This is a genomic window from Brevibacillus sp. SKDU10, assembly GCF_001645205.1.
Classification (GTDB): domain Bacteria; phylum Bacillota; class Bacilli; order Brevibacillales; family Brevibacillaceae; genus Brevibacillus_B; species Brevibacillus_B halotolerans.
The window spans coordinates 1-115,343 of sequence record NZ_LSSO01000113.1; the positions used below are offsets into that span (position 1 = coordinate 1).

122 protein-coding genes and 3 other annotated features (1 of these 125 running past the window's edge) are annotated in these 115,343 nt (G+C 42.1%); of the genes, 105 read left to right on the top strand and 17 right to left on the bottom strand.

The annotated features are described in order from the left end of the window. The first annotated feature begins 259 nt into the window (after positions 1 to 259). The 15 genes from AYJ08_RS06465 (at position 260) to AYJ08_RS06540 (ending at position 11,882) form a co-directional block, all read left to right on the top strand. Complete coding sequence (locus AYJ08_RS06465; RefSeq protein ID WP_064017038.1) at positions 260 to 1,429, top strand: D-alanyl-D-alanine carboxypeptidase family protein; 1,170 nt, start codon at positions 260 to 262, stop codon at positions 1,427 to 1,429. 136 nt (positions 1,430 to 1,565) lie between these two features. Continuing rightward, a complete protein-coding gene (gene spoIIAA / locus AYJ08_RS06470) occupies positions 1,566 to 1,916 on the top strand; it encodes an anti-sigma F factor antagonist (RefSeq protein ID WP_064017160.1) in 351 nt (116 codons plus the stop codon). Positions 1,917 to 1,918: 2 nt separating this feature from the next. After that, complete coding sequence (gene spoIIAB / locus AYJ08_RS06475) at positions 1,919 to 2,359, top strand: anti-sigma F factor (protein ID WP_064017039.1); 441 nt, start codon at positions 1,919 to 1,921, stop codon at positions 2,357 to 2,359. Positions 2,360 to 2,369: 10 nt separating this feature from the next. Continuing rightward, entirely contained in the window at positions 2,370 to 3,125 is a 756-nt protein-coding gene (sigF, locus tag AYJ08_RS06480; protein WP_003337799.1) for an RNA polymerase sporulation sigma factor SigF, read from the top strand. A gap of 80 nt (positions 3,126 to 3,205) precedes the next feature. Continuing rightward, a complete protein-coding gene (locus AYJ08_RS06485) occupies positions 3,206 to 3,820 on the top strand; it encodes a stage V sporulation protein AA (RefSeq protein WP_064017040.1) in 615 nt (204 codons plus the stop codon). Then, positions 3,817 to 4,233, top strand: coding sequence for a stage V sporulation protein AB (locus tag AYJ08_RS06490; RefSeq protein WP_064017041.1), 417 nt, complete (start codon positions 3,817 to 3,819; stop codon positions 4,231 to 4,233). Before AYJ08_RS06485 ends, AYJ08_RS06490 begins: the two co-directional genes overlap by 4 nt. 144 nt (positions 4,234 to 4,377) lie before the next feature. Next, positions 4,378 to 4,857: a stage V sporulation protein AC gene (gene spoVAC, locus AYJ08_RS06495; protein ID WP_064017042.1), complete on the top strand. Its 480-nt coding sequence runs from the start codon at positions 4,378 to 4,380 to the stop codon at positions 4,855 to 4,857. Positions 4,858 to 4,872: 15 nt separating this feature from the next. Further along, positions 4,873 to 5,901 carry a stage V sporulation protein AD gene (spoVAD, locus tag AYJ08_RS06500; protein ID WP_064017043.1) on the top strand — a complete coding sequence of 343 codons (1,029 nt, stop codon included), beginning with the start codon at positions 4,873 to 4,875 and terminating at the stop codon, positions 5,899 to 5,901. Between the two features lie 2 nt (positions 5,902 to 5,903). Continuing rightward, a complete protein-coding gene (gene spoVAE / locus AYJ08_RS06505) occupies positions 5,904 to 6,254 on the top strand; it encodes a stage V sporulation protein AE (protein WP_064017044.1) in 351 nt (116 codons plus the stop codon). 25 nt (positions 6,255 to 6,279) lie between these two features. Next, the gene (gene spoVAEA, locus AYJ08_RS06510; protein WP_064017045.1) at positions 6,280 to 6,861 is read left to right on the top strand and encodes a stage V sporulation protein SpoVABEA; all 582 of its coding nucleotides are present in this window, start codon (positions 6,280 to 6,282) and stop codon (positions 6,859 to 6,861) included. After that, positions 6,848 to 8,317 carry a spore germination protein gene (locus AYJ08_RS06515; protein ID WP_064017046.1) on the top strand — a complete coding sequence of 490 codons (1,470 nt, stop codon included), beginning with the start codon at positions 6,848 to 6,850 and terminating at the stop codon, positions 8,315 to 8,317. The genes spoVAEA and AYJ08_RS06515 overlap by 14 nt, the downstream gene beginning before the upstream one ends. A 212-nt stretch (positions 8,318 to 8,529) precedes the next feature. Further along, positions 8,530 to 9,846 (top strand): diaminopimelate decarboxylase, encoded by a 1,317-nt coding sequence (gene lysA, locus AYJ08_RS06520; protein ID WP_064017047.1) that lies wholly within the window; start codon positions 8,530 to 8,532, stop codon positions 9,844 to 9,846. Positions 9,847 to 10,043: 197 nt separating this feature from the next. Then, positions 10,044 to 10,478 (top strand): peptidylprolyl isomerase, encoded by a 435-nt coding sequence (locus tag AYJ08_RS06525; protein WP_064017048.1) that lies wholly within the window; start codon positions 10,044 to 10,046, stop codon positions 10,476 to 10,478. Between the two features lie 518 nt (positions 10,479 to 10,996). Continuing rightward, positions 10,997 to 11,374 carry a hypothetical protein gene (locus tag AYJ08_RS06535; RefSeq protein ID WP_064017050.1) on the top strand — a complete coding sequence of 126 codons (378 nt, stop codon included), beginning with the start codon at positions 10,997 to 10,999 and terminating at the stop codon, positions 11,372 to 11,374. Positions 11,375 to 11,654: 280 nt separating this feature from the next. After that, positions 11,655 to 11,882, top strand: a complete 228-nt coding sequence (locus AYJ08_RS06540) for a DUF3021 family protein (protein ID WP_231929024.1) — start codon at positions 11,655 to 11,657, stop codon at positions 11,880 to 11,882. A 191-nt stretch (positions 11,883 to 12,073) separates the two neighbouring features. On the opposite strand, the gene AYJ08_RS06545 is transcribed toward AYJ08_RS06540, so the two are convergent. The 3 genes from AYJ08_RS06545 to AYJ08_RS06560 form a co-directional block, all read right to left on the bottom strand. Further along, complete coding sequence (locus AYJ08_RS06545; protein WP_064017051.1) at positions 12,074 to 13,303, bottom strand: serine hydrolase domain-containing protein; 1,230 nt, start codon at positions 13,301 to 13,303, stop codon at positions 12,074 to 12,076. A gap of 51 nt (positions 13,304 to 13,354) precedes the next feature. Further along, on the bottom strand, positions 13,355 to 13,792 hold the full coding sequence (locus AYJ08_RS06550) for a MarR family winged helix-turn-helix transcriptional regulator (protein WP_064017052.1): 438 nt from the start codon (positions 13,790 to 13,792) through the stop codon (positions 13,355 to 13,357). 891 nt (positions 13,793 to 14,683) lie between these two features. Further along, on the bottom strand, positions 14,684 to 15,799 hold the full coding sequence (locus AYJ08_RS06560) for a YrpD family protein (protein ID WP_064017054.1): 1,116 nt from the start codon (positions 15,797 to 15,799) through the stop codon (positions 14,684 to 14,686). Between the two features lie 172 nt (positions 15,800 to 15,971). After that, positions 15,972 to 16,228 (top strand) — a binding site (T-box leader). A 54-nt stretch (positions 16,229 to 16,282) separates the two neighbouring features. Further along, positions 16,283 to 16,537: a binding site (T-box leader), on the top strand. Between the two features lie 320 nt (positions 16,538 to 16,857). On the opposite strand from AYJ08_RS06560, the gene brnQ reads away from it, so the two are divergent. The 5 genes from brnQ (at position 16,858) to AYJ08_RS06590 (ending at position 33,339) form a co-directional block, all read left to right on the top strand. Then, a complete protein-coding gene (gene brnQ, locus AYJ08_RS06570; protein WP_064017056.1) occupies positions 16,858 to 18,198 on the top strand; it encodes a branched-chain amino acid transport system II carrier protein in 1,341 nt (446 codons plus the stop codon). Between the two features lie 379 nt (positions 18,199 to 18,577). Further along, positions 18,578 to 19,084, top strand: coding sequence for a GNAT family N-acetyltransferase (locus AYJ08_RS06575; RefSeq protein WP_064017057.1), 507 nt, complete (start codon positions 18,578 to 18,580; stop codon positions 19,082 to 19,084). A gap of 32 nt (positions 19,085 to 19,116) precedes the next feature. After that, positions 19,117 to 25,590 carry an amino acid adenylation domain-containing protein gene (locus AYJ08_RS06580; RefSeq protein WP_064017058.1) on the top strand — a complete coding sequence of 2,158 codons (6,474 nt, stop codon included), beginning with the start codon at positions 19,117 to 19,119 and terminating at the stop codon, positions 25,588 to 25,590. 135 nt (positions 25,591 to 25,725) lie between these two features. Continuing rightward, the gene (locus AYJ08_RS06585; RefSeq protein ID WP_064017059.1) at positions 25,726 to 30,228 is read left to right on the top strand and encodes a non-ribosomal peptide synthetase; all 4,503 of its coding nucleotides are present in this window, start codon (positions 25,726 to 25,728) and stop codon (positions 30,226 to 30,228) included. Between the two features lie 18 nt (positions 30,229 to 30,246). Beyond that, positions 30,247 to 33,339 carry a cyclic peptide export ABC transporter gene (locus AYJ08_RS06590; RefSeq protein WP_231929026.1) on the top strand — a complete coding sequence of 1,031 codons (3,093 nt, stop codon included), beginning with the start codon at positions 30,247 to 30,249 and terminating at the stop codon, positions 33,337 to 33,339. A 167-nt stretch (positions 33,340 to 33,506) separates the two neighbouring features. Here AYJ08_RS06590 and AYJ08_RS06595 read toward each other — a convergent pair whose 3' ends face one another. Next, positions 33,507 to 34,157 carry a YHYH domain-containing protein gene (locus tag AYJ08_RS06595; protein ID WP_064017060.1) on the bottom strand — a complete coding sequence of 217 codons (651 nt, stop codon included), beginning with the start codon at positions 34,155 to 34,157 and terminating at the stop codon, positions 33,507 to 33,509. Positions 34,158 to 34,762: 605 nt separating this feature from the next. Here AYJ08_RS06595 and AYJ08_RS06600 point away from each other — a divergent pair. From AYJ08_RS06600 to AYJ08_RS06670, 15 genes are all read left to right on the top strand, one after another. Beyond that, positions 34,763 to 35,341 carry an HD domain-containing protein gene (locus AYJ08_RS06600; RefSeq protein WP_064017061.1) on the top strand — a complete coding sequence of 193 codons (579 nt, stop codon included), beginning with the start codon at positions 34,763 to 34,765 and terminating at the stop codon, positions 35,339 to 35,341. Between the two features lie 139 nt (positions 35,342 to 35,480). Beyond that, on the top strand, positions 35,481 to 36,158 hold the full coding sequence (locus AYJ08_RS06605) for a site-2 protease family protein (protein WP_064017062.1): 678 nt from the start codon (positions 35,481 to 35,483) through the stop codon (positions 36,156 to 36,158). A gap of 32 nt (positions 36,159 to 36,190) precedes the next feature. After that, positions 36,191 to 36,952: a segregation and condensation protein A gene (locus tag AYJ08_RS06610; protein ID WP_064017063.1), complete on the top strand. Its 762-nt coding sequence runs from the start codon at positions 36,191 to 36,193 to the stop codon at positions 36,950 to 36,952. Further along, positions 36,942 to 37,526, top strand: coding sequence for an SMC-Scp complex subunit ScpB (scpB, locus tag AYJ08_RS06615; protein ID WP_031414437.1), 585 nt, complete (start codon positions 36,942 to 36,944; stop codon positions 37,524 to 37,526). Before AYJ08_RS06610 ends, scpB begins: the two co-directional genes overlap by 11 nt. 87 nt (positions 37,527 to 37,613) lie before the next feature. Then, complete coding sequence (locus AYJ08_RS06620) at positions 37,614 to 38,786, top strand: D-alanyl-D-alanine carboxypeptidase family protein (RefSeq protein WP_064017064.1); 1,173 nt, start codon at positions 37,614 to 37,616, stop codon at positions 38,784 to 38,786. Beyond that, complete coding sequence (locus AYJ08_RS06625) at positions 38,779 to 39,369, top strand: nucleoside recognition domain-containing protein (RefSeq protein ID WP_064017065.1); 591 nt, start codon at positions 38,779 to 38,781, stop codon at positions 39,367 to 39,369. Before AYJ08_RS06620 ends, AYJ08_RS06625 begins: the two co-directional genes overlap by 8 nt. Positions 39,370 to 39,383: 14 nt before the next feature. Next, on the top strand, positions 39,384 to 39,917 hold the full coding sequence (locus AYJ08_RS06630) for a spore maturation protein (protein ID WP_064017066.1): 534 nt from the start codon (positions 39,384 to 39,386) through the stop codon (positions 39,915 to 39,917). Between the two features lie 307 nt (positions 39,918 to 40,224). Next, on the top strand, positions 40,225 to 40,977 hold the full coding sequence (locus AYJ08_RS06635) for a pseudouridine synthase (RefSeq protein ID WP_064017067.1): 753 nt from the start codon (positions 40,225 to 40,227) through the stop codon (positions 40,975 to 40,977). 122 nt (positions 40,978 to 41,099) lie between these two features. Next, the gene (resA, locus tag AYJ08_RS06640) at positions 41,100 to 41,633 is read left to right on the top strand and encodes a thiol-disulfide oxidoreductase ResA (RefSeq protein ID WP_031414442.1); all 534 of its coding nucleotides are present in this window, start codon (positions 41,100 to 41,102) and stop codon (positions 41,631 to 41,633) included. Positions 41,634 to 41,654: 21 nt separating this feature from the next. Beyond that, entirely contained in the window at positions 41,655 to 43,316 is a 1,662-nt protein-coding gene (resB, locus tag AYJ08_RS06645; RefSeq protein ID WP_064017068.1) for a cytochrome c biogenesis protein ResB, read from the top strand. A gap of 18 nt (positions 43,317 to 43,334) precedes the next feature. Beyond that, positions 43,335 to 44,561, top strand: a complete 1,227-nt coding sequence (gene ccsB / locus AYJ08_RS06650; RefSeq protein ID WP_082890889.1) for a c-type cytochrome biogenesis protein CcsB — start codon at positions 43,335 to 43,337, stop codon at positions 44,559 to 44,561. A 143-nt stretch (positions 44,562 to 44,704) separates the two neighbouring features. Further along, on the top strand, positions 44,705 to 45,418 hold the full coding sequence (locus tag AYJ08_RS06655; protein ID WP_031414445.1) for a response regulator transcription factor: 714 nt from the start codon (positions 44,705 to 44,707) through the stop codon (positions 45,416 to 45,418). Next, positions 45,419 to 47,197: an ATP-binding protein gene (locus tag AYJ08_RS06660; protein WP_064017069.1), complete on the top strand. Its 1,779-nt coding sequence runs from the start codon at positions 45,419 to 45,421 to the stop codon at positions 47,195 to 47,197. 42 nt (positions 47,198 to 47,239) lie between these two features. Beyond that, entirely contained in the window at positions 47,240 to 48,376 is a 1,137-nt protein-coding gene (locus AYJ08_RS06665) for an HAD family hydrolase (RefSeq protein WP_064017163.1), read from the top strand. Between the two features lie 205 nt (positions 48,377 to 48,581). Further along, positions 48,582 to 49,847 carry an MFS transporter gene (locus AYJ08_RS06670; RefSeq protein WP_064017070.1) on the top strand — a complete coding sequence of 422 codons (1,266 nt, stop codon included), beginning with the start codon at positions 48,582 to 48,584 and terminating at the stop codon, positions 49,845 to 49,847. Between the two features lie 147 nt (positions 49,848 to 49,994). On the opposite strand, the gene AYJ08_RS06675 is transcribed toward AYJ08_RS06670, so the two are convergent. The 4 genes from AYJ08_RS06675 to AYJ08_RS06690 all read right to left on the bottom strand — a co-directional run bounded on the left by AYJ08_RS06675 (position 49,995) and on the right by AYJ08_RS06690 (position 54,433). Then, entirely contained in the window at positions 49,995 to 50,273 is a 279-nt protein-coding gene (locus tag AYJ08_RS06675; protein WP_031414448.1) for a hypothetical protein, read from the bottom strand. A 15-nt stretch (positions 50,274 to 50,288) separates the two neighbouring features. Next, positions 50,289 to 51,569: an ArsB/NhaD family transporter gene (locus AYJ08_RS06680; protein ID WP_064017071.1), complete on the bottom strand. Its 1,281-nt coding sequence runs from the start codon at positions 51,567 to 51,569 to the stop codon at positions 50,289 to 50,291. A gap of 127 nt (positions 51,570 to 51,696) precedes the next feature. After that, positions 51,697 to 53,286 carry a phosphoglycerate dehydrogenase gene (serA, locus tag AYJ08_RS06685; RefSeq protein ID WP_064017072.1) on the bottom strand — a complete coding sequence of 530 codons (1,590 nt, stop codon included), beginning with the start codon at positions 53,284 to 53,286 and terminating at the stop codon, positions 51,697 to 51,699. Further along, a complete protein-coding gene (locus AYJ08_RS06690) occupies positions 53,279 to 54,433 on the bottom strand; it encodes a pyridoxal-phosphate-dependent aminotransferase family protein (protein WP_064017073.1) in 1,155 nt (384 codons plus the stop codon). The genes serA and AYJ08_RS06690 overlap by 8 nt, the downstream gene beginning before the upstream one ends. A gap of 110 nt (positions 54,434 to 54,543) precedes the next feature. Continuing rightward, positions 54,544 to 54,783: a binding site (T-box leader), on the bottom strand. A 270-nt stretch (positions 54,784 to 55,053) separates the two neighbouring features. On the opposite strand from AYJ08_RS06690, the gene AYJ08_RS23435 reads away from it, so the two are divergent. After that, on the top strand, positions 55,054 to 55,218 hold the full coding sequence (locus AYJ08_RS23435; protein ID WP_157452814.1) for a hypothetical protein: 165 nt from the start codon (positions 55,054 to 55,056) through the stop codon (positions 55,216 to 55,218). On the opposite strand, the gene AYJ08_RS06695 is transcribed toward AYJ08_RS23435, so the two are convergent. Next, complete coding sequence (locus AYJ08_RS06695; protein WP_064017074.1) at positions 55,215 to 55,424, bottom strand: ferredoxin; 210 nt, start codon at positions 55,422 to 55,424, stop codon at positions 55,215 to 55,217. The two genes, AYJ08_RS23435 and AYJ08_RS06695, sit on opposite strands and share 4 nt — an antisense overlap. Before the next feature lie 114 nt (positions 55,425 to 55,538). Then, entirely contained in the window at positions 55,539 to 56,465 is a 927-nt protein-coding gene (locus tag AYJ08_RS06700) for a hypothetical protein (protein ID WP_031414455.1), read from the bottom strand. Positions 56,466 to 56,568: 103 nt separating this feature from the next. Here AYJ08_RS06700 and AYJ08_RS06705 point away from each other — a divergent pair, with 103 nt between their 5' ends. From AYJ08_RS06705 to AYJ08_RS06730, 6 genes are all read left to right on the top strand, one after another. After that, a complete protein-coding gene (locus AYJ08_RS06705) occupies positions 56,569 to 57,681 on the top strand; it encodes a YpbB family protein (RefSeq protein ID WP_064017075.1) in 1,113 nt (370 codons plus the stop codon). Then, positions 57,666 to 59,288 carry a RecQ family ATP-dependent DNA helicase gene (locus AYJ08_RS06710; RefSeq protein ID WP_064017076.1) on the top strand — a complete coding sequence of 541 codons (1,623 nt, stop codon included), beginning with the start codon at positions 57,666 to 57,668 and terminating at the stop codon, positions 59,286 to 59,288. The genes AYJ08_RS06705 and AYJ08_RS06710 overlap by 16 nt, the downstream gene beginning before the upstream one ends. After that, positions 59,285 to 59,875, top strand: coding sequence for a CPBP family intramembrane glutamic endopeptidase (locus AYJ08_RS06715; protein ID WP_064017077.1), 591 nt, complete (start codon positions 59,285 to 59,287; stop codon positions 59,873 to 59,875). The genes AYJ08_RS06710 and AYJ08_RS06715 overlap by 4 nt, the downstream gene beginning before the upstream one ends. 20 nt (positions 59,876 to 59,895) lie before the next feature. Further along, positions 59,896 to 60,711: a LysM peptidoglycan-binding domain-containing protein gene (locus tag AYJ08_RS06720; RefSeq protein ID WP_064017078.1), complete on the top strand. Its 816-nt coding sequence runs from the start codon at positions 59,896 to 59,898 to the stop codon at positions 60,709 to 60,711. 66 nt (positions 60,712 to 60,777) lie between these two features. Further along, the gene (locus tag AYJ08_RS06725) at positions 60,778 to 61,689 is read left to right on the top strand and encodes an NAD(P)/FAD-dependent oxidoreductase (RefSeq protein ID WP_064017079.1); all 912 of its coding nucleotides are present in this window, start codon (positions 60,778 to 60,780) and stop codon (positions 61,687 to 61,689) included. Between the two features lie 579 nt (positions 61,690 to 62,268). Next, positions 62,269 to 62,859, top strand: coding sequence for a genetic competence negative regulator (locus AYJ08_RS06730; RefSeq protein WP_003338497.1), 591 nt, complete (start codon positions 62,269 to 62,271; stop codon positions 62,857 to 62,859). Positions 62,860 to 62,924: 65 nt separating this feature from the next. On the opposite strand, the gene AYJ08_RS06735 is transcribed toward AYJ08_RS06730, so the two are convergent. After that, complete coding sequence (locus tag AYJ08_RS06735; RefSeq protein ID WP_064017080.1) at positions 62,925 to 63,683, bottom strand: PIG-L deacetylase family protein; 759 nt, start codon at positions 63,681 to 63,683, stop codon at positions 62,925 to 62,927. A 296-nt stretch (positions 63,684 to 63,979) separates the two neighbouring features. On the opposite strand from AYJ08_RS06735, the gene AYJ08_RS06740 reads away from it, so the two are divergent. Next, positions 63,980 to 65,254 (top strand): Glu/Leu/Phe/Val family dehydrogenase, encoded by a 1,275-nt coding sequence (locus tag AYJ08_RS06740; protein WP_064017164.1) that lies wholly within the window; start codon positions 63,980 to 63,982, stop codon positions 65,252 to 65,254. 154 nt (positions 65,255 to 65,408) lie between these two features. Here AYJ08_RS06740 and AYJ08_RS06745 read toward each other — a convergent pair whose 3' ends face one another. After that, the gene (locus AYJ08_RS06745; protein WP_064017081.1) at positions 65,409 to 66,380 is read right to left on the bottom strand and encodes an asparaginase; all 972 of its coding nucleotides are present in this window, start codon (positions 66,378 to 66,380) and stop codon (positions 65,409 to 65,411) included. 88 nt (positions 66,381 to 66,468) lie between these two features. Between AYJ08_RS06745 and prsW the strand changes: the two genes are divergently transcribed. From prsW to AYJ08_RS06820, 16 genes are all read left to right on the top strand, one after another. Then, positions 66,469 to 67,143 (top strand): glutamic-type intramembrane protease PrsW, encoded by a 675-nt coding sequence (gene prsW, locus AYJ08_RS06750; RefSeq protein WP_031414468.1) that lies wholly within the window; start codon positions 66,469 to 66,471, stop codon positions 67,141 to 67,143. Between the two features lie 23 nt (positions 67,144 to 67,166). Beyond that, on the top strand, positions 67,167 to 67,331 hold the full coding sequence (locus tag AYJ08_RS23905) for a hypothetical protein (protein ID WP_197490605.1): 165 nt from the start codon (positions 67,167 to 67,169) through the stop codon (positions 67,329 to 67,331). Continuing rightward, a complete protein-coding gene (locus AYJ08_RS06755; protein ID WP_231929027.1) occupies positions 67,261 to 67,986 on the top strand; it encodes a cell wall hydrolase in 726 nt (241 codons plus the stop codon). The genes AYJ08_RS23905 and AYJ08_RS06755 overlap by 71 nt, the downstream gene beginning before the upstream one ends. A gap of 31 nt (positions 67,987 to 68,017) precedes the next feature. Further along, positions 68,018 to 69,394, top strand: coding sequence for a germination protein YpeB (ypeB, locus tag AYJ08_RS06760; RefSeq protein WP_064017082.1), 1,377 nt, complete (start codon positions 68,018 to 68,020; stop codon positions 69,392 to 69,394). A 113-nt stretch (positions 69,395 to 69,507) separates the two neighbouring features. Then, positions 69,508 to 70,191, top strand: coding sequence for a flagellar brake protein (locus AYJ08_RS06765; RefSeq protein WP_064017083.1), 684 nt, complete (start codon positions 69,508 to 69,510; stop codon positions 70,189 to 70,191). Between the two features lie 35 nt (positions 70,192 to 70,226). Continuing rightward, positions 70,227 to 70,412, top strand: a complete 186-nt coding sequence (locus AYJ08_RS06770) for a DUF5359 family protein (protein WP_031414472.1) — start codon at positions 70,227 to 70,229, stop codon at positions 70,410 to 70,412. 119 nt (positions 70,413 to 70,531) lie between these two features. Continuing rightward, positions 70,532 to 71,182: a (d)CMP kinase gene (gene cmk, locus AYJ08_RS06775; protein WP_003338507.1), complete on the top strand. Its 651-nt coding sequence runs from the start codon at positions 70,532 to 70,534 to the stop codon at positions 71,180 to 71,182. Positions 71,183 to 71,196: 14 nt separating this feature from the next. Then, positions 71,197 to 71,790 carry a lysophospholipid acyltransferase family protein gene (locus tag AYJ08_RS06780; RefSeq protein ID WP_003338508.1) on the top strand — a complete coding sequence of 198 codons (594 nt, stop codon included), beginning with the start codon at positions 71,197 to 71,199 and terminating at the stop codon, positions 71,788 to 71,790. A 178-nt stretch (positions 71,791 to 71,968) separates the two neighbouring features. Further along, positions 71,969 to 73,150: a 30S ribosomal protein S1 gene (gene rpsA / locus AYJ08_RS06785; RefSeq protein ID WP_064017084.1), complete on the top strand. Its 1,182-nt coding sequence runs from the start codon at positions 71,969 to 71,971 to the stop codon at positions 73,148 to 73,150. A gap of 177 nt (positions 73,151 to 73,327) precedes the next feature. Further along, a complete protein-coding gene (locus AYJ08_RS06790; protein ID WP_064017085.1) occupies positions 73,328 to 73,984 on the top strand; it encodes a YphA family membrane protein in 657 nt (218 codons plus the stop codon). Between the two features lie 8 nt (positions 73,985 to 73,992). After that, positions 73,993 to 74,907, top strand: a complete 915-nt coding sequence (locus tag AYJ08_RS06795; RefSeq protein ID WP_064017086.1) for a YIEGIA family protein — start codon at positions 73,993 to 73,995, stop codon at positions 74,905 to 74,907. Then, positions 74,904 to 75,086 carry a capping complex subunit for YIEGIA gene (locus AYJ08_RS06800; protein WP_031414480.1) on the top strand — a complete coding sequence of 61 codons (183 nt, stop codon included), beginning with the start codon at positions 74,904 to 74,906 and terminating at the stop codon, positions 75,084 to 75,086. Before AYJ08_RS06795 ends, AYJ08_RS06800 begins: the two co-directional genes overlap by 4 nt. A 55-nt stretch (positions 75,087 to 75,141) precedes the next feature. Then, the gene (der, locus tag AYJ08_RS06805) at positions 75,142 to 76,455 is read left to right on the top strand and encodes a ribosome biogenesis GTPase Der (protein WP_031414482.1); all 1,314 of its coding nucleotides are present in this window, start codon (positions 75,142 to 75,144) and stop codon (positions 76,453 to 76,455) included. Positions 76,456 to 76,473: 18 nt separating this feature from the next. Beyond that, positions 76,474 to 77,073: a glycerol-3-phosphate 1-O-acyltransferase PlsY gene (gene plsY, locus AYJ08_RS06810; protein WP_064017087.1), complete on the top strand. Its 600-nt coding sequence runs from the start codon at positions 76,474 to 76,476 to the stop codon at positions 77,071 to 77,073. A 17-nt stretch (positions 77,074 to 77,090) separates the two neighbouring features. Next, the gene (locus tag AYJ08_RS06815) at positions 77,091 to 78,125 is read left to right on the top strand and encodes an NAD(P)H-dependent glycerol-3-phosphate dehydrogenase (RefSeq protein ID WP_082890890.1); all 1,035 of its coding nucleotides are present in this window, start codon (positions 77,091 to 77,093) and stop codon (positions 78,123 to 78,125) included. An 83-nt stretch (positions 78,126 to 78,208) separates the two neighbouring features. Next, on the top strand, positions 78,209 to 78,472 hold the full coding sequence (locus AYJ08_RS06820; RefSeq protein ID WP_031414485.1) for a stage VI sporulation protein F: 264 nt from the start codon (positions 78,209 to 78,211) through the stop codon (positions 78,470 to 78,472). 133 nt (positions 78,473 to 78,605) lie between these two features. On the opposite strand, the gene AYJ08_RS06825 is transcribed toward AYJ08_RS06820, so the two are convergent. Beyond that, positions 78,606 to 79,172 (bottom strand): hypothetical protein, encoded by a 567-nt coding sequence (locus AYJ08_RS06825; RefSeq protein ID WP_064017088.1) that lies wholly within the window; start codon positions 79,170 to 79,172, stop codon positions 78,606 to 78,608. A 149-nt stretch (positions 79,173 to 79,321) separates the two neighbouring features. Here AYJ08_RS06825 and AYJ08_RS06830 point away from each other — a divergent pair, with 149 nt between their 5' ends. The 7 genes from AYJ08_RS06830 (at position 79,322) to folE (ending at position 84,103) form a co-directional block, all read left to right on the top strand. Further along, positions 79,322 to 79,486, top strand: a complete 165-nt coding sequence (locus tag AYJ08_RS06830; RefSeq protein WP_255193573.1) for a DUF2768 family protein — start codon at positions 79,322 to 79,324, stop codon at positions 79,484 to 79,486. Positions 79,487 to 79,497: 11 nt separating this feature from the next. Then, a complete protein-coding gene (locus AYJ08_RS06835) occupies positions 79,498 to 79,797 on the top strand; it encodes a 2Fe-2S iron-sulfur cluster-binding protein (RefSeq protein ID WP_064017089.1) in 300 nt (99 codons plus the stop codon). A 15-nt stretch (positions 79,798 to 79,812) separates the two neighbouring features. Further along, positions 79,813 to 80,157 carry a 2Fe-2S iron-sulfur cluster-binding protein gene (locus AYJ08_RS06840; protein ID WP_031414490.1) on the top strand — a complete coding sequence of 115 codons (345 nt, stop codon included), beginning with the start codon at positions 79,813 to 79,815 and terminating at the stop codon, positions 80,155 to 80,157. Positions 80,158 to 80,167: 10 nt separating this feature from the next. Beyond that, entirely contained in the window at positions 80,168 to 80,884 is a 717-nt protein-coding gene (locus AYJ08_RS06845; RefSeq protein ID WP_064017090.1) for a hypothetical protein, read from the top strand. A gap of 207 nt (positions 80,885 to 81,091) precedes the next feature. Then, complete coding sequence (gene spoIVA / locus AYJ08_RS06850; protein ID WP_064017166.1) at positions 81,092 to 82,570, top strand: stage IV sporulation protein A; 1,479 nt, start codon at positions 81,092 to 81,094, stop codon at positions 82,568 to 82,570. A gap of 404 nt (positions 82,571 to 82,974) precedes the next feature. Continuing rightward, a complete protein-coding gene (locus tag AYJ08_RS06855) occupies positions 82,975 to 83,247 on the top strand; it encodes an HU family DNA-binding protein (protein ID WP_003338529.1) in 273 nt (90 codons plus the stop codon). A gap of 289 nt (positions 83,248 to 83,536) precedes the next feature. Beyond that, a complete protein-coding gene (gene folE, locus AYJ08_RS06860) occupies positions 83,537 to 84,103 on the top strand; it encodes a GTP cyclohydrolase I FolE (protein ID WP_173645579.1) in 567 nt (188 codons plus the stop codon). Between the two features lie 436 nt (positions 84,104 to 84,539). Here the strand turns inward: folE and AYJ08_RS06865 are convergent, their stop codons facing one another. Beyond that, positions 84,540 to 84,947 (bottom strand): lectin, encoded by a 408-nt coding sequence (locus AYJ08_RS06865; RefSeq protein ID WP_064017091.1) that lies wholly within the window; start codon positions 84,945 to 84,947, stop codon positions 84,540 to 84,542. A gap of 1,013 nt (positions 84,948 to 85,960) precedes the next feature. Here AYJ08_RS06865 and AYJ08_RS06870 point away from each other — a divergent pair. From AYJ08_RS06870 to AYJ08_RS06895, 5 genes are all read left to right on the top strand, one after another. Further along, positions 85,961 to 86,695, top strand: coding sequence for a geobacillin-26 family protein (locus tag AYJ08_RS06870; protein ID WP_064017092.1), 735 nt, complete (start codon positions 85,961 to 85,963; stop codon positions 86,693 to 86,695). Positions 86,696 to 87,038: 343 nt separating this feature from the next. Beyond that, positions 87,039 to 87,722 carry a tyrosine-type recombinase/integrase gene (locus AYJ08_RS06880; RefSeq protein WP_064017094.1) on the top strand — a complete coding sequence of 228 codons (684 nt, stop codon included), beginning with the start codon at positions 87,039 to 87,041 and terminating at the stop codon, positions 87,720 to 87,722. 211 nt (positions 87,723 to 87,933) lie between these two features. Next, positions 87,934 to 88,518 (top strand): hypothetical protein, encoded by a 585-nt coding sequence (locus AYJ08_RS06885; RefSeq protein WP_064017095.1) that lies wholly within the window; start codon positions 87,934 to 87,936, stop codon positions 88,516 to 88,518. A 146-nt stretch (positions 88,519 to 88,664) separates the two neighbouring features. Continuing rightward, entirely contained in the window at positions 88,665 to 88,883 is a 219-nt protein-coding gene (locus tag AYJ08_RS24370; protein WP_231929028.1) for a helix-turn-helix domain-containing protein, read from the top strand. Positions 88,884 to 89,358: 475 nt separating this feature from the next. Further along, on the top strand, positions 89,359 to 89,583 hold the full coding sequence (locus AYJ08_RS06895; protein WP_064017096.1) for a hypothetical protein: 225 nt from the start codon (positions 89,359 to 89,361) through the stop codon (positions 89,581 to 89,583). A gap of 228 nt (positions 89,584 to 89,811) precedes the next feature. On the opposite strand, the gene AYJ08_RS06900 is transcribed toward AYJ08_RS06895, so the two are convergent. Next, a complete protein-coding gene (locus AYJ08_RS06900; protein WP_064017097.1) occupies positions 89,812 to 89,997 on the bottom strand; it encodes a hypothetical protein in 186 nt (61 codons plus the stop codon). A gap of 151 nt (positions 89,998 to 90,148) precedes the next feature. Between AYJ08_RS06900 and AYJ08_RS23440 the strand changes: the two genes are divergently transcribed. The 3 genes from AYJ08_RS23440 to AYJ08_RS06910 all read left to right on the top strand — a co-directional run bounded on the left by AYJ08_RS23440 (position 90,149) and on the right by AYJ08_RS06910 (position 91,328). Continuing rightward, a complete protein-coding gene (locus AYJ08_RS23440; protein WP_231929029.1) occupies positions 90,149 to 90,289 on the top strand; it encodes a hypothetical protein in 141 nt (46 codons plus the stop codon). Between the two features lie 406 nt (positions 90,290 to 90,695). Next, positions 90,696 to 90,977, top strand: a complete 282-nt coding sequence (locus tag AYJ08_RS06905) for a hypothetical protein (RefSeq protein WP_157452818.1) — start codon at positions 90,696 to 90,698, stop codon at positions 90,975 to 90,977. An 87-nt stretch (positions 90,978 to 91,064) separates the two neighbouring features. Beyond that, entirely contained in the window at positions 91,065 to 91,328 is a 264-nt protein-coding gene (locus tag AYJ08_RS06910; RefSeq protein ID WP_064017099.1) for a hypothetical protein, read from the top strand. Positions 91,329 to 91,425: 97 nt separating this feature from the next. On the opposite strand, the gene AYJ08_RS06915 is transcribed toward AYJ08_RS06910, so the two are convergent. Then, the gene (locus AYJ08_RS06915) at positions 91,426 to 91,719 is read right to left on the bottom strand and encodes a hypothetical protein (RefSeq protein WP_064017100.1); all 294 of its coding nucleotides are present in this window, start codon (positions 91,717 to 91,719) and stop codon (positions 91,426 to 91,428) included. A 126-nt stretch (positions 91,720 to 91,845) separates the two neighbouring features. Here AYJ08_RS06915 and AYJ08_RS06920 point away from each other — a divergent pair, with 126 nt between their 5' ends. The 8 genes from AYJ08_RS06920 (at position 91,846) to AYJ08_RS23445 (ending at position 97,977) form a co-directional block, all read left to right on the top strand. After that, positions 91,846 to 92,112, top strand: a complete 267-nt coding sequence (locus AYJ08_RS06920) for a hypothetical protein (protein ID WP_064017101.1) — start codon at positions 91,846 to 91,848, stop codon at positions 92,110 to 92,112. A gap of 160 nt (positions 92,113 to 92,272) precedes the next feature. Beyond that, the gene (locus AYJ08_RS24375) at positions 92,273 to 92,485 is read left to right on the top strand and encodes a hypothetical protein (protein WP_231929030.1); all 213 of its coding nucleotides are present in this window, start codon (positions 92,273 to 92,275) and stop codon (positions 92,483 to 92,485) included. Positions 92,486 to 92,864: 379 nt separating this feature from the next. Beyond that, complete coding sequence (locus tag AYJ08_RS06935) at positions 92,865 to 93,545, top strand: ATP-binding protein (RefSeq protein ID WP_231929043.1); 681 nt, start codon at positions 92,865 to 92,867, stop codon at positions 93,543 to 93,545. Then, positions 93,542 to 93,724, top strand: coding sequence for a hypothetical protein (locus AYJ08_RS06940; protein ID WP_064017104.1), 183 nt, complete (start codon positions 93,542 to 93,544; stop codon positions 93,722 to 93,724). The genes AYJ08_RS06935 and AYJ08_RS06940 overlap by 4 nt, the downstream gene beginning before the upstream one ends. Before the next feature lie 26 nt (positions 93,725 to 93,750). Beyond that, positions 93,751 to 95,094: an AAA family ATPase gene (locus AYJ08_RS06945; protein WP_064017105.1), complete on the top strand. Its 1,344-nt coding sequence runs from the start codon at positions 93,751 to 93,753 to the stop codon at positions 95,092 to 95,094. 283 nt (positions 95,095 to 95,377) lie between these two features. Then, entirely contained in the window at positions 95,378 to 96,079 is a 702-nt protein-coding gene (locus AYJ08_RS06950; protein ID WP_231929031.1) for a toprim domain-containing protein, read from the top strand. A 372-nt stretch (positions 96,080 to 96,451) separates the two neighbouring features. Then, entirely contained in the window at positions 96,452 to 97,822 is a 1,371-nt protein-coding gene (locus AYJ08_RS06960) for a hypothetical protein (protein ID WP_064017108.1), read from the top strand. Positions 97,823 to 97,827: 5 nt separating this feature from the next. Next, positions 97,828 to 97,977 carry a hypothetical protein gene (locus AYJ08_RS23445; protein WP_157452819.1) on the top strand — a complete coding sequence of 50 codons (150 nt, stop codon included), beginning with the start codon at positions 97,828 to 97,830 and terminating at the stop codon, positions 97,975 to 97,977. Positions 97,978 to 98,217: 240 nt separating this feature from the next. On the opposite strand, the gene AYJ08_RS06965 is transcribed toward AYJ08_RS23445, so the two are convergent. Next, positions 98,218 to 98,469, bottom strand: a complete 252-nt coding sequence (locus AYJ08_RS06965) for a helix-turn-helix transcriptional regulator (RefSeq protein WP_064017109.1) — start codon at positions 98,467 to 98,469, stop codon at positions 98,218 to 98,220. Between the two features lie 132 nt (positions 98,470 to 98,601). Between AYJ08_RS06965 and AYJ08_RS06970 the strand changes: the two genes are divergently transcribed. From AYJ08_RS06970 to AYJ08_RS07065, 23 genes are all read left to right on the top strand, one after another. After that, the gene (locus tag AYJ08_RS06970; protein WP_064017110.1) at positions 98,602 to 99,240 is read left to right on the top strand and encodes a hypothetical protein; all 639 of its coding nucleotides are present in this window, start codon (positions 98,602 to 98,604) and stop codon (positions 99,238 to 99,240) included. A 320-nt stretch (positions 99,241 to 99,560) separates the two neighbouring features. Continuing rightward, positions 99,561 to 100,358 carry a hypothetical protein gene (locus AYJ08_RS06975; RefSeq protein WP_064017111.1) on the top strand — a complete coding sequence of 266 codons (798 nt, stop codon included), beginning with the start codon at positions 99,561 to 99,563 and terminating at the stop codon, positions 100,356 to 100,358. A 173-nt stretch (positions 100,359 to 100,531) separates the two neighbouring features. Continuing rightward, positions 100,532 to 100,909 carry a hypothetical protein gene (locus AYJ08_RS06980; protein WP_064017112.1) on the top strand — a complete coding sequence of 126 codons (378 nt, stop codon included), beginning with the start codon at positions 100,532 to 100,534 and terminating at the stop codon, positions 100,907 to 100,909. A gap of 19 nt (positions 100,910 to 100,928) precedes the next feature. Next, the gene (locus AYJ08_RS06985; protein ID WP_064017113.1) at positions 100,929 to 101,684 is read left to right on the top strand and encodes a hypothetical protein; all 756 of its coding nucleotides are present in this window, start codon (positions 100,929 to 100,931) and stop codon (positions 101,682 to 101,684) included. An 18-nt stretch (positions 101,685 to 101,702) separates the two neighbouring features. After that, on the top strand, positions 101,703 to 102,098 hold the full coding sequence (locus AYJ08_RS06990; RefSeq protein WP_064017114.1) for a hypothetical protein: 396 nt from the start codon (positions 101,703 to 101,705) through the stop codon (positions 102,096 to 102,098). Positions 102,099 to 102,403: 305 nt separating this feature from the next. Further along, positions 102,404 to 103,528 (top strand): hypothetical protein, encoded by a 1,125-nt coding sequence (locus AYJ08_RS06995; RefSeq protein WP_157452820.1) that lies wholly within the window; start codon positions 102,404 to 102,406, stop codon positions 103,526 to 103,528. Positions 103,529 to 103,621: 93 nt separating this feature from the next. Continuing rightward, positions 103,622 to 105,733 carry a DNA polymerase gene (locus tag AYJ08_RS07000; protein ID WP_231929033.1) on the top strand — a complete coding sequence of 704 codons (2,112 nt, stop codon included), beginning with the start codon at positions 103,622 to 103,624 and terminating at the stop codon, positions 105,731 to 105,733. 4 nt (positions 105,734 to 105,737) lie between these two features. Continuing rightward, positions 105,738 to 106,229 (top strand): HNH endonuclease, encoded by a 492-nt coding sequence (locus AYJ08_RS07005; RefSeq protein WP_082890891.1) that lies wholly within the window; start codon positions 105,738 to 105,740, stop codon positions 106,227 to 106,229. 533 nt (positions 106,230 to 106,762) lie between these two features. Next, positions 106,763 to 107,263: a hypothetical protein gene (locus tag AYJ08_RS24380; RefSeq protein WP_231929034.1), complete on the top strand. Its 501-nt coding sequence runs from the start codon at positions 106,763 to 106,765 to the stop codon at positions 107,261 to 107,263. Then, a complete protein-coding gene (locus tag AYJ08_RS07015; RefSeq protein WP_064017118.1) occupies positions 107,263 to 107,853 on the top strand; it encodes a 3'-5' exonuclease in 591 nt (196 codons plus the stop codon). Before AYJ08_RS24380 ends, AYJ08_RS07015 begins: the two co-directional genes overlap by 1 nt. Continuing rightward, entirely contained in the window at positions 107,853 to 108,056 is a 204-nt protein-coding gene (locus AYJ08_RS07020) for a hypothetical protein (RefSeq protein ID WP_064017119.1), read from the top strand. The genes AYJ08_RS07015 and AYJ08_RS07020 overlap by 1 nt, the downstream gene beginning before the upstream one ends. A gap of 3 nt (positions 108,057 to 108,059) precedes the next feature. Next, positions 108,060 to 108,584 carry a crossover junction endodeoxyribonuclease RuvC gene (locus tag AYJ08_RS07025; protein WP_064017120.1) on the top strand — a complete coding sequence of 175 codons (525 nt, stop codon included), beginning with the start codon at positions 108,060 to 108,062 and terminating at the stop codon, positions 108,582 to 108,584. Beyond that, on the top strand, positions 108,585 to 109,217 hold the full coding sequence (locus tag AYJ08_RS07030; protein WP_064017121.1) for a beta clamp domain-containing protein: 633 nt from the start codon (positions 108,585 to 108,587) through the stop codon (positions 109,215 to 109,217). Positions 109,218 to 109,219: 2 nt separating this feature from the next. After that, positions 109,220 to 109,504 carry a hypothetical protein gene (locus tag AYJ08_RS07035; RefSeq protein WP_231929035.1) on the top strand — a complete coding sequence of 95 codons (285 nt, stop codon included), beginning with the start codon at positions 109,220 to 109,222 and terminating at the stop codon, positions 109,502 to 109,504. Then, positions 109,504 to 109,665 carry a hypothetical protein gene (locus tag AYJ08_RS23450; protein ID WP_157452822.1) on the top strand — a complete coding sequence of 54 codons (162 nt, stop codon included), beginning with the start codon at positions 109,504 to 109,506 and terminating at the stop codon, positions 109,663 to 109,665. The genes AYJ08_RS07035 and AYJ08_RS23450 overlap by 1 nt, the downstream gene beginning before the upstream one ends. A gap of 12 nt (positions 109,666 to 109,677) precedes the next feature. Then, positions 109,678 to 109,854 (top strand): hypothetical protein, encoded by a 177-nt coding sequence (locus AYJ08_RS23455; RefSeq protein WP_157452823.1) that lies wholly within the window; start codon positions 109,678 to 109,680, stop codon positions 109,852 to 109,854. Continuing rightward, positions 109,851 to 110,045 carry a hypothetical protein gene (locus AYJ08_RS23460; RefSeq protein ID WP_157452824.1) on the top strand — a complete coding sequence of 65 codons (195 nt, stop codon included), beginning with the start codon at positions 109,851 to 109,853 and terminating at the stop codon, positions 110,043 to 110,045. Before AYJ08_RS23455 ends, AYJ08_RS23460 begins: the two co-directional genes overlap by 4 nt. Before the next feature lie 34 nt (positions 110,046 to 110,079). Continuing rightward, entirely contained in the window at positions 110,080 to 112,281 is a 2,202-nt protein-coding gene (gene nrdJ, locus AYJ08_RS07040) for a ribonucleoside-triphosphate reductase, adenosylcobalamin-dependent (protein WP_082890893.1), read from the top strand. 59 nt (positions 112,282 to 112,340) lie between these two features. Next, positions 112,341 to 112,595, top strand: coding sequence for a hypothetical protein (locus AYJ08_RS07045; RefSeq protein ID WP_157452825.1), 255 nt, complete (start codon positions 112,341 to 112,343; stop codon positions 112,593 to 112,595). Positions 112,596 to 112,632: 37 nt separating this feature from the next. Further along, positions 112,633 to 112,806: a hypothetical protein gene (locus tag AYJ08_RS07050; RefSeq protein WP_157452826.1), complete on the top strand. Its 174-nt coding sequence runs from the start codon at positions 112,633 to 112,635 to the stop codon at positions 112,804 to 112,806. Positions 112,807 to 112,827: 21 nt separating this feature from the next. Then, positions 112,828 to 113,403 (top strand): dUTP diphosphatase, encoded by a 576-nt coding sequence (locus AYJ08_RS07055; protein WP_064017125.1) that lies wholly within the window; start codon positions 112,828 to 112,830, stop codon positions 113,401 to 113,403. Positions 113,404 to 113,592: 189 nt separating this feature from the next. After that, positions 113,593 to 114,369: an FAD-dependent thymidylate synthase gene (thyX, locus tag AYJ08_RS07060; RefSeq protein WP_369799670.1), complete on the top strand. Its 777-nt coding sequence runs from the start codon at positions 113,593 to 113,595 to the stop codon at positions 114,367 to 114,369. Positions 114,370 to 114,396: 27 nt separating this feature from the next. Beyond that, on the top strand, positions 114,397 to 115,343 hold the 5' portion of the coding sequence (locus AYJ08_RS07065; RefSeq protein ID WP_064017126.1) for a hypothetical protein. 184 nt of this gene lie beyond the right edge of the window; the window shows 947 of its 1,131 coding nt (coding positions 1-947); it begins with the start codon at positions 114,397 to 114,399; its stop codon lies beyond the right edge, outside the window.

The following is a 115,343-nucleotide window of genomic DNA, read 5'->3' on the forward strand; positions in this document are numbered from 1 at the left end:
AAGCGCAGTTAAAAGCGATTGCAGAGACAAATAAAAACGTCCAAAGCATGCAAGAACTATCAAACGATCTAGAAGCTCATGTGCCTAAATTCCAAGTTTAAGTACAAGCTTGCCGTTCTCCTTAGCAGAGACGGCAAGTTTTTTTGTCAGTACAGTAAGCAACCTCTCAGAATCTCTTTATTTTTTATTTCTATCAAAGTGTGAATATTTTCCTGAGAAAAGGAGAAGCTAGAAATACGAATGGAGGTACGAGATCGAAATGAAAAGATTACTTCATGTTTTTCTCTGTTTGGTTACTTGCATAACCATACTTACTCCAGGGCTAGCTTCTGCAGAAGAGTCAAAACCTGATATGGCTCCGCATGCAAAATCAGCGATCCTGATGGAGGCAGATTCCGGAACCATTCTGTTTGAAAAAAATGCGCATGAGAAACTACCGCCTGCAAGTATCACTAAGGTAATGACCTTGTTATTGATTTTTGAGGCGATGGAACGAGGAGAAGTAAAGCTAACCGACAAAGTTCGTACCAGCGAACGAGCTGCTTCCATGGGTGGATCTCAGATTTTCTTGCAGCCTGGTGAAGAGATGACAGTGGAGGATATGGTGAAAGGGATTGCTATTGCTTCTGGAAATGATGCTGCAGTTGCTATGGCCGAGCATATCGGAGGAACAGAGGAAGTGTTTATCAAGAAGATGAATGAACGAGCTGCTCAATTAGGTTTAAAAAATACACACTTTATTAACTGCAACGGATTACCCTCCCCAGATCATTACACAACTGCCTCTGACATCGCAATCATGTCGCGCGAGCTGTTAAAACATGAAATAATTACTAAATATACCGGCATCTATCAAGATTATCTACGAAAAGACAGTGCCAGCCCATTCTGGTTAGTTAACACGAACCGACTTGTTCGTTTTTATGACGGAGTGGATGGCTTGAAGACGGGGTACACCTCGGAAGCCAAATTTTGTATTACAGCAACAGCAAAACGTAAAAATATGCGTGTAATTGCTGTTGTATTGGGTGAACCCGATACCAAGGTAAGAAATAGAGAAATTACTGGCATGTTTGATTATGCCTTTAATCATTATCAAGTACATCCCATATATAAAAAAGGGGATGTTATTCAACAGCTTTCTTTGGATAAGGGAGAAGAAACGAAGGTAAACGTTGTGACCGAACAGCCTGTTAGTCTTCTTTTGAAAAAAGGAGAAAATCCTAATGCATTTGTAAAAGAGATTACACTTGCTAGTGAGGTAAAAGCTCCAATTAAAAAGTCAAATGTAGTGGGCCATATTTTTATTAAAAAAGATGGTAAAGAAGTAGCCCGAATTGATTTGTATCCAGAGAAAACCGTTGAACGTGCCAATATGTGGGACATACTCAAAAGAACAACCCAGAAGGTAATGTTTACCTATCGCTGAAATTACGAAAAATGTCGAGAATGTCCACTTTTGTAGAGGCTTCTCGACTTTTTTGTTCTTTTGTCGGCTGGGAGGATTTGGTTTATTGCGTAGAGAAAAAGAGAGACATCAACGGGAGAAGGAGTTGTTCCAAGTTATGAGCTTGCACATTGAGATGGAGACCTTACGTGAGGTCCTGTTGGTCCGCCTGCAAGGTGAGCTGGATCATCACACAGCGGAAATCTTGAGGAACCGTTTAGACACTGCTATCAAGGATGAGCAGATTCGTCATGTGGTCCTCGACTTGGAGGACTTGACCTTCATGGATAGCTCAGGAATTGGCGTGATTTTAGGGAGATACAAACAAATTACAGCGCGTTCTGGTGAGGTATTTGTTTGTTCGATTAATCCAACGATTTATCGTATTTTTGAAATGTCAGGTTTGTTTAAGGTTTTAAAGTATAAAGAGCATGTATCAGATGCTTTAGACGTACTGGGGGTGGCATAACGATGAGAAATCACATGCAACTACAATTCTCTGCCCTCAGTCAAAACGAAGCATTTGCTCGCGTTGCAGTGGCATCTTTTATCTCGCAGCTCGATGTCACAATGGAAGAATTAGAGGAAATCAAAACTGTCGTATCAGAAGCAGTGACGAATGCGATTATCCATGCCTATGAGGAAAACCCGCTTGGAGTGGTTCATATTGAAGCTGCTTTAGAGGATGGAGTAGTTGAGCTTGTCATTGAGGATTATGGAAAAGGAATTGTTGATGTGGAAGAGGCGATGCAACCATTGTTTACTTCTAGGCCAGAGCTGGAACGCTCAGGAATGGGTTTTACGATTATGGAAAATTTCATGGATTCATTAGAAGTTGTTACGGCCATTGATCAGGGTACAAGGATTCGCTTAGTTAAACGTCTCGCTTATGCAAAAGCTTTACAAAGCTAGGGGTAATGCCATGGGAGCCGATATTAAAAACGCTAGTCAGCCGTTTCTTACTAACGAACAAGTAAAAGAGCTCATTGCTAAAAGCCAAACGGGAGATACGTCTGCACGTGACCAACTGGTAAGTAGTAATATTCGTTTAGTATGGTCTGTTGTCCAACGTTTTATGAACCGTGGCTATGAAGCAGATGATTTGTTTCAAATTGGGTGTATTGGATTATTAAAGGCAGTCGACAAATTCGATTTAAACTATGATGTCAAATTCTCAACGTATGCTGTTCCAATGATCATCGGAGAAATTCAACGCTTTCTGAGGGATGATGGTACGGTCAAAGTAAGTCGTTCGTTGAAGGAAACTGCAAACAAAGTGCGAAGAACGCGGGACGAATTGTATAAGAAATTCGGGCGTTCACCTACCATCAGCGAAGTTGCAGAGACGCTGGGTCTTTCTAATGAGGATGTCGTATTTGCTCAGGAGGCTAGTCGAGCGCCATCATCGATTCATGAAACGGTTTTTGAAAATGATGGTGATCCTATCACCTTGATTGATCAAATAGCCGATGAAAGCTTAAGCAAGTGGTTTGATCAGATTGCCTTGCGTGATGCAATAAGCAAGTTAACAGAACGGGAACAATTGATCGTTCTTCTTCGTTACTATAAAGATCAAACTCAATCCGAGGTAGCTGAGAGATTAGGAATCTCACAGGTACAGGTGTCGCGATTGGAAAAGCGGATACTTCAGACGATAAGAGACCAAATCGAGCAATAGCTCGAATGGTCTCTTTCTTTTTGCAGATACTACATAAAAACACCGCACTGCTTGCATTAGGCAGGAAGGAGGCAGTGAATATGGAGCAGATTTTATTTTTACGCTTACGTAAGCGACTGGTGATAAGACAGAAAGATGTTATTCTGCTCGGTGATATCTGTCAGCTTTATTTAGACGGGGAGCGCGAGCAGAAATTACGTCGTATTCCGCTCTATCAAGTAAAAAAAGAGGATGGGAATTTGATTATCATCGACATTATGCAGGTAATCCGTAAACTGCGTCAGATGTATCCAGAGATCCACCTTGAGGTACAGGGTTCGACTCAAATTATCGTTGAGGTAGAGAATCCCGCCAAACGTGCTAATTTTTTTCTTGTATCATTTGTTTGGCTTCTCCTGTTTATAGGATCTGGTTTAGCCCTGATGAACTTTCACGCTGATGTCAGCATGTTAGAGGTACAGCGACGTCTATATCAGCTAATCACGGGACAATATGAAAAACGTCCTCTACTGCTCCAAATCCCTTACTCATTAGGAATCGGTCTTGGGATGGTTTTGTTTTTTAATCATATTTTTCGTAAACAATTCAACGAAGAGCCCAGTCCACTTGACGTTGAATTATTTTTATATCAACAGAACCTGGATCAATATTATTTAGAAAATGAGAACGAGGAAAATCAACGAGATAAGACATGATGCTTCTATATTTGTTTGTCATCGTAATGGGACTAGGCTGGGGTCTTGCTGTAGGAAGTGGTCTGGTTGCTTTTTTAAGCGTTCTGGATATCATTCCACGCCTTACACAGCTCTCTTCTTCTCATTCTTTTATTCGCAGCTATGAATGGGCCATCGTCTTAGGTGCGCTTTGGTTTACATGGTGTGATTACTTTGCGATTTCCGTGCAGCTCCCAGCAGTGTTAACCGCTGTGGTAGGAAGCTTCGCTGGAATATTCGTAGGTATGCTAGCGGCTGGTCTTACAGAGGTTTTAAATGTGTTTCCTATCTTAACCAAGCGATTAGGGCTCCATGATTATATGAGAAATTTTTTGATGGCGATGGTGTTAGGGAAGATAGTAGGTTCTTTGCTGCAATGGACTTTCTCTTTATAAAGCTCATGAGAGGCTGAGAAGGAACCATGAAATAAGCCTGGTAAATCGAACCATTCATAGAATAGCACTGACATAGCAAAAATAAGCAGTAGGAATTAGACATTACAATTGCACTTCATAATGGAAATAAAGGGGACAAGTTAGATGGCAACAAAACAAAAACAGGGCTTTAAACTACAAATGAATAAGCAGGTCTATCAGGAGCAAGCTCAAAAATATGAGCCCAAACGAAATGTTCTGCTAAACTGCTTTCGTGCTTTCTGGGTAGGTGGAGCAATTTGTTTGCTAGGGCAAATCATTCAGAATCTCTATATCACTTTTTTGCATCTGGACACAGAAAAGGCTGCCGGACCAACCTCCATTACTCTTATTTTTATCTCTGTCTTATTAACTGGATTTGGTATTTATGACTATATCGGTCAATATGCCGGTGCTGGGTCAGCAGTTCCCATTACAGGCTTTGCTAATTCTATGTCATCTGCTGCCATTGAATACCGCAGTGAGGGCTATGTGCTTGGTGTAGCTGGCAACATGTTTAAATTGGCGGGTTCTGTTATCGTTTATGGAGTTACGGCAGCTTTTATTTTTGGAATGCTGCGAGTGATGTTAAATATGTTCTACTAAAACGAGGTGAAAACAGTGAGTACGGCAACGAAAGGTAAAAATAGAGTTAGTCAGCAAACGTGGAGATTCAACGAGGATGTTCGGATTCAGGGAAGTGCGGTGGTGGTAGGGCCTAAGGAAGCAGAAGGACCATTAAAAGATTTATTTGATAAAAGTTATGACGATATGTACGCAGGTCAGGATTCCTGGGAAAAGGCCGAAAAAAAGCTAATGGAGGATGCCATTACTTTTGCAATTAAGAAAGCTAATTTGAAAAAAAATCAAATCGATCAGATTATCGCAGGTGATCTGCTTAATCAAAATATCACAGTTAGTTTTACGGCTGAAAAAATGCAATTTCCGACACTTGGCATGTACGGGGCATGTTCCTCCTCTATGCTGACACTCTCAACCGCTACCGCCCTAGTCAACGCAAGATATTCTAACTATATAGTAGCCGCGTGCAGCAGCCATAACGCAACAGCCGAACGGCAATTCCGTTATCCGACTGAATATGGTGGACAAAAGCCTCCTCATTCACAAGTTACAGTTACCGGAGCAGGCGCGGCAGTTGTAGGGATAGGGGGAAAAGGACCTCGGATCACCTATTCTACAGTCGGCAAAGTAATAGATATGGGGATTACAGACCCTTTTGCAATGGGAGCCGCGATGGCGCCTGCCGCTGTTTCTACAATTGCTACTCATTTTATTGATACGGGACGTAGCCCATCTGATTATGATCTCATTGTCACAGGAGATTTGGGGACAGTCGGATCTGCTATTTGCAAAGATATGCTAGCAAAAGAAGGCTTTAACGTAGAAGGTGTGTACAATGACTGCGGTCTTATGATTTATCCACCTGATGAGGAAGTGTTTGCAGGGGCGAGTGGATGCGCCTCAAGTGCCAGCGTGACGTACAGCTATATTATGAAGCAGCTTCAATCAGGCAAATTAAAAAAGGTGCTTGTGTGCGCAACCGGTGCATTACTTAGTCCCACCAGTACACAACAGGGAAATTCAATCCCGTGTATCGCTCACGCAGTAGCATTTGAAGGAGGAGAGTAATCGTGGAATATCTTATTGCCTTTATCATAGGAGGATTAATCTGTGTGGTTGGGCAGATCATGTTAGACGTAGCTAAAATAACACCTGCCCATGTCATGGTTACATTGGTAGTCTCAGGTGTGGTGCTTGATTTTATTGGAATCTACGATGGTTTTATTAAATTTGCAGGTGCAGGTGCTACTGTGCCAATTATCAGCTTCGGACATTCACTGTACCATGGTGCCTTGCAGGAATTAAATCAAACCGGTGCCATTGGAGTAGCCAGCGGGATGTTTGAAGTGCCAGCGGCTGGTATTACTGCGGCAATTGCTTTTAGTTTTCTTGCTTCTCTGGTGTTCAAACCAAAAGGATAGGAATTTTGGCGGAGGAGGCGGTTCGATGAATCATGCTCGACGCCGCGTTATCATTATCACAGACGGTGACCATATCGCTCAGAGGGTAATAGAAGAAGTAGCCCGACAAATCGGGGGAAGATGCATTTCATTATCCGCGGGAAATCCAACACCACTGTCAGGAGAGCAGATGGTAACCCTTATTAAGCAGACACCTTATGATCCGGTGCTAGTAATGTTTGATGACAATGGGAATTACGGTTTTGGACGTGGAGAAAGGGCTATTTGTTTTGTGGCGAAGCATCCAGACATTGAAGTGTTAGGGGCAGTAGCAGTTGCCTCCAATACGAAATGGGTAACAGGCACTAAAGTGAAATATTCAGTTACGAAACAAGGAATAGTGGTGGAGGATGCTGTCGACAAGGAGGGGGTCGTCCACAAGGAACTTCAGCATCGAATTTACGGCGATACGGTTGATATTCTAAATGCATGTGATATTACCCACATAATTGGGATTGGCGATATCGGAAAAATGGACGGCAGGGACCACATTAATAAAGGCTGTCCGATTACTAAAAAAGCAATAGAGTGGATTATGGAAAGGAGTGGATATCGTGTCGGAGGATAAACAGGACAAGCAGCCTATAGTCTCTAGCCTTGAAGAAAATAGGGCGTTTCTTGATGACAAGCTAGGGATAGGCACATCATTTGATATTGGCGTCCATGATTTAAAAGTAGGTCGTACTCGAGTCAGTCTGTATTATATTAATGGCTTTGCAGACAGCACAATCGTAACATTAATTTTACAAGACCTCAATAATGTAAAAGAACGGGAAACAAGCGAGGATGGCTGGAAAATATTTTATCAGAAATATGTCCCTTTCTTTCAAATATCCAAGATAAAAACGTGTAATGAATTCATGGATAAGGTATTGGTTGGTCAAATCGGGCTGTTGATTGATGGTGAGGATACAGCTCTGATGATCGATGCAAAAATTTATTTGACTCGTACACCAGAAGAGCCAGATACCGAACGCGTTGTACGAGGAGCTCATGATGGTTTTACAGAAAATCTAGTTTCCAATACCTCGCTTACTCGTCGCCGTATACGTGATGAGCGTTTGCGGTTTGAAATTATGCAGGTCGGGGAACGCTCGAAAACAGATGTTGCGATCGCTTATCTGGCTGATGTAGCTAATCCGCATTTAGTGGAAAAATTAAAATCAAGAATTCAGGAGATCCAAATCGATGGAATTCCCATGTCAGAGAAAACCATTGAAGAGTTTATTATTGGAAAATCGCTTAATCCATTCCCTATGGTACGTTATACAGAACGTCCGGACGTAGCGGCCATTCATTTGCTTGAGGGACATGTCCTAATTTATGTAGATACATCACCTAGCGTCATCATTACTCCTGCTACCTACTTTCATCATGTACAGCATGCGGAGGAATACAGGCAGACGCCAGTTGTTGGAGCGTATCTGCGCTGGGTACGTTTTCTAGGGATTATTGTCTCTTTACTGTTACCGCCCCTGTGGCTGTTATTAGTGATGCATACAGAGTATGTCCCTTCCCAATTAAAATTTCTCGGTTTGAAGAATCAAGGTTCTATTCCCATCATGGTACAGTTTTTACTAGCTGAGCTTGGACTTGATTTAATGAGGATGGCGGCAGTACATACTCCTGCACCGCTTTCTATTGCAATGGGACTTATTGCAGCTATTTTAATTGGTGAGATTGCCATCGAGGTAGGTCTGTTCTCACCGGAAGTAATCCTGTATCTAGCTGTTGCGGCAATTGGCACCTATGCAACTCCAAGCTATGAACTAAGCATGGCCAACCGTCTGGTTCGGTTACTATTGTTGCTTACTACTGGACTTTTTGGATTGCAAGGCTATATGTTTACCTGCGCCTTTATTTTACTTGCGCTTGCGATGACCAGGTCGATTGATACCCCTTATTTGTGGCCATTTATTCCGTTTAACTATGAAGGATTTAAGGAAATTGTATTACGCAAGGCTGTGCCGTACCAGGAAAAACGGCCAAGCGTTGTTCGCTCCCAAAACCCAAACAGACAATAGAAGAGTAAACATAGTTATATATATCTTGGATTTGGTTACTTGCTGTGGTATATTAATGCTTAAAAATTAGATATACGAATAAAAATACAGGGCATATAGCAAGCCGCGAGAATGTGGCTTCGCTATTTCCTTCCTAAAAAAGTCAAAATACATGGAAAAGACAGAATAGGTTTATACAATGATAGGGAAAGTGGATGAGGAGGGCAAAGGTTATGTTTTTGCATGGCACAAGTCGCATCAATGAAAAAGGGCATCTTGAAATTGGGGGATGTGATACTACCAAGCTAGTAGAGCAATATCAGACTCCATTGTACGTCTATGATGAAACATTAATTCGGGAAAAGTGCCGTGCTTTTGTAGAGGCCTTTCAGCAAAGCGGGTTTGCCTTCCAAGTAGCCTATGCCAGTAAAGCTTTTTGTACGATGGCAATGTGCAAGTTGATAGAAGAGGAAGGATTATCTCTGGATGTAGTTTCTGCTGGAGAATTATATACGGCATTGGCAGCAGGGTTCCCGGCAGAACGAATTCATTTCCACGGGAATAATAAAACCATGCAGGAATTAATTATGGCTCTAGAAGCCAATATTGGCTGTTTTGTGGCTGATAATTTTTATGAATTAGAGATGCTGCATGACCTTGCCAAAGAACGTGGATTGACAGCTAATGTGTTGTTGCGTCTTACACCAGGCGTAGAAGCACATACGCATGAATATATATCCACTGGACAGCAGGACTCCAAATTTGGGTTTGATATGATAAGCAATCAAGCGATGAAGGCGATTGAAGTAGCGCAGGAAAGCCAAGCGTTGCATTTACTTGGCATCCATTGTCATATAGGCTCGCAGATTTTTGAAACGGATGGTTTTTTATTGGCTATTCAGCGGCTGACGGAATTTTTAGCAGATGTTAGACAGGAGCTGGGCTTTACCTGTCAGGTATTTAATGTCGGAGGCGGTTTTGGTATTCGTTATGTGGAGGGGGATACACCGCTTGTAGCAAAAGATTATATTGAAGCAATTACAAATAGCGTTCGTACAGAATTTATCAAGCATAACCTGCCCTTCCCAGAAATTTGGATTGAACCTGGACGAAGCATTATTGGAGATGCTGGGACAACCTTGTATACCATTGGGGCAACGAAGGAAATTCCTAATGTCCGAAAATATGTTGCAATTGATGGGGGAATGACTGATAACCTGCGTCCGGCTTTGTATCAGGCTAAATATGAGGCCTGTGTGGCTAATCGCTTACATGAGCCTGCTACAGAATTGGTTTCGATAGCAGGTAAATGCTGTGAAACAGGCGATATGCTGATCTGGGACATTCATCTATCCGCACATCAGCCAGGAGATATTTTAGCAGTTTCTAGTACCGGTGCTTATGGATATGCAATGGCAAATAACTATAATAGAATCACCCGCCCTGCTGTTGTATTTGTTAAGGACGGAGAGGCCGAATTGGTGGTCCAGCGTGAATCATTAATGGATCTGATTCGAAATGATCGCCTGTATACGAAGGTCTCTCTATAAAAAGGATGATAAAGTACCTCAAGGAAAAGAGATATCAGCTATTGGATCTCTTTTTTTTGCTTTGTACAATGATAACTTGCTATTAGGAATTGAACAAGATAAGATAAAAGGGATAAAGACCACTACGTACTTTAAGCGAGTGGACTACTTATTTACCCCCTCTTGTAAGGGAATGGAAATATTGGAGGTATATACATATGAAAAAAGGTCAAATTACCCTAGAAGACGGCAATAAGGTTGTTATTGAATTCTTTGATAAAGAAGCTCCTGGTACCGTTGCAAACTTCGAAAAGCTAGCAAGTGAAGGCTTTTACAATGGCCTAACCTTCCACCGTGTTATTCCAGGATTCGTTGCACAAGGCGGTTGCCCGCATGGAACAGGAACTGGCGGCCCTGGATACACAATCAAATGTGAAACACAAGGCAACCCACACAAGCACGTTCGAGGTGCATTGTCGATGGCACATGCAGGTAAAGATACAGGCGGCAGCCAATTCTTTATCGGCTATGATGCATTCCCGCATTTAGACGGTGTTCATACTGTATTCGGACAAATTATCGAAGGCATGGAGCATGTGGACAAAATTAAGCAAGGCAATAAAATGACTGAAGTGAAGGTTTGGGAAGAATAGTTCCAAGTCAATCATAATGAATCCCCTAGTGAAGGTGTTACTCTTTGCTAGGGGATTCATTTTTTACATGCTTTTTTCTTTTACAGGTAATCAGTTGAATACGAAATTCATTTCATCTTTTTTTAAAAAAGCTTATTTATCAGGATTAGTTACAAACTATCGTCCCTCAATCCTTCCCGACATTATATTAAATCTCTCCTTTCTACCTTATAAAAATGAGATTAGAGATTTTGGATTTCAAATAAAAGCTGTCATTTTTTCTTATTTCAGAAAAGGAATATCATGAATTAAAGCAAAGAGCGACTTTTGTCGTAAGTAATTCTCACATCCTCTTAAATAAGTTTGAAAAAGCTGAGGAAATTTTGTGCTCGTCAGAAAAATCAAACCATATTTTTGTTATTGAGCGTTCAAAATTTATACGTGCGAACATATACTTTGGGAAAGGTGAGTATAACAAGGCAATTCCGATTCTTTGGGAGTGTTTGTTAGAAGCAACAGAAGATACAAGAGTTCACATTATGAACGATTTGTTGGAATCATATATTAATTTAAACGATATAACCTCAGCACAAAAATTTCTAGAAGCAGAAGAGCCCTTACTTTGTTTCAATGTAAATACACCTCATAAGCATCGTGAGTTAGGAAGGTTTTTTAAGTTAAAAGGAATTTTGCAAATAAAGTTGGGGAAGATTGATTGTGCTATTCAATCGTACTTAAGAAGCATTCATTTTTATGAGCAAATTAGTGCTAACGAGGAGATTAGTCACTGTATAGGTGAAATACTTTCATTTCATTTTGAGACTCAACAAGCAATTCAATTAAGCCTTTTAGGAAAACTTGCCAATGTTTATAATAGTCTTAATAATCCACATAAAGGAAAGATGGTTGTACAATGAAAAAATTTGTATTAACAGCTTCAGTCTTTTTGCTATCTATATCGTTCTCAACTTCTTTTGTATCTGTAGACAAACAACATATTGAAAAAAGATCATTTTCAGCAAACACTATCAAACCATACACTGGTGATGGAGGGCATTAACTAAGTTATTTTGCAGAACGCCTTATAAGGGCGTTCTTTTTTGTGCGGAATTTAAAGGCGTTTCTTCGAAAAAAAGGCAAGTAGTCCCTGCAATAAATGGTAAAAAATACATATAAGGAGAAAGGAGGTGGCTGATATTGGTTTTTGCTTTGGTAAATCTATCAATTCATTATGTTGTGGTCTTACTGCTTGTACTTATTTGTGGTGCACTTGGAGATTGGTATGAAAATCTAACTGAGAATCCAGTCAGGTTTCTTATGTTTATTGTTATTCAATTCATTATTTATATCCTTGTCTGGGCGGGGGTATATTGGATGGATTTAAAAGAAATAAAAAAAATTAACGATCAGTTAAAGAGGAAATAATCCCAAAACATATCGTGATGAAAAGAATGCAAGAAAAGAAATCATTCGACACCTTTAGCTGAATACTGTAATTTTAGATTCGCAGCTAAAAAATCATGAAAAGTCAGCCATAGAATTTCTAAGGGCTGACTTATCTTTTCGAGAAGATGGGTCTCTTAGGTAAAGTTACAGCTCTTCCTAGTAAATTTCCCTTAAGAAGTTGTCAGGTGTTTGTTGAGTGGTATTTCTATACCTTCGTCAATAAAAATCATATCGTGGAAATTGATAAAACTCATTGTATTTCGAATCCAATAGAGATTAGGTTCAATTTTAAACAAATGGGTGGGAGGTTGATCATCAAAAGTGATAATAAAATGCTCAACATTACGGCTGACAGTAAAGCTTGTTTGATAGTCATCAGTAAGCTGATAAGTACCTTCTATGCTATCTGTCGTGTTTATTACCATGATAGTAGGGTGTTTTGGTGCTATAGGTTTTTCTCTGTTTTGAGGAAAGGTTAAAAATGATAAGATTTGTTGTTCATACATAGGGCTTATCTCTTCATTTGTTAATAGAATGATTATTTTTTCATTTGTCAAAGAATATAAGCAATGGGCGGAGTATCCGATCTCCCCACCAGAGTGACCAAAAGAGTCTTCTTGAATTACGAATCCGTAGCCATAATTGTTAGATAAAGGGGAAGGGGTTAGAGCACGTTTTACTAATTCGGGGGATACCAGTTTTCCTTGAATAAATCCCTTTAAAAACTGAGCAATCTCCTTTGCTGTAGAGTAGATGCCACCATCACCATAGAAGCCGCATTGCTTATCAACATAATGAAAGATAGGATCATCTGTTACAGCAATATATTTTCGATTAACATAATCGAAAAGCTTTCCGACAGCAATTTGTTCAGCGTTTGGTTTCGTAGTTGTATGTGTAAGGTGAAGAGGGGCTACAATCATCTTATGTAGATAATCCTCATATGAGAGTTTGCTTATATACTCGATCATTTTTGCTAATAATACATAGTTTGTATTGGAATAAAACGATCCGCTGCCTGCAGGGAAGTATGGTTCTTTGGTATGTAAGATTTCTTCAATGTCTGTTACTGAAGGATTGCCTATATATTCTGGGATGCCAGATGTATGTGTTAATAAGTGTTCAATAGTTACATTTTTATAGGTAATCGTGTTAAACCATTTCGTCAGTGTATCTTCAAGAGTAATAGCTTTTGCTTCTATTAATTGCAATATCATTACGGCAGTATACATCTTACTTAAAGAAGCAATATCGAACAGTGTATCTTCCGTTATAGAGACGAAATTATCTATATCTTTATAACCTAATGTAAGGCTAACGCTTTCGTTAGTACTTGTCTCTACATAAAGGGAACCGTTAAATTGTAATTTTTTTAATGTAGGATAAATAGTATTGTACATATTTTAGTCTCCTTATTATATTAGTTATCTAACATATTTAGCGTGAGGAAATCAAAGGAACTCTTTCACGGCGATTTCCTGTAATTTCTTTGTGATTCGTTCCAATTCATTAAGCTCTGAAAGCGTCAATTTAGAAAATAAACGATCAGCCACAGCTCGTTCTACATACTCCTGCTTGTGGAAATATTCCCATCCTTTATAATCTAATGTAATAAATATTTCACGACGATTATCTGGATTAATAGTACGACGGATTAACTGATTTTTCTCCATCTTGGAAATAAGCTGACTTACTGCACTAGAGCTAACGTTCATTTCTAAAGCAATTTCACCTACAGATATTTTTTTAGCATAATAGACAATATCTAACAGTACGGCTTGTTGCGTTGTGATAGAACTAGCCAGATGTGTTTTGTAATAGTTGTAAATCAAACGGTTGATTGCATAATCGGCTTCATTAATTTGTTTTACTTGCGTGTATAAATCCAAACAGACCATCCTTTAATATGTTAGTTAACTAATATATTAGAGAATGATTTAAAAAAAGTCAATTTTCTGTAATTATATCATATAAAAAAGAAAACTCTTTTAATTAAGGATAAGGTATCTCGGTAGGAATTATCCGTGTCAGTAGCTTGCTCAATATGCCCATTTTTGAATCAGGTGAACGTATCCGAAATGAGGTGACGAAAGAAATAATATTATGAAGCTATTCATTCTCTTCAAAATCAATATCGCAGTCCAAGTAATGCTTTTGTTTTGCTTGATAGAAAATAACCAAATCAATTCTGTTAGTGCTACTGAAGCAAAGGCTATTAGTCCTAGGAGGGTTAAAAGGAGACATTGTTATGAAAAAATGTAATACTTCATTTGTATTATCTTTACTAGCAAATATAGGATTTATAATATTTATAATCGCAGATTTTTGCTTTCATTTCGGACATGTTTATTGGTTACAGTGGGGATTACTTTTTAATTTTTTGAAAATGGTTTACTTTATTTCCCTTATGTTTACTTTTTATGAATATGTAAAGGGGGGAATTAATAAATCCTTTATTAGTGGTGTTACACTGAATATTTTAGGTTTTATTCTGTACGTAATGTATAGGAATAGTTTATAGGCTAAAAAGGAAGCTGACCTGAGCAATCAGGAAATCTAATTCAAAAAACCGATACGAAAATTGAAACTACCCGCCTCCATGTATATATGGAAAACAGGTAGTCTCGATCTCGTTACTATCTAAGTAATAGTGTAGTTTATCTGCGTGTTACAATTGGTTATGTGGCAGCCTGTAAGAAAGGCTAAGCTGATTAAGTCTAGTGTGTTTGTTACATACGACATAGAGGAATTACCTACCAGTCCACTATGACAATCCAGCCCTAATAGTTATAAACATCAGAATCAACATCAATGGTAACAGTGTTATTGTTGTCGCGGGTTACTTTTGCGTGATCCTCCTGCGGGATTGAAAATTTATTGTTAGGAACAGGGGTTCCATCGACTTTAATGTTTGAATAGATGGCTTTATTTTTCCCCGTATTATCATTGGATACCACAGTAGAAAGCAGCTTCCAATTCGAGATTTGAGGTATATTCAATTTGTCAGCAGATTCGATGATGGTGATGGTTTTTGTATCGCCAGGTGTAGTACATGTCCGCTCGCTGCAAATTGTGGTACCATCCAGTTTCATGCGAACTTTTCCATTATAGTTATACCACAAATAAAGGTTTACATCGGAACCTGACTTATATGCATTTCGATACTGTCCTTCTTTGTAGTTTGGATCGAAAATATCGCTTTTATAGGCTGTCCAAGCAGTGGCAGACGTTTTTTGCTTTACGATGATAATAGGTTTCCAGCCGGTCTCCGTTTGCGATTTACCAACATTGGTATAATAGCTTAATCCCATATCCGCTACCCATGAACCGATTGCCCCGCTTGTATTTGCCAGATAGAAAAAACCACCATAATTGTATGCTGCCACTTTTTTATCAACCATCGAATCTTGCGGGAGGGTAAGCTTTGTACTTAAATAGGTTCCACTTTGCGTGATTTCTTGCTTTCCGCCAACGCCATCTGCTATAAAATCAGATGCTATCCCTTGTAATTGAGATTGTTTAGATGAGAGGGCCTCTGCTTTTTGGTTATCTGAATCAAAGATGATTAATTCAGGATTTGCAGAAGAGGCTTCTTCATATACATAAGATACTCCGTCCTCAAAGGCAATATAGCTGTATGTAGTATCTAATGCCTCAGCGCGTAAGCTGTTTTTTTTGTTCTTTTTTTCTTGGAAAATGGATTCCTTGGCTCTTTCAATCATTTCATTGATTTTAGAATCAGAAATGGTACTTGTTTCCTCATGTACAACCTCAATGCTTTTTCCATTTGTGCCTTTCCATTCTCTGAAGTCATCTGCTGCTGCAAATGCGGAAAATGACGAAAGGGGGAGGCTAAGAAGACAAATCATGGTTATGGCTAGGTTAGCTTTTTTCAAAAACTTCAACTCCTAACATAATTTTGTTTACAAAGACAATATATTACAAATATTCAAAAAACAAAATATATTTTATTGCCATCTGATGAATTTTTATTATACAAAATTATTTCTAAAAAATGATTGACAGTAACCTTTAAAGATTACTATAATACTAACAAATCAAACAAATGTAAAAGTTGTGATGAGGACAAGTAGAAGATAAGAAAGAACGATAGAGAGCCGTCCCATAGAGCTGAAAGGATGGTCGTTGTTTCCCTTTGAATATCACCTCGGAGCTTTGTTAACGAACGATGAATGGATCGAGTAGGTAACAACGGAATGTCCACCGTTAAAAGGAGCCAAGTCTATTTGTTAGACTTGATAAGTGTCTGCTTTTCGTGAGGAAGGCAGAAAGCTGAGTGGTACCGCGAAACTCTCGTCTCTGCAATCAAAATGTAAGTTGATTGTAGAGACGAGAGTTTTTCATTTTAATTTCATAAATAAAAAGCATTGATGAGGAGAAGTAGGGAAAGGATTAATGTGCAGAGAGCTGTCCCATGGCTGAGAGGATGGTCATTACACCTTTTTTGAATATCACCTTAGAGCTTTGTTCCTGAAAGGACATCTGCTAAATGTCAGAGTAGGGAACAACGGAAAATCACCGTTATCTGATGAGAGTCCTTATAGACTTGCAGAGTCTGTTTTTCGCGAGAAGACAGAAAGCTGAGTGGTACCGCGTATATCTTCGCCTCAGTAACCAAAAGCAAAGTGTTTTAGATGAAACACTTGCTTGGTTGCTGAGGTGTTTTTTTATTTTTATATAGAATAAGGAGTTGAGCTGGACAGTCTTTTCATTACAGAGTTGATTACTAAAATACACCATTTCATTAAAGGGCCCGTTGTATTTGAAATCAAATTACAAGCCATTTTTTGGAACGAAGCACTTTTAATTCCTAGTATTCAGGGTTGTAAACTTATATTTAGACAGGAGGGTGCACAATGGAAATTGAGATTCAAGTTACCGTCAGAATCGATCCAGTTCATCTAGAAAATGAATCATAGTGAGGAGAATTTATATGCAGAGGTTATCAAGAAAAGATTTACTGTTAGTAAGCTTTATGGTATTTTCCTTATTTTTTGGAGCAGGAAATTTAATCTTTCCCCCTTTCTTAGGACAGTCAGCGGGAACTAACTTTTGGCAAGCAATGAGCGGTTTTATCATCTCTGCTGTTGGACTACCTATCTTGGGAGTTGTTGCAGTAGCAAAATCTGATGGTCTGCACAATTTGGCCAAACGAGTACATCCTGTTTTTGCTTTTATCTTCACTCTTCTTATCTATTTATCAATTGGTCCTTTCCTAGGTATTCCGCGTAATGGAAGCTTAGCCTTTGAAATGGGAGTGGCTCCTTTTTTACCAGTGGAATGGCAACAAACTAGCTGGGTGCTCTTTCTCTATACACTAGTGTACTTTTCGATTGCTTTTTGGCTTTGTTTAAATCCAGCTAAGCTCTCTGATCGATTTGGTAAAGTGCTAACGCCATCGTTATTAATTTTACTTACAGGCATTTTCATTTATAGCTTATTCAAGCCTATGGGGTCTTTTACTAGTCCAATTGAAAGTTATATACAAACACCGTATTTCAATGGGTTTTTGGATGGGTATTTAACGATGGATACAATTGCGGCACTTAATTTTGGAATTGTCATTTCAGTAACTCTGAAGCAAAAGGGAATTAAAGAGAAAAAATCATTGATTGCAACTACTGTCTATGCAGGATTAATTGCTGGGGCGATTCTAGTTTCGATCTATGTTCTACTTGGTTATCTAGGAGCGGCTAGCTCCCCTATGTTTGGAGTGACCGAGAATGGAGCCCAAACGTTAACGAATGTGGTGTTGTATTTATTTGGTAAACCTGGAGTAGTACTACTGGGTCTTGTATTTTCGTTGGCATGCTTAACTACATCGGTTGGACTTATCACTTCATGCAGTCAATACTTTACATCGCTTGTACCGAGAGTCTCATACAAGATGTGGGTGACGATACTTGCACTAACTAGTATGTTCTTTGCTAACATGGGCTTAAGTGGAATTTTATCAATTTCTGTGCCGATATTGTCTGCAATCTATCCGTTAGCTATTGCTTTAATTGTATTGTCCTTTACGAATGACCTGCTAAAAGGCGATTCCATTGTCTACACATGCAGCATGCTGTTTGTTGGAATTGTTAGTATTGCTGATGCATTGGGTCAGGTAGGAATTCATTCTCTAGCTTTTGATCGTGTGCTGAGTTATTTGCCGCTGCATGAAAAAGGACTTGGGTGGGTTGTCCCAGGAATCGTAGGTGCGCTGATTGGATATGTAATTTCGTTTATTAAAAAGAAAAACACCAGCTTAGCTCCCCAGACTACAGAATGATCATTTCAAAAAAACAATTCCAGTCCCGTAGTGGACGGGGTTGTTTTTTGTTTTTGAATGAATAATTGGTTAAAAAATATACTGAGGGAAAAGAGGGAAGTTTTAATAAATATACAATTATCTAATTATTTTTTTAGTATAATTTAACATAATACTTGCAGGATTATCCAATTTGAAGTTAAATAATAGTAAAACAACAAATTACTAGTACGAAAAAAGGTATTTTTTAGAATAAAAGCATTTTTGTTTAGAATTTTTTAAATTTGGTTTTTATTTAGAAGTGAAAAATTATGGTTGTTCAAGGTAAGTTTTTCATCTGGCGAAAGCTATCCATGGATGAATGTATCAGTAGGATTGTTTAGAAAGGTGTTGGGAGAGTTTGAAGGAAAATCAAAATTCGTTTATTTCATTATGTCCCGTTTCATCGAGGGATAAAAATATTATTTTCAATCTCATGCCTCTATATTTACACGATTTATCAGCCTACACCAATAATCTTACCATCGACCAGCAAGGCAGATTTGTATATGAGAATCTGAACCTTTACTGGGAAAGGGAGGCTCTGCAGCCTTATCTCATTAAATCTAAGAAGGATATCGTCGGCTTTCTGCTGCTAAATCGACCACCATTTGCCCCAACGGGTACAGATTTTTATGTGAATGAGCTGTTTATTCTTAATTATTACCGGAGAAAAGGGTTCGCTAGAAAGGCATTAAAGCAATGTTTTACAGACAATCCTGGGAACTATATGGTCGTGCAGATGATCAATAACAAACCAGCGATTTCATTCTGGCATCGACTTTATGAGGAGGAAGGGATTGTTTTTGAGGAAAGGCAAGACGTTTTACAAGATGAACCGTGCTTACTACAAAAATTCACAATCTAATTTACGATTTGGGAAGGTGGCTCATAACAATCATGGTAGTCTTTAACAATAGGGTGATGGAACAGGAACAATTTTGGCTGTCTAAGCTTGGCGGTGAGTTCATCCCTTCTATGGTCCCCGCGGACTATCCTTACGTCGGTCAAACCAACTGTAAGGCTTCATTTCAAGTAACTGTTGAACAAGAAATAACAGACAGGCTCATTCAGGTTTGTAAAAACTCTGATTTGCTTTTGTATACCTTTTTGCTAGCAACAGCAAAAATTTGGCTACATAAATATACCCAGCAAACAGAAATTTGCGTAGGCGCACCAAATCTTTCACCATCAACTAGACTGGTTCCGATCGTCTCGAATCCGGCTCCACATCTAATCTCCAAGCAATTTATTATGGATGTAAAGCAGTCTCTTGCGGAGTCTTACAAAAATCAGGATTATCCGCTTCATCATATTTATGAAAAATTGGATATAAATCCACAGGGCTCTGCCTCTCCATTTATCAAGCTAGCTGTAGCTCTAGACAGGATACACAACCGAGATTTTGTTGTGGCTCAAGAGATAGACCTTCTCTTATTTTTTTCAAAATCTGATCATTCGCTTCAAGTAACTCTTCATTATGATAAGGCAGTTTATGAGACACGGACATTGGAACGATTTTTTTCTCATTACATAAATATACTGCGTGCAATCGTCACAAACGTAAATATTACTATCAGCGAGATCGAGCTAATGAATGAGGCAGAAAAAGCTCAGCTTACTTCTTTTTCTCAAACACTTGAATCTTATTCAACAGATCAATTGGTTCATCAAGTATTTGAGAAAAAAGCTGAACGTTATCCAGATAAAGTAGCTGTAGTCTATCAGGAACAAAAGGTAACCTATCGACAGCTAAACGAAAAAGCAAATCAATTGGCACGGCACTTACGAGAAAAAGGGATAGAACAGGACGAGGTAATTGCTCTGATGGTAGAGCGTTCCTTAGAGATGATCATCGGAATATTAGGTATTCTCAAGGCAGGGGGTGCCTATCTTCCAATCGACCCTGAAAACCCTTCCGAGCGTATAAGCTATATCCTTGCCGATAGTCAAGCGCGTTTCTTCTTGACACAAAAGACAGGAGGAAGCGATGTAGCATTTGACGGAGAAAGAATAAACCTAGATGAGGATGAGTTATATGTAGGTGAAACCAATAATCTTACACCAAGTCAGACACCGGCACATTTGTTATATGTCATCTATACTTCAGGTACGACTGGCAATCCAAAGGGTGTAATGGTAGAGCATCGGAACGTAATTAATTATGTAACTTGGTTTAGTAAGCAGGCTAGCATTACTCAAGACGACAGTGCAATGCTCTTATCTTCTTATGCATTTGATTTAGGATACACAAGTCTTTTTCCAGCATTGCTTAATGGATGCACCTTGCATATTGTACCAAAAGATACATATCTGCATCCTGACAGCTTGTTGAATTATATAAATGAGGAACAGATTACTTTTATAAAACTTACTCCATCTTTATTTTCATTGCTAGTACAAGCCTTCGACGACGTACATACGTCTTATTTGCCAGCTTTGCGTCTAGTAGCGACAGGAGGAGAGCCGATTCAGCCTATTGATGTTCATACATTTCATAGTTACTTTCCTCATGTAGCCGTCATGAATCACTACGGTCCAACAGAAGCTACAATCGGTACGTTGGCTGGACAGATTAACTTTGATGAATGGCAGAGATTTGAAAAACGTCCGACTATCGGTAAACCAATATCTCAAGCGGAGGTTTTGATTGTCAATCAGGATTTGCAGCTTGTTCCTATAGGCGTTCCTGGTGAATTATGCATTGCAGGAAAAGGACTTGCACGCGGTTATATTGGCCAGCCTGCTTTAACAAGAGAAAAATTTATTGACCACCCTTTTCATTCAGGTGAACGACTATATAAAACGGGAGATTTGGCACGGTGGGATGAGACAGGGAAGGTTGAGTTTTTAGGCCGAATGGATCAGCAGGTAAAAATCCGAGGTTATCGGATTGAGGTAGGAGAGATTGAAAAGCATATAATCACTCATCCGTCCATCCATGAAGCAATTGTACTAGCATTTCCTAATGATCAAAACGAAACTGAGCTATACAGTTATTATCTTTCTGATGAAGAAGTGGGACAAAGTGAGCTGCGTCAATTTCTACAACAGAAAGTGCCTGATTATATGATTCCTATGCTTTTTATCCGAATAGAAAAGGTTCCTCTTACATCAAATGGCAAAATCAATCGTCATGCTTTGCCTAAACCAGATGAATGCAAGCTCGATCAGCATTCCTACGTCGCTCCAAGCAGTGAGATGGAAAAGGAATTGGTATTAGTATGGAAAGATATTTTAAAAAGAGAGCCTATAGGGGTAACGGATAACTTCTTTCAACTGGGTGGACATTCACTAACCGCTATTAAATTAGCCCATAAAATCGGTAAAAAATATGGGATCCATGTCACATTGAATGATATTTTTCTGTATTCAACCGTTCGCGATCAGATTGTAATGATTGAGCAGTCAGAACAAAGAGTTGAAAGACAAATAGAGATTTCACAGAGAAGAGACTATTATCCACTATCTTCTATGCAACGACGTTTGTTTTTATTACATCAATTTGAGGGCGTAAAGACAGCTTACAATATGCCTACGATCTGGCGGTTTTCCGGGAATTTGCACCTAAGAAAGCTGGAGCAGGCGTTTCAAACGCTGATCGACCGTCATGAAGCGTTGCGTACATCGTTTCATGTGATTGATCATGTACCGATGCAACGCGTTCATTCTAACATCAACTTTTCTCTATCATTTCAAGCAAAAACAAAATCAGAAGAAAAGCAGGTGATTGAGTCATTCTTTCAGCCGTTCAATTTAGAAGTAGCACCCTTATTTCGTGCAGGGGTAGTATCGCTATCTAATGATGAGTATCTTTTGATTGTTGATATGCATCACATTATTTCGGATGGCATTTCAATAAGCATACTAATGGCTGAGCTTGAAAAGGCTTATAACGACCGGAATTTGCCACCATTACGGATTCAATATAAAGATTATGCGATGTGGCAACAAAAGTGGGAACAATCAGAAGAGTATAAGCAACAAAAACAATTTTGGCTGAAACAATTTTCTGATGAGCTTCCCGTTCTAAACCTGCCAACAGACTTTATACGCCCAAAAATCCAGAGTTTTAAGGGAGATATCGTAACCGCTGCGTTATCGGGAAAACAATTTGAAGCTATTAAACAGCTCTGTCAAAAAAACGGAGCGACCCTATATATGTTTCTGCTGGCTGCATACAACATTGTGCTCGCTAAATATAGCAATCAGGAAGATATCGTTGTTGGAACGGCAGTGGCTGGGCGAAATGTCAGCGATCTGGAATCTGTAATCGGCATGTTCGTTAATACATTAGCAATTCGAAATAAACCCGTGACAAGTAAAACATTTATCGGTTTCTTAGAAGAAGTAAAGCAAGAAACCATTCAGGCGTTTAACCATCAGGATTACTCTTTAGATGAATTAGTAGAAAATCTTGTGCTACCTAGAGATATGGGCCGAAATCCATTATTTGATACGATGCTAACGCTTCAGAACTATGAGAAACAGACCGTTGAATTAGATGGAATTACAATCAGACCAATCATGAAAGATCATGATGTTGCTAAATTTGATATTACGGTCGTCGCTGTAGAATATCAGGATCAATTACAGCTTTCTTGGGAATTTTCCACTGATCTCTGGAAGAAGGAATCAGCGAAGCAGATGTTGAAACACTTTATAACAGTAATGGAAAAAGTTTCTATAAAACCTGAGATAACCATCGGCGAAATAGAAATCCTATGCGAAGAAGAAAAAAACGAATTGCTAGCTATCAATCACCAAATGGCGATTTCTTATGACAAAGAACTGACGATTATGGATTTGATTGAGTGTCAGGTGAATTTGCATCCTGATCACGTTGCGGTTGTTTCGGATGGGAACAAACTGTCATATCAAGAGCTGAATAAAGCAGCTAACCGGCTTGCTAAATATCTGCTCTTAAAAGGGGTGAAGCGCAATCAACCAATTGGCGTCATGATGGATCGTAGTCCCGAACTCATTATCAGCATTTTAGCTATTTTAAAGGCTGGTTGTGTTTACGTACCAATATCTACAAATTATCCCACAGAACGAATTGAATACATGCTAGAAGATAGTAAAGTTGGCTTGGTAGTAACCAATCAGCAGCCACTGCCAGAGGTACGCTTTGAGGGTGAATGGATTCGTGTAGAAGAAGTAGCATTAGACGAAAATGTTGAAGATATCACAAGGCATACGAATGCAGATGATCTTGTTTATATCATTTACACGTCTGGTTCAACGGGAAAACCAAAAGGGGTCATGATTCAGCACAGAGCCTTACATCATTTCGTCACTGCCATGAATAAAGAATTCTTAGACGAAATCAGTTATCAGGATCGTGTACTCATCTCTGCAGATATCTCGTTTGACGTTAGTTGCTTTGAGATTTTTCAGGCGTTGATAAATGGTGCAACACTTGTTCTTTTTAATGGACAGAAATTTGATGTTGCGCTTCTTGCAAAAACAATTCGGGAAGAAAAGGTAACGTTAGCTTACATACCACCAGCTCTGCTAGATCAGTTGTATGAGACGATCCTTGCATCACCTGATCAATATGCATTACATAAAATGCTTGTTGGTGTAGAACCAATTAAGGATGAGGTGTTGGCCCGATACCTGTCTCTTCATCCTAATATGCGCATCGTCAATGGATATGGACCAAGTGAGGCTACCATTTGCTGTACCGCGTTCCGCTATGAAAAAAGCGAGATAACAGGCAAATATGTATCCATTGGTAAACCGATAGGCAACATGCAGGTTTATATTCTAGATTCTGAGCTTCATCTGGTTCCAAAAGGTGTGACTGGTGAACTGTGGATTGCAGGAGAGGGGTTATCCCTCGGTTATCTGAATCAGCCAAAGCTGACAGAAGAACGTTTTATAGCGAACCCCTTTAATTCTAACACTTTGATGTACCGAACAGGAGACAAAGCAAAATGGACAGAGGGGGGGAATGTAGAGTTTCTGGGTAGAATCGATCATCAGGTGAAAATTCGCGGCTACCGGGTTGAACTGGGTGAAATTGAAACACTTCTACTGCGTCATCCAGAGGTTAAAGCGGCACTGGTTATGACAAGAACAGATTCTTATGAAATTCCATATTTGTGTGCTTATGTCGTCTTTCAAAATAAAGATTGGATTTCAGCTCCAGATGCTACACAGATTCTACACCAATGGCTTGCTGCTTTTTTACCTGATTATATGATCCCTAGCTTTTTTATTGCAGTAGATGAATTCAAGCTAACCCCAAATGGCAAAATCGATCGCAAAAGCTTGCCTGAACCAAATGGGAACGTGCCTAGAAATGAACAGAGCTACTTGGCGCCGCGAAACAGCTTTGAAGAGCAAATGGTACTGTTGTGGGAGGAAGTTTTAGAAGTTACACCGATTGGGATTATGGACAATTTCTTTATGCTAGGAGGTCATTCACTCAAAGCGTTTGTGCTGGCTAACCAGATTACGCAACGCTTTGGGCTCAGCCTGCCTTTGTCCTATTTATTTAAGGCCCCGACTATAGCAGGCTTATGTGATCATTTACAGAAGCGAGAGGCTGTCCTAGACAAGAACGTTATTCTGCTTAAAAAAGGAAGTAGTAAGGTCCCTCCACTATTCTTGATTCACGGTCAAGGAGGAGGAGTTATTACATTCTCTCATTTAGCGCGTGAATTAGGGTGTGACTGTAGCGTTTATGGTATTCAAGCTGTTGGGTATGAGGGGGAAGCGGATGCTCTGACAACAGTTGAAGAAATGGCTGCTCATTATATTGCTTCTATTCGACGAATTGCGTCAACAATGCCTATTCAGCTAGTTGGTTGGTCCTTTGGAGGCCTGATTGCTTATGAAATGACGAAACAATTAGAGCAGCAGGGAGAACAGGTCGAATTACTGGCTATGATTGACTGTCTACCGCTGCTGGATACGGAGCGTATTTCAATAGACCAGAGTTATAAAGAGTGGGACGCTGTCATTTTATATGCGCTTCTAAATGGGATAAATCAGGAGGATTTGGCAGCAGTAGCGGAAGAAGAAAAAATGAGATTTTGCTGGGAAGAGGCATGCAAACAAAAACTGTTTCCCGGCGAGGAGTATCGACCAGAGCTGCTGTCTAAACTACGCATTCATGCAATGAACGGATTGGCTATTCAAAAATATCGGCTTTCTGGGCAGATTGACACTGACCTGCACCTATTTCTTGCTTCAGATGAATCGATACGGCATCAGGTTACCACGAGCAAAGAGGTGACACGTTGGAAACCATTTACTACGGGGCAGATAAGGTCAGCATATTTTTCAGGGGATCATTACACGATGCTTGAAATGCCGCATGTTCAGCAGATGGCTAGAATCCTTAACGAGCTGATGATCTGAGACAGAAGAGTCTCACCAATTGATATTGACTGACTTCTTTTTTAGCGATGATGGGATTCTACTTATTCTGTGGAAAATGAATTTGGAAAGCAGTAGCGAGTTAGTAGAAGAGATTTATAAATACTGAAAGTGAGGGTGATTATTTTGACCGTTGCATATGAATACTATCCGCTTTCGCATCCGCAAAAACGAATCTGGTACATAGAAAAAACTTATCCTCACACCTCCATGTACAATATCGGGGGAATCGTTCAAATGAATGGCTCTGTTGATCTTGCTTTCCTTACTCAGGCTATCAAGATTTTTATAAAAAAGCATGATGGGTTAAGGCTTCACTTGCATGAAAATGAGGGTAATGTAAGTCAATACATTGTAGAGCTGGATGATGTTGAAGTACCTTTCTACGATTTTAGCCATTCGGAGCATGCCGAAGAAGAGGCACTGAAATGGGCTGAGACAGAGTTTAAAAAGCCCTTTGTGCTAGTTGATCGTCCGTTGTTTTCTTTTGCTACTTTTCGAGCTCATGAGAAATACACTGGATATTTTGTTAAGCTACATCATATTATTGCTGATGGCTGGTCTATCAATATTATGACAAATCAAATCAGCAGTATTTATCAAAAAATAAAAAATGGTCACGATTTAGCGGAAGAGGTTGAATCCTCATACTTAGATTTTTTGCAGCAAGAGGACAAGTATTTAACTTCCTCACGTTTTGAAAAGAATAAGAAATATTGGAATGAAAAATTCCATTCACTCCCTGACAGCTTTTTGACTAAAAGCTCAGATCAGGTAGAAGGAAAGAGAAGGGGTATTGAGCTTGATAAAGCCCTGTCAGCTCGTATAAATACGTTTGCTACTAGTCATAATCTATCGCTAAATTCCCTGTTTATCATGCTCGTTTTACTCTATCAGTACAAAACGCAACAAAATCATGATCAAATACTCGGTATCCCCGTACTTAATCGTTCGGGAAATAAAGAAAAAAACATCTTTGGAATGTTTACGAGCACCATGCCATTTCGCATGGTGCTAGAGGATACAGAAACATTAGTAGGCTTATCTAAACGGATTCATAATGAAATACTAAGTAATTTTTTTCATCAAAAATATCCGTATGATCTGTTGATTAGTGACTTGGAACTGAAGAAAAAAGGCTATGACAGCCTCTTCCAAGTTTGTGTGAATTATTATGGAACAAGACTAGTTAATGAGCTGGAAGGGATTCGCTTAGATAATCTGGAGTTTTATAGTGGGCATCAGGCTTATTCATTGCAGCTAGTCATAAAAGAATGGTCAAGTGAGAGCAAAATTACCTTGTTCTACGATTACAAAACCAGTGATTATACAAATGAAAAAATAGAAGAAATTCACAATCGACTGATGTACATGCTTGAACAGCTCTTAGAACAACCAGAGAAGTCGATCAAGGAGGTTTCTCTTTTAAGTCCTCAAGAAAAACATGATCATTTGTATGGTCGAAATCAAACAGATGCGTTTTATCCAAAAGATAAGCTGATACATCAGCTTTTTGAGGAACAGGCAGCGTTAACGCCTGATCGTGTGGCTGTATGCTTTCAACAAAACACCTACACCTATCGTCAGCTAAATGAACAAGCCAACAGATTAGCACGCACCCTTCGTGCAAAAGGTGTAGGGCCAGATCAATTGGTTGGCATTTATATGAGGCATTCGTATGAGATGATTGTGGGCATCTGGGCGGTATTAAAAGCAGGAGGGGCATACGTGCCGATCGATCCTGATTTTCCGCTTGATCGTGTTTCATATATTTTGCAGGATAGTCAGGCCAAGCTTTTACTATCAAATGAAGATGTAAATATTGATGGCTTCAAGGGAGAGATTATCCGTCTTGATGATCCAGCAAGCTATTCTTCAGAATCGCAAAACCTTACAACCCTTAATCAAGTAAGTGACTTGGTGTATGCGATTTATACCTCTGGCTCTACAGGAAAACCAAAGGGGACATTAATTGAACATAGAGGCTTGGTCAACTACATCCATTGGGCAAAACAAAAGTACATACAAACTCAGGATGAATCCTTTGCCCTCTATTCTTCCTTAGCATTTGATTTAACCGTTACTTCTATTTTTGCTCCGCTTTTAAATGGAAATCAGGTGATTGTATATGTCGAGAATGGCTCTGAATTTGTGCTAGATACAATTCTTCGCGAGAATCGTGTCAATATTCTTAAACTCACACCAGCACATCTTGCTTTAATTAGCAGCAGGGATAATCACAATTCCGTAATCAAACGGCTTATCGTTGGTGGGGAAGACCTGAAGGCAACGCTTGCTGCTAAAACCTATGAAAGCTTCAGCAGAGATATCTGCATTTACAATGAGTATGGTCCGACAGAAACGGTAGTGGGTTGCATGATCTATGAGTATAATCCGCAGCTAGATCGGATGGGTTCTGTGCCAATTGGTCGTCCAATTCATAACGTACAAATCCACCTGCTCAATGATGATTTACAGCCTGTACCTGATGGTGTTACAGGAGAGTTGTATATTTCTGGTGATGGAGTTGCTAGAGGATATTTGGGTAGAGAGGATTTAACGAAGGATCGTTTCTTAGACAATCCGTTTAAGCAGGGATATCGTCTGTACAAGACGGGTGACCTTGCCAGAATGCTACCTTCACAAGACATAGAGTATGCAGGAAGAATTGATCATCAGGTAAAGCTAAAAGGATATCGGATTGAATTAGGGGAAATTGAGAATTGCTTAACTAGTTTCGCATCTGTTAAGGAAGCTGTGGTCATTGATCGATTAGAGGAGAACGGGCACAAATACCTGTGTGCATATATGATTGCAGATGAGAATATTTCCATCGTTGAGATGCGTTTAAAGCTAGCAAGCAAGCTCCCCTCTTATATGATTCCAAGCTATTTTGTTACGGTTGATACATTTCCATTAACCTCAAATGGAAAAATTGATCGCAATCAGCTTCCTGATCCGCTTGCTACAAATAGTTCTAAGCAAGCAGGAAATAAACCGGCAAACGATACAGAAGAAATCGTAATGAAAATCATGAAAGAAGTGCTACAGACAAAAGAAATTACAGTAGATTCTAATTTTTATTTTCTTGGTGGAGATTCGATAAAAGCGATCCAGGTTGTTAGTAAGTTAAACCAGATGAATCTGGGTGCAACCGTGAAAGATATCATGACTTTCCCAGTGATACATGAGCTTGCAGCAGCAATTGAATTGAACCAACAGCCTGTGGCTCCACAAACTGTGATGAGCGGTACAATTAAGCCGACACCAATCACCGCATGGTTTTTCTCACAGAATCTAAGGAAGCCCGAGCATTGGAATCAATCTGTTCTGCTTCAACTAAAAAAGACATTTTCAACGGAACAAATAAGTACAGTACTCACAAAAATTGTCCATCATCACGATACTTTGCGACTGAACTACGATGGGAAGGCAGAAGTCCTCTACTATAATGAGAAGCATTTAGCTAACCCAGTGGATGTTCAAACAGTTAATTTGATGGGAATGCCTATTGATAAACAGCTCGAAAAAATGAAACAAATGGGTGAGCAGGTGAAAAGCAGTCTAGATCTAGAAGAGGGATTATTGCTGAAAGCAGTATTGTTCCTGTTAGATGGAGGGCAGACAAGGTTGTTACTCACGGCACATCATTTAGTAGTTGATGGGGTTTCGTGGCGGATTTTATTAGAAGATATGGGACTGCTTTTTGGCTGTATAGAAGAAGGCCGTGATTTACATTTACCAGCAAAAACTCATTCGTTTCAAAAATGGGCAGAGGAGCTGGATGCTTATAGTAAAACAGGAGCATTACGCTATGAGCAATACTGGAAGGAAGCTCTCGGTGCTCCGGTATGGCAAAATGAAACAAAAAACGAAACCAAGGAATCCTTGCAAAATGCTGAAACACTTCATGCTGAGTTTAGCATAGCGTCAACGGAGCAATTGCTACGCAACGCCAACAGAGCATATCAAACCCATGCTCATGAACTCATCATCATGGGAGTATGCTTAGCAATCAAATCTGCGATGAAAGAAACTGACATAGTGCTTGAGATGGAGGGGCATGGAAGAGAACAGTTGTTTTCTGATATCGATGTATCGCGTACCATTGGATGGTTTACGTCTATGTATCCCGTCAGATTGCAACTTCCTCAGGGGGATATTGCTCAGGTAATGAAAGATCTCAAGGAACAGCTTAGAACTGTGCCCAATAAAGGTATCGACTTTGGAGTTCTCTCTTATTTGACAGGTGCTCTTACCCAGCTTTCAGATAAGCGAATTCGTTTTAACTTTTTGGGAGAAGTGGACAATCAAGTGGACAATCAGTACCTTACTTTAGCACATGAGGACACGGGAACGGATATCTCCTTACAAAATCCAATGACATACCTCATAGAAATTAATGCCATGATCAAAGAGAAAAAATTACATGTTGGTCTTACCTACAGTCAAAGCAACTATCAGCGAGTAGCCATGAAAGAATTTCTGGATAATATCATCACTAGCACAAACGATATTCTCAAGCATTGCTGCCAGTCAGAAGAGATACGAGATTTTACCCCTTCTGATTTTACTACTGTTACTCTCACTCAAGATGATCTTGATGATTTATTCGCATAAGAAAGGAAAACGAAACAGATGAACATGAAAAAATTGTTAAGCTTCCCCATTTTTCTGACATGGGTGCTTTCCTTTATTCTCTTAGTGTATCCAGTTACTCAAATCAGCGCAGCTACTCTTTCTCTATCACCACAAAGCATAGAGCAGATTGAATCGTTCATTACAAAGCAAATGAATACGGCTGAAATTCCCGGTCTACAGGTCATCATCGTGGAAAAAGACAAAACCATATATCAGAAGGGCTTTGGCTACGCGGATATATTGAGCAATAAGCCTGTTACAAATGAAACGTTGTTTGAACTAGGATCAAATAGCAAGGCTTTTACTGGTCTTGCCATCTTAGAATTAGCGGATAAAGGGTTAATTGATTTGAATGACCCGGTAACAAAGTATCTTCCTTGGTTGAATCTTTCCTATAAAGGAAAGATTCAACCTATTACAATCAGACAATTCCTTTATCATACTAGTGGAGTTCCGTTCAAATCGATAGGTTTTCTCCCTGAAGGTAATGAAGAGGATGCACTTGAAAAAACGGTGCGAACATTGCTTTCACAGGAATTGAATCGTGAACCTGGTACAAGGTATGAATATGCGACTATCAATTACGATGTGTTAGGATTGGTAATAGAAAAGGTCACGAAGCAATCTTTTGAAACCTATATCAAACAAAATATCTTACATCCTCTGGAGCTTTCACATACATATGTCGGTGAGCAAAACGTTGATCAGACTCAAAAGGCCACAGGCTACAAGATAGGGTTCACAGAGCCTCAACAATACAATCCGCCTAGTTTCCGGGGAAATACGCCAGCAGGCTATCTCATAAGCAATGGGGTAGATATAGCTCGGTGGATGAAAATACAAATTGGAGCAGCTAGCACAGGTAGTTTTAAGCCTGATCTAATAAAAGCATCTCATGAGCCAGATCGTAAGGTAAAACCTAGCAGTAATGGGTCATCATATGCGGCGGGCTGGGAGGTTTATCAAAATGGAGATGGTGAGATTTCCCACCCCGGAAGTAATCCAACGTTTAGCTCGTTTATTGTAATTCGTCCAACTGAACAAATCGGAGTGGCTGTATTAGCCAATATGAACAGTAACTATACAGTTAATATCGGGCAGGGAATCATGAATACGCTTCTCGATAAAGAGGTGCCCCCCATTCATTCCGACCTGAATAAAAAACTGGATCAGTTAGCGTTTTCCATTATTTGTGTAGTTGCTCCGGTTTGTTTAGCAATTCTTTTTTTACTAGGCCGTATTTTTCTTGAAATAGGGAAAAAGCAACGAAAGCTTCAAGTGACAAAAAAGAATGTAATTGTAGGTCTACTGTTCCATTTGTTGTTGTTATGCATATTTTCGTTAACCATTTTTTATTTGCCGAACCTACTATTTATGGAATTAACGTGGCAATTTATTAAAGTATGGATTCCAGAGACAATTATGCTGGCTATATATGGAGCAACATTAGCATTTGTTCTCTATTTATTTTATTCATTACTTCTTTTATTTTCTAAAAAAAAACAGGAAAACATCTATTTTTCCTTGATAGTTCTAAGCATTGTTAGTGGTTTTGGTAACGCCTTTATTATCTTCATTGTAAATGAAGCCTTTGTAAGAACGAATAATCTAGTTAACGGATTATTGTTTTATTTTATCATCGGGATTTTTATGTATGTTGCAAGTCAAAAGATACTTCGTTCACGTCTTGTGACATTAACCAATCAATTAGTTTATGAAAAACGGATGGAATTGGTTGAGAAATTACTTCAAACTAGCTTTAGCAGCTTAGAACAAATAGAGCAAGGGCGTATTCAGGCAACACTAAACAATGATACAGAGGTTATTAGTCGAGCAATCAATATTCTTATCACTTGTGTGACTAATCTAATCACTTTAGTGTGTTGCTTTATTTATCTAGGAGTCATGAATTTTTATGCATTTGTACTTTCCGCTCTAATCATCGGGCTTGTTGCAGCGATCTATTATCTGATTGGGGAGAAGGCAAATAAACTATGGGAGAAAACACGTGATATTCAGAATGTTTTCTTCAAATTCATCACTGATATGACTAGTGGATTTAAAGAACTGACCTTGCATAGAAGGAAACGTGAAGAATTTCATCTTGCCGTTCAGGAAAGCTGCGCGGAATATCGGGACAAGCGTGCTGAGGGCGATCTTAAATTTGCCAACGTATTTATTATTGGAGAATTACTGTTTATTATTGTCATCGGTTGTGTCGTATTCATCTTTCCTGAGATATTTAAACAAATGGATGTTGATATGCTGCGGAACTATGTTTTTGTTTTCTTGTATATGACCGGCCCTGTCAATGGTTTATTAAATGGCCTCCCCCAAATTGTAATGATTCGTATTAGCTGGAAACGTATCACTAACATGATTCAAGAACTGGCTTTAGCTAAGGACAAAGAGCAAGATAAGGTGATATTGTCAGAGAACATCAAGCAACCCATTCGGATGGTCGTAACGGATGTTTCATACGATTATGAAGCTCAAGAGGAGCGAGGCTTTAGCGTTGGACCGATTAATTTTGAATTTGCGTCTGGAGAAATTATTTTTATTACAGGCGGAAATGGGAGTGGGAAGTCGACGCTCGCGAAGCTACTAACCGGTCTGTACGCCCCGGTAAAAGGGGAAATTTCTATCAATGGCAGCAAGGTGACACATGCTCAATTGAATCAATATTACTCTGCCATTTTTGGCGATTTCCACTTGTTTGATCGCCTTTATGGGATTGATTTTACGCAAAGTGAAAAAGAGATTGCGCGTTATTTAGAGGTCTTAGAGCTACAGGATAAGGTGAAAGTGGAAAAGGGGGTTTTCAGTACAACCAAGCTTTCAACAGGACAAAAGAAACGTCTTGCTCTTTTCATTACCTATCTTGAAGATCGGCCCATTTGCCTTTTTGATGAATGGGCTGCTGACCAAGATCCTGAATATCGGCGCTTTTTCTACCAAGTATTATTGCCAGACATGAAGCAAAAAGGAAAATGTATTATTGCCATTACACATGATGATCAATACTTCCACATCGCAGATAAGGTGATTAAGATGGATGCGGGACAAATGAAGAGCCCAGTTAGTGTTTGAGCAGATTGATGCATTCGTTTGGTAATTCATCGCAAAGAGACTCACTTTTTACTGCCTTAAGCAGAAAGTGAGTCTCTTCCTTTGCGAAATCAGATTAAGTATGCAGCAGTCAACAGGGGTTCATCATTAGGCATCCAGGCATACCTGGGTTAAATCTATAGCAGAGATTAGTAAGCTACATTTTTGGAGATAAAACCGACAACCACGTTGCCATTTGAGTCTTTACTAGAACCATAGTACCAAGTTTGATTTTCTCCGACAACGGACACCTCAGCATCAAGCGGGGCTGAACCACGGGCTTTACTTTTAGTTGATGGTGTTGCATAGAAATAACCTTTATCAGCTTGGATGCTTACTTTTTTAGGGCTAATCACAGTGTATTGGGTTAGCAGCGTTTTAGAGAGATAGCCTTGCTCAAGGGAGGCAAAATGAGTTGAACCGCCTTTATCCTTTACCTCATAGCCATACCAGAGGGTTGTAGATACAGAAGAAGAGGTTGCTGGAGCACTATAGACAGGTGCTTGATCGACTGCGACGATGGTTTTCTTCTGTACGACCGGGGCTTTTACAGCAGGTTTCGCGGTTGGAGCAGTGCTTTTACTAGGTGCTTTAGCTTTGGTAGGAGATGTACCTTTGGTTGAACTGGAGCTACCACCATTATGGTAATGATATTCTCCATAGGAAAGGCCCCACTTTTCACAGTTGGTGCGGCAGGTATGCCCTCCGTTCTTGTCTGTGCGACCTGGATGTGCAGAGGTTTGTTGGAAAGGAACAGCTAGCATAGTTACAAACAGAAACAATAGTAGTGCTTTTTTCATAGAACATTCCTCCTAGAATCATTTCGATTCTATCATAACACAAATCCAAAAAATGGAAAGTTATGAATTTATGCTGAAATATTGCTAGTCAAAATAGAAATGCATACAGCAAAAAAGAGAGGGACAGCTCCCCTCTTTTTTGGTCAGATGTATCGCAATCATCGGTATTCATCTCTTATTTGGTGCACTCGTAATTCATCTCGTGGTATTCTTTAATTAGTTTTTTTAAAAGGATGCTTTCATAAGTGTTTAGACCTTGCGAATTCTCCAACATTATGAGGGAGTGTAGGTCGTTCTCTAGCATTAATTTCCTACGGTCTGTACTCGTCAGTGCCATGGGGTCTTCCCAACTCCTTTACTGTTAGATTGGTAATTAGTATATCGTTATTTCACATTTTGGTAAAACATGGCAAATGGCGACCTCTCTTGATAATATAGCTTCTCATGGTCTGAGCGAAGCTGACTTAACCTATCCCTACAATTGCGCCAGTATAATGCTAAATACAGCCAAATACGGCTCTTTTGGGTAGAAATATGAGAACTAGGTATGATTTTTGTAATCATGGATTTCATCTAATAAAGAAGGTATTTAGGAGGAGTTACACATGAATATGGCTGTAGAAGCTGTTCTATTAGCAACAAAAGCACATGCCAATCAACAAGATAAAGGGGGACAGCCTTATATCCTACATCCCTTGCGCGTTATGATGTACATGCCTTCGGACGAAGCGAGAGCCGTTGCTGTTTTGCATGATGTATTAGAGGATACTGATGTCACTGCTGAGGATTTGCGAGTAGCAGGGTTTCCAAAGGAAGTTGTGGAGGCTGTTATGATTCTTACGAAAAATCCAAAAGAGGAATATGACAGCTATATTACAAGGGTGAAACAAAATCAATTGGCGCGAGCTGTAAAGATTGCTGATATCAAGGATAATTTGGATGTAACTCGAATAGCTGAGCCTACGGAGGATGATTTGGCTCGCATAGAAAAATACAAGCGTGCACTCAAAGAATTAGAGGCTGATGATGAGAATAATCAAAAGGTAAAAAGGCAGGAGGCCAGTGCGCCAGTACAAGCAGAGCTAGAAGAAAAAAACGAACAAGGCACTTCTTGTGAATCTGCAAAGGAAGACGATTCTCAAACAGAAGCGATGGCTAATGACCAACAAGATAAAGCGGAATGAAAAACTCAATCATTTTGATTGAAACTGCTTGGACTTGTGTCATTCTCTGAAGGCTGTTATTCTAATGAAATAGTGTATTTTTGCACAAGCGACCTGCGATAAAGGAATGTGCAAGAGAGAGAGAATGAAGGAGGGCTCCATGGGCTTATTTCACTTTGACCTAAACACGCTCCCATTCCGGGTTATTGCGTTCGTGATTGCCTTTTCCATGCATGAGTGGGCACATGCGTTTATTGCCTATCGATTAGGTGATAACACAGCGAAAAATGAGGGGCGTTTAACACTTAATCCAATTCCGCATCTAGATCCATTCGGACTCCTGATGATTTTGTTTGGACCATTTGGATGGGCCAGACCTGTTCCGTTTAATCCATATAATTTTAGAGGGAATAAACGCTTAGGAATTGTGTATGTTGCAGCAGCAGGACCGTTCATAAACCTAGTATTAGCATTTTTCTTTTCGTTTTTATGGTTTTATATTCAGACCCCATTCTGGGTAGATTTGATGGCTTCGTGGCCTGCCAAAGGGATAGAAGCGGTTTCTTTAACCTTGCAGTACTGTATTGTGATTAACTGCGCTATGTTAGTGTTTAACATGCTTCCCATAGCTCCATTAGATGGTTCTAAAATCCTGCGTTACATTTTGCCTCAAAAATGCAGTGGATTCTTTGATAAATTAGATCTGTATGGACCATGGCTGCTATTGTTAATCGTATTCTTGCCACCGTTGCGAGGATTGCTTAGCGTACCACTCAGCATCGTATTGTCTTGGATTGAAAGCACGACCCGATATGTGGTTATTCAGCTTTTTTTATAACATGATTGCAATGAAGTAAGGCGGGATTAGCGTTGTCATATAGTATTAAATTGGATTCGTTTGAAGGGCCGCTCGATTTGCTTTTGCATTTAATCGACAAGGCAGAGGTAGATATCTATGATATACCCATAGCTGTGATTACCGAACAGTATTTGGATACCATTCATACGATGCGTGAGCTTCAATTGGATGTAGCTAGTGAGTTCGTAGTCATGGCTGCTACTCTATTGGCCATCAAAAGCAAAACGCTGCTTCCGAAAAAAGAGGAGTTACATTTTGAACCATTGCACGATGATTATGGTGAAGAGGAAGATCCTCGCGATGAACTGGTACAACGCTTATTGGAATATAAAAAATTCAAGCGCGTAGCCGAACAACTACGCGAAATGGAGACGGGGCGTAGTCAGGTATTTACTCGACCGGCTGAAGACTTAACACCATATGTGCGTGAGGAAGAGCCCGGAGTTGCCAATGTAACCCTATTTGACATGCTTCACGCTTTAGAAAAATTGTTTGCTAGATTGCAAACAAAAGAGCCTGTAGCCAAGGTTTCACGGGATGAACTATCCATAAAGGATCGGATGAAAGAGATTCGTCAGCTCATTAAGGTTGGAGGAGGGCATGTTCGCTTCTCTCAATTGTTTATCACAAATGTTACTCGCACTGAGATTGTAACAACGTTCCTTGCCTTACTGGAATTAATGAAGGGAAAGGCTATCACGTGTGTTCAGAATCAATTATTTACGGACATCTTGATCAGTGAGGGAAAGGGAGAAACGGAACATGGATTATGATAAATTAAAATCGGTGATAGAGGGACTTTTATTTATCTCCGGTGATGAGGGGATAGATGCAAAGCAGATTGCGGAAATCATTGAGGTTTCTGAGGAGGTTGTCATTGACCTACTCGAAGATATGAAGGCGGACTTTTACCGATCGAAAAGAGGCATTCAGCTTGTGGAAGTGGCGAAAGCTTATCAATTGACTACCTTGCCTGAACATATGATGTATTTTGAAAAGCTGGCTACTTCCCCTACCCACTCGTCTTTATCGCAAGCGGCATTGGAAACCTTAGCTATCATCGCGTATCGCCAGCCGATCACTCGCTCTGAGATAGAGGAGATTCGTGGAGTTAAATGCGAAAAAGCGTTACATACCCTGACATCAAAGCTTTTAATTAAAGAAATGGGACGTGCAGAGGGGATCGGAAGACCGATTTTATATGGCACAACCAAAGAATTTCTAGAGTATTTTGGCTTGAAAGGAATTGCAGATTTACCAGAACCGCCAGTTGATTTTTCATTTGATCAGCAGGATGAGGATATGGCTCAATTGTTTCGCGGAAAGGAATCTGCTGGAAACGACTAGGACCCGATTAAGATTGGGGTATATCATAGGTCTTGTCTCCATATACTTGGTACAAACCCATTGTAAACCAAGCATGAGGAGGACACTATGAGATACCAACGAATAATCGGCGTACTCGTCGTTTTTCTTTTGTGCGTTAGCTATTTAGGCCCACAACCTCGTGCATGGGCATCGCTAGCACCTAAGGTTTCGGCGGAAGCAGCAGCTGTGATTGATGTTAAATCAGGACGTATTCTGTACCAGAAAAATGGAAACAAGAAAATGAGAATTGCCAGCTTGACGAAGACGTTAACAGCCATTGTGGCCATAGAAGCAACCGATATAAAAAAGGTGGTTGCGGTACCAGACAAGGCCGTAGGAGTGGAAGGCTCCTCCATTTATTTAAAAAGAGGGGAGAAGCTGACCCTAGAAGAATTACTATACGGCTTGATGCTTCGGTCTGGTAACGATGCCGCTGCTGCGATTGCTTTGCAGGTAGGGGGCTCCATTGAAGGGTTTGCCGCAATGATGAATGAAAAAGCTATCTATATTGGCATGGATCAAAGTAATTTTATGAACCCGCACGGATTAGACAATAGCAAGGAACACTATTCCACTGCAGTAGACATGGCTAAATTATCCGCTTATGCCTTACAAAATCCACAGTTTCAGCAGATTGTCTCCACGAAAGTAAAAAGTATTTCCTGGGAAGGCGAGAAATGGGAGCGTAGGCTGCAAAACAAAAATAAAATGCTCCACCTCTATGACGGAGCAGATGGTGTCAAAACAGGATATACAAAGCTTGCCAAACGTTGCTTAGCATCATCAGCGACCCGAGACGGACGGCAAGTCGCTGTTATTACGCTTAATGCACCTGATGATTGGAATGACCATGCTATTCTTCTCGATTATGGCTTTCAACAGTTCAAAGAAAGCTCTTTAATTCACAAGGGAGAAAAATGTGATGCTCCTCAATCTATTAAATTGGACGACAAAGGAAAGGTTGAGTTGGTTTCATTAGCTGACTTTACATACCCGCTTAAAGCTGGAGAAGAGCAGCATGTAAGTAGGAAGGTTCAACTGTTTCAAAAACAGGTAGGACATCATGATGTAAATGAGCATGTTGGGTTTGTTGAGATATACTTAGGCAAACATTCCATTGGTAAAATACCACTTACCCTACGAGAAATGAAAGTAACGGATACCTTTCAAAACAACACACCAAGTGGTATCTGGAAGCATGTCTCCCAAATGCTGAAGGGAGGATTACCTGATGCTTAACATCATTTGGTTATTTTTAATTATAATCAGTGTGATCGTAGCAGCTGTAAACGGACGTATGGAAATGATAAGTCAATCAATATTTGAAGGTGCCAAAACAGGCGTTACTGTCTGTTTTGGTCTTCTCAGCGTCCTCATCTTCTGGATGGGGATCATGAAAATTGCCGAAAAATCTGGACTTTTGCAGCTAATCTCAATCTGGTTATCACCCATTGTACAAAAGCTTTTCCCCGACATACCTAAAGGACATCCGGCCATTGGCTACATTCTATCTAACATGAGCGCCAACATCCTCGGGCTTGGAAATGCTGCTACTCCTATGGGAATTAAAGCAATGGAGGAGCTACAAAAATTAAACCCCCACAAAGATATCGCAACCCCAGCTATGTGCACCTTACTTGCCATCAATACGGCCAGCATCACACTTATTCCTACTACGATGATCGCCATTCGCTTGCAATATGGTTCAACGAATGCGTTTGAAATCGTGGGTACAACGCTGCTCGCCTCCTTTATTGCAACAGCTTTTGCCCTGCTGCTTGATCGTGTTTATCGTCTGCGCTACAAGCGCAAATCCCGTTAAAGGAGGGAGATAGCTTGTACTCACTGATCAATGTCGTCTCGCTTTGGGCAATTCCAGTCTTTATTTCTTTCGTTTTAACTTACGGATGGTATAAAAGAGTGCAAGTCTATGACACGTTTGTAGAAGGAGCTAAGGGAGGACTTGTAACAACCATCAAAATATTACCTCATTTAGTAGCGATGATGGTGTCCATTACTTTGTTTCGTGAGTCAGGTGCATTGGATATTTTGCTCCAAGCGATGAATCCTGTACTCCACATTCTTCATATTCCCTCGGAAATTGTCCCATTGACTTTGCTGCGCCCTTTGTCCGGTACAGGGTCGCTCGCTATCACAACGGATTTAATTGCGCAATTTGGACCAGATTCAATGATTGGTAGACTTGCTTCTACGATGCAGGGAAGCACTGATACAACCTTTTATGTGCTGACCGTGTACTTCGGGGCAGTGGGGATCAAAAATGGCTTGTACGCATTAAAGGTAGGCCTATGGTCAGATTTGATTGGCGTAGTTGCTTCTCTAGTGGTTGTTTCCTATATTTTTTCCTAAAATGCCTACTCCCGCATGAGCGTGCCTCTACATCTTTACCTGAATGTTTTAAAGCTTGTGTCAGTGATTGCTGGCAATCTGTGATACAAGCTTTTTTCGTTGGTTTGTTCTGTTGCAATCCTTTATAGACAATCAACAACATATTTTTTACTACTCTAAGACAAGACTAATAATCATACTAGCAGAGGGGGATTCATTGCGTTTTTTCCTAAAAAAACTGCTCGTGTATGAGTAATTTGCAATCTTTGTCAACCGTGCTCTTGTCCAACCTGCTGGAAATAGGTAGAATGTGTGAGGGGTGGTCTATATGGAAGAACGCTTGCAGAAGGTGCTGGCACAAGCGGGTGTCGCCTCGCGTCGCAGCTGTGAAGAACTGATTAAGCAAGGAAGAGTAAAAGTAAACGGACAAGTGGTAACCGAGCTTGGTACCAAGGTAAATGCCTCCGTCGATCAAATTCTGGTTGATAATAAGTCCATTGCACAAGAAGAACATGTCTATGTCTTACTTAACAAACCTACAGGAGTCATTACAAGCATGAGTGATCCTGAGGGACGTAAAACCGTTCGGGATCTGGTTAAACAAATTCCACAGCGGGTTTATCCAGTGGGCCGTTTAGATTTTGATACATCGGGTCTGCTTATTATGACAAACGACGGAGAATTGGCTAATCGTTTGGCTCATCCGTCATTTGAGATGGATAAGGTATATCGGGCTTGGGTCAAAGGGATGCCTACATCGGAAAGTGTCTCTCGACTAGCTAAGGGGATTAAACTAGAGGACGGAATGACCTCTCCTGGGAAAGCTAGAATTTTGGAGCGAGATGTCAAGAAAAACCGCGCCTTAATTGAATTGACCATTCATGAAGGCCGCAATCGTCAAGTGCGCAGAATGTGTCAAGCAATTGGACATCCCGTAATTACCCTGCAACGAATTCAGGTTAGCTTTCTTACATTAGGCAATCTTGGCCTTGGTACATATCGGTTATTAAAAAAGGAAGAAGTAGAACGATTGCGGAGTGAGTTAAAAAAAGTTCAAAAGAAACCGAACAAACGTTTGTGATGAATAGCACATCGTTCAAAAGTTGTTCAAAATATCCAACTCGTTTAAAATAGCGGCAAGCTATAATAAAGAAGGAATGAGTAAAAATTGGAATGATTCTGAACAAAGTCAGGTGAACAAATGTGAATAAACAAAAAAGAACATCAATGCGAGTTGCTATTTTGGGAGTTTTGTTAGTTGCTCTCGTTTTTGCTGTGTACACAAGCTTTGCTAAGCCAAATGAAATTAAAAAAGGGGATAGGGCGCCTAATTTCAGTTTGCAAAGCTTAGATGGTGAAACGATGACATTGGCTGATCTAAAAGGGAAGGGAGTCATCCTTAATTTCTGGGGCTCTTGGTGTGAACCCTGTAGAAATGAAATGCCCGACTTAGAAAAAGCATGGCTTGCCAATAAGGATCAAAACATTGTAATCGTAGGGGTCAACGTGGGAGAGTCGGAGGTATCTGCTGAGCAATTTGTCCGTCAGGTAAATACCACGTTTCCCATTTTGATGGATAAGCAAAAAGAAGTAACAAAAGCATATAACATCGGAAAAATGCCTAGTACGTTTTATATTGATCAGGATGGCATCGTTCAAGAAATCATCATTGGACAAATGGATGAAAAAAGAATAAATTCCGCGCTAGAAAAGATTAGACCTGTGAAGACAAACTAAACCGTAAGCGAGGACACGAACATGGATCAGAGAAAATGTGAGTGCGGACACACCAACCCGGTGGGGACGCTTTTGTGTGAATCCTGCGGTATACCTCTTTTGCAATCTGTTAAAGAGATAGATGAAAAGAAAGCGTTTCCTGATATGCGTTATGAAGGAACAGCGCGTCGTTCCCAGACTTATTCCACCACGGTGGTGGACAAAGTCTGGAACTTCTTTTCTTCTGTAAAAATCGCAATCATCATAATAATCATTACCTTAGTGATGGCAGGAATTGGGACGATCCTACCGCAGTTGGAATACGTACCAGTCCCGTTGCTGGATGAACCAAGCAAAGCTTTGTTTTACGAACAAACATACGGTTTTTTTGGCAAGGTATATTACGCCTTAGGTTTTCATGAGATGTATGGGTCCTGGTGGTTTGTTACCTTACTGGTAATGATAGGAATATCATTGGTTATTTGTAGCTTAGACCGGGTAATTCCACTGTACAAAGCTTTGAATAAACCACGTTTGAATCAGCACCTGTCGTTTTATAAAGGGCAGAAATTACATGCTGATACGGTATTGCCTGAGGGACTTTCTGTTGAAGAAAAGCTTGAACAAGTCCAGAGCTGGTATAAGAAAAAAGGCTATCGCGTTTATCGGGAAGGTAATTCCCTATTAGGAGAAAAAGCAAGATTTAGCAGATGGGGTCCTTATGTGAATCATATTGGACTGATTATTTTCTTGTTAGGTGTTTTGCTGCGTGGCGTCCCACAATTCTTTTTAGAGGATGCGATTTGGGTGCGTGAAGGGCAAACCGTAAAAGTGCCGGGAACAGAGTTCTATATTGAGAATTTAGATTATAAGACTGAATATTATACAAAGGATGAATTTGCTGAAGATCTTCCTTTGCAAGAAGGGCAAGTAATCCCGAAGAATTACCAGACTGATGCCGTTTTATACAAAAATGAAAATGAAGGGCTAGCAGGAGCCAAGCCCAAATTGGTGGAGGTCAAGAGAGGATCAATTACTGTTAATCATCCGTTGACTTACGAGGGTATCCTTTTATATCAATTGGATCGTCGGGAACAAATGCTGGGTGCTCTTAATTTTGATTTGTATGATGCCAAAGAAAAAGAAAAAAGAATAGGTTCGTTCAAAATTGATTTGTATGAGCCGAAAAAGGAACAAAAGGTAGGCAATCATTACGTTGTTCGTGTCATGGATTATTTCCCAGATTTTGAGTTGGGCAAAGATGGATTACCAACGACCAAAACGATTTTACCAAATAATCCGATGGTTGCATTGGAAATTATTGATTCCAAAACAAATGAGAGTGAACGATTAGCATACGTAGCCGGTGGTTTTATTGAAAATACAAAATCGCCTCGCTTCATTTTAGAGGTACATAAGCCTGACATCATTGATTCAAGCGGCTTATTGGTGCGTAAAGATACGATGATTCCGTTAATCTACTCCGGGGCTTTTATTACGATGATTGGGCTAGTCATGGGCTTCTATTGGCAACATCGCCGTATATGGGTGCATGTTACAGATCACGAGATGTATCTAGCTGGTCACACCAATAAAAACTGGTTTGGTTTGCAACAAGAAGCTAAGAACCTGGTGAAACAATTGGAGTTGCCATTGGAACTCATTCTTGAACAAGATAAACAAAAATCGAAGAAGAAAGCGTAAAGAAAGGGGTTCTCACGATTGATACAGGTAAGTAGCAATCTATTATTGATGGCCTTTGTGTTGTATTTGATCGCTACGATCGTATTTGCAGTAGCAATCACGGGAAAACGTTGGTCTAACAGGGATGCAAAGGCGCACCAGGCACGATATGCAAAGATTGGCGTGGGAATCACTGTAATCGGATTTTTAGGCCATTTGGGGCAATTTATCATAAGATGGATCGCGTCTGGACGTATTCCTACCAGTAATATGTTTGAATTTATCTCCTTTTTGTCAATATGTATTGTAGCCGCATTCTTACTGCTTTATTACATCTACAAATTAGGAGTGCTTGGTGCCTTCGCGATGCCGCTAGCAGCTATTATGCTAGCTTATGCCAGTGTATTCCCTAAGGAGGTCACGCCACTTATTCCACCGTTGCAAAGCTACTGGTTAAAGATTCATGTAACGACAGCAGCGCTTGGGGAAGGAATTTTGGCGGTTGGTTTTGCTGCGGGGCTCATGTACTTAATTCGCACCATTCCACAAATCAAAAAGTCAGCAAGCACCTTTTGGCTGGAATTTTCCATTAGTGTTGTTTTAATGATGGTTGGATTCATTGTTGTTTCGGCATCCTTTTCCTCACCAAGCTTAAGAACAACCTTTGAGTTTCCGGTTTATGACGAAAATAATCCGGCTATTGTTAAAAATATGCAGCAGGTTGAGTATAAATTGCCGGCAATTGTGGCACCACAAGAGTATAAAATCATCAAAGAAGGTCCAATCAAACCATTATTTGAAGCGCCCACCTTTATGCATGGGAAGGATGCGGCTCGTAAATTTAATACGATGATCTGGTCTGTGCTGTCAGGACTTGTGTTCTATGGATTGCTTCGATTGATTTTACGTAAACGGATTGCAGCAGCGATCCAACCAGCTTTAGAAGACATTGATCCAGAGCTCATTGATGAGATCAGCTACCGTGCCATTGCCATTGGATATCCCATTTTCACTTTAGGAGCGCTTGTTTTCGCCATGATCTGGGCAAATGAAGCATGGGGTCGCTTCTGGGGCTGGGACCCGAAAGAGACATGGGCATTGATTGTATGGCTGTTTTACAGTGTCTATTTGCACCTACGTCTATCGAAGGGATGGATTGGAGAAAAATCTGCTTGGATGGCAGTACTAGGGTTTGTTATTATATTAGTAACACTGGTTGTAGTAAATTTGGTGATCGTAGGCTTGCACTCTTATGCAGGTGCTTAACTCTAAAAATTTGCTAACAAGTTAAAAAAGCTGGTTGCACGCCAGCTTTTTACTTGTACTATCAAGATGTATAGGCTATTTTAGATAAGTAGGTTGTACTCATTTTAACAATTAATTTCAATGTTGTAGCAGAGGTGATCTGGGTGGAGAAAGAAAGAATCCTCATCGTAGACGACGAAGAAAGAATCCGTCGCCTGCTAAAGATGTATTTGGAGAGAGAGAATTACTATATTGATGAGGCAGAGCATGGAGAAGAAGCCTTGGATAAGGCTTTAAATCAAGATTACGATATTATCTTGCTCGATCTGATGCTGCCTGGTATGGATGGAATCGAGGTTTGTACCAAAATTCGTGAGCAAAAAGCGACGCCAATCATCATGTTGACGGCTAAAGGAGAAGAAACGAATCGTGTGAATGGTTTCGAGGCTGGCGCAGATGATTATGTAGTAAAGCCGTTCAGTCCGCGTGAGGTTGTATTCCGTGTGAAAGCGATTTTACGTCGTTCTTCTGCTACTGCTTATTTAAAAACGGATACGGTATCCAGTCATTCCATTCTGGTTTTTCCAGAGTTAACAATTGATCATGATGCTCATAAGGTCACCGCAAATGGTGTTGAGGTAAATCTGACTCCAAAAGAGTATGAGTTATTGCATTATTTAGCATTATCTCCAGATAAAGTATTTACGCGGGAAGAATTACTAAAAGATGTTTGGCACTATGATTTTTTCGGGGATTTGCGAACCGTGGATACGCATATCAAACGCCTGAGAGAAAAGCTAAACAAAGTATCTCCTGACGCTGCTCAAATGATTTCAACCGTTTGGGGCGTAGGTTATAAACTCGAGGTGCCAAAATAAGTGGATAATATACTGCGAAGTGTTGTCGGAAAGCTTTGGATGACAATCATAGCGTTATTCGCGGTGGTACTTACGATTTTCAGCCTCCTGCTAGTTCAGTCCTTTGGCAGTTATTATCTGAAAAAGCAGTCGGCTGATTTAGCTCTTCTTGGAACAAAAGTTGCTGTCGATCTGGAAACTGTGCGTGATCAAAAAGAAATGCTGAAGATGGCTTCCAAAATCTTGACAGTATACCATACAGGTCTGCTTGTTGTGGATGAGCAAAAACGCGTTCTTGCTCATGAAGCGACGGATGAAAAGCAACCGTCCCTTACGCTGGATAAGCTGTTAAACAGCGGAGAATTTCCTATAGCTGATGCTTTTGCAGGAAAGCAGGTTGGCCCTAATCGTTTGATTTTTGGAGATAAAGCTTCAGACAGTCTTGAACACACACAGTTTCTGGCTATGGCTATTCCTTTTTCCTTTGATGGGAAACAAAATTCGGCACTTATTTTATATCAAGCCATCCAAGAAGTGAATGGTACTTATCTCGAGATTAGACAGCTTATTTTTGTTGTAGGTGTCATTGGATTTATTTTAACAACGGTATTCGCGTTCTTTCTATCTTCGCGCATTACCTCACCATTGCGTCAGATTAAGCAATCTGCTCAACGCATCGCTGAAGGAGAATTTAATACGGAAATACCGCTTCGATCTACTGATGAAATCGGTGAGCTAGCTGCTGCCTTTAACGTCATGACACTGAAACTCCGTAATGTAGTAAATGCTCTGTCGCATGAAAAGGAGCAAATGGCAACTGTTTTACGTAGTATGATTGATGGCGTTATCATGCTGGATCAAAAAGGGCGTGTCGTTTTAACAAATCCTCAGGCAGAAGATTTTACTCGGGACTGGGCGTATGAAAATCAAGGCCGTCCTTTACCGATTCAGGAATTGTATCAAAAAATGTTGCTATCGGAACAAGAAGTAATGGAAGATTTTGAAGCACAAGGGCGTTTCTGGTCTGTTGTGATGGTACCGCTATACGATCACAATCAAGTTCGAGGGGCTGTCGCTGTACTGCGGGACATGACTAAAGAGCGGAAACTGGACAAATTACGCCAAGACTTTGTTGCAAATATTTCGCATGAATTACGAACACCTCTGTCTATGCTACAGGGTTACAGTGAAGCCATTGTAGATGGCATTGCTTCCACTCCAGAGGAACATAAGGAGCTTGCTAAGATCATTTATGATGAATCAGTTAGGATGACGAAGCTAGTAAATGAATTACTAAGCTTGGCTCGTATGGAAGCAGGGCATGTGGAGCTCCATGAAGAAGTAACAGAGCTTCTTCCTTACTTCGAACGTGTGTTACGCAAATTTGCCAACAGAGCGGCAGAACGTAATATCGAAATCCAGCTTGATAGGCAAACGGATTATGACGCAATTTCCTTTGATCCGGACAAAATGGAGCAGGTACTGACTAATTTAATTGACAATGCTATTCGTCATATTCCTGACGGTGGACTTATCACTGTTCGTATAAAGAATGAGGATGCAGGAAAAATAACCATTGAGGTAATCGATACAGGCAGTGGAATTCCTCAAGAGGATTTGCCATTTGTTTTTGAGCGTTTTTACAAAGCAGATAAAGCTCGAACGCGTGGTCGAGCTGGAACTGGATTAGGTTTAGCAATTGCAAAAAATATTGTAGCAGCCCATAACGGAAAAATTTCTGTCCAAAGTAAGATGAAGGAAGGAACAACCTTTACCATTACAATACCAGTCATCACATAGAGAGAGAGTAAGATGGATGAGAGAATGGAGTGTTTTTTGGGGATGAACAAAACGATTTTATTTGATGTGGATGGTGTATTTTTAAGCGAAGAGAGATATTTTGACGCCTCTTCTCTGACCATTTGGGAAATGCTATTTAGCGAAAAATATATCGGAATAGAAGGTCAGGATTTCACACCGGCACCTGAAGAAAAGTTGATTAGACGTGTCCGTACCGAGATTTTTGCAAATGACCAAGTGCTGACCTTTCTGAAGGCTCAAGGTATCAACTCTAACTGGGATATGGTGTACTTAGTTGTTTCATACCATCTTATTTGCCTTGTTGCAAAATTACAAGAAGCGAAGCAAGAAGAAGTTCGTGAGCTGTTAACGAATCAGATTGGGCGAGCGGAGATTAAAAACATTCAAGCTTTGCTGAAAGAAGCAAATCTTTCCTTTGTACCTGACTATGCGGCTTTTGTTTCTGATTTTGCAAAAGGAAATGTAGAGAAGAGCGAAATGCTACTCTATCTCAACCAAATTGCTTATGAAAAATGTGGAATAGCAACGAACATTTTTGCGCGTACGAGCACGCTGTGGGAACTATGTCAGGAGACATTCCAAGAATGGTATTTGGGCGACGGACTGATTGCTGATTCCATTGGCAGAGCGGCCCATCAGGTAGGGAAAAGAGGATTTTTGTCAGACGAAATTCCGATCATTGAACCAGCCGTTATGAGAGAAGTGCTACAAGGCTTACGTGATCGTGGGTATCGTTTAGGAGTAGGCACAGGACGTCCTTCAATCGAAACGTATGTTCCACTAAAAGAGCTTGGCATTTTAGAGTTTTTTGACCCGGATTGTATTGTAACAGCCTCGCATGTATTGGAAGCTGAACAGCAATTCCCAGAAACTGCCCCGCTCTCTAAGCCTCATCCATACTGTTACTTTCAAGGTTATTTGACTAGAGGAAAAGGTGTTTCCGCCGCGCTTTCCTGCCAGCTAACAGAGGAAGAACGTAAGAATTTGCTAATTGTTGGAGATTCTGTTGCTGACTTAATGGCAGCTAGATCAATTGGTTGTCAGTTTGCAGCCACTTTAACAGGGTTAACAGGAGAGGAAGCACGGGAGAAATTTGAAAAAGCGAATGCAGAATTTGTTTTGCGTGATGTAAGCGAGATTGCAGCAATCGAGTTTTAATCGAAATTGGATTGAGAAAGAGCATGTGAGCAACTACGGTTGTATTCATATGCTTTTTTTTATCATAGACAATAAAAATGGAGACATTTACCTCTAATAACGAAACAAATAAAAGGAATAGTAAAAAAAAGTATGTGCTAAAGGAGGAAACCCACATGCTCATCATCTCCATTTTTACTTTTGGAAAGGTCATTGGCTAATCAATATGGAAGACAAAAAAACATGGGACCTTATTTCTGTAGCATCAATTCCTCTAGTCATGACACTGGGTAATTCTATGCTTATTCCGGTTTTGACCATAATGGAAAAAAAACTCGGGATTTCCTCTTTGCAGTCAAGTATGCTTATTACTACGTATTCTGTGGTAGCCATTCTACTTATACCGCTAGCCGGTTTTTTATCAGATCGTATGGGAAGAAAAACAATAATCGTACCGAGTTTGTTGATTGCTGGCTTAGGAGGACTTCTTTCAGGCTGGGTTGCGTGGAAAATGGCTAATCCTTATATGATGATCCTAGTGGGTCGTACCTTACAGGGAGTAGGAGCAGCTGGAGCGTTTCCTATTGTTATGCCACTAATTGGGGACATGTACCGAAATGACAAGGAGGTTAGCGCTGGTCTAGGTATCATAGAAACATCCAATACCTTTGGTAAAGTGCTATCTCCCGTATTAGGTGCTTGGTTGGCTTCGTTGATCTGGTTTTTACCTTTTTTTGCAACCCCTGTCTTTTGCCTACTTTCTCTTTTACTAGTAGCCTTTTTTGTGAAAGCGCCAAGAGAGCAACAAAAACCAAAAAGCTTCGGGGAATATAAAAAGTCCATTCGGGCTATTTTTCATGCAGAGGGGCGTTGGCTGTATGCGGTATTTGCGATCGGATGTATCTCCATGCTTGTATTATTTGGCGTGCTTTTTCATTTATCGTCGGTGCTAGAGGATCAGTATAAGTGGGAAGGCATAAAAAAAGGGCTTGTGCTAGCCATACCATTAGCTTCCCTGTGTTTCGTATCCTATGTGACAGGGAAAGTAATTGGTGAAAATAAGCTGTTGATGAAATGGTTGTCCACTTCGGGAATGTTGGTCCTGCTAGTCAGTATGGTTCGGATTAGCCTTAGCCAGCCGAGCATATATCTGTTTCTGATACTTTTATGTGCCGGTGGGGCAGGGATAGGGGCGACACTTCCAAGTTTAGATGCTCTGTTGACGGAACGCTTTGAAAAAACAGAGAGAGGAACCATTACAGCATTGTACAATAGCGCACGGTTTGTTGGAGTTGCCATAGGGCCGCCTTTATTTGCCTATTTGATTGCATTTTCGCATCGTGTATTATTTCTGACGGTAGCGGGAATCTGTTTAGTGGCAGTAATTCTTTCCTTATTTGCTATTAAACCAGCAGGGAGAGGGACCACAAAGAAAGAACATAGTAGTTCTGAGTCAAGTATTATAGGCAGAAAGCGTAAAGCAAAAACGTAACGAGCAGAGATATAACAGATACCTAGCTTAAAAAACCAAGTGTTCATATTGGTTTAGTTGATAAATTGCAAAAAAGCCAAGGCAATAGGTGTACCTTCCTACGCACTTGGCTTTTTTACTACGGAATATAATTCTTTTGGATTCCTATTATTCGTTCCAATGCAGTGATTCTAGACAATGAAAACGGAAGGCTTCCGTTAAAAATTTCAGATAGTAATCATTGCGAACGATAATTTCAAAGACACCTTGCTGATCTGTATAAAATAATGCGTCTGTATAGTCTTTATCGTTGTTTAGATAATTACGCAATTCTTTGATACGATCACGCATTGCCTCTGATTTTATTTCTACACGAAAGGTAACATCCTTCTCGTTAGGGGTTTCTTCAATGTGGATGGCTGTTTCATTAAACGTATACGTAACCATGATTCTTCCTCCTTATTAAATGAAATAAACCAAATACAGATAAAGATTAGACATCAAGATGGAAAGAAGCATGAGTGGGAAAGCGATCTTCATGAAGCCTAGAAAGCTAATGCGATAACCATCCTTCATGGCCAATCCAATCACAATAACATTAGCACTAGCGCCGATTACTGTTCCATTTCCACCTAGACAAGCTCCAAGTGATAAACTCCACCAAAGAGGTTCTATATTTTCTATACCCAAATGGCCTAAGCCTTTAATCAAGGGTATCATCGTCGCTACAAATGGAATATTATCGACGAAGGCTGATGCTATCGCACTTAACCAGAGAATAAGAAAAGCTGAGCTCATAGCCTCTCCACCTGTTAGTGACATAACTTTCTTCGCCAGTAAATCAATTACTCCTGTTTCTACTAATCCACCAACCAGAATAAATAGCCCTACAAAGAAAAACAGGGTTGTCCATTCTATCTGTAACAAGGCATCCTCTAAATAATTTTCTCCCGTTATCAATAATAAGAAAAATGCACCTGTTAAAGCGATAGTAGCCGTTTCCAATCCTAGTAGATCATGAATAACAAAGCCTGTGATGGTAATACCTAGCACAATAAGGGATTTTACTAGTAAACGGATATCGGTCAGTTCTTCCTTTTCATTCAGTTCCATAATTTTGTCTTGCAGGTCTGGAGTTGTCACTAACTGCTTACGAAAAATGAAATACAATAAAGTAAGCGTTACGAGCATAATGAGGATGACGATCGGAGCCAGATTTGTTAGAAAAGCCATGAAGTCTAGCTTGGGAACAGCACTGCCGATCATAATATTGGGAGGGTCACCAATTAATGTTGCGGTGCCTCCAATATTAGCGGCTAAAATTTCACTTATCAGATAGGGAATAGGGTTTACTCTAAGGGAATGAGCGATACTAAAAGTAATGGGAACAATCAGTAAGACAGTGGTTACGTTGTCTAAAAAAGCGGAAGCCAGCGCTGTAATCAAGCTAAGATAGATAAGAATCACGGCGGGTCTGCCCTTCGCTAATTTAGCAGCTTTAATCGCCATATACTTAAAAAGGCCAGTTTGAGAAGTGATTGCCACTAAGATCATCATGCCAATCAACAGCCCAAGCGTATTAAAATCAATGTAATGAAGCGCATGCTCCTGGCTGACGATGCCTGTTATAATCAGCAGGACAGCACCAACCATTGCAATAATGGTTCGATGAATTTTCTCACCTATAATACATGCGTACGTGAAAAGAAAGAACGTAAGCGCAAGATAGGCCTGGCTGCCCATTCTGATTTCCTCCTAGCTTTAATGTATATACTTGAAATATATTTTTGGAGAAAACAGCCAAAAAGGCAGAATCTCTACCAGTTTGGCTGTTTACAGGTTCATCTATACTTTACCTAGATTCTTCTGGTTATAACTCAATTTGCGTTACGCTTGAGATTTCAAGGGATTGACCTAGTTCATCCAAGAGCTCAGTGCTGAGTGGTTTATCAACTGTCAGCATCATAATGGCATCCCCACCTACATCTTTGCGGCCGACCTGCATGGTGGCAATATTGACACCATTTTGTCCAAGCACGCTGCCAACATATCCAATAACACCTGGACGGTCATGGTGCTGAACGTACAGGAGATAGCCTTGAGGCTGTACATCAATGGTGGATTGATCAATTTTGACAATTCGGTCACCAAATCCATTTAAGCGCGTGCCAGCAATCGTTCTTGTCTCTAGATTGGAGCGAAGTGTCACGGTAATTAAATTGGTAAAACCACGGGATATTGTTGACTTTTCTTCCGTTACAGAGATATCCCGCATTTTTGCTAGGTAGGGTGCATTAATGTAGTTAACTTCGGCACCTAGTCGATAAGCTAATAAGCCTTTTAAAATCGTGCGAGTTAAGGGAGAGGTGCTCATCTCAGATAATTCGCCGCTATACGTAATTTTCACTTCTTGTAATGCACCGATTGTTAGTTGAGCTAAGAATTGTCCCAATTTTTCTGATAGGGAGAAGAAAGGCTGTACTCGTTCCATTAGATGTGCATCTACAGTAGGTAAATTTACTGCATTTTTGAAAGTTTGATTACGTAATGCCTTGAGTAACTCTTCAGATACATCAATCGCAACGTTTTCTTGGGCTTCCACAGTAGATGCCCCTAGGTGAGGAGTTGTAACAACTCGTGGATGACCTATCAATGGATTATTAACTGGTGGCTCTTCTTCATATACATCAAGTGCGGCTGCAGCAATTAATCCGTTATCTAATGCATGCAACAAAGCCTTTTCATCAATGATTCCGCCACGCGCACAGTTAATCACCCGAGCTGTTGGTTTCATTTTAGCGAACTGCTTGGCGTTTAACAGATGCTTGGTCTCTTTCATTAAAGGAGTATGCACGGTGATAAAGTCCGCTTGTGTCACAATATCATCTACACTGCCGTTTGTTACACCAAGCTTTTGAGCGCGTTCGTCTGTCAAATAAGGATCGTAACCAATTACGTTCATCTGAAAAGCTTTTGCTCGCTTCGCTACTTCGGAACCAATTCGGCCCATTCCAATAATTCCTAAGGTTTTATTGTGAAGCTCTACACCCTGAAAGCTTTTACGGTCCCATGCTCCATCAACCAATTTTTTATGAGCCTGAGGAATGTTGCGAGCGACAGCCATTAACATTGCAAAGGAGTGCTCAGCCGTGGAAATTGTATTACCATCTGGAGCATTGATAACTACAATACCTGCTGCCGTGGCTGCATTAATATCAATATTGTCGACACCAACACCGGCACGACCAATTACCTTTAGTTTCTTCGCTGCATGGATTACTTCAGCAGTCACCTGTGTTTGACTCCGAACCAATAAAGCATCATATTGTTCGATGATCTCAAGTAATTCATCAGGAGATAGAGCTGTTTTTTGTTCAACGATCACATCCTGAGCGTCTAGCAGTTGCTGAATACCTTGTTCACTTAAAGGATCACTTATTAATACGCGAAATTTATCCATGCTGAATCAATACCTCCTGAGCCGCACGTACACCGGCACCTAATGTTATTTCGTAACCAATCTGTTGCAAAGAGATTTCAATAAGTGAAATGACAGTCAATACGTCCTGCGGATCACAATAGCCCATATGACCAATCCGGAAAATCCTTCCTTTTAAATGCTGCTGTCCACCAGCAATGATCACATTATATTTGGTGCGCAATATTTTACGTAGCTCCTCAGCATCAAATAAATCGCCAGGATCTACGGATGTAACAGTAGGAGAGGCGTAAACATCCTCTGTCATTAACGGTAATCGTAATGCTCTCATGGCAGCCCGTGTCATATTTTTCATAAGCTCATGGCGAGCGAATACCTGTGGAAGACCTTCTTCATCGAGCATTGCTACTACTTCCTCTAATCCAAACACAAGGGATACGGCAGGGGTATAAGGCGTTGTCTGATCTGCCATACTTTTTCGATAAGCCTTAAGATCCAGATAGAAGGCTTGAGGAGTGATCTGTTCAATACGTTTCCAGGCCTGTTGGCTAACGGCAATAAAAGCAAGTCCAGTAGGCAGCATAAAGGCTTTTTGTGAACCTGTTACAACGATATCCAGACCCCATTCATCCATTTCGCAAGGCACAGCTCCCAAGCAACTAACCGCATCAACAATAAATAAAGCGTTGCTATGCTTTTTGACGACCCTCGATAATTCAGGTATTGGATTTAAAACACCAGAGGATGTTTCGCAATAGGTAGCAAATACAGCTTTTGCCATCGGATGCTGTACGAGAAAATCTTGCAAGAGTTCAGGGGTAATTGCTTCTCCCCAAGCAACCTCTAAACGGTGAACTTTGATTTGATACCGTTCGCAGATTTTTGCGAATCGTTCGCCAAAAGCGCCGCTAATCGTGACGATTGCTTCATCCCCGGCTTGCAAAGTATTAACTACGCTCATTTCCAAAGCGCTTGTACCGCTTCCGGCAATGACATACACCTGCTGAGCTGTACCGAAAGCCGGTTTTATTTTCTCAGCTACGTCAGAAAGCATTTGAGAAAATTGGCCACTGCGATGACCGATCATGGGACGGTTCATTGCTTGCTGCACACGAGGTGGGATTGGGGTAGGGCCAGGTATACGTAATATGATTTTCTCTTTAAACATGATTCTCATCCTCCTAAATATATCTCTATGGCTTCCTTACTAGTAGAAATTTTGTCTTTTGAGCATATAAAAAAACTTCTCAGCCTCCCCACTACAAATCACATGATGTAGTGAGGGGCGAGAAGTTATATTCGCGGTACCACCCTCATTTGTTCTTCTTTTCGCAAAAAAGAACCTTACCAGGTAACAAGACCTGAGAGATAACGGATCATCCGTTCAAACCTACGACCGCAAGCGGGCTGGGTTTGCCAACTCGGAAGTGCTCATCTCTTAAAGGAATCACCGGTTCGCAGCACCCACCGGCTCTCTGAGGATTTCCTGTAAAAGCATCTCTTCGTCAAAGTTGTTTTGTATGTAGCTGTTAAAGTTAGAACTTACTTTATCACCGTACAACAGTAGCGTCAAGAAGAAAAATTGAAAAAGAAAGAACATTGGTTTTACGTACTGTCACTGTTGTTCGTAAATAAGTGAAGAAGATACATAATCGTGTTGTAAAAACAGGTGAATGTACGGTTTTTGTGATATGAAGAAAAAAGGAGTAATGAGTAGAAAACGAGAGACAAATGGTAGAAAATAATAAAAAATGAGAGATTGTTCAACCGAGGATGAGAGAGTCAAAAATGAAAATGTTATGGATAAATATTCGGATTTTAGCAAGCAAGCTTTGCTTAAAAAAAGAAAATTTTATTGAGATAAAACAAGGTTTGGACAGAAGAAAAACCACCCACACTGCTAAAGCAGAGATAAGTGGTTTTGGTCTTCCTTATTTGATTGCAATCGATTAATCGTCGATTTTAATAGAGTCAGTTGGGCAACCGTCTGCTGCATCACGAACATCATCGTGCAGGATCTCAGGGATCTCAGCAGTGTTTGTATTGTCGTCAATCGTGTTGAACGCCAAACCTTCATCGTCGTAATCAAATACATCAGGAGCTGTGGCGCCACAGGCCCCACACGCAATACAGGTATCTTTATCTACCCATGTAGTCATTATGGTTTCACCTCCTGCCCCTTGATAGTACGTCCAGCTTACACAATTATTGTATAATTACTTTATGCCGATTACAAGAATGAATCGCGTCCAAATATGTACCTAGAACACGATTTATTTATGATAAATCGGCACTTCAGGCAAGGTGAGGGAAGGGTAGATCTTTTTGTTTAATTGTACAAAATCTCCAGCATGTACACCATTGCTCGCAATCAATACATTAACACCAAACGGGATGTTTTGCCAGCCTAATTTCACTGTCTCTTTATTTTTTATACGAGCATCGATAGAAGCCGTCAAATCCTGAGGGAAGAATTGAGGTATGCTTCTAATATTCTCCATATATCGTGCAGATATGTAATTGCGATAATGAAAAGGCAGTGTATCCCATGCTGCAAATGTCAGCGAGGTAATATCAACATCACCGATAGAGTGTTGTAGTACATAGATTTGTTCCCACATAGCAATTGCATGATAAAATTTTGTTTGAGCTTGTAAATATTCTGATTGAAAGTCTTTGGCATGACTCAGGGCAGCGATGTCTTCGGAGGAGTAGTGACTGCCTTTCGTATCTGCCATGGCTTTCGTTAAACTATTATGTAAGGTATGCAGGCTTCCAAGAAATTGATTTTTAGACGAAACCAACAAAGGAGAACGCTCACTGATATATACTTTTTCTAGCTGTTTGATTTTAGCCTCTACGACTTGTTTGAGTTGGTCATGAACTCCTTTTTGTTCTTGCAATGTTTTTCCCTGTAAGTTGGCTACATAATAAAAATAGTCGGTTTGAAAAGTGCTGAGTGGTTCATAAAAGCTGTAGTAATAATGGGTGAAATCTTGCTCGGGGTATAGTTTCTTTTCACGAATGAGTTTTTCCTGATTATGTGTTTGTTGTGTTAATTGCTGGAGCTGAGTCAGTTGCTCATTCATTTTCGATTGAACTACGTTTGCTCCCCAAAAAAATCCGACAACCAAACATGTTAATGATAAGATAATCATGTATGTAACAATATACTCGTGCTTGGACAAACGCTTTGTCATAGGTAATCCCTCCGTCTAGAGCAAAAACATTACAATCAATTTTGTCACTGCTTTCATGATAAAATAAATAAATTAATCAAACGTGAAGGAGAAACTTTGATCCATGGAGGAACAAGATTTCCGATTTTTTGAAGCTCTTGTGTTAAAAGGTCTAGCTGTGTTGCAAGGGGAACGTACTCCTCAATCTCTCTACTACATGGTAAAAGGACGTAAAGCTAATCAAGTATGGCAGGATGTGAATAATTTCAACCTCCATTCCTATTATCGGCTTTTCCCTTGGATATCAAGAGGGCTGTGGGAGCAAATCATCCAAAACCTCATGGAAAAAAAGTGGGTCTCAAATACTAATACAGCGCAAAAGGATGGTATATCAAGCTTTAAGCTAACTCATTTGGGGAATCAACAACTTTGTGAACAAAATGAAACCTATCAATTGGAGCGGTGGTTATCTGGAATTAATGGGATGTCGATAACGGAGCAAGCAACGTTATTTCGCTTACAAGCTTTGCTCATGGTTCAAACTATTTCACAGCTTTTGCATGACAGCTCTCATTTTTCACCGATTGTGCAAAATAAAGAGATTCAACGTAGAATCAAGCAACTGCTGGCAGAGCCGGATGAGCGAGCGGCATGGCTTAATGGATTGGCAGACGAGCTCTATCTGTTTATGGATATGCTTGAGCCTATGCTACAGCAGCAGTTTTTTTTGCAGTGGACGGGAGCTTCACAGGTAGGCCTCACAGCTCGGCAAATTGCCTACCAATTTCGTGAATCATTTCTATTTACGGAGGTAAAGCTGTTGTCGATCTGGAGTAGCTTGTATTGTGAGGTAAAGGAGAACAAATCAGGTCGATTCCCCTTATTACAAAGACTATGCCAGCTTCAGCCAGCACAAAAGCCGCCAATCAGTATGAGTGCTTGGGAAACATATAACATGCTTCAAAAAGATATGACGCTTGAGGAGATTGCTTCTAGGCGTACGATTAAATTAAATACAGTAGAGGATCATCTGATTGAAGCTGCTTTAAAGGGTCTGCCTTGTAAGTATGGTCGTTTTGTGAGCGAGCAGCAGATTCAATTCATACATGAAGCAAGCGATCGACTACAGACAAAGCGACTGCGACTGTTAAAGGATGAATTGGGCCATGACTATAGTTATTTGCAAATACGATTGGCTTTGGCCCTTAGAGGAGCGTCAGCATGGAAGCAAATATGAAAAACATTCGTCTTATTTTACAACGGTACTTTGGTCATGCCGCGTTTCGCACTGGACAAGAGGAGATTATTAGTCGAATCTTAAAAGGGGAAAATGTGCTTGGTATCATGTCTACAGGTGGTGGAAAATCGCTTACGTATCAGGTGCCGGCATATGTGCTGCCTGGTATCACACTTGTAGTATCCCCGCTAATTTCCTTAATGATCGATCAGGTTCAGCAGTTGTTAAAAAACGGACATCGGCTGGCGACCTACATAAATAGTTCCTTGGATCGTGATGAAATTCGCTTGGTAATAGATGAGCTGGAAGCGGGGAAATACAAACTTGTCTATATTTCCCCAGAAAAATTGCAACAACCTTCGATTATCCGGCTCCTCCAAAAAAGAGGTGTGTCCTTGGTAGCGATTGACGAGGCTCATTGCATATCGCAGTGGGGCCACGACTTTCGCACAGATTATTTAAAATTGCCGTCTTTGATTAAAGCACTGGGAGAACCTCCTGTGCTAGCTGTGACGGCCACTGCTACACATAACGTGGCGCAAGAAATTGCTGATCTGTTTGACATTGCTTTAGATAATCAAATCCGCTTAAGTGTGAATCGTTCTAACATTGCCTATGATCTATATCCAGTCAGCGATGAGGCGGACAAAAACACACGATTGCTTGCTCAATTACGTGAGTGCCAAAAGCCGGGCATCGTATACTGCAGTACAAGGCAAGCAGTAGAACAACTTGTAGTGCTGTGCCAGCAAGGCGGGATTCAGCGGGTAAGTGGCTTTCATGGTGGAATGAACCCGATGGAGCGGATTTTGATTCAAGAGCAATTTATTGCAAATCAATTAGACGTGATTATTGCTACGAATGCATTTGGAATGGGAATTGATAAGCCAGATATCCGCTTTGTTATTCACTATCATCTTCCTGCAAGCATAGAGGCTTATACACAAGAGGTTGGACGAATTGGACGTGACCAACAACCTGGATATGCTTGTTTGTATGTACAGGAAGAGGATGTGCATATTCATCACCGTCTTTTCCAAAACGAATATCCAACAGACGAAGAATTAGTTGCCTTTTTAGGACTGCTACGTAACTCAGTTCGTCGAGCTGATTCCTGGGTGCTCACCAGAGAGGGGTATGAGCAAAAAGTCTCACATGAGGAACTTTTTGCAGCTATTGGCATTGGCGAAAATGTAACAAGGCTCTTATTTTACTATGCACAGGAAGCAGGAGCGGTTCATAGTGTTCAATTAGGAAAAAACGGGTATACCTACTGGATTCAACCACATGACCCCAAGCTCGTCCATGGTACGATGAAGCAACGAATACAGCTAGTAAAGCGTTCTAAATATGCGAAATTAGGGACTATGCAGGAGTGGATTCAGACATCTGGTTGTTTTCGCGAAGCGTTGCTAGCCTATTTTGGGGAGAGGCTGATAGACAAACCGGAGTCATGCTGTAGAACCTGCGGAATCAGCAGAGAGCTTTATCATGAGTCTGCAATGCAGGAAAGGATTACTCGTGAAGCAGTCTGGAATCTTCCGGAAGCCCTGGAACGATTGTTGCCCCGTAAATCGCCAAACGAAGGAGGTTCCGCTTCGTTGTGAATAGAAACAATAAGCTAGATCAGTTAGATGACCGTACGCTGCTACTCAATCTGTGGCTCACACAAGGTATCGTTCTTTTGATTGCCCTACTAGGGTCATGGTTTCTTTATACTAAAATAGAATTTCAGCAGCTTTTATTAACGATGCACCCTTCTTATCTTGGCTATGCAGTTCTTTTGATCGTCCTTGTTGTTGTTAGTAATATTATTATTGAAAAAACAGTTCCGCCAAGCTGGGTAGATGATGGTGGGATGAATGAACGGATCTTTCGTTCTCTTTCAATTCCAACTACGTTTTTACTCTGTGTAGCTGTAGGGATTAGTGAGGAATGGCTTTTTCGCGGTGTAATTCATGAGTCGATAGGTAATGTGTGGACAAGTATACTCTTCACAGCGATTCATTTTCGATATTTACAAAAACCTATTCTCATTGGAATGGTGTTTCTAACAAGCTATTTACTAGGCATACTTTTTACCTGGACCAATAGTCTGATCACAGTTATGTTTGTTCATGCTACTATCAATTTCATTCTTGCTTTATTTTTAAAATATAATTCAAGATCAATACATTCACAGGAAGATATGTAACACGAAGGGGAGGAAATAAGATGGAAGGTAGAGATGGAGACAAGCAAATAGCAGAGGAGCAGGACACCCTGCTTGGCTTACCTCCTAGAAAAACGAGGATCAAAAATAAAAAACAAGCACAAAAAAAGCAAGCAAGTCGCATAAGTGAAGAAAAACAAGCAGCAAAGAGTGATAACGAAGTATCTAAGGAGCAAGTAAAGGCCTCGTCTACACTTGCTAGTGGAGGTGGATGGAAAATCATTGTTCCGTTAGCGGGAGCAGTAGTCGTGGCAGGTGTTTTATTCATCTGGAAGGAGATGAATTCGACACAACCGGCGTTAATTTTTAGTGGGCACCAGACGCGGACAGATGCGATTGCTTCGGGAACAGGAGTTTCCGTTACAGGACCTGAACCTTTAAATAGGGAGGGTACAGATCAGGCAAATGTTGCAAAGCCTGAAATGCAGCCGCAGCTAGAGGATAAGAAACCAGCGAATAATTCAGCCCTTGGGCAGGAAGGGGATAAAGGTGGTTTAGGTACAGAGGCTATCGTTACATCTACGGTAAAACCTACTAGTACCTCGGCCCCAACTACTAATAAAACTACCGTTGAGCAGAAAGCTAGCCCAGCTTCAGTTCCAGCTTCTAACAAGCCTGAAACAACGGTAAGTGAGGAAAAACCTGCTAAAAAAATTAAAAGTAAACTTTATAAAGTTAAAAGAGGAGATAATTTACATAAGATTTCCCGTGCTTACTATGGAAATAATAATGGAGTAAATCGAATCGCAACTTTTAATGGTCTTAATACAGAAGCCCCATTAATAGAGGGAAAAACACTTTACATTCCTGTAGATTAGTGAAAGGTAATCATGTTAATCGCCTAAAATGGTTACTCTAGAGAGAGAAACTGTTAGGAGGGACTCATGATTTACGACACCATCGTGATTGGAGGCGGAATTGCTGGTTTACAAGCAGCAATTCAGCTCTCGCGAAGCTTACATAAGGTATTAGTTATTGATAAAAAATCGGGGAGATCGACCTTAGCGCGCAAATACCGTAACATATTGGGCTATCCAGAGGGTGTCAGTGGACTGGAACTGAGAACGCAGGGAGAAATAATGGCCAAGCGCTTTGGAGCCACATTTATTCACGATGAAGCAACATTTTGTGAGCAGAATCAGGAGGATATTTTCTGCGTGACCACAAGAGAACATAAGGAAACCTTTATGGCAAAGACTTTACTAATTGCCACGGGAATTACTGACCCATTGCCAGAGATTCCAGGATTGATTGAATGCCTAGGGGAATCCATTTACATTTGCCCCGATTGTGATGGCTATGAAGTCCAGCAAAAGCGTACAGTCGTAATTGGTTCTGGCAAGCATGCCTTGCAAATGGCACAGGAATTAAAATACTACACAAAAGATATCATGGTTATTAATCATTCGCTAACATCGCTGGATAAGGAGGATCAAATCAAGGCTAATGAATGGGGGGACTATTATAGAGAGGATGAGATCGTCTCTATAGAACAGCAGAACGGTCAATTATCATCAATAAATTTACGCTCTGGTGAAGCAATTACAGTAGAACGAGGTTTTTTAGCTTTTGCCGGAGCACATGTTAATTCAGACCTACTACAAGCTTTTCAAATTCAACTTTTACCCCAAGGACATGTTCAGGTAGATCCACGAACCAAGGAAACAAATCATCGCAATATCTGGGCAGCAGGAGACGTTAATGCTCACTCTCAACAGGTTACGATCTCAATGGGAGACGGCTCTCAGGCTGCTATTTGGATACACAAGCGATTATTGGAGCTGGTACAAGAATAAACATCGCCATAAGATGGGCTTATGATATGACGTTATAATCTTCCGCACTTGATGAGAAACGATGATGAACAGGCGTCGGGAAAAAGCTCATAAGTTTTCTGGAAGTAGTAACGTCATTTTTTTTGTCCCATGCATATTGTGGAATATGAGTTCATATTGAACATGATCAATAAGTTGTATAAATACATATCAGTTGGGTATATTCTCTTTACATGAAACGAACTGCTAGAATATTACGTATAAGTATATAAATAAGTCTGTCCGAGATGTTATTCTTTCCTGGGAAAGCGAAATTTCTGGCAATAACGCCTTAATTTTCCGCTAGATTGACGATTTATGTCGGAAAGAGAGTAGTAGGAAAAACTTCAATATCTATGTTCTTGTCTCACAATGTGGTATTATACAAGAATGGATGAATTATAATTACAGCAGGATTATAGCTTGAGGGGAGTTTGTCTAGTAAGAATGAAATAGATATTTTTGTACGCCAGATTATTCTATTTATAGATGTATGTACGGAACAATTACAGGCTTCTTAACATACGTTGTAATAGGACTGGATGGTGAGGAGGGACAGTCATGCGAGTTGAACGCCTTGGCCAAGACAAGATAAGAATTTTTTTAACCTTTGACGATCTTACGGAGCGAGGTATTGAAAAGGAAGACATGTGGCGTGACATTCCTAAAGTTCATGAGCTGTTTAATGATATGATGGAGCAGGCTTATGATGAGCTTGGATTTGAAATATCTGGTCCAGTTGCTGTAGAAGTCTTTGCTTTACCTGCCCAAGGAATGGTAGTCATTGTCACTCGTGGCAAAACAGGAATCACTGCTGAAAAAGATGAAGAAGATGATGTATACGAAATGGAAGTTACTTTAGAAGAGAGTGACTTAATCATATATGCTTTCCGCGATTTTGAACATGTCGTAGAGGTAGCTCACAGAATTAATGCCTTTTTAACATATGGAGGTAGCTTATATTCTTATCAGGATAAATACTACCTTGTTTTAGAGGATGTAGAGCTTGAACAAGAGCGTTACCAGCATCTCATTGCGATTTTATCGGAATATGGTGAGGCAAATCCTATTACTGTATATGTGTTAGAAGAATACGGAAAGTCGATCATGCCTGATGACGCTGTTAAAGAAATCGCTCGATATTTTCGTTAATAAGAAGAGAAGGACACCTATGTGCGTAAGTTATAAGGTGTCCTTCTTTTTTATGCTGTCATTTTTTATTGGATACCGGCAAATAAGTCGGTTTCTTTTTCTGTAGGCTGATAGTTGGGCAAGTTGTGCCATGCCAATAGATAATAATTAGTGGTTGGTACGTTTTTATAATCATGAGAGGTTATACCTGGAAAGACTCGCTCGACAGATAAATGCTGGGTTTTATGTGCTAGTAAAGCTTTCGCTATCTGCTCTCTGTAGGGCTTTTGATCGATGATAGTTGTAATATCCTCCAGTGGATCTCCATTGGTAGGTGTACCATGCTTACTCGTAAAGGGAGCTGTTAACGGGATGGTTGCATGATATAGCTTACGAACGCTTGAAGAATCGTCCAGCAGGTGATCCACAACATACTGAGTAGCCTTAGACACCGCGATATGATCAGGATGACCCGATATCCCATGCGGAGCAAACGTAATTAAAATTTGTGGTTGCTCCTCATCAATCATTGCTTTTATATGGGCAGCAAGCTCTTCTATGGGAGAATTGTCTACCAGTTTATCCTCATAATCTAATACCGCAACCCGGTCCACACCTAAGATGTCACAGGCATGGCGTAATTCGGCTTCTCTATAGGCGGGTAGCTCCTCTTGTGTGCATAGTGGTGGTGTCCCTGCTTTACCTGCCTGACCTCTCGTAGCGCACAAAAGAGTTTGACGTACATTTCCTTGGTCCTTATAAAATGCAATCGTGGCACCGGAGGCAAATGTCTCGTCGTCTGGATGTGCATATATTAGTAGAATTCCTTTTTGTGTTGTCAACAAATTCACACTCCTAATAGCCTTTTCTATTTGTTATTATGACATAGGTTTGCCCAATCGAATACAAAAGAAAGCACATTCCAGAGCAAGTAACCCTTTTCATTTTAGTAAAAGAGGAGTATGCTTTGGCTGTAGGAAAGTTTAGTGACAAGCGAGAATTTCTGTTTTTTCTAGAAAGTTCTTATAAATAAGGAAAAAGCAGAATTTTTACTTCTCTTTCAGGTATTGAGCGTGTATACTGAACGATGGATTTACTGAACATAACTTTTTGAGGTGATTATACAATGGGGAATCACGAAATGGTAACCAACAACACTGAGACTGCGCAACAAAAAGAAAGTATGAATCTTTTGGCTTCGACGCAGACGGTGATTAAGGAAGCACTAGAAAAACTAGGTTACCAAGAGTCGATGTACGAACTGTTAAAGGAGCCTTTGCGAGTCCTGACTGTTCGCATCCCAGTTCGAATGGACAATGGCGAGACTAAAGTGTTCACAGGCTATCGTGCCCAACACAACGACGCTGTTGGCCCAACAAAAGGCGGAATACGTTTCCATCCAGAAGTTACAGAGGATGAAGTGAAAGCGCTTTCTATTTGGATGAGCTTGAAAGCGGGAATTGTTGATTTGCCTTATGGTGGAGGAAAAGGCGGCATTATTTGCGATCCGCGTGAAATGTCCTTCCCTGAATTAGAGCGTCTTAGCCGTGGTTATGTACGCGCTATCAGTCAACTAGTTGGACCAACGAAAGACATTCCTGCTCCAGACGTATTTACCAATTCACAAATCATGGCTTGGATGATGGATGAGTATAGCTGCATTCGTGAGTTTGACTCTCCAGGATTTATTACGGGTAAACCTATTGCATTAGGTGGGTCTCATGGTCGTGAAACTGCTACAGCAAAGGGAGTAACGATCTGCATCCGAGAAGCTGCTAAGAAAGCAGGTATCAACCTGGAAGGTGCTCGCGTGGTTGTACAAGGCTTTGGTAATGCAGGAAGCTATTTATCTAAATTCATGCATGATGCAGGTGCTAAAGTGGTAGGTATCTCTGATGCTTATGGTGCTCTGTACGATCCAAATGGTTTGGATATTGATTACCTTTTAGATCGTCGTGATTCCTTCGGTACCGTTACCAAACTATTTACTAATACCATTTCCAATAAAGAACTATTGGAATTGGATTGCGATATTCTTGTACCGGCTGCTATTGAAAACCAAATCACAGCCGATAATGCACATAACATCAAAGCTTCTATTGTAGTAGAAGCAGCCAATGGACCAACTACTTTGGAAGCTACAAAAATTTTGACAGAACGGGGCATTTTGTTAGTGCCTGACGTACTAGCTAGCTCTGGCGGTGTAACAGTATCGTACTTCGAGTGGGTACAAAACAACCAAGGTTACTATTGGACAGAAGAAGAAGTGGAAGAGAAGCTAGAACGTGTAATGGTTCGCTCGTTTGAAAACGTCTATCAGACTTCTCAAACACGCCGTGTAAATATGCGCTTAGCTGCTTACATGGTAGGCGCTCGTAAGATGGCGGAAGCATCACGTTTCCGCGGATGGGTGTAAGCTAAATGAAGAGCCTTCTTGGTTTAATGCCAAGAAGGCTTTTTTTCTTATCATTTTAATGAGCAAATGAAGAACGGATAGAACAAACCAAAACAGCCACGCAGAAAGGAAATATCCTATTTCTACGTGGCTGTTACCAATATACACTAAGCTTTTAGTGATCGAAGCAATCCTGCAATTTAGTTGAATCAACGGTTTGCTGCAGGGCTACCAACAGCTTCAGACGAGCCTTTTGTCCATTTAATCCGTTTGAAAAGATCATACCCATGTCTTTTAATTGACGGCCTCCGCCTTCATATCCATATAGGTCTTGTACCTGTCCATTATAGCAACGAGAAACAACTACAATAGGTACATTTCGCTGTAGTAGCTCCTTTAATACAGGAAGGATCATTGGAGGCAGGTTTCCTAATCCGAATGCTTCAATTACCATCCCGTCAATTTTTTGGTCTAATAAAAAGCGAAGCCAGGCAGGGTCCATACCTGTGACTGCCTTAATAAGCGGTACATTTCCATCTGCATGCGATATTTCGTAAAACTCGCGTGAAAGTGGCGCATGATGGTATTGGATGGATTTCTTTGAGATAGTCCCAATTGGCCCGTAGGAGGGGGATTGGAAAGTAGCTACATTAGAGGTATGGGTTTTGGTTACGTGCCGGGCTGCATGAATTTCGTCATTAAAAACAACAAGTACACCTTTGTTGCGACTGCTAGGGTCGATAGCCGTGCGAACGGAAGAAATCAGATTGACTGGACCGTCAGCTCCTAATTCATTACTAGATCGCATAGCGCCTGTAACGACAATCGGCACGGTTACTGGCAGGGTAAGGTCAAGAAAGTAAGCAGTTTCTTCGAGGGTATCGGTACCATGAGTAATAACGATGCCATCGTAAGTATCCTGTAACAGCTCTTGTTCAATGATTTCCCGTAGTTTATTCATAATAGCAGGCGTCATGTGTGGGCTTGGTAGATTAACGAAATCCTTCATGACAACATCAGCATATTTACTTAAATAGGGAAGATTATGATTTAGGACATGCTCGTCTAACGGTTTAACGCTTTCTGTGCCTTCTTCAACTGACATTGCAATGGTACCGCCTGTATTTATCACTAGCACTTTTTTCATAGGGATCTCTCTCCTGTTGCGGGTTTTCATATATTATCTTTCATGGTACGATGAATAGGGAACCTATGTAAAGGAGCAAACAAGAAATATGATTCCGTTAATTGGTGCAGCTTTGGCGCCAGGACTTGCTTTGCTGTGTTATTTTTATTTGCGCGATAACTTAGAGCCGGAGCCAATTTCAATGGTGGTGCGCTCTTTTATTTTTGGTATCTTGCTTGCTTTTCCCGTAATGGTGTTGCAATATATTTTTCAAAATGAGTGGGGCATCGATTCCGTCTGGTTTAACACGGTAATTTCACCTGCGGTTGTGGAAGAATTTTTTAAATGGTTAGTTGTATTTCATACCGCTTATAAGCATGTAGAGTTTAACGAGCCGTATGATGGTATTGTCTATGCGGTAGCGGTTTCCCTTGGTTTTGCGACGCTTGAAAACTTTTTGTATCTTGTGATTAACGGAAAGCAAGTTGCCATGTGGCGTGCATTATTACCAGTTTCTAGCCATGCTTTGTTCGGTATCTATATGGGCTATTATATGGGTAGAGCTAAATTTGCAAATGCCAACGAGAATCCACTATGGTTATTATTTGTCTCTTTAATGCTGCCCATGTGTTATCATGCGATTTACAATTTTATTTTTCTATCTGTTGATTATTGGTTGTTTCTGGTCGTGCCATATATGGCAATACTTTGGTGGTTTGGAATGAAAAAAGTAGAACTGGCTCACGATATCAGTTCTAAAAATATATACAATCGTCCACAATAAAGGTTATGAGGAGGCGACTGTAATTGTTCAAAACCCAGCGATCTAAAATCATGATACGGTGCAACCAATGCGGCGAAAGATTTATCTTGCGTGGTCGCCCAGGCATGGAAGGAAAAGTTGACACAGGATTTAAGCAATGTATCTGCGACAATCAAGAAAAATTTGATATTACCCATCTGGAAGAATGAAAGAGACTGGTATTTACTGGTCTCTTTCTTTTTGTATAAACATGATTTCCCTCACGAACAATACAGACAAGGAAAGGAAATTTACCGGTCTGAAGGAGGAAGTCCAATGAGGAGTAAAGAGGTCAAAACATGGAGGCTCATGGTTGCAAGTACAGTTGTAGTGATCTGTACGGCATTCTATTTAATACTTGCTACTACCCCACCCCAAGTGGTGCACCAGCACGCAGATCAGCCGATGGAATCTAAGGTAGCACCAGTGGCAACTACCACAGCACAAAAAACGTTTTCAGCTTCACAGCTATCCGAAAATGACCTTAAGCTAATGGCAAATGCGGTATATGGTGAAGCGCGTGGAGAACCGTACATCGGGCAAGTAGCGATTGCGGCCGTAATTATAAATCGGACAAAGAGTTCATCGTTTCCCAATACGCCCTCCGCTGTTATTTTTGAACCTCGTGCTTTTACTGCGGTAGCAGATGGTCAGATTTATTTAACCCCGAATGAAAATGCGAAGAAAGCAGTGAAGGATGCTTTAAAGGGGTGGGACCCTACTGAAGGATGCACCTATTATTTTAATCCCGAAACAGCTACGTCCAAATGGATATGGGGGCGTCCTCAAGTGAAAAAAATTGGTAAACATATATTCTGCCGCTAACCAATAACAACGGAAGAAGGAGGATCTAGAAATGGTTTATGGTGCAATTTCACGAGTGCTGTTTCCAGTATGTTTAATCGGATTGGTCGGTGTTGGTGTATGGGGCTATCAGGAACATAACGAAAAAAACAGCATACTAATCAAAGCAGAGAATCAATACCAAAGAGCCTTCCATGATTTAAACTTTCATATGAATAAACTGCATGATGAGTTAGGAAAATCTGTTGTATTAAACACACGCAAGCAATTAGCTCCGTGTCTTACGAATGTGTGGCGTTTAGCTTATACCTCGCAAAACGATGTCGGTCAACTTCCTTTGACGCTAATGCCATTCAATCACACAGAAGAATTTTTGTCCAAGGTAGCAGATTTTTCTTATGAAGTAGCCGTAAGGGATTTAAATCAGCATCCGTTGAGTGAAAAAGAGTATAAAACACTCAATAAACTGTACCAGAACTCTAAGCACATCCAAAAAGAATTATCTGGTGTGCAAACCAAGGTTATTGATAGCAAATTGCGCTGGATGGATGTAGAAACGGCCTTGGCTAAACAGCAACAGCCAGGGGACAACACCATCATTGACGGTTTTAAAACGATTGATAAAAAAGTGCAGGAGTTCCCTGAAATGGAATGGGGAATGACTGTTCAAAATATGGAAACGAAACGCCAGCAACGAATTAAGGGCATATCAGGAAAACCAGTTAGTGAACAACAAGCGATTGATATTGCTAAAAAATTCGTTGGTAAAATTTCGTCTGGTGACAAGGTTTCTGTTGAAAAGAACGGAAAAGGCATGCAATACAATGCTTACAGTATCCGTATAACTAGTAAAAACGCTAGTCCAATCAATATGGATGTAACCAAAAAAGGCGGAAAGGTAGTCTGGTTATTAAACGAAAGAGAAGTCAAACAGACAAAATTGAACTTAGATCAGGCAGAAAAAAGTGCTAAGAAGTTTTTAAAAGAAAAGGGATACGGCGACATGGTAGCGACGGAACGAGATACATACGGAGGGATAGGAGTATTTACGTTTGTGCCAAAAGTGGAAGGCGTACTCATCTATCCTGATTCCGTAACGGTCAAAGTAGCGCTTGATAATGGGGATGTAAATGGATTTCATGCGGTCGAATATTTATTTAACCATAAGCAGCGCATCATTCCAAAAGCAAAGGTTTCCGCCCAGCGCGCTAAAACGATGATCAATCCACATGTTAAGGTTACGGATTCTAGACTTGCCATGATTCAGGGGAAAAATAACGGGAAAGAAGTACTAGCATATGAGTTCTCTGGACGATTTGAAAATGATATCTATATGATCTATATCAATGCCCAGACAGGTGAAGAAGAGGATGTAATAAAAATGAGTGTAGGCGAGCAAAAAATGCCAAATTATGGCGAAAATGCATAAGAGGATAAGAGAGAGTGCAAAGAAGTTTGTCTAAGGGCAAACTTCTTTGTTTGCTGTATGGATATCAGCGTGTGTATAATGTTGGAAGAGGGTGAGAAGGGGAGGAAATAAGAGTGAGTGTGCTACCTCAAGTAGGACAAGTGATGCGTCTATCTCTCGCGTCCATGTCAGAAGAGCAAAGTAAAAAAGTATATAAGACTAGAGTAGCAGATTATTCTGAAAAAAACTTTGCGATTGAATTACCCATCGACGAGGAAACAGGCAGTACGAAGCCTCTTCCAATTGGAACGACCTGTTTCGTATGGTATATTGGACAGGATGGTTCGCGTTTTGATTTTGAAACCAAAATTGTTGGTACCAAGCAAGAAAATATACCAATGCTTTTAATGGAAAAAGTGCCAAAGGAGCAGATCGTTCGCACGCAACGCAGAGGCTATTTACGAGTACCTGCAAGCTTTGAGGTCTCTGTTAGCTATCCAAGCATTCGAGGAAAACAGAAGTTCCTAGCGAAGACGCTGGATATTAGTGGTGGCGGTCTAGCATTTGCATGTCCCAAGAACCATTTCTTGGAAGAAGAGCAGGAAGTAGATATGTGGATTAGCTTGCCAGCTAAAGCGGGGACTGTTAGTCATGCCTTTGCCAAAGCACAGGTAGCACGCGTTCAGGAGCAGGAGCTGAGTGACTTTAATTGGACATCCCTACAGTTTACAGCCATATCGGAAGCAGATCGAGCTAAAATTGTTCGCGTATGCTATGAACGTCAATTGGAAATAAGACAAAAAGGTATAGTTGAATAACGGTTGACTATCAACAGGAGGAGGAGCGTTACTCCATGAAAAAATCAACGTTTGATGCTCGCTTTATATTGCTGTCCAGTCGTTTAGAGCGATATCTTATTAAAGCTATCATTATTTTTATTACTTCTATACTGTTGGCTCAAACTATTTTAACATGGGGTTCCATTCGCCCTTATTTCGTTCGCGTTGAGAGAGTGGAGGGCATTCCAGCCATCCGCTAATTTGCTTCATATGCGCTACTGTGGTACAATATACCATAGCTTGGCTTCGACGAACTGTCTTCGCTCGAGGCTTTTCTTCATTATTAACGTATTTAAACTCTAGTAGGTGAATTTACATAATGAATATTGCAATTGATGGACCTGCTGGTGCAGGGAAGAGTACCGTAGCACAACTTGTTGCTGCTGCATTACAGTACGTTTATATTGATACAGGAGCGATGTATCGGGCTTTGGCTTGGGCTGTATTAAAGAACGGAACTGCAATTGAGGATCAGGAATCCGTTGCAAGCTTGCTACAGCAAGCCAAGATTGAGTTGAAGCGCACAGAGGAAGGACAGCGTGTGTATTGGGATCATGAGGATATCACTCATCAAATTCGCACACAGGAAGTTAGTAATTATGCTTCCGTAGTGGCGAGTTATCCAGCGGTTCGTGCTACGATGCTGATACTACAACGTGAGATGGCTCAGCAAGGAAACGTGGTTATGGATGGGCGTGATATAGGTACTCACGTGTTGCCTGAAGCTGAGGTGAAGATCTTTCTGACAGCTTCCATAGAAGAGCGAGCTACACGTCGTTTTGGTGATCTTCTTGCTAAAGGAGAGCAACCTGATATAAACGAATTACAAAAGGAAATTGCAGAGCGTGATAAACGTGACCGTGAGCGAGAAACAGCACCGCTCAAGCAGGCTGATGATGCTATCTTATTAGACACCACTGGCATGCCGCTAGATGAGGTTGTTAATAAAATTCTTGCGCTTTGCAAATGATTGGGTGAAATACATTGATTCTTTATAAATTTTTTCGAGCTATCTTCCGTATTGTGCTTAAAGGATTATACCGGTATGAGTCCATTGGATATGAGAATGTGCCAAATGAAGGTCCAGTCATTCTGTGCTCTAATCATATCAGTAATTGGGATCCGCCCTTACTAGGATGTGGAATAGATAGACAAGTCAGTTATATGGCAAAAGAAGAATTGTTTAGGTTTCCTGTTTTGTCCCACGTATTGAAAAGCTTTAACGCTATTCCCGTTAAGCGCGGTGGTAATGACCGTGGTGCTATCCGCACTACGCTACAGGTTCTAGAGCAGGGAAAGGTCTTTGGTATTTTTCCAGAAGGAACGCGAAGCAAAACCGGAGAATTGGGCGAAGGAAAGACGGGAGTAGCGATGTTTGCTCTCAAATCAGAGGCAGCTATCATTCCTGTGGCAATCATTGGACCATACCGTTTGTTCCACAAAGTAAAGGTCGTGTATGGAAAGCCAATTGATATCTCGAAGTACCGAGAGGCTAAAAGCAGCAGTGAAACGATGCGCGAGGTAACGCAGGTGATTATGAGCGAGATTCAAAAATTAAAAGATACTCATCAACAGTAGCGCAGTTACATTTCTGGAATTTTGTATGGTTTTTCCAGTATCATCATATAATAATAGCTACTCTCCTGCTTAAAATTTGGAAGACCACACGCCATTGGCGGGGTTTAATATATTTTGTTCACAGGTTGGCTTCAATAACACTTACATGTCAATGTTGGCATTCGAGGAGGTTTGTTCAATGGTCGATGGCACAGATAACAACGTAAGTCTAACAGATGTTCAAACTCTGTCCGTAGGGGACATTGTGAAGGCAAAAGTGACAAAGGTAGAAGAGAAACAAGTATTGGTCGATGTAGGCTACAAATATGATGGTCTTATCCCAATCAGTGAGCTTTCTGGTCTTCATGTAGAAAAAACTTCTGATATTGTTTCAGAAGGCGATGAGTTTACTGTAAAAGTAACAAAACTGAATGAAGAAAAAGAAGAGCTGGTTGTTTCGAAAAAAGCGGTAGATGCTCAAATAGCATGGGAAGAACTAGCTAAAAAGCAACAAAACAATGAAACGATCGAAGCAGAAGTGAAAGACGTAGTAAAAGGTGGACTTGTAGTTGATGTAGGTCTGCGTGGTTTTATCCCTGCTTCTATGGTAGAGCGTCATTTTGTAGAGGATTTTAGCGATTACAAAGGACGTACGCTCACGCTAAAAGTTATGGAATTGGATCAAGAAAAGAATAAGGTGATCCTTTCTCATAAAGCTGTGTTAGAAGAAGAGGCCAAAGCGAGCAAAGGCAAAGTACTGGATAGCATCGAAGCAGGAAATATTCTTGACGGTACTGTTCAACGCCTGACTGATTTTGGCGTATTTGTTGATATCGGTGGTGTAGACGGGCTGGTACATGTGTCCGAATTAGCTTGGGAGCATGTAGATAAACCTGCTGATGTAGTAAAAGAAGGCGACAAGGTTAAAGTGAAGGTTTTGAAAGTGGATAAGGAAAATGAGCGTATCAGCTTGAGCATGAAAGAAGCGCAACCAGGTCCTTACCATGATATTGCTGAGAAATTCAAAAAAGGTGACGTGGTCACTGGTACGGTGAAGCGTTTAACCGGTTTTGGTGCATTTGTAGAGATTGCTCCTCGTGTAGAGGGCTTAGTGCATATCTCACAAATCGCAAACCGCCGTGTGAAATCACCTAGCGAGGTATTAAAAGAAGGGCAAGAAGTAAAAGTGAAGGTCCTTGAAATCAATCCTGCTGAGCAACGTGTAAGCTTAAGTATTCGCGCGGTAGAAGAAGATCGCGAAGAAGAAGCAGAACGTATATCTCGTAAGGAACTGCAACAATATACACAAGACAACAATCAACAGGGTATGGGTGTAACGCTGGGCGATTTGTTCGGCGACCTACGTGACAAGTTAAAATAAACACGTAAATACCGTAATATACAAGAAAGAGGCAACTGCTCGTTAATCATTAGATTAATGGAGCGGCTTGCCTCTTTTTTAGTAGATTTTGTCAAATGGGGTTACTTGTCCTATATCTGAGTCATACTAGGATTACTTACCGATTAAGCCTATGTTAACTAATGAAGGTGTTGTCAAATGAATGATGGAACAATAGCCATGATAGTAGAGTGGACACTGCTTTGCGTGGTCTGGATGGGACTTACTGATCGTTTTTTACATCAAATGGGCTGGAAACGTTCAACAGCGTTGTTGATTCTAACGGCTTTTCTTGTTACAAGCTACAGTGAGTGGCGACTTTTTCTTCTGCCTGTAGAGGTAAATGTGAGCGGGATGCTTCTCCCATTATTGTTAGGGGGGGCATTATGGTATCATCTCAAAAAGAAGCGGCGAAAGTATATGATAACGAGTGCTATCCTTCTAGCCTTTGCGCTTACCTTATTGCGTAAATTGTTTTTTTGGGACCCGGTGCTTTTATTCATAGATGAGGTAATGATTTTACCGGTTCTTTGTGTCATTTTGTGTTTTATTGTGACTAGGTATGCTATCTACCATTGGTTTTTACTGTGTGTTGCTTTTCCATTATCAGATGCGTTTTATCAGGCTTCTTTTCTATCCCTTACAGAACGCTGCATCATTGGAGGAGAGTACCAGCAAGATCTATTTTGGACATCATTCGCCTTGTGGTCAAGCTGTTATTTGGCGATTCAATTGCTTCAAAAAACGGGTGTGGCCTTGCGCACAAGAATTGCCCCTTTGATTCGGTTTAAATCAAAATCTCCTACGAACAGGTGAAACAACATATGATCAAAGAATTGCTTTCAAATGAGTACGTGGTCCCCCTTTTGCTTGGAATTCTCGCTGGGATTATCACACGTCTGTATTTACTTCGGACAGATTATCGGCAATATCCTACCTATCCTCATGGTAAACTAATTCATGTAGCATTAGGAATTATTGCCTCTGGATTAGGGGCGGTTGCGGTACCATCCTTTTTAAAGGAGGATTACACTGCGATTACGTTTTTAGCTCTTGCTGCTCAACAGTTTAGGGATGTTCGGAACATGGAACGAGCAACCCTGTCAGAGATAGATAAGCACGAACTCGTTCCACGAGGCGGGAGTTATATTGAAGGAATTGCGATGGTTTTCGAAGGACGTAATTATCTGGTCATTTTCGCTGCATTTTGTACTACGTTTGCGACTGTGCTGTTCAATTGGTACGGAGGAGTATTGGTAGGTATAGTCGTTTTATTGATTTCTCGTTCATTTAAATCGGGAAAATCATTGAAATACATAGTGGACGTGGTACCCTCATCTATTCGTCTCGATGGCGTGAATTTATATGTAGACGACATTTATATGATGAATGTAGGGTCACCCGAAGCTCAGGAAATCATCAGGGAGCGAGGCGTAGGGTATATACTAATTCCTAAGAATGCCAATGCAAAGGTAACGATTGCGCATCCAGGACAACGCCAGGCTATTCTTCACGATGCCTCAACGATTTTAGGAATTTATTCAGACGAGGGGGAGCCTTCTCTTACTCCTTTGGTAAAACGAGATTTGAAATCGGGTCGTATGGGGATTTTCCTGCTACCCTATGAGCAAGGAATCGAAAAAGGGAAGAGTGTTCTTGAAAATACGCCTGTTATTGAAAGTGCCATTCGGATGCCTAGTGAAGCTAAGGTAAATCAGCCAAAGGGGAGTTCATCATGAGTGCTGGTATTGTGGCGATCATTACAACCAGAAAAGGAGATATAGCAGGCGGAGCGCCTATCTTTTTTGCCAAGGATAATCAAGAGATGCAAGAGATGGCGTTTACACTAGAAAAAATAACAGATGCAATGATTCATCAAATTACACCAGAAATCCTGGTCATTGTTAGGCACAAGTAGAATATGGTATGATTAATAGATGAAATAAGCTAGCAGAGAGAGAGTGTTGTGTAGTATGGGATTACCAGTAGTTGCAATCGTAGGCCGCCCAAATGTAGGGAAGTCAACGATCTTTAATCGATTGATCGGCGAAAGAGTTGCTATAGTAGAAGACAAACCAGGAGTTACACGTGACCGTTTATATGCAAAAGGTGAATGGTTAAATCGTGAATTTCACGTCATTGATACAGGTGGAATTGAATTTGCTGAGACGGATCAAATCTTAACGCAAATGCGCTATCAGGCAGAATTGGCTATTGATGAGGCAGATGTTATTATTTTGATCGTTGATGTACGCTCTGGAGTCACTGATGCTGATTTAAATGTAGCTCGTATGTTAAACCGGACAGGAAAGCCAATTGTATTAGCTGTCAACAAAGTAGATAATTTTGAGATGCGTAATGATATCTATGAGTTTTATCAATTGGGCGTAGGAGAGCCATTCCCGATCTCAGGATCACATGGTCTTGGCTTAGGTGATATGCTAGATGAGGTTTTCCATCATTTGCCTCCTGTGGATGCAGAGGAAAAGCGCGATGATGTGATTCGTGTGTCTATCATTGGACGTCCTAATGTAGGGAAATCCTCTTTAACCAACGCCATTTTGGGCGAAGAGCGCGTAATTGTCAGCGAGATCGCAGGAACAACACGCGATGCGATAGATACGCCGTTTGAACGTGATGGACAGGAGTATGTGCTAGTAGATACAGCCGGTATGCGTAAAAAAGGCAAAGTATACGAGGGCACCGAGAAGTATAGCGTAATGCGCGCACTTAAAGCGATAGAGGATTCTGACGTTGTATTGGTGGTAATCAATGGCGAAGAAGGCATCATCGAGCAAGATAAGAAGATTGCCGGATACGCACATGAGGCTGGCCGCGGAGTCATCATTGTAGTGAACAAATGGGATGCCTTGGAAAAAGATGATAAAACCATGCAACGTTTTACAGAGCTGATCCGCGAAGAGTTCAAATACTTATCGTATGCACCGATTCTTTATGTTTCTGCGAAGACAAAACAACGTGTTCATACCATTTTACCTAAAGTAAATGCTGTAGCAGATTCACAATCAATGCGAGTGAACACCTCGGTCTTAAATGATTTGATTACGGATGCTACCATTATGGCACCTCCGCCAACAGACAGAGGAAAACGTCTTAAAATCAATTATACGACACAGGTTGCTGTTAAACCACCAACGTTTATCGTGTTTGTAAATGATCCTGAGTTAATGCATTTCTCCTATGAAAGATACTTAGAAAATAAAATTCGTGGAGCGTTTGAATTTGAAGGAACGCCAATCCGAATTTTAACCCGTAAGAAAACATAGGGAGTGGAGAATGCAATGATGGTATTGATTTCTCTGGTCATCAGTTATTTGCTTGGTTCTGTCAGTTTCAGCTATTTAGTTGCTAAAAAAATAGCTGGTATTGACATCCGAAGTCATGGTAGTGGGAATGCTGGAGCGACTAATACGCTTCGCGTTCTAGGGAAAGGACCGGCAATTGTGGTTTTACTTTTGGATCTACTAAAAGGTGTGCTAGCCATGTACATAACTCATTGGCTTACTAATGGAGATCCTGTGGCGTATGCTTTTTCTGGAATATTAGCGATCGTTGGGCACAATTGGCCCATTTTTTATGGATTCCGTGGCGGCAAAGGCATTGCTACAACTGTTGGGGTAGCTTTGGCCTTATCGCCACTAGCATTTTTGATTTGTACGATTCTGACTATTATTTGTATTGCCATTACCAAGTATGTCTCTGTGGGATCGTTGCTTTTTGTTACTTTATTTCCTATCTTGATTTGGTTTTTTAAACAGGACATTTACATTTTCTTGATTACCTTAGCCATTCCTGCATTGGCTTATTATCGGCATTATTCCAATCTGGTTAATCTATGGAACGGAACAGAGCGTAAACTTGGTGATAAATCGAATAGAAACTAAGCTGAGTGGAGGGAAGAATGTTGACCAAGCGCATAGCAGTGATTGGAGCAGGCAGTTGGGGCACCGCCCTAGCTTCAGTCTGTGCAGCGAATGATTTTCAGGTGACATTATGGGTTCGAGATCCAAAAAATGCACATGAGATCAACACAAACCATACTAACGAAAAGTACTTACCAGGCATCACATTACCCGACACGATCGTTGCAGAAACAGACCTACAACAAGTGGTTGCAGAAAAAACTTCTATTATTCTGGCATTGCCTTCAAAGGCAATGCGTGAGGTAGTAAAGCAAATATCTCCGTGGCTACACCCTGATGTGACCCTTATTCATGCAACCAAAGGCTTCGAGCTGGAGAGCCTAAAACGCATGTCAGAAGTCATCAGAGAAGAGGTGCCCAAGGAGATTGGCGATCGCGTTGTGGTGTTAACAGGACCAAGTCATGCTGAAGAAGTAATTCAAAAATCACCAACAACAGTCGTTGTAGCTTCCGAATGTGAGGAAAGCATGCTCAAAGCTCAGGATATTTTGATGAATTCCTACTTCCGTGTATACACCAACCCTGACATGATCGGTGCTGAAATTGCAGGTGCCTTAAAAAATATTATTGCCCTCGGAGCTGGTCTTAGCGATGGGTTAGGATATGGGGATAATGCCAAAGCTGCATTGTTGACCCGTGGTTTGGCCGAAATAGGACGTTTAGGTGTAAAATTGGGTGCTAATCCTTTAACGTTTGCTGGACTGGCAGGAGTAGGAGACTTGGTGGTGACGTGTACCAGTAAGCATAGCCGTAACTGGCGAGCTGGTTATATGCTAGGCCAAGGAAAAAATCTTGATGAAGTTCTTGCTCATATGGGAATGGTTGTCGAAGGAGTGCGCACCACTAAGGCTGCAAAAGCACTAGCTGAGAGAGAAGGCGTAGAGATGCCCATCACCAAGGTGTTTTATCAGGTGTTCTTTGGGGATTGCTCCCCTCGTCAGGCAGTGGAAGAGCTGATGGGGAGAGGGCGCAGACTTGAGCTAGAAGATATCGTTCGTTATAAGGATAAATAGGCATTACACCAATTTTGCTCCCGCTTCATACGCTAAAGAGAGTACCCATTGTGATAATTGGGACGTATGAGGAGGAGTTGCACATGAATAAGCGAATATCTAGAAGTTTGTTGAACAAGTTAACGGGCAAGACTAACATTGATCAATCGCAGTTGTTCCAGCTTGCTAGTTCTTTTAATAAAGAGGACTTACAAGATGAGCAGAAGCTGCGTCAGTTGATTCAGATGGTTTCCATGATGAGCGGAGTTGCCGTAAGTTCAGACAAAGAAGAAGAGATTATGGGAATGGTTCAAAATGGCTCCTTTAATCCGGCTGATCTCTCTGGAATGCTTGATAAAATGAAATAGGCTCCTTTTGCTTATAAATGGGCCGCTGCGCTAGTTCCCAGCCTTCTACAATCACATAGAGTAAAATAGGAACAATCATGGCTCTACAGGGACATGGCTGCTCTATCCAATCAAGAAAAAAAAGAGGGGAATATTACCCCTCTTTTTTTCGTTTGCCAGAATCGCTTGATGATTGAGTTAAAAGACTTTGCACTAGAGGTGATTGCAGCAATCCCAACAATTGGCCGATGTCTAGTCCGCTAAATGGGTTTGACGTATTTTCTTGAGCAGGAGCTTTTTCTTCCATCTCCTCCTCATCGTCAAAGAGGAAGGCAGATTCATGTTGTTGCTTTTTATTCGGGCTCTCTTCACTCGCTGATTTCACGTCTTCGCTTTTATTTACCTTCCTAAACGATTCCAACATCTCCATTGCACCAAAGATCGATTCCATTGTATCTTCCATTTGGCGAATAGTTGAGCTAATCCCTTTAATGTTACTTCTGACCTTGGTGACAGAGGTACGCAAATCAAGGTTGCTTAGGATATCCAGCGATGGCAGCTTTGATAAAAGTCCCTTTTTTTGAACAGTTTCTGCCACTACAGGTTCTTTTACAGCAATAGTTACATTTTCTTTTCCTTTTGTTTTGGCTTTATTGACACTCGGACGAGAAGGTTTTTTATTGATGGTGACATAAGGATTTCGCCATTTTCGCTTACTCATGCAGCTCCCTCCATATGGGCGTGGATTATCTCAATATCCTATGCGACTACTCTTAAATAGGTTCTTGACCCGGATAATTATGCTATAATCAGGCTAAAAAGAAAAAGTAAAGGACGCAGAAGAATATGTACATTGACCCCATGACTAAAATGAATATTTCGCTTCTTGCGATTTTTCTTATGTTTGTGTGCAATTTACTCTTGTTATTCTCACGTAAAAAAGCGGGGACATTCCTAGGTATTATTCTGAAAATCTTGGCATTTCTCATGCTGTTGATTGTGTTTGGAATGATTTTAATCGTATTACTAGTCTAGGAGATGGTAGAATGAAAGAATTGACATTGGTTACCAAGCTTGGAGAGTCTCATGAAGTCATAATTGAAAAAAATATGACTATTGTAAAATTAGCGAAAAAAAATAAAATCCAATGGGGTCATGCATGCGAAAGAGGTATCTGCGCACAATGCCGTACAAAGGTTTTGAAAGGAGCAGAATTTCTTAATGAAGTCACAAAAGAAGAAAAGCTGCGTCTAAAAAAAGCAGAGCGTCAGGACCATTATCGTTTGGGGTGTCAAATCCAAGTACAGGAAGAGGGCCCCGTTCGCTTGTGGCATGTCCCATATTAAAGTGAGGGAGCAGATATGCCAAAAGTAACATTTTATCCGAGTAAAAAAACCATAAAAGCTCGTCCGGGACAAACAATATTGCAGCTCTCCCGCGTAGCTCGTGTCGCTATACCTACCCGTTGTGATGGAAATGCTGCTTGTTTGTTATGCAAAGTAACGATTGAGAAGGGAACAGTTTCACCGTTATCAGCCAGTGAAGAACGTAAATTAGCCGAGCGTGATAAAGCGAGGGGAATGCGTTTAGCTTGTCAGGTCCGAGTGCTGGAGGAAGACCTTGTAGTGCGCATTCCTGAGTCAAGATGGAAATCAGTTGTGGAGAAAGCCTTGGAGCGTCAACGTCTCGAGGAGGAAGAATGGTAGGAGGAACAACATGATTCAGAAGAAGGTTCAATTATTTGCTCTTGTACTTTTGCTTTCCAGTTTCGTAAGCGGTTGCTTATACCCAGCAGACCGGAAATCGGAGAATCAGGTACCGCATCCAATTTATGTAGAACAAACGCAAAAGGCAGTAGAACAACTTCAAGAGCAATCCGGAGTGTTACCTATTGTTACGAAGGATGCATCAACGCCTTACTTTGAAAAGTATGAGGTGGATTTTACCAGACTAGTTCCAAAGTACATGCCAGATGCCCCGGCCAATGCTTTTGAAAAAGGGGGTAACTTTAAGTACGTCTTGGTTGATGTGGAAGAAAAGCCATTGGTGAAACTCATTAATTTACCTACAGTTAGTCTAGTGGCAGATGTTCAGCAAGCGGTTATTCGTTATCAAATTTCTCATGATAAGCTACCTATTAAGGAGCACATAAGCAATGGTTATTTTTCCATACGCTATGATCTTATTGGCATAAAGGAGCCTGTAATCCATAGTCCCTATACACAAAATACTCTCTCATTAATCATGAATGCGAAAGGTGAAGTAGGGATTGATTACGCTATTGATATCGCTACGTTGCTACGTGAGAAGAAATGGAATGTGCCAAAGGGAACAGATCCACGCTATGTATTGGCACGGGAAACATTTTTCGTACCTGTGAAGTCCTTTCCTTACAAGCTGGTGAATCATGAACCAGAATTATTGCAATTATAAGCGAATAGTAGGAAATAGACAGGAATAATGAACGGGCGTCTGCATATTGCAGGCGTCTTTTTTTAGTTCTAAAAATACGATCTATTCATATATTGATACTGTCCACAACACTTGTACAAAAAAGATTATTAAAAATGTTCGAAATCAGGGATAAATAAGAAAAAGAGCCATAGATTTAAATAGACAATCACAAGGAGGTTTTCGATGGTGGAACGAATCGATATCTTTAAAGACATAGCAGAACGTACGGGCGGTGATATTTATCTTGGCATTGTGGGTCCTGTCCGTACTGGGAAGTCAACATTTATCAAACGTTTTATGGAGCAAGCGGTCATTCCTAATATTCCATCCGAGGCAGATCGTATTCGTGCCACGGATGAACTACCGCAAAGTGCTTCCGGCAAAACCATCATGACGACCGAGCCTAAATTTGTTCCAAACCAAGCTGTACAAATAAACGTAACAGAAGGCCTTAATATAAATGTACGCCTTGTGGATTGCGTCGGATATACAGTAGCTGGAGCAAAGGGGTTTGAGGATGAGAATGGTCCTCGGATGGTTAATACGCCTTGGTATGAAGAGCCAGTCCCATTTGAAGAGGCGGCGGAAGTAGGAACGCGGAAAGTCATCCAAGAGCATTCCACCATCGGAATCGTCGTAACAACAGATGGTAGCATTGCTGAAATACCTCGTGAAGGCTATGTGAATGCCGAAGAGCGTGTAGTAGCTGAATTGAAGGAAGTAGGCAAGCCTTTTGTGATCTTAATTAATTCCACCCGCCCTCGCTCAGAAGAAACACAAGCATTACGCCTCGAACTTCAAGAGAAATATGATGTTCCGGTTGTGGCTCTCTCTGTTGATTCAATGACAGAGTCGGAAGTTCTCTTGATTCTAAAAGAAGTATTATTTGAATTCCCTGTACATGAGGTAAACGTAAATCTGCCAAGCTGGGTCATGGTGCTTGAGAGCGGCCATTGGTTGCGTCAGAACTATGAGGAAGCAGTAGGAGAGACCGTTAAAGATATTCGTCGTCTGCGCGATGTGGACCGTGTAGTAGGACAATTTAACGAATATGAGTTTATTGAAAAAGCCGCATTAGCCGGTATGGATATGGGACACGGTGTAGCAGAGATTGATTTGATAGCACCTGATCATTTGTACGACCAAATCCTGATGGAAATCGTTGGCGAGGAGATTAGTGGCAAGGATCATTTACTACGAATTATGCAAGAATTTGCTCATGCAAAACGAGAATATGATCAGGTTGCAGAGGCACTGCATATGGTTCGTTCCACCGGCTATGGAATTGCGGCTCCATCTCTGCATGAAATGACATTGGATGAGCCAGAGATGATTCGACAAGGACCACGCTTCGGCGTCCGGCTTAAAGCTACGGCACCATCTATTCACATGATTCGTGTTGATGTGGAATCTGAGTTTGCCCCGATTATAGGAACTGAGAAGCAGAGTGAAGAGCTGGTGCGATACCTGATGCAAGATTTTGATAAAGATCCGCTGGCGATTTGGAACTCAGACATTTTTGGCCGATCCCTGCATTCCATTGTACGCGAAGGTATCCAAGCCAAGATTTTGATGATGCCCGATAATGCTCGCTATAAGCTGCAAGAGACTCTTGGACGTATTATTAACGAAGGCTCTGGAGGACTCATTGCCATCATCTTATAAAGGTGAAGCCACTATAGATAGACCCTGTTCTTTCTTTGTAGTACGAGAGAGGAGAACAGGGTTTTTTGCTATTGAAGAGAAGAAAATATAAAGCGACATAAGGAAGGAACCCATCAACATTATTTATTTGAGCTTGATTGAAAAAGCAACAGTTTTTTTCATTTTTTATGTAATAGGTGACGAATGTTTTTTAGGTGCTATCGTGTTTTTTTAACCAGTGTTCTCCTGCTAGAGAACTGTTTTTCGCATTTGATGTGGAAAAGTCTTGTAAAAATAAAATCTCTGTATTACTATAAGCTTGTCAGAAGGCATAATTACGCCATTCTGCGTATAAAATTAGCTGAATCTGTTAAGACATGTAATACCATCTATGCAACTCCAAGCTTTGAGGGGAGGTGAATGTAATGAATAAAACAGAACTCATTGCAAAGGTAGCTGAAACGTCTGAACTAACTAAGAAAGATGCTACAAAAGCAGTTGACGCTGTTCTTGATGCGATTTCTGATGCGCTAAAAGAGGGTGACAAAGTGCAATTAATTGGCTTTGGAAACTTCGAAGTGCGTGAACGTGCTGCTCGTAAAGGCCGCAACCCGCAAACAGGGGAAGAGATCGAGATCGCTTCCAGTAAGATTCCTGCCTTCAAACCTGGTAAACAGCTGAAGGATTCAATCAAATAGATTGAAGCTCCAAGATCTTACATATAAAGGTCCCAAAGAGAAGTAGCTGCAATTTGCTACCTTCTTTTAGGGGCCTTTTTTGGGGAGTTCATTAATAAATGGCCTCTTAAACTCTCAAAGTGCAATCCAAATGCTCTCCTAATCTGTAAATTGTTATCATAAAGGATGAAAAAGCAGTCTAATTAGGATATAGTAATAAGTAAGTTTCTACACATTGGTGTTTTGTATTTTTATATAGGGTATGATAAAATTGGCTTGTTCTTGTTGCGAAGGGTTTGAGGAGGCTGTCATTATGAATGTAGATCACGAAAAAATAAAACAAGCTGTTCGAATGATCCTAGAAGCTGTCGGTGAAGATCCAGACCGAGAAGGCTTATTGGATACACCAAAACGCGTAGCAAAAATGTACGCAGAAGCTTTTGAAGGCATGAATGTTGACGAAGAGACATACTTCGAAACCATATTCAGCGAAGACCATGAAGAAATTGTACTCGTTAAAGATATTCCTTTTTATTCTATGTGTGAACATCATTTAGTACCGTTTTTTGGAAAAGCGCATGTAGCTTATATACCAAAGGGTGGACGAGTTGTAGGATTGAGTAAATTAGCACGAGCTGTGGAAACGGTAGCACGTCGTCCACAATTGCAAGAACGTATTACTTCCACTGTAGCGAACGCCATTATGAAGAAACTAGAGCCACATGGTGTTATGGTGATGGTAGAAGCAGAGCATATGTGCATGACCATGCGTGGTGTGAAAAAGCCTGGCTCTTCTACTGTAACTACCGCTGTTCGTGGAGTATTTGAAAAAGATGCTAATGCACGTGCAGAGGTTTTGCAATACATCAAAGCTTAGTATCCTGTCGCGAAGAGCGAGCCGATTTTACTTCCTATGATAACGAGAAAATGAAAACCCGCCTTTCTTTGTAAGGCGGGTTTTAGTGTGTTTCTATGACCTGTTTTTGAAATGAACCCAAAGCCCACCACTCCTCTTACATAGGATGCGTGGGCTTTTTGCATAACGCTGGATTCATTTAGATATGGTCATTATCTTATTGAACCACACCCCCCCCATTAGGAAAAAAGAAGGGGGGATCGTGAGGAGCATAGGGGGAAATAAACTCTAAGTTGAGGTGTAAAACGGAACTTATGGGTTAACAACAGGGTTTTTGTTAGCTATCCACATTAATGCAGTCATGTAATGAAATGAATAATTATGTGATACAAACTAGATTGAGTAGTATGAAATGAAAAAAGCACCACCTGTAATGGCAGTGCGTCCATAAAGAAATCTAGTTTGTACCTGTCCACCAGATAGCTTTTTGAGCTAAGTATATAACCACGTTCCCATCATTTTGTACAACCAATCTGGCTCCAGGGTTATTGTGGGTATTGGAATGCCAAATTGCATGAGGATAACCGTAAATTACTAGATTTCCATCTGTTTGCATAATTAAGTTACTAGCAGCTTGACCGTGTGTATTAGAACTCCATAATGCTCTTCCTCTTCCATAAAGGACGAGATTCCCATCATCTTGCATGATCAATTGATATTCACCATTTGTCGACTTCAGATACTGTCCTCTGACAAGCTTTTCACCCGGATCGAGGTGGTCTTCTCCTGCAGCCGCGAAAGCTGGGATGCTTAACAATAGCATCATGGCAAAGAGAAAAAATGAAGCGGTAACCTTTTTTAGCACATGAAACACTTCCTTTCATTTGATATGTTGATATGTGGAAATAATATCATATGATTCTAAAAATTACCAATATATTTTTTATTTCTAAATTAATTATTGAGTTAGTCTTTTTGCTGAGTAACTTTATTTAGACCTAGCTAGTTGAATAAGAATCGTGAAGGAAGGAATCTCCGGAAACTTTGGAGTTTCTTTGTGGTGGGGAGAAAAGGAGCGGATGATAGATGAATGGAATGGAATCAAATACATAACACGAATTCTATGATTTATTTATACTGGATATAGAATTACCCAACGAAATAATTGAAGTAGAGAGTAGAATAATACGGACAAGAAATCACATATTCCTATTTCTCACAGTGGAAGGGTATTGTGGCTTCCTACGTGGAGGATGGATCGGATGCCTAAAGGCTTGTGGAATATAAAACTCATCGTGAACAATTGGGGAATTGAAATGAAAAAACACCTCCTATAAAGGCAGTGTGCGAGAACTATGGCCCGTGCCAGTGGACCATTGTTGTTAAAAATCTTTGTTATAGAAAACAACCTTTGTTCATAATATCCAAAATATAACAATAATATAAATATAAGGAAGTAGGTTAAAGCCAATGAAAAAAGTTTTAGCATTCTCACTGGCTTTTGGTTTAGTTTTTGGAATAGCTGGATATACTTCTACGCCGGCACAAGCCTCACAGCCCTCCGATTTAATTTGCATCCCACTAAAAGGTGGGCTATGGTTTTGTCATTATTAGCTTCTCATTAAGGAAGCGGTACATCGAAAAAGTAGCCAAAGAGGACACCAGACGGACAACGTTAGGTGTCCTTGTTGTTCGTTCAATAATGTAGGTGATATCACGGACTAGCATATCGAATATATTCGCAGGATTTTCGAAAGGAGAAACATACCGTTTCATTTTTTGCTTTGTTAATTATTTCAATATATCATTGATATTCTTGATAATAGCAATTATACTAATTTGTGTAAAATAATTAGTATATATTTCCAAGGAGAAAAAATGAAAAAAGTGAATTTATCTAGTGCTCTTGTTTTATCAGTACTGGCTTCATCTAGTATGCCTGCTTTTGCTATAAATGAATCTAATCAAATGGTTGAAGCAGAAACCCTTGTAGACAGTCAAGGAAATAGATATAAGATTGAGATTTTAGAGGATAATGACAGTGTAAGAGTAGAGAGTGAAAATGGAATTATCGAGGCTACAGATGATAAGATGAATTACACTATAGAATTCAATGAAGATGGCACCATAACGCAGGTCTCTTTAGCAGATTCTGCCGAACAGGTAAAGAAAGAAAAACACAAGCAAAAACAGTCTAAAATGGCGGCTTTTGCAAAGAAAGATATCGTACGAGAATCACATGAAAAATCCTATGGATATTATTATGTAATCGATAAAAGTGGCAGCAAAAAGTACTGGGATGTCGGAAACGGTAAAGAAGGAATCTATGTAAAACAAACCTCTAGTAATAAAGATGATTTGTTTCATTATGAGGATAAAGTTAATGAGTTAGTGAAAGCTGAGGCTCTGTTAGTAGTGAACACATCTATTTCATTCTCTGCATTTTTGGCAAGTGCAAAAGGAATAAAATCGGGTTGGGGCGCTGATAGCATGATCGCCTTTTTTGGAGGTGCTGGTTTTGGCTTGGCAGCGGCCGTTAACGCTGCGGATGTGGTTCTAGCTGAGAGAAAAGCAGCACATGCATTTGATATTATTATGGATGGAGAAAAATAGTGGGTGAAATAATAGCAAATATTTTTATAAACAAGTGGGTTTTGTTGAGTTTACCGTTGTGTTTATTTCTTAATATATTATTCCAGCCTTTTCTTTTGAAGGGTAAATTTGAAAAATTACGAAAGGCACTCTTTATTTTAAATCTTGTAGGATTCGTATATTCGTCTATCCTGTTTATTTATATTATATACAGTTCAAAACTCTTTTTTAATTAAAGTCCTTTCATACCCTCGTCCTATGGAACTGTGGAAACTATTACACTGGTAATCGCGGTGATAGCGTTGGTTATCTCGATCGCCGCGGAAAGGTTACTTCGGATGTGATAAGAAGCTATATCACATGGATGCTAGGTACGAAGAGAAAATGGGAAGGGCATGCGCACAAAAATGAAGAGGACAAGACCGTAGGACTATCTCCGGTTACAGTTAACACGCGATTGAAACCTCTTAGAACACTGTTTAATTATCTCAAAGAAAACGATTTAATCGAGACAAATGCGTTTGAAAGGATTCCGAAGGTTAAAGAACCTGAAACAGACATAAAGATATTGAGTGTAGAGCAATTGAAAAAATTGCTTAATACACCAGATAAGCGTAGTTATGCCGGATTTAGAGATTTTGTCATAATGAATCTTTTAATTGACTCCTTTATGAGAATCGGAGAAGTTGTATCAATTAAAAAAACGGACATAGATTTCGAGTCAGGTATTCTTAATCTGAGTTCAAAGCTAACTAAATCCAGAAGGAGCAGAATAGTTCCTCTGCAAAAAAGTACCCTAAAACTATTAAAAGAGTTAATTCGCGAATGTGACGATTTCGGATCAAATTATGTGTTTTTAACAAATTATGGAGAGCCTGTAACTACTAATCACATTAGACAGCAATTAAAAAAACATGCGAGAGCGGCCGGTCTTCAGATCAGAATTTACCCCCACCTTTTCAGGCATACTGCCGCAACACTATTCTTAGAAAATGGGGGAGATATGAGACATCTTCAAAAAATTCTTGGGCATGCGGACAATCATTAAATACACCCACCTCTCGCAACGATCAATAATAAATCAACACGAACAATACTCTCCATTAAAACAAGTAATAGAGCCATTAAATAAAAGTAGGAAAATTCTACGCTAGTCCCTCGGGGCTGGCGTTTTTTCTGTTCAGAAACTTTTGAATTGTACTTAATACGCTCTCACTGTAAACTATAGGAAGAGGTTTGACTATGGGAGGGGAGATTGCATGGCTTTCTTAGGACTAGCTTCTGTGCTATTATTCTTTATTTCGTTGATAATAATTATTAACCCCAAATGGCTATCAAAAGGGAATTTTGTTTTGACTAGAAAGAGAGGTACTTTGATCCTATTATTATCGTTTGTAGGTTTCATAAGTGCCTTTGTCTTAGATAAACCAACAAGCACTACGTCGCAGCAGGCGATAACTAGCAATGCACAAAACGAGGAGCAACCAAAAACACAAGAAGATCAACCCAAGATACAGATTGAGGACGCGATTATAAAGAGAGTGACCGACGACATGAAGAAGAGAGACTTCGTTAAGGACGCGGCGATTACCTTAGACAAGGGCCGAGTTAGTCTAGCCGTGATTGTTGATTATACTGTTAATAAAGATACTGCAAAACGTATTGGAGATAATTTTGTAAGAACACTCGGAGCTGCGGCAGGAGGAAAATTCCCTGAAAAGGACTATTATGGAGAGGTTTACGATTATTATGATTTGTTAATTACAGTCGCAACGCCTGACGAGACAATAATATCGACAGGGGCGAAAGTTAAGAATGTATCAAGTATTAAATGGGATAGCTAAGGAGGTTTTATGACTCCTTGGCTATTTTTTTTCAAAAATGTACCACGTCTACCAGTCTTGGAGTCTTTCATCAGTAAAATTTTTTATGAAACGTCCCAATTTCGACTACCTCATGCCCCTATTAGGAGTAAAGGGGTAAAACGTTCATGACCGAACATAATCTCGTATCAGTCGAAACACAATCGGAGTTCTCCGTCACTAGCGGTCGCCGCGAAACCCGCATCTTCCTAAAAATGTACGTCGATGCCGTACACTCCGGCTTCTTAGCGGACATCGGCGACGAGAACTGGCGGACACTCTGCGTTATAGCTTCGTTCATGAACGAGAAGGGCGAGTGTTACCCTACGCAAGAGATGATTGCGTAAAGGCTCGGAGTCAGCCGCCAGACAGCGAATAGGCGCGTCAAACGACTGCTAGAATACCGTTGGAATGGGCGAGAGGTTATTCAAGCGATGAAGGAGCGAGACGGGAAAGGGCGGTGGGTTAACGCGAGATATACAGTGCTTCCGATCAGTCATCTAGCGATATTTAACTCCGGATAGGGCGGGTTTATTGTCCATGTCTCACGCGTCTGACACCGATACCTCGGATACGGATAGACTTGACACTAACAATAACTAATCTTTAACAAGAAAAAGATAGCGCATCAATCAGTCACTACGTTCCTTCTATCGCGCGGTCAATGTATTAAAAAAGAAACATGAAAAGATTATGGCGCGGTAACAGATGTATAAGTGAATTGATAACTAAGGCTAATCAATAGGAGGGATCGCGTTCTATGGAAATTATCACAGCAATTCAGGGAGGGCATCCATTCGTGATGTACACGGGTGCACGCCAATGACAAACAGTGAGACTATCGGGGAAGTTAAAGAGATGATACAACGGGCAAAGCTTGCACGAGACTTAGGAGCAGAACAAATATCTATCAACACTTTTATACAACTCAGTGCGTGGTTACTGATCTACATTCAAACTGTAGAAGAGATACGGCTGGAAATGGAGAGCTATAGTCCGCATGTAGATTATGTACGTACGAATCGAGTGAGAGACCATAGTAAGTAAAGAAAAATAAATGCAAATAACTAAAAGAATAAAAGAGCCTCCCTTTAAAGGAGGCATTAGCTTAAGTTATTTGATCACATTGCTCAACCTGACAGAAACTTTGTTGTTCAGCAGCGATTGCGGCACTGGAAACTGATAAGATCATCAAGGCACTAATTCCTATAGTAAATATCTGTTTCATATAATCGATCCTTTTTAGAAGTGTAGTGGTTTAATTTTCAGAAAAGGTTACCATGAACACATCTCTTGCATATTCCCTCTAGTAGATGGCGGGCATTTAGGATAGGGACCTACTGGACAATCCGTCTTACCATTAGGATTGCAAAAAGTTGCAAAAGTAGGCTTAGGCGAAATTGTAACCAAGCCTCCAACGATTAAGGTAGCTGTAAGAAATACACCCATTAGTTTCTTCATAAAAAATTGATCTCCTCTGCTGTTAAATTATGTATTAAGCATTATTTATATTATTATATTATTTCTTGTGTTTCAAATTTTTTGAATAAAAGAGCAATAAATTAATAGTATAAAATCTAAAAAAAAGATAAATCGGGTGGGAGGTATCGTGATGACCATGGTATGCGGAAGACCCTACGTTTTATTTGACCCCGAGCAGACAGCGGCAATCAAACGAGCTGAGCGAAAGGATGAGATAATTACGCAAATACTAGCTGGTTTGAATCAAGCAGTTGTTGGGGGTGACGAGTAGTAGTCGAATACACTTCCGATAAGGAACTACGTGATACGTTAATTAACGCACTTACTATATTGTTTTGTATCCCGGGCTTTACGTACGACGAGGATGTCGAGGAGACCCTAAACACCGTAGGTCTGCCGGAGATCGAATGGAAAGGGGACCGTGGGCTGATATGATGACGCATGAAGAAATTGAAGCGATACGTAAGCGTGCGGAGAAGGCAACGGAAGGACCTTGGCGAGTGGTTCCTGGTAAGATGGTTTGTTTCGATATATACGACGTATACGATTAGTTGGATCGCTCGCTTATTCATCGGGAAGAAGACGTAGAGTTCATTGCTCATGCTCGCGAAGACATTCCGAAGTTGCTAGCGGAGATCGAACGGTTGCAGACGAGTTGGCAACGGCTGGAAGAATACGTGTATAGCCGGCGAGAGGAGGCCTTTGCGTTTTACGAGACGATGGAGGGAGAGGGTGCCCGTGATTTCTACGGCAGCGTGTTCTCCGCATTTACTAGCGTGCGAGACAAGATTCAAGCAATAGATTGGGAGGGCGACGAAATGCTAACCCGACTCAAACTAGCTTACCACGCTTTTCAATTAAAACGCGTGGTCAAACGACGAATAGACGCAGATAAGGCGTATACACGACTTTTTTGTGAATGGCACGCGCTACGACTACGGAAAGGAAGCGATGTGTAAATGGAACGGAATCTACGCGAAGACTTAGAGATATGTTACGCGCCTACAGAAGGACCTTAGGTCGAGGATTATCACGAGGGGCACTGCGTGGAGGCAACGTCTATCCCGGCATGGGGAGGCGGTGTGATTGTTGCTAGTTGCGGTGAGAGGGCAGACGCTCGGTTTATCGCCGAAGCTCGTGACGGATGGCCTCATGCAATCCGGCGAGCATTGGACGCGGAGGCGGAAGTAGAAAGACTGCGCAAGCTAGTCCGTTTAATGGAGCCGTGCATCACTTACGATAAGTCTTCTTACGGTAACTATTTATGGCGCGAAGTAATGGAGGTGATTACGCATGAGCAACGCAAATAAACGTAAACTCCCACCTGCCAAGGCGTGAAAATTAAAACGGGCTGTCAAATTTAGAGGACAAAAAAATGACTGCCAAAGGCAGCCGATGTAAGTATCATTAAAGATCACATACTTTGTCAGTTGGTTTTACAAAAAAATTAGCATACTTTTCACCTATGTATGCTTCCCAAGTTCTACTTCCGTCTTTTCTTATTTCGTACACTTTGTAGTAACCTTCTATCTCTTGATAGATTCTTCCCTTATAAGGGTCACTCACTCTCTCGCATTTTTCATTTATAACTCTCTCAGCATATTCCTTCCTTTCGCCTACTACCTCATATGCATACGCAGTAGTTGCAAAGAGGCTGAATAGAGCGGTTGTAAAAAGGAATGTTTTAAAAGGCATTTTCATTGATACCAACCCTCTCTGAATATTTATATTTTCCATTCTAATATAATAATCCAATTTTGGAAAATATTATTTATTATAAGGAAATTGGAAAGCTTCGAATTTTAAGCGAAAAGGAGGCTAAACGCGATGATAACGGACAGATGCGTATGCTATTACGAAAGTGAACCGCCTTGCCCCTACTGCAAATATACCCACGAAAGTCTAATCGCATGGCTGGAACGTCGACTAGAGTATGCGGATTATTTATCTCTTCCTATCTATGTAAAACAATTCGAGCAGATGTGGGTGGAAGAGTACGGCGACCTTGACGGGATTCCGCAGGAACTAAAAGATCGAACGATGGAGAAGTATAAACGGATGAAAGGGGGTATGTTCGATGAGCAACGTAACTAATCGTAAACTTCCGCCCGCCAAGTCGTGGCGTGAACGGGAGGTCGCCGACTGGAACACGACGACTTTTACGGAGTATCTACGTGACCGACACGCAGAACTCTACGGACTCCCTTACGTTCCCGCCTGTGGCTGGCGGTCCGAGCAAGGCATAATTAAACGGATGATCGACGAACACGGAACGGAAATAGTCAAACGGTTTATTGACGGATGCTTCCGGACGTATAAGCCAACGCGACAGTACCCAACGTTGACCTTTACGTTTATGTATACGTATATGCGGGCGCGGGTACTGGCGACGGCATTGCGCGAGGAGAGACGAGTAACTGCGGCGGAGAATGTGTTGAGTGAGAATGAGTTGGTGGAATGGTTGTGACTTCAGTACATCTTATCGTCTTCGTCTGTGGGTAAAATTTCGCCATTCCACCCGCAAATGTCACATTCAACACCCCACCCATTGATCGCGGCTACGACTGTCTTGCCTTTTTTATCTTTACATTCGAGGCCTGTAAATTTTTTAAGATTAAAAGAAATATCAGGTATTGGACTTGCACAGTTAGGGCAGAAGATAGGTTTTGGCATTTTTGACACCTCAGTTCTTATTCAGTATAACACGTATGAAGTTATTGTAAGTAAATGTAATTCGGAGGTGAACGTCATTGAGCACGAACGCACCACACTGTATACTACGAGAACCCTGCCGCCATGCCAACGATCCGACCGCCTGCACCCGCCTCTGCCCGTCCTTCATCGCGATGCATGGAGCCAGCGGAAAAGGGGGCCGAGTAGCCGCCGCCTGCATCCCGAGTGACTACGCTCTTGTAACCGTTGAGACGGCACCGCCACGCGTCGAACAGCGTAGTATCTATTCGAATATCGAACGTTATATAACGACGTTTATACGCCAATTCAACGAGGTTTCAGAACCTTCTGAACGTATCAAGTCGCTGTACCTATTTTCGTATGAACCCGGAACGGGCAAGACCACGACAGCCGCCGCAATTGCGAACGCGTACCTAATAACGCATTACATCGGCTCGATCCAACGAGGGCTCCAGCCATTACAACGGCCCGTCTTCTTCCTCGACGTGAACGAGTGGCAGACGTTGTTTAACCAGTTTAATAGACCGAAAGTACCCGACCACATTGCCGAACCAGCATCCGGTAAATACTACGAATGGATGAAGCACGCGATGAATGCACCCTTCGTTGTGCTGGACGATATCGGAGTACGGGACGCGACCGAGGCTTTCCGAGGCGATCTTCATACGATTATTAACCACCGGGTGACGAATCGGATGCCTACCGTTTACACCTCGAACATACCGATGGAAGAGTTGGTTACTCTATATGATAAAAGACTATCGGATCGCGTGCGGGAGCAATGCTTGCAGCTAGGGTTCAATGGCGATTCGAAGAGGGGGATGCGAAAATGATTGCGAGGTTGTTTCGTATGAAACCGCGTATGACCGATGAGGAACGGGATTACTGCGCAGAGGCTTTTCTTGATTACGCGCTGCTAATAGAGTTTCGTAATGAGTTCGGGGAGCTGTCGGATGAGAAGGCGGATCGGTTGTCGGAGAAATTGTCAGAGTGGGGAAGACGTCTTTTGTAATACCTAACTAGCGGAGGTGAGCGGATTTGGCATACGGTGAATCGTTTCTTTCGAAAGTGATTGATACAAACGATACAGGCGCATTTATTCGATACGACATACGGGCCGAGCATTTCCCCACGGAGGCTGAACGGAAGGCCTACCGGTTCATAAAGGCCTACGCGGACAGCAACGGAGGGCAGGCGCCGGATTATCGGACAGTAGTCGCTGAGTGTGCAGGCTTTACGTACATGCCGGAAGTGGGCGACTCGTTCGAGTATATGGCGCGTAAGATAAGGAACGATGCGGGTAAGTTACGGCTACATTCGTTCTTAACTGGACAGGACGTTGGGGATAAGTTTACGGAACTGTCGACGGAAGAGTTTGCCGCGTGGCTAGTAGAACGCGTCGAAGAAGTACAAGTAAGTGTGCAGACAAAAAAGAGTATTGGACGATCTCTCGGTGAGCTGTCAGTCGAAATGCGTGAGGAATATAACAAACGCAAAGAGGGTAAGTCGTTCAGACTTTGGAAAACGCCATTTAACGCACTAAACGAGGCGATCGGCGGGTTGTTTACCGGTGACATCTACGGGGTAATGGCGGAGTCCGGTCGAGGTAAATCGTACTTCATCATTGTGTTAATAGACGAATTATTACGACAAGGTGCAACGGTTTTAGTTAAATCATTCGAGTTAAAAGCATTCCTATGGGTATCGCGTCTCCTTTCGGTCGCGACTGCAAGAGACGAAGCATTTGTTGACGAACGGACGAATCAATCGGTCGGTCTGCCGAATAAAAAGATACTTGCCGGCAAACTTGAAGGCGACGTTGAAGGCTATTTCTTCGATATGCTAACGCGACTTAACGAATACTACCCGGGTAAATTGATACTACAAGCTAAAGGGGACCGAGACCTAACGCGATCCCTTACGGAATTAGACTGTGAGCTTAAAATGCGACCAGATATTGACGCTGTTGTAGTCGATCCCTTCTACGGAATCTCAGACGTTTATGGAAGTAACGCAAATAAAACAACAGGGGGTGCGGCGGAACAGGCAGCACGTAAATTTGAACGAATCGTTGGGGAAAACGATGTAGTCGGAATATACGCGGTGCAGGCAACCGTTGAAAAGAAAACACGCGAAGAAGGAGACCGTGAAATCAAGCTCCCGACCCGCGACCAAGTAAAAACTACGAAAGCACTTCTCGACATTGCAACAAATCTATTCTCGTTTGATTCGGCGGATGGAAACGCTCAGTTAGGGATCGAGAAGGGGCGAAATGGCGCGGAGGACCTTACGGTGGATTTGATAGCGCTAATGGACTACGGTGTACTACGCGAACTACCGAGCAGCGAAGCAGCCGCAGATCAATTTAAGATGCCGTTTTAAGGAGGACGTACAAATGGAGATAGATATTCGGGCCGAGCTGGAACAGTTTTCGTGGACAGCCGCAACGTGGACGGATGATAAGCTGCTTGCGGCCAGCCCCTTCCGTTGGGATCGGTCGCCGTCATTCTACGTTTGGTTACGTGACAATAACGACCCACGTAACATAGCAAAAGCCGGCTATTGGTCGGATATGGGCGCGAAGGACCCGGATTACCAGCGCGGCGGTATTGTAAAGTTGCTCGCGTTTCTACGGGAGGAAACGGAAGAGGAGACGCAGGATTACTTGCGGTGGAAGTACGGGGAGGGAACGGTTGACCCCGAGACTCTTACGTTGGACTTGTCGGGGCGCTTACGCCTAGACCAGCCGCGAGTTCAGACGTTAGACGAACAGTACCTAGACAGGGACCATCCGTATTTAGCTTCGCGAGGTATAGCCGATGAGATACAGCAATTGTTCCGAACGGGCTATGATCCGAGGACTAACGCGATTACTATTCCTTGGTTTAACGCGGACGGAACGTTAGGGAACGTTAAATATCGGAAGGTTAACGAGAAGACGTTCTGGTACGCAAAGGGAGGGCGACCTATACGTGAAATGGTGCACGGGCTGGACATCATTTATAAGCAGAGAATTACGGGGGCCGTGCTCGTGGAATCGGAGATTGACGCGATGTATCTGTGGAGTGCGGGAGTGCCGGCAGTAGCGTTAGGTGGTTCGGCGTTCAGCGAAGAGAAGGCGGAGGCTTTGCGGAAGAGCCCGATAGAGATTATCGGGGTAATGGCGGACCACGACGAGGCTGGTCAGAAGATGAAACGGGCGGTCGTCGGAGGGCTGTCGGGATATATGACGGTTAACATCGTAGGGTATCCGATCCGTTATAAGGACCCAAACGAAATAAAAAATAGTGCGGAATTGATGAAATACTGTATGAGGGCGTTTACAAGTAAAAATAATTTTATTAATATTAATATTTGTATAGGATAATTTAGGAATATTGATCTACTTTTTCCTAAAAACCATTTCGTACCCTAAAAAATCAGCTAATTTTACCGCGTCATTAAAATTCATATTATCGCGATGTAGTCTATTCCTAAAGGTACTTACGTTAATATTTAATAACTCGGCCAGTTCGGAATAAGTTTTTATCTTATTTTCAGCTTTCATTATGTCTATTAAATCTTTTAATTCATTACCTTCAAGTGAAAGTTCTCGCTTTGATGACAAATTAATCCAACTCCTTTCTTTTTATCATAGTAACATAGTTATTAAGCTAAAACAACGTCCCGTTATGTGTTTACAAATCTCATAATGAGATGTATAATCTCACTATGAGACGTATTGCGAGAGGTGAAATCTATGGAGATAGTAACTATAGAGGACTCTATGCGCAGAGAATACTTAGATCAAGACGTTCACCTGATGCGTGTGGAACTAAGACAATTGATTCAACGTAAAATGTGGTCTCTTGGATTTGTAAAAATGTCAACGTTAGCTGATATGATGAAATATTCCAAGGGTGGACTATCCAAGATACTATCTTCCAATGCAGATACTGCGTTTACATTAGACTTACTCGATAGGCTCACGTCAGCTTTGGGACTTGAACAAGGATACTTCTACAGTTATTTTGTTTTCGAGTGCTATAAGAAAAGTGGTAGACTGGATATTAAGAAATGCAAGTCATTCATTGAACAATGCTTACTACAAGGGATGTCAGACCTAGCCAATAGAACGAGTTTCCTACTGTTGAACCAAAAGGAGTCTTTAGAAACATTATTCAAACTGGCCGAAAGTTTATACGAGAGGCATCTTTATGATGAGGCAGTTCATATATACTCTGCGATTCGTGACGGATGGGACGGGCAAATAACGACAAGCTACGCTACCAGTATGTACAGGCTCTTTTTAATACATCGTTCTTTCATGAGAACGAGAGGAGAAAGTTCGAAAAATAGTTATATAGCATTAGTAAAACTACTAGGAGTCCAAAAACATTTAACCCCAAAATTGTACCTTGACTCGCTACTAGAAATATCATATTTCTATAATCTCGTTGAAGATTTCGAGAACACAGAGAGATACACGAGAGAAGCAAAACGGTACTGTGAAAACTTACTAAATGATGGTAACTTAGAATTGTGTGGGATAACGAGGGATGAGCTAGATAGCTATTACGCCGAGTCGTTGATGAATCTAAGTTTTTCTTTGAAAGGAGCTGGAAAGTATCCCTTTGTCTATGAATTAATTGACCAATATTCCAAAATAAATGATTATTTTTTTGATTTAAGCATAGGAAACCGTTTGTTAACTGAGATTGAGGAAGGTAAGATTGAATCCATAAATGAATTTTTTAAATGGGCGAATGGTCGAAGGGAACATATGAGATCGATTGTTCCAACAGCTCTCTCCGCGTATTTAAAAACGGGAAAGATTAAAGAGGCTACGATATTTCTGCATGATAATCGAGAATTAATTAAGTTTATAGAAAACGAACTTTACACTTTGGGAATTAAATATAGAATTAGTTATAACCAATTGATGGGAAGCTATCTTCTGTATATGAACAGATTTGAGGAAGGACTTAATAAGTTGTTAATAGCGCTGGAGTGGTCAGAGCACATGGGTAATAATTTTCGATCGAAGAAAATCACCGCTGTTTTCGCAAAGCATTACAATAAGGCTTCGCAAGAACAGCGTGAAAAGTACAACTCAATGATGGAAGGATGATTCTTATGAAAAAGCTAGCGTTAGCATTTTTACTAGTTTTGACTGTATTCACAACAAATTCCCCCGTGAGTGCCAACGTGGGTGAGCATGGAATTGTTAGTAAGGATACAGCGCGTGGATACATGACCGTATATAATGTGGGAGAGCATGGATAAATCAGAAGATGGGACCGCCCAGTTGAGGGTGGTCTTTTTTTTGTCGGAAAAACCAATAAAAATGTCGAAATAAATCGAAATGTTTAAGCTTTTTTGTGAAATGTAAAATTCAATAAACGCAAATAATAATTAAGACAGGACAGGAAAATGAAATGTACAAGTAAGGGGGCTTAGGAAGAAAGGAAATAACTACGTACATTCACGTAGTTTTAGCCGTAGAGCAGACCGGAAAGCATTAGTCTACTCCTTCAGGTGCTTGCTCCGACTGCGTTGAGAAGGGGCGATCTGTTCCCACTCGTACAAATCCTCGATTGAACATTGCAATATGTGGGATAAGGTTCGCGCGTTGTCCAATGACATTTTTATGCGACCGTTTACATAGTCAGAAATTTGCTGCTCTGGCATACCAGCCCTACTTGCAAGATCGCGTTGCGTCATGCGGACACTCTTCAGACGCTGTTTTAGGAGGCACCTACCGGCTACAAAAGGCATAGGACACCTCTAAATAAGTAATACATTAAGTATATCAAAATGAAACCATAATAAAAATATTTAAGCAATGTGTGCGAAATATCTTTTACAAACGAATAATAATATGTAGAGCAAAACGAAAGGAGACAAGAAATGGAATTTAAAAAGAAATTGAATAAATTAGCCACGTCGTACAAGCAGTCGAAAGACCAGAAAGTCTTTAATGAATTGTACCGTGAGATTCTCCCTCTCTGGAATCAGCGTAAGAAAGGGGATGCCAGACGAACACGCGTAGATGAAGATACGATAATCGAAATGTACGAGGATGCGCTACTAAAAACACTTGAAGCTTTTGTCGTCGAAAAGGGTGAGTTCCTCCACTTACTTAATCAACGGATCAGTCAACGTAGAATTGATTTATACAGGTCAGAAGCAATAAGAAAGGCAAGAGAGCAACTAACATGGTTCGACGACGGGTGCGCCAACACCCTCGAAAGAATGTCAGACGAATTTGATCCCAACTATCAATCTTCTATTGAAGAAAAAATACTTGTTGGAAAAAAAGAAAGAGACAAGCGCGAACTTGTCTCCCACCTCATCGAGTCCGCCAAGACTCTATCCGATGAGGTTACCGTGAAGATACTAACAGAGTTCTCGAAGTACAGTTCACCCAACAAGCTCGCCAAAGCTTTAGGGTTGCACCACGAGACTGTAAACCGTAAGTTACGAAGGATATCTCGTTTATACGACGCCAATCGTTTTGGAGATATAAACGATTACTTAGCGGTTTAACATGTGTGTCCCTATTTACGCAGGTCATCTGCATAATATAGGCACCTTACTATCAGTATAATTCATTTCTGCATAATAACTCAATTGTAACAAAGTGGCTATTACAAAATCTTAACCATCTTTAATTGCCATTATACAGAACGTTCTGTCAAACATAGAGAAATAATTACTCTTGAAACGGAGATGATCCCGATGCCTAAACGTAAGCAATCCGAAAATATCGAATATATCTACAATGGAGGTTTCCCGCCCTATGATGATCCTGCGGACTATATTCCGACTGCCGTATCCACCTCGATCCGAAAGGCGGTGCGGCTCGGATGAATCTCACCGACTACCGACTAAGAATTACGCCGCGAGTATGCCAAGAAGTAGCGAAGATCACCCGCAGACCTGCCGAAAAAGTACATTCATGGATCGCGCACATTATCCGAAAAGCAACGATGATTGACGACGGTTTGTACGAATACCACGGAATACAATTTCGGGTACGACAGGTATCACCCGTACAAGTAGTCGTAGAAAGCGCGAGTGGAACGTATGAGCCGACTATAAACGTACCAGACGGCTGCGTATCGGTGGGCAACGTATTTGTACGTAAGCACGCGATACAGCGGGCTAGGGAACGATTCGGAATCGAGACAGAGAGCGCCGCACAATGGCTGGCGGATAAGTTTGCCCAGTCAACTTTCGTAGCTAATACAAAGGACTCGAAGGGTAACATCGGTCGCCTCTTTAGTTGTGATGGAATCTCAATATACGTTGATATTGGGCGAGATATTATACGAACGGTATTTCCGGGCGCGATTAGTTGTCCGAATCTATACCGCAAATTCAGCGAAATTGTATCGAAAGAAATACGTAAGATTGATCGTTCAATAAGGGCGGCTGAACGTAAAGCGATGCTGACCAAAGCACAGCTTAATTGTGAGAAATCGGCGTTAGAACTTCGTATGCTTAAAACGCGAAGTGTAGCCGTTAAACTAGCGTGCCAAGCGCGTATAAACGCCATTAACGAATACTTTACGCAGTTAGACGCTGATATTGAGCAGTTGATCGCGCGAAAAAAGTTTGTCGCTAAGTCGGTTGTAGCATATGCGAGGGCTACAGCGGGTTAATATGGCCGACCTCCCGCGTCGGCAAGGCGGTGTGGACGAAGAAGGCGAGGCGCCCCGTATGCCTGTTGTAAACCTGCGGGGTGCAGGCGCAAGCCACTCAGTAGACGACCGTTCATGCCGTCTCGCGGACGCGGGACTACCGGTGTCCGAAATGATGACGAGGAGTGTTGATAATGGAGACGATTGTGCACGAAGGTAAGCTGTATCGTAAGGTTGAACGTGAGGCGAAGCCGGGCGACGAGTTCATCCAGATCACAGAATCAGGGCGGGATTTAACTCAAGGAAAGGTTTACATGATAGCAGGTTTCGACTCGTTCGGCGATGCGGAATTTTACGATGACGCAGGTGGCTGTCGGGATTCTTCTACTAAGGAATATGTCGTACTAGTGCCTTTGACCAAGCAAGAACCAATCACGCTAATCTCCACAACACCGGCCGTTGAGAAGACATACACGATTCAGCTAACGGCAGGCGCTGTGGATGAGCTTATCAGAACGCTTTCATATGGCACCCTACTACAAGCCCAGTTCGAAGCAATCCGCAAATCATAACGTTAAAGGAGCGATGTGCATGGGAATCCGTGAAAAGTTAAAAGAACGTGAAGAGGCGCGCGACAAGGCGGCACAAGGAGCCGGCGGAGGCATTAACGCAGGCTTGCCGGAAGGTGTCACACGCTACGTTAAGCTCAGCCAAGAACTAGCCGGTGGCAAGACGTTTGTCCTCCTCGCACCGTATACCGAATGGTACTTTTACTACACGCATGAGGACGGCGAGAAATACCCGTCACGGGAAACCTACTACCGTAAGCATACGTGCTCGCACAGCCTGGAGAAGGCGCCGGCTAACGAAGACGAAGGCGTTACACTATTCGATCAGTACGCGAAGCCAAACGGAACTAATTGCTTATCGTGCAAGGCGAAAGCCAAACGCAAACTCTACTTCATGATGCCGGTGTACGATCCCGAATACAAGACGTGGCGCGTCCTCGACCTTAAAGAGTTCCACGCGAACAACCTCATGAACGACTTCGACAAGCTCGAAAAGGCTGCGAAAAAGTTCAAGCCGGACTATACGTTGACAGGCGATGCGGTCACGATCGGCAAGGCGGATAAATCGTACTCGCTGGAGTCGGCTGATCTTGACGAAGGGGTACTCGATGCCGCCCGTGCCTTTATCGGATCGACCGAAATCAAGTACGAAGAGCTCGCGAACTTCCGCACCGAGGACGATATCCGCGAAATTCTCAAAAACGCAACGAAGAACGTAGATCAATCGGTATTAGAGGACGGGCCGATCACCGTTTCCGACGAAGACTTGCCATTTTAACCGAGAGGAGGCGACCAGATGGCGAACTACTCGAATAATATCGGAGCCCACTCGCAGCTAGTGGCGAAGACGGCACTCCTTGCTAACGGTTACGAGATTGCCAACCCGGAAGCCCCCGAAGCGTACGACATTGTGGCGCGGCACCCGTTGTCACGCGACTGGCAGACGTTTCAGGTAAAGACCGTACGTAGACGGGAGGATCGGGGCGGTGCGCTCGTTGTATGTGGCTCGCGTAACAGTGGCGAGGTTTACACGCGGGACGACGCGGATTATCTCATCGGAGTACTCGACGGCGAAGTGTACTTGATTGAAAATCGGGAGCTGTCCGAATATTGGGCGACGCCGGACAATATCAACGAGAAGTGGCGCAAGTTATCGACTGTTATTAAAAAACAATTATCGGAGGCGGTTTAATAATGGGAAACATTAAAACGGTAAATGGCGTTCAATATCGTGTGGTAACGGATCGTGATGCGCAGGTAGGCGATTACCTAATGTATAGTGAGTCGCGCGGAGACTATATCGTAGCAGAAAAACCTTACGAGGTAGTAGAAATCGACTCTTTCGATGACCCGCAGATTATCGACGAGGACGACGAGACATACGACACTGTAGGCGATGAAGATGATTACGAAATTCTCGAAAAAATCGGCACTGTTCCGAACGAACTAGTAATGCATGGGGGCGTAACTTATCGGAAGGTCGCGCGAGATGCGAGAGTGGGCGATAAGTTCGTGGTTCCTAATGATTCAGCCGTGGATTATACCGCGGGTAAAGTTTACGAGATTACCGAATTAGACGGAGCTGGTGATCCTCATTTTATTGATGACGTAGATGAAAGTTGGTACGTACTATCAGGAAAATATACCGTACTAGAGCCGATTTCCATCGACGACGAACTAGCCGCAGCACAAGCGAGAGTTGCCGAACTTGAAGCGATGAAGAAGAAAGCTAACCGTTTGAAAGTCGGGGAGTATGCGAAAGTGGTAAATGCTTATATGACATACGCTACGGTTGGACAAATAGTGAAGGTTATCTGCGATGATGAGTCCCGTACGCCATACCGTGCCGAGAACTTAGACGAGAGGGTCGCAGGCTGGTTCCGAGAGGATGGGTTAGTCCGCGCCACCGACGAAGAGGTTGCGGAAGCACTACGTAAAGTCGCGCGAGAAAAGATCAAGCCGGGTGTTTACGTGAAATTAACGATAGCTGACGGAGAAAAGCCTAAATACGGATGGGGTGGTGTACGTAATGGCGATATTGGTGTGGTATGTGCTGTTGATGATAGTTGCGTAACCGTTAACTTTCCAGCCCACAGAGATTGGGAGGGGCACATTGACGAATTAACAGTAGCGACGGAAGAAGCAGAGACTAGTCAAAAAGCATTTGACCAGTTTAGACCGGGCGATAAAGTTCGTTTGGTTAGCGGTGGTGGCGAGCATCCACTATTCGGGTTTGATGACGGCGGTATCTATACCGTTGGCTTACGCGAGGACGATGATAGATTGACTATTAAAAGACAAGATGGAAAGAAGGGCTACGCGAGACCCTATCAACTAGAGAATGTAACTGACGAAGAGGTGAAATGGGCCGCACTTGGCCGTAAGGTTGGCGAGTTTAAGGCGGGCGACATAGTAAGATTCCTTGGACGGCGCTTAAATGTTCACGGCCTAAACGAACATGTAGGAATTATCACTACTATCGAACGAACCGACGGCGCTAGATCGCCTTACCGTCTTAGTATGCCGGATTTCGTGACTAGCGACTACAATACGTGGACTAAACCGGAGGAACTAGAACTCATCGCGCCGGTGGAATCCACTGTAAACTTACGAGTAGCCTAGCCACCCTAACGAAAGGAGGCGGTCGCTCTGACCGTAAAATTATCGTTAAAACTCCGTTCACCGACCGTAGCCGACGCTGAGGCTAAGCAACGAGTGGCAGACGCGACTAAACGTAAGTCTGCCGCAACTGAGACGATCGAGCAGGCGTGGGCGCGTATACTTGCAATGAGTAATAGTGCTTCGGATCAGGCACGTTTACTAGAGGTTAAAAGAGCGATGGAGTCGGGCGTAATAGGCAGACGTCCGACTGACGTTGCCAAACGGTTCAGTAAGGCGGAAGCTCTTCGTATATGGGTAGATTTAAACGAGCGACAACGCGGTGAAAAATTGGCGGAGATGGTACGGAATACTCCGCCTAATTACCGCCTAGTAAACAACGTTTCTTCGTTAGAATACACGATTCGGGCGATTGAATCTGCGGATATTATTGCTGTTGACTGTGAAACGTTCGGGGAAGATGGTGCGGCTCTCGATCCTTGGCGTGGTGATATGGCGGGATTCAGCATTTCAACTCGCTCTGAAAGCTTCTATATCCCGTTAAACCACGTTGAGAAGGCACTGCCTGAAGAATACGTAATCGGTAAAATGATCGAGATACTTCCGAAGGCAAAGATCGTCATGCACAACGCGCCCTTTGATTGCAAATGGTTCTATGTGAAATACGGGCTTGACTTGATAGATGCTCTTTATGCAGATACACGGATAATGGCGATGGCCCTCGATGAAAACCGTAACCACCGTTTAAAGGACTTGTGTGCAGATTGGTTAAAACTGCCGGGAGACAATTTCGATCAGCTTTTCGGTAAAACCCCGTTCAATCAAATTCCGTTAGATGTCGCTTTGGTATATGCGGCAGGCGATACGGAGAAGACGCTAAAACTTTACGAGTGGATTCGTGCTTGGTATTCGAAGCGCGACGATCTCAAACGTATCGGGCGATTGGTATTCGACATCGAAATGCCTGTGTGTCGACAATTCATCAGGTCTGACTTACGCGGAATCCGGTTTGATGTAGATATGGCGAAGAAATTGGACGAGAAGTTTGGGCAAGAGGAGTTGCAGTTGGAGGCGGAAATACATGAATATCTAGGTGAAAAAATCAACCTAAACTCACCGATACAGCTATCAAAAAAACTATACGGGGATTTACGGTTGCCTGATAACGATAAAGGGTCTACAGGAGTTCGTACCTTAAAACGTATTAAAAAGAACCACCCGGTCATTCCGTTAATTCTTGATTACCGTGCGGTGGGGAAATTGAGACAAGCGTTCACGTCTAAACTGCCCCATACCGTAAAAGCCGATGGGAAAATACACCCTTGGCATAATACATGGGGTGCCGCAACTGGCCGATTCACGTGCGCCAATCCGAATACACAACAAATCCCAGCCAAACGACCAGAGATACGGCATCTTTTTCTCGCGACGAACAGTGATCGGATTCTTGTTTCAGTCGATTATTCGCAAATTGAATTACGTGTGTTGGCACACATGGCAAATGAATCGGTACTTATCGAGGCATTCGAGACGGGTCGGGATATTCACTCGACTACGGCGGCACTTATCAGTAAAGGGCGATATACCTATGACGATATAGAGCAGCACAAAGATACGGAGGGTCACGAGTGCCAAAAACTTAGGAAACAAGCGAAAATTGTTAACTTCGGAATCGTTTACGGAATGGGCGCCGGTAAGCTTGCAGATACGCTCGAAGTAACAAAAGCTAACGCACAGACGATCATTGACGATTACTTTCGCGGATATCCCGGCATTAAACGATATATGGACGAACAGCATCGGAAGGTTATGAAAGACGGATTTGTATCAGGGATTTTCGGAAGGAAACGCAGACTTCATAACGACATTAAATCGAAAGAGCGTTTTCGAGTATTCGGCGCCCAACGTCAGGCGGGTAACTTCCCGATCCAAGAGAGCGCGGGTTCTATTCTTAAAAAGGCGATTGTAGACCTAGCGCCAGTTCTCAGACATTACGACACCTTTATTCTATTACAGGTTCATGATGAACTTCTTTTCGATTGTCCTAGAGACATAACACAAGACGCAATAGACCACATCAGGACAACAATGGAGAGCGCTGTAAAGTTACGATGTCCAGTTCGTTGTGACGTGGAAATTAACCCGGAACGTTGGATGAAGAAAGTGGACGAGCGAGAGTGGTTCGAAGAAAACGAAGAAGGGGCGTGATTGATTGTCACGTGAGATTCCTTTGACCCAAGGGAAGGTAACGATTGTTGACGACGAAGAGTTTGAACCCTTATCCAAGTATAAATGGTTCGCAACGAAATGCGGGAATTCTTACTACGCTGCCCGGAGATTAAACGGAAAAACAATTTTAATGCACAGATATATCATGAATCCAGAAAACCGACTTGTAGTCGATCATGTCGATGGGGATTCTCTTAACAACCAAAAAAGTAATTTACGAATTTGCAGTAAAGCTCAAAATAATAGAAACCAGCGAATTAAAACGAACAATAAGAGTGGATACAAAGGTGTGTACTGGCGAGAAGAAAAAGGTAAATGGCAGGGGAGTATGAGGCATAACAGCAAGACGGTCTATCTAGGGTTGTTTACTGATCAAGAAGAAGCCGCGAGAGCTTATAACCAGAAAGCTGTGGAACTATTTGGAGAGTTTGCAAGACTAAATGAGATACCAAAGGAGGATGGTGCCTTATCGTAACATCCGAACGAGCACCCCGCATTGAACGTGAATTCACCGAACAACTAGACGCTTACTACGCTTCGCCAACGACGTCTTATTACGACAATACTATTTCCCGTAGGTTCTACGAACAGAAACTCCGCCATCTAAAGTTTAAGCCGTACCCGAACGATGGTCTCGTAACCTTCGGCGCATCGGGTACCGATAAATGCGATCTCGAAGTATTCTTTCGCAATCAGAAGGTGAAGCCGAAGAAATCCGATGACATCTCGTTCCGAGGACGCCAGCGCCGACAAGGTAACGCGAACATCGAACTTGTACAGATGGACCTCGTACACATGGAGAAGCGACTCGGTGAAAACGCGAAGTTTACTGTCGAAACGAACGAAGAGGGCGCGTACATGTTCGAGGACGAGGCGCAGCAACGTGTGGTGTTCGAATACGACGGTGTTAAGTTCGCCATCACCGCAAAGCCTGACGGAATATTACGTTATAACGGAAGCGACCGCCTACTATTTGAATACAAAACGAAGGCGTCCGGTCTACGTGCGATGAACAGCAAACTCGACCGGAACGGGGCGCAGGACGACCACTTACGCCAAGTAACTGCTGAATCACTCGTATTCGGTATTCGCGAGGGTGTCCTTTTATACGAGTCGACGCAAAAGCCAGCATGGTTTTCTGACGAGGACCGATCGTATGTGACAAAGGGACAAAAGACATGGGCTGACGGTAAGCCTATGGCGGACATACGCCCGTTCTATTTTTACATTACCGACGAAATGCAGGAACGGCTACTTCGTGATCTCGCGAGACAAGCTCGGCTAGTTTACGAGGGACAACAACCGGAAGTGACTGCGGACATGACGACGAAGTGCGGGTTTTGCCCATTCTTTGCCGGTCATTGTCAAGCGACGTTGAGTGCGGAGAACCTAGCGTTCTTACAAAAGGTTGACGCGCGGATGGCTCGATCAAGCCTTGCAGGTAAACAGGATCACCGAAGCTTACGAAACTATTTAGCGGAAGCAAGAGCAGAGGGGGAGGCGGCTTGATGGACGAAATCTACACGTTCATTGATTTGGAAACGACGGGGCTCGATCATGAAACGGATCAGATAATCGAGATAGCCGCGGTGAGAACGGATTTAGAACGTGAGTATGGTCGGTTCCAGACGTTTGTGCAGCTCGATGAGGGGCGCGAATTACCAAACTTTATAACGGAGCTAACCAGTATCACAGAGAAAGATTTATACGGAGGTACTCCCAGCTTCTTTGCGGCAGGTGCGCTAGTTAAGTTTTTCGCTGAGACTACGGTCGTTGCTCACAATGCCCCATTCGATTTATCGTTTGTTACTGGCCACGCTATTTTCCTTGAAAAGTTCGTCTGCACCCGAGCGCTCGCCAAGCTCGTAGCGCCCACGGAGTCCGCATCGTTAAAAGACGTATGTGCCCGATATGGCATCGAGCTAAACGGACACCATCGTGCGATGAACGATGTGCTCGCTACAATCGAAGTCTTCCGTAAGCTAAAACCGATTGCAGACTATCGCGGCATTTACTACCGGAATGTAGTCGTAAATGCTCCGGATCGGCCGTTGAAGTACGTGCCTTACGGGGCGAAAATAGTGGAGGTGGTCGCCTAATGCCGATAGTTTCTCACGACATGATCGAAAATTATGATGAATTGGAACGCGAAGTAGACTCGCTTAAAACGGTGATGGCGGTCGTGTCCGGCGACCTCCGCCGTTTAGCCTCCGAACTACATACGGAGGACAGCGACGTGGTGTACGACAATCTGCTCGACTACGCGCGTCATTTAGAGAACGCGGCGGGCTTACGGAGGTGACCGATGGCTATTCGTAAAAAGGAACGATATCTCGGTTTGGACATTTCGATGAACCCCGGATTTGCGGTGATAGACGTAGTGAACCGGGTGCCTACGCTAATATACGCTTCATCGCTCGTTACATCTACTGCACATACGGACGGTCAACGTTTCGCATACATCGAGGCCAAGACGGTCGCAGTCGCTCACGATGCCGGACCACTTACCACAATTATACGTGAGGACTTTACGGATGGCCGATCGAAAAGGGCGAGACAAGGCGTGTTCGGCGCGTGGGCGGCCGTTGACCAAGGGCTAGCTCGATACGGGTATACGGTGACTGATGAGATTAGCCCAACGTCTGTGAAACGGTTAGTCACCGGCAATGGCAAGGCGGAGAAGGTCGAGGTCGCGGCAAGAGTACGTAAGATACTAGGATTGCCGGAAGACTACGAGTTTGCGGCTGGCTACGATGACAGCGATGCGTGTGCGGTGGTGCTGGCGTATCTTATCGCGAATAAATTGATAGACGTTGAGGAGGCGGTTTGATTGATACTTACGGTACATGAACGACATGCACTCGCTATGAAACACGCAAAGAAATTTGTGGGGAGGTCAGCAGCACGCCCCATTCTCTCAGGCGTGTATCATTCGGCTGATGGTACGTTGGTCGCAACAGACGCACACCGATTACTCCGAGTAGAAAACGCGCATGAGCGTAGCGAGGCGATTGTGCTCGACTCAAAAACAAGCGCTCCAATTGACGGTACGTATCCGGATATTTCACATATCATTCCGAAGGTTTATTGCGCTGAGTACGCGTTCGGCAGTGAATCACTCGAGGAACTAATCAAGGCACACGAGATCATGGTCAAGGTCGGAGGCAAGAAGTCGCCATATGCTTCGATCGCGGTTACCGGCTCTGGGTTAACGTTTACGACTACTTGCGGTATCGGTGTTTACGAGGTTTCACCGACCGTTCAAATAGAAAGCTTTTCGGACGAATTTACGCTTCATTACAACGCTCAGTTCGTGCTTGACGCCCTGATTGCGTTACGCGATTTTAAACCGAAGACGGTCGGAATTAAGTTTACTGGCGAGGAAAGTCCGTTTGTAATCGACACAGATGACGGAGTTCTAGCACTTATTCTTCCGATAAGACGACAAAAGGAGGTGGAGTGAGTATGGCAAAAGTTAATTTCAGAACGGAAGAATTAAAAGAATACGGGCTTCCGTGGGAGGGCTATAACGGAGTGGAAGTGATTTCAGATCAAATTGTCGACCAATCAAGATGGTCTGTATATCACGACATTATCTTTAAATGGATTGATGGGAAGTATTACTCCACAGGCTATAGTGTCGGAGCAACAGAGTGCCAAGACGAGAGGCCGTGGGAATACGAGAGTGAGGTCGAATGCGTAGAGGTACATCAAGTAGAAAAATTGGTCAAAGTGTGGGAGGCGGTTTGATGTTAACGCAGATTCTGGGTTGGTACTCTCTCATTATGTATATCATTGCTATCGTAGGAATTATCACCACCAATTATACTTCAGGTGGGAGACGACTTGCCTCATTTCTCATTGCAATTCCCGTAGCTGCTTATATCTGCATTACCTTATTTCAATGGTAAAGGAGAGATTAGATGAGTTGGCCTAAGCTGGGGCTCTTCATATTTTGGGCAGTAATCGTTACAGGCGTATATTTACTAGGCGGCGCTGGCGTGTATTACATTTTTGCTCTTTCAGGCGTAGGCATCCCGTTTGTTCACTCGGTCTTGCTTTTTGCACTACTCCGGCTGTTACGAGCATTAGCCGGATGAATAAGTACGACGAGAAGCCAGTCGAACGATCACTCCGTTATCTACACGAAGAGCTAGAGGACGTAACCGAGAGCCTAATCGTCAGTGAGAGAAGATGTCTAACGCTAAGATTACGCAGGAAAACGATAGTTAACGCGATAAACGATATCGAAAGGGAGATGACGCGGATTGACTCAACTACTAACGGATGAGTTCATCGGAAAGTACCCGGACTTTCCCGAACATATGAACGAGCTCGGCAAGTTCGTATATTACCGGACATATTCACGGTGGCTACCCGAAATCGGCCGCCGTGAGACGTGGAAAGAAACATGCCGTAGGGCTACAGAATACAACTTCGGTCTCGCGATAAACCATTACGAAAAGGTAGGATATACGGTGCCTTACGCGAGTTTACAGGCCGAAGCCGAGTCGTTCTTCGACGAGATGTTCAACCTGCGTCAATTCCTAAGTGGACGGACGCTGTGGGTCGGAGGGACTGAGGCTGGAGCTAGCTACAGTTTGGGCCAGTTCAATTGCAGTTTCGTTAATATTCGAAGCTGGTCGGATTTAGGCGACTTGTTTTATCTATTGATGGTTGGTTGCGGCGTCGGATTCAAGTGTACGAAGGAGTTTGCGGCAGGCCTAGCGCCAATCCGCACAAACACAACGTTAATCAACGCGCCTTACGAGCCTGTTCCCGTAGACCGACGATTGGAACGAACAAAGGTAACCGAACTCGATAACGGCTACGTGAAAATCTACGTAGGCGACAGTAAAGAAGGGTGGGTCGAAGCCCTCCGAGCCTATTTCGAAATCCTAACGGAGCCGCAATACGAATCGGTCCACACCGTGAAAATTTCGTACAACTCGGTTCGTCCGAAAGGTGAACGTCTGAAACGATTCGGCGGCAGCGCATCGGGCCACGAACCTCTTGCGGAGATGTTTGCGGGGATCGACCGCGTGTTAAAGAATCAAATTGACCCGTCGTTAGCTCCGTTGAAGAAAGACCAACGACTAATCAAGGTACCGGTGGGGTCGGGCCATATTCCATCCTACAACCGCGTACGTCCGATCCACATTCTCGATATCGGCAATCTTATCGGAGCTAACGTAGTGGTCGGCGGCGTCCGTAGAACAGCCGAAATATTCCTCTTTGACGCGGACGACTACGAGTGCTTGCTCGCCAAGTACGGTATTAACGGCGTGTGGACGGAAGATCAACTCGCGCATCATCGTAAGGTAGGCGAAATGCTAGAGAGCATCGGACAAAAGCCGGAGTGGTTCGATTCTATCGTAAAGGTAGAAGACGGACGATTCGGACTTGATCATCGGAGACTATCGAATAACTCTATCGCGTTCGAAACGAAGCCTAGCCGTGAGTTTTTAAACCTCGTGTTCACGATCATGCAATCAGAAGGCGAGCCGGGCTTTATCAATCTGGAAGAGGCGCGAAGAAGACGACCAAACGCCGAAGGGCTTAATCCATGCGCGGAAATACTGCTCGATTCATACGGGGTCTGCAACTTAACGACGGTCAACGTTATGCAGTTCGTACACGGCGATACACTCGATATCCCCACACTTCTACAAGCTCAACGACGCTCCGCCCGTGCCGGCTTACGAATGACTCTCGTAACACTCGAATTGCCACATTGGGACGCGATCCAACAGCGTGACAGGCTTCTCGGCGCGTCACTGACCGGATGGAAAGACGCTATGGCAGCCGTTAACAATAACGAACGTCAGGAACGTGATTTACTCGAACTTCTCGGCATCGTAGCGAATAATGAGGCGGAGTCCTACGCGAAGGAACTGCGGGTGAACGCGCCCTTACTCGTGACAACGGTCAAGCCGGAGGGCACCATATCGCAGTTAGCCGGCGGCGTATCGTCTGGCCTGCACTGGTCGCACAGCCCGTACTACATCCGACGTATCCGCATTAATGCGTCCGATCCACTCGTTAAGGTGGCGCAAGAGCTCGGCTGGACGGTGAATCCCGAGGTAGGTACGCCGGGCAGCACCGAAACAGAGCGCCTTGCTAATGCCCGTACGTTGGTCATCGACTTTCCTGTAGCTTCTGGCGCGTTAGAAACGAAAGATGACGTAAGTGCAACGCGTCAATTCGAGACTTACTTCCGATTCCAGCGTTCGTACACCGACCACAATTCGTCCAATACGATTACGGTAAGGCCGGATGAGTGGGCAACGGTTGAGCAGACGGTGTGGGACGGATGGGACGATTTCGTAGGTGTATCGTTCCTGGCACTCGATGGCGGTACTTATCAGCTCGCGCCGTACGAGGCTATAACGAAAGAGGAATACGAGGAACTACGCGCCAAAATGAAGCCGTTCGATCCGGAGATTCTAGCGAAATATGAGACGGACGGTACTAGCGATTTAGAGGGCGCGGATTCATGCGAGGGTGGGGCGTGCCCACTAAGATAAACGGAGGTGGCGGGATGGAAATTCTGAGTACGACGTCAAATACCGGAGCGTTGGTTGGCATGGTATGCCTCGGGATGCTTGCTGTGATCGTTGGAGTAATGGCGTTTTTCACCCTAATCAACGGAGAACTTATAGGAATAACGTTTTTATTAATCTCGGCAATCCTAGGCAATTTGACTGGCTTCGCAATGGTAGATTACGCAACTCCGAGATATGAGGTCACTATAACGGATATGTCCCGATTTGACACCGACAAATACCAGATCGTTGAGCAACGGGGCAAGGTATTCGTTGTTAAGGAGGTACGTCGATGAGCTACGGCCAACGAATGAACAACGCGAGTTAATCGAAATGTTACAAGGAAAGCCCGCGGTTGGTGAGCAACTAGTCGATATCGTATTTCATACGCTTTGTAAACTACACGAGGAGCAGCACCGAGTGGACCTGCGAGAACCATACGACTTGGAAACGAAAGCCTACAAGGCTGGTCTGTATTTTGCTGAACGAAAGCTTCTCGAAGTCTGAATCCATAAAGGAGGGCACCAAATGATCCCTGTAAAAATCAAGCGCCTGCACCCGGACGCAGTAATTCCGCAATATGCAACGACTGGCTCGGCCGGCTTCGATCTTGTCGCGGTTGAGGACGTAGTTATCTCGCCCGGTGAGACGCAAAAGGTTCCGTTAGGACTCGCGTTTGAAATACCGGAGGGCTTCGTGATGTTAGTGTGCATGCGGTCGGGCATCGCTCTTAACACGAAGCTTCGACAGCCGAATGGTATCGGTATTATCGACAGTGACTATCGGGGTGAAGTCGCGATGATGTTCGATAATATTTGGAAACACGAGCCTTTTTTCGCGTATGACGAAGAAGGCAGAGCGATTGTAACAGATTATCGAATCGAAGACGAATGTCCGAGTACTGAGTATTTACGGACGATATCTGGAGAGCAGGTCCGACAGTGGCGCGACTATCCAGCAGGAACATACCTAATCCGCAAAGGTGACCGCGTTGCCCAAGGATTGATATTGCCGGTGATGCAGGCGCAATTTATCGTTGCGGACGAATTAAGCGAGACAGATCGCGGAGCCGGTGGTTTTGGGAGTACGGGGGTGTTAACGTAATGGGTTATCTCGCCAGTTTAAGTGCTTTTGTCGTAGTTGATGCGGACACCGGACGCCTTGTATCGGAAAAGTTTATACAAGCCGAAAATGGGCCGAACGCTCTCTAACTAGGGGGTCTTACGCGAAGAACCGAGCAGTAGTCGAAATCTCCCCCGAGATTATACTCGCGATACTAAGGGAGGCGCGCTAATGGCAGAAACGCAAATGTCCGTGAGGCTGATCTCGCATACACAACTGAGTGAAGAGTTTTACGGTAGCCTCGACATATTTCACGAATTCATAGGGTATGAGGGCAATCAACTCGACCTATGGGGCACAACTGACGGCCAAGCCGTAGCCCTCACCGCGATCAGAACGTGTTATTCCGCCAATAAGCCGTCCGAGATCGTTGTTCTCGAAGGCGACAAGTACTTCGGTCAGACCGCATCCGACGGCGAGGAAGGTACAGAAGCCGACCGTCTGTTCCGCCACATCACACGATCAGGCCATACGTCTACTTTGGAGCACCTCACGTTCACATTTGCGATCGAGGGCGTATCCCGCGCACTCCTAGCGCAATTGACACGGCATCGGGTCGGCTTTAGCTACTCCGTCCAGTCACAACGATATGTACGGATGGGCAGTTCCGATAAGACTGGCGGATTTGATTACATGGTGCCGCGGAGTATTCAAGAAAAAGGCGAAGGGGCTGTCGCAGTCTTCCGAGCATCTATGCGAGCATTACAGGCTGACTACGACGCACTTCGAGAGGCCGGAGTCCCGCCAGAAGACGCCCGTATGGTCCTCCCGAACGCAGCCGCAATCAATCTAGTTATGACCGCGAATCTCCGGGCCCTGCTCGACTTCTACGGAAAACGACGGAATGGTCGCGGTGCTCAATGGGAGATTGCGGAACTAGCCGAGCAATTACGTAGGGAGGTTACGAAAGCAGAGCCGTGGACAGCGCCATACTTTGACGTAGCCTAAATAAAAATTTCGGAGGGTGATCGGTATATGACGAATGTAACTATTTTGACGGATGATAACGGAGTTAAGCGTGAGTATCGCGAGGTTGAACGTAAGGCAAACGTTGGTGAACAAGTAAAGATCATCGCGGGCGCGGAAGAGATGCTAGGCGAATATCGAAAGGGCGAGGTTTATACAGTTACGGAGTTAGACGGGTATTACTTTATACGCGTGGACGGAAAGTGGGGTGACGGCACTACGCTTAATCTATCTCATGACGATTACGTAGTCCTCGAACCCACCGACATTATCCACGTTGACGGCGTATGTTGCCGCGAAGAGAAACGAGAGGCTAAGGTCGGCGAACGTATTCTAATCGTCGCGGCTGAAGATACCGCGAGAAAGTACGATAACGGAGATATCTTGACGGTCGCAGGAGTACTGGGGGTATTTAAATGCGTACGCGTAAATGAACATGATCGGGTTATCCGCCATCGCGAATACGTAGTTATAACGCCTTTAGACGAACCGACCCCGAATAACATCACGGTAAATCTAACCGTCAACGTAGCCTCATCGTCTCCTACCGAAATCCTTAAAGCGATCGTAGATAGTGTACAGGCGGAGCTGGCGAAGGCGGAAGCACCTATAGATACGGGGATAGATACGACTGCGGCAGGGCGCGCTTTACAGAAGATGCGCGATAATGCCGTAGAACGTGCTAAGGAGGACGTGTGGGTATTACGGGCTGATACGTCCAACGTAAGGAATCCGGCTCTACGAAGACGCGGCGATATCTACATCAAGAATGGACTCGGATTGACCGCAGATTTTATCGTCAACAAGGAAAAGAGAACCGTAGTCTGCTTACTTCGCGGCGTAGTAACCCCGGAAAGGATATACGCTCGTGGAATCGCCGAATGCTCGCCGGACGATTGCTTTAACGTCCATATCGGCAAGGCTATTGCGCTGCGTCGCGCGCTGGGACTCGATGT

Coding starts and splice junctions, on each gene's coding strand:
- AYJ08_RS06465 (WP_064017038.1), top strand. CDS start 260: ATGAAAAGATTACTTCATGTTTTTCTCTGTTTGGTTACTTGCATAACC.
- spoIIAA (WP_064017160.1), top strand. CDS start 1,566: ATGAGCTTGCACATTGAGATGGAGACCTTACGTGAGGTCCTGTTGGTC.
- spoIIAB (WP_064017039.1), top strand. CDS start 1,919: ATGAGAAATCACATGCAACTACAATTCTCTGCCCTCAGTCAAAACGAA.
- sigF (WP_003337799.1), top strand. CDS start 2,370: ATGGGAGCCGATATTAAAAACGCTAGTCAGCCGTTTCTTACTAACGAA.
- AYJ08_RS06485 (WP_064017040.1), top strand. CDS start 3,206: ATGGAGCAGATTTTATTTTTACGCTTACGTAAGCGACTGGTGATAAGA.
- AYJ08_RS06490 (WP_064017041.1), top strand. CDS start 3,817: ATGATGCTTCTATATTTGTTTGTCATCGTAATGGGACTAGGCTGGGGT.
- spoVAC (WP_064017042.1), top strand. CDS start 4,378: ATGGCAACAAAACAAAAACAGGGCTTTAAACTACAAATGAATAAGCAG.
- spoVAEA (WP_064017045.1), top strand. CDS start 6,280: ATGAATCATGCTCGACGCCGCGTTATCATTATCACAGACGGTGACCAT.
- lysA (WP_064017047.1), top strand. CDS start 8,530: ATGTTTTTGCATGGCACAAGTCGCATCAATGAAAAAGGGCATCTTGAA.
- AYJ08_RS06525 (WP_064017048.1), top strand. CDS start 10,044: ATGAAAAAAGGTCAAATTACCCTAGAAGACGGCAATAAGGTTGTTATT.
- AYJ08_RS06535 (WP_064017050.1), top strand. CDS start 10,997: ATGAACGATTTGTTGGAATCATATATTAATTTAAACGATATAACCTCA.
- AYJ08_RS06545 (WP_064017051.1), bottom strand. CDS start 13,303: ATGTACAATACTATTTATCCTACATTAAAAAAATTACAATTTAACGGT.
- brnQ (WP_064017056.1), top strand. CDS start 16,858: ATGCAGAGGTTATCAAGAAAAGATTTACTGTTAGTAAGCTTTATGGTA.
- AYJ08_RS06580 (WP_064017058.1), top strand. CDS start 19,117: ATGGTAGTCTTTAACAATAGGGTGATGGAACAGGAACAATTTTGGCTG.
- AYJ08_RS06590 (WP_231929026.1), top strand. CDS start 30,247: ATGAACATGAAAAAATTGTTAAGCTTCCCCATTTTTCTGACATGGGTG.
- AYJ08_RS06595 (WP_064017060.1), bottom strand. CDS start 34,157: ATGAAAAAAGCACTACTATTGTTTCTGTTTGTAACTATGCTAGCTGTT.
- AYJ08_RS06600 (WP_064017061.1), top strand. CDS start 34,763: ATGAATATGGCTGTAGAAGCTGTTCTATTAGCAACAAAAGCACATGCC.
- AYJ08_RS06605 (WP_064017062.1), top strand. CDS start 35,481: ATGGGCTTATTTCACTTTGACCTAAACACGCTCCCATTCCGGGTTATT.
- scpB (WP_031414437.1), top strand. CDS start 36,942: ATGGATTATGATAAATTAAAATCGGTGATAGAGGGACTTTTATTTATC.
- AYJ08_RS06620 (WP_064017064.1), top strand. CDS start 37,614: ATGAGATACCAACGAATAATCGGCGTACTCGTCGTTTTTCTTTTGTGC.
- AYJ08_RS06625 (WP_064017065.1), top strand. CDS start 38,779: ATGCTTAACATCATTTGGTTATTTTTAATTATAATCAGTGTGATCGTA.
- AYJ08_RS06635 (WP_064017067.1), top strand. CDS start 40,225: ATGGAAGAACGCTTGCAGAAGGTGCTGGCACAAGCGGGTGTCGCCTCG.
- resB (WP_064017068.1), top strand. CDS start 41,655: ATGGATCAGAGAAAATGTGAGTGCGGACACACCAACCCGGTGGGGACG.
- AYJ08_RS06665 (WP_064017163.1), top strand. CDS start 47,240: ATGAACAAAACGATTTTATTTGATGTGGATGGTGTATTTTTAAGCGAA.
- AYJ08_RS06670 (WP_064017070.1), top strand. CDS start 48,582: ATGGAAGACAAAAAAACATGGGACCTTATTTCTGTAGCATCAATTCCT.
- AYJ08_RS06675 (WP_031414448.1), bottom strand. CDS start 50,273: ATGGTTACGTATACGTTTAATGAAACAGCCATCCACATTGAAGAAACC.
- AYJ08_RS06680 (WP_064017071.1), bottom strand. CDS start 51,569: ATGGGCAGCCAGGCCTATCTTGCGCTTACGTTCTTTCTTTTCACGTAC.
- serA (WP_064017072.1), bottom strand. CDS start 53,286: ATGGATAAATTTCGCGTATTAATAAGTGATCCTTTAAGTGAACAAGGT.
- AYJ08_RS06690 (WP_064017073.1), bottom strand. CDS start 54,433: ATGTTTAAAGAGAAAATCATATTACGTATACCTGGCCCTACCCCAATC.
- AYJ08_RS23435 (WP_157452814.1), top strand. CDS start 55,054: ATGAAAATGTTATGGATAAATATTCGGATTTTAGCAAGCAAGCTTTGC.
- AYJ08_RS06695 (WP_064017074.1), bottom strand. CDS start 55,424: ATGACTACATGGGTAGATAAAGATACCTGTATTGCGTGTGGGGCCTGT.
- AYJ08_RS06700 (WP_031414455.1), bottom strand. CDS start 56,465: ATGACAAAGCGTTTGTCCAAGCACGAGTATATTGTTACATACATGATT.
- AYJ08_RS06705 (WP_064017075.1), top strand. CDS start 56,569: ATGGAGGAACAAGATTTCCGATTTTTTGAAGCTCTTGTGTTAAAAGGT.
- AYJ08_RS06710 (WP_064017076.1), top strand. CDS start 57,666: ATGGAAGCAAATATGAAAAACATTCGTCTTATTTTACAACGGTACTTT.
- AYJ08_RS06720 (WP_064017078.1), top strand. CDS start 59,896: ATGGAAGGTAGAGATGGAGACAAGCAAATAGCAGAGGAGCAGGACACC.
- AYJ08_RS06725 (WP_064017079.1), top strand. CDS start 60,778: ATGATTTACGACACCATCGTGATTGGAGGCGGAATTGCTGGTTTACAA.
- AYJ08_RS06730 (WP_003338497.1), top strand. CDS start 62,269: ATGCGAGTTGAACGCCTTGGCCAAGACAAGATAAGAATTTTTTTAACC.
- AYJ08_RS06740 (WP_064017164.1), top strand. CDS start 63,980: ATGGTAACCAACAACACTGAGACTGCGCAACAAAAAGAAAGTATGAAT.
- AYJ08_RS06745 (WP_064017081.1), bottom strand. CDS start 66,380: ATGAAAAAAGTGCTAGTGATAAATACAGGCGGTACCATTGCAATGTCA.
- prsW (WP_031414468.1), top strand. CDS start 66,469: ATGATTCCGTTAATTGGTGCAGCTTTGGCGCCAGGACTTGCTTTGCTG.
- ypeB (WP_064017082.1), top strand. CDS start 68,018: ATGGTTTATGGTGCAATTTCACGAGTGCTGTTTCCAGTATGTTTAATC.
- AYJ08_RS06770 (WP_031414472.1), top strand. CDS start 70,227: ATGAAAAAATCAACGTTTGATGCTCGCTTTATATTGCTGTCCAGTCGT.
- cmk (WP_003338507.1), top strand. CDS start 70,532: ATGAATATTGCAATTGATGGACCTGCTGGTGCAGGGAAGAGTACCGTA.
- rpsA (WP_064017084.1), top strand. CDS start 71,969: ATGGTCGATGGCACAGATAACAACGTAAGTCTAACAGATGTTCAAACT.
- AYJ08_RS06790 (WP_064017085.1), top strand. CDS start 73,328: ATGAATGATGGAACAATAGCCATGATAGTAGAGTGGACACTGCTTTGC.
- AYJ08_RS06795 (WP_064017086.1), top strand. CDS start 73,993: ATGATCAAAGAATTGCTTTCAAATGAGTACGTGGTCCCCCTTTTGCTT.
- AYJ08_RS06800 (WP_031414480.1), top strand. CDS start 74,904: ATGAGTGCTGGTATTGTGGCGATCATTACAACCAGAAAAGGAGATATA.
- der (WP_031414482.1), top strand. CDS start 75,142: ATGGGATTACCAGTAGTTGCAATCGTAGGCCGCCCAAATGTAGGGAAG.
- plsY (WP_064017087.1), top strand. CDS start 76,474: ATGGTATTGATTTCTCTGGTCATCAGTTATTTGCTTGGTTCTGTCAGT.
- AYJ08_RS06815 (WP_082890890.1), top strand. CDS start 77,091: ATGTTGACCAAGCGCATAGCAGTGATTGGAGCAGGCAGTTGGGGCACC.
- AYJ08_RS06820 (WP_031414485.1), top strand. CDS start 78,209: ATGAATAAGCGAATATCTAGAAGTTTGTTGAACAAGTTAACGGGCAAG.
- AYJ08_RS06825 (WP_064017088.1), bottom strand. CDS start 79,172: ATGAGTAAGCGAAAATGGCGAAATCCTTATGTCACCATCAATAAAAAA.
- AYJ08_RS06830 (WP_255193573.1), top strand. CDS start 79,322: ATGAATATTTCGCTTCTTGCGATTTTTCTTATGTTTGTGTGCAATTTA.
- AYJ08_RS06835 (WP_064017089.1), top strand. CDS start 79,498: ATGAAAGAATTGACATTGGTTACCAAGCTTGGAGAGTCTCATGAAGTC.
- AYJ08_RS06840 (WP_031414490.1), top strand. CDS start 79,813: ATGCCAAAAGTAACATTTTATCCGAGTAAAAAAACCATAAAAGCTCGT.
- AYJ08_RS06845 (WP_064017090.1), top strand. CDS start 80,168: ATGATTCAGAAGAAGGTTCAATTATTTGCTCTTGTACTTTTGCTTTCC.
- AYJ08_RS06855 (WP_003338529.1), top strand. CDS start 82,975: ATGAATAAAACAGAACTCATTGCAAAGGTAGCTGAAACGTCTGAACTA.
- AYJ08_RS06870 (WP_064017092.1), top strand. CDS start 85,961: ATGAAAAAAGTGAATTTATCTAGTGCTCTTGTTTTATCAGTACTGGCT.
- AYJ08_RS06880 (WP_064017094.1), top strand. CDS start 87,039: ATGCTAGGTACGAAGAGAAAATGGGAAGGGCATGCGCACAAAAATGAA.
- AYJ08_RS06885 (WP_064017095.1), top strand. CDS start 87,934: ATGGCTTTCTTAGGACTAGCTTCTGTGCTATTATTCTTTATTTCGTTG.
- AYJ08_RS24370 (WP_231929028.1), top strand. CDS start 88,665: ATGACCGAACATAATCTCGTATCAGTCGAAACACAATCGGAGTTCTCC.
- AYJ08_RS06895 (WP_064017096.1), top strand. CDS start 89,359: ATGACAAACAGTGAGACTATCGGGGAAGTTAAAGAGATGATACAACGG.
- AYJ08_RS06900 (WP_064017097.1), bottom strand. CDS start 89,997: ATGAAGAAACTAATGGGTGTATTTCTTACAGCTACCTTAATCGTTGGA.
- AYJ08_RS23440 (WP_231929029.1), top strand. CDS start 90,149: ATGACCATGGTATGCGGAAGACCCTACGTTTTATTTGACCCCGAGCAG.
- AYJ08_RS06915 (WP_064017100.1), bottom strand. CDS start 91,719: ATGAAAATGCCTTTTAAAACATTCCTTTTTACAACCGCTCTATTCAGC.
- AYJ08_RS06920 (WP_064017101.1), top strand. CDS start 91,846: ATGATAACGGACAGATGCGTATGCTATTACGAAAGTGAACCGCCTTGC.
- AYJ08_RS24375 (WP_231929030.1), top strand. CDS start 92,273: ATGATCGACGAACACGGAACGGAAATAGTCAAACGGTTTATTGACGGA.
- AYJ08_RS06935 (WP_231929043.1), top strand. CDS start 92,865: ATGCATGGAGCCAGCGGAAAAGGGGGCCGAGTAGCCGCCGCCTGCATC.
- AYJ08_RS06940 (WP_064017104.1), top strand. CDS start 93,542: ATGATTGCGAGGTTGTTTCGTATGAAACCGCGTATGACCGATGAGGAA.
- AYJ08_RS06960 (WP_064017108.1), top strand. CDS start 96,452: ATGGAGATAGTAACTATAGAGGACTCTATGCGCAGAGAATACTTAGAT.
- AYJ08_RS23445 (WP_157452819.1), top strand. CDS start 97,828: ATGAAAAAGCTAGCGTTAGCATTTTTACTAGTTTTGACTGTATTCACA.
- AYJ08_RS06965 (WP_064017109.1), bottom strand. CDS start 98,469: ATGCCTTTTGTAGCCGGTAGGTGCCTCCTAAAACAGCGTCTGAAGAGT.
- AYJ08_RS06970 (WP_064017110.1), top strand. CDS start 98,602: ATGGAATTTAAAAAGAAATTGAATAAATTAGCCACGTCGTACAAGCAG.
- AYJ08_RS06975 (WP_064017111.1), top strand. CDS start 99,561: ATGAATCTCACCGACTACCGACTAAGAATTACGCCGCGAGTATGCCAA.
- AYJ08_RS06980 (WP_064017112.1), top strand. CDS start 100,532: ATGGAGACGATTGTGCACGAAGGTAAGCTGTATCGTAAGGTTGAACGT.
- AYJ08_RS06985 (WP_064017113.1), top strand. CDS start 100,929: ATGGGAATCCGTGAAAAGTTAAAAGAACGTGAAGAGGCGCGCGACAAG.
- AYJ08_RS06990 (WP_064017114.1), top strand. CDS start 101,703: ATGGCGAACTACTCGAATAATATCGGAGCCCACTCGCAGCTAGTGGCG.
- AYJ08_RS24380 (WP_231929034.1), top strand. CDS start 106,763: ATGAACAGCAAACTCGACCGGAACGGGGCGCAGGACGACCACTTACGC.
- AYJ08_RS07015 (WP_064017118.1), top strand. CDS start 107,263: ATGGACGAAATCTACACGTTCATTGATTTGGAAACGACGGGGCTCGAT.
- AYJ08_RS07020 (WP_064017119.1), top strand. CDS start 107,853: ATGCCGATAGTTTCTCACGACATGATCGAAAATTATGATGAATTGGAA.
- AYJ08_RS07025 (WP_064017120.1), top strand. CDS start 108,060: ATGGCTATTCGTAAAAAGGAACGATATCTCGGTTTGGACATTTCGATG.
- AYJ08_RS07035 (WP_231929035.1), top strand. CDS start 109,220: ATGGCAAAAGTTAATTTCAGAACGGAAGAATTAAAAGAATACGGGCTT.
- AYJ08_RS23450 (WP_157452822.1), top strand. CDS start 109,504: ATGTTAACGCAGATTCTGGGTTGGTACTCTCTCATTATGTATATCATT.
- AYJ08_RS23455 (WP_157452823.1), top strand. CDS start 109,678: ATGAGTTGGCCTAAGCTGGGGCTCTTCATATTTTGGGCAGTAATCGTT.
- AYJ08_RS23460 (WP_157452824.1), top strand. CDS start 109,851: ATGAATAAGTACGACGAGAAGCCAGTCGAACGATCACTCCGTTATCTA.
- nrdJ (WP_082890893.1), top strand. CDS start 110,080: ATGAACGAGCTCGGCAAGTTCGTATATTACCGGACATATTCACGGTGG.
- AYJ08_RS07045 (WP_157452825.1), top strand. CDS start 112,341: ATGGTATGCCTCGGGATGCTTGCTGTGATCGTTGGAGTAATGGCGTTT.
- AYJ08_RS07050 (WP_157452826.1), top strand. CDS start 112,633: ATGTTACAAGGAAAGCCCGCGGTTGGTGAGCAACTAGTCGATATCGTA.
- AYJ08_RS07055 (WP_064017125.1), top strand. CDS start 112,828: ATGATCCCTGTAAAAATCAAGCGCCTGCACCCGGACGCAGTAATTCCG.
- thyX (WP_369799670.1), top strand. CDS start 113,593: ATGGCAGAAACGCAAATGTCCGTGAGGCTGATCTCGCATACACAACTG.